A 115343-nucleotide genomic window follows, 5' to 3' on the forward strand; every position below is an offset into this window, starting at 1 on the left:
CTGCTTCTGCTGGCGGGTACGCGGGGGCCGGGGGAGCTGCGGGCGGGGTTTGACGCTTTGTTACGCGGCTGCGTCGGGGCGGGGCGGTGCACCGAAAACCTGCCCCACGCCGCGCTTGCTGCTAGAGCGACAGGTAAAAAAAGCGCAACCGGTAATTCGCATCAGGCCGCTTCCTCGGTCCATGCGCCGAAGGGGTCTGGTAGCTGTTGCCACGCCTCGGGACCGGCCGCCATCTCGGCATCGTTGAGCCGGCAGGCATCCAGTTCGATGCGCAAACGGTCGAAGTCGATGTTCTGGCCGATGAAAACCAACTCCTGGCGGCAATCGCCAACCTCGACGTCCCACTTGGCCATCAGCGCGCGTCGTTCTTCTCTATCCTGAGGCCATTGGGCCCTCGGTACGAATCTCCACCATTGCCCGGCATGGCCATGGCGCATCAGGCCGCCGGCCTGCGACCAGCTGCCGGCATCTTGGTACCGACTGGCCAGCCAGAAATAGCCCTTGGAGCGCAGCAGGCGGCCATTGGTCCATTCTCGACCGAGAAAGCTGAAGAAGCGTTCGGGATGGAAAGGCCGCCGTGCCCGATAGACTGTCGAGGCGATGCCGTATTCCTCAGTCTCCGGCAGATGCTCGCCGCGTAGCTCCTTGAGCCAGCCGGGCGCCCGGGCGGCGCGTTCGAAGTCGAAGCGGCCGGTGTTCAAGATCCTCGGCAGCGGTGCCTGACCCATCACCATCGGCAGAATCTCGGCCTCGGTGTTTAGCCCGCGCAGAATGGCGGTCAGCTCCTCCCGCTCGGCCCTGGTGATCAGATCGATCTTGCTGATCAGGATGACATCGGCGAACTCCACCTGCTCGATCAGCAGGTCCGTTATTGCCCGCTCGTCTTCCTCCCCCAGTGTTTCGCCACGGCTGGCGAGGCTCTCGGCATCGTGAAAGTCGCGTAGGAAGTTCACCCCGTCGACCACGGTCACCAGGGTGTCCAGGCGCGCCAGGTCGGACAGGCTCTGTCCTTGTTCGTCGCGGAAGGTAAAGGTTTCGGCCACCGGCAGCGGTTCGCTGATACCGGTGGATTCGATCAGCAGATAATCGAAGCGGCCGTCGCGCGCCAGCCGGGCCACTTCCTCCAGCAGGTCTTCGCGCAGCGTGCAGCAGATGCAGCCATTGCTCATCTCGACCAGCTTCTCGTCGGCGCGGTTGAGGCTGACGTCACGCTGCACCTCGCTGCCATCGATGTTGATTTCACTCATGTCATTGACGATCAGCGCCACGCGCAGGCCGTCACGGTTCTTCAGCACATGGTTGAGCAGCGTGCTCTTGCCGGCACCTAGAAAGCCGGACAGCACGGTCACCGGGAGTCGGTTATCCATTGAGGATTCCTCGCGCATCAAGGGTATGGCGTTCGCGTTGTTCCTGACGTTCCTTGGCCTCGATGCACAGGCTGGCAGTAGGGCGTAGCAGCAGCCGACGCAGCCCGATCGGCTCACCGGTTTCGCGACACCAGCCGTACTCGCCAAGGGCTAACCGTTCCAGCGCCTCGTCGATCTTGTCGAGCAGCTTCTTCGCCCGCTCCAGCAGTCGCAGCTGCCACCGGCGCTGCTCCTCGGCACTCCCGAGATCGACCGGGTCGCTGTAAGACTCCTGCTCACGCAGTCGGCCGAATTCTTCCTCGATACGGTCCTGCAACTCGGTCCGCTGGTCGAGCAGGCGCTGGCGGAAAAATGCCTGCTGCACCTCGTTCATGTAGGCGTCGGCAGGCATGGCAAGCAGCTCGGTTTCGCTAATCACGTTGGGTCTCGTCAGATGTTCTTACTGAAGTTGTTATAACATATCATTTCTTGCAATCCTATACCTCGTCCATGATCAATACGGGGGGCGGCACGCAACGGCATTTCGGTCGGTAAGAATGGCCTGTCACGCCGAGAGAGAATCCGTTCGCTGCGACGTGGCTTCCGCGTCGACGGTTATTCGCCTCGGTAGTGAGCCGCATCATCCGGGCTGATCGGCTAGAATCCGCGTTCTCATCAATCTTCGGCGTGCTGATGCGGTTGCGATTGGCACGGCCACAGCCTACGGCCCCGCTTGCTATATGCCTTCTGCCCAGACCGCTGCCGAACGCATCGCCGAACTGCGTAGCGAAATCGACGCCCACAACTACCGTTATTACGTTCTCGACGAGCCGAGCGTTCCGGATGCCGAGTACGACCGTCTGTTCAATGAACTAAAGGCGCTGGAAGCCGAACATCCTGAGTTGGTGACGCCCGAGTCGCCGACCCAGCGCGTCGGTGGTGCGGCGTTGGCGGCGTTCGGCCAGGTACGCCACGAAGTGCCGATGCTGAGCCTCGGCAACGCCTTTGACGAACAGGATCTGCTCGACTTCGACCGCCGGGTCCGCGACGGGCTGGACCTGCCCGGCGGCGACCTGTTCAGCGCTGGCGCCGAGGTTGAATACAGCTGCGAACCCAAACTCGACGGCTTGGCCGTCAGCCTGCTCTACGAGAACGGTCATCTGGTGCGTGGTGCTACGCGCGGCGACGGCAGCACTGGCGAAGACATCAGCGCCAATGTACGCACCGTGCGCAATATTCCGCTCAAGCTGCACGGCAGCGGTTGGCCGTCAGTGCTCGAAGTGCGCGGCGAAATCTACATGCCCAAGGCAGGCTTCGAAGCGCTCAATGCGCGGCAGGTGGAAAGTGGCGGCAAGCCCTTCGCCAATCCGCGCAACGCCGCGGCCGGCAGCCTGCGCCAGCTGGACCCTAAGATCACCGCCGCGCGTCCGCTTGAACTGTGCGCCTACGGTGTAGGGCGTAGCGATGGCGAGCTGCCGGATACCCATGTCGGTATTCTCAACGCGCTCAGAGAGTGGGGATTGCCCATCAGTCGAGAGCTGAAACTGGCCAAGGGCGTTGTCGAATGTCGCGCCTACTACGAGGCCATTGGCGAGAAGCGTGACGCGCTGGCCTACGAGATCGACGGTGTGGTGTTCAAGGTTAACTCCGTCGCGCAGCAGCGCGAGCTGGGCTTTCGAGCGCGCGAGCCGCGTTGGGCGATCGCCCACAAGTTCCCCGCGCGCGAGGAGATCACCGAGTTGCTCGGCGTCGAATTCCAGGTCGGTCGTACTGGTGCGATCACCCCGGTGGCACGGCTAAAGCCGGTACAGGTCGCTGGCGTCACCGTCTCCAACGCGACCCTGCACAACATGGATGAAGTCGCGCGCCTGGGCGTGATGATCGGCGATACGGTAATCGTGCGGCGCGCCGGCGATGTCATTCCGCAGATCCTCGGTGTGATCGCCGAGCGCCGGCCGGCACACGCGCGGCCCGTACATGTGCCGGAGCGTTGTCCGGTCTGCGGTTCTGCCGTGGAGCGCACCCAGCTGATCAAGCGCAGCAAAGGGCGCGAATCGGTCAGCGAAGGTTCGATCTACCGTTGCGTCGGCCGGCTGGCGTGCCAGGCGCAGCTGAAGCAGGCGATCATCCACTTCGTCTCGCGCCGCGCAATGGATATCGACGGGCTAGGCGACAAGATCGTCGAGCAGCTGGTCGATCGCGGTCTGGTCGGCTCGCCCGCTGACCTTTATTGCCTGTCGTACGAGCAGATAGTCGAGTTGGAAGGCTTCGCCGATCTCTCCACGCGCAATTTGCTCGACGCCATTGACGCCAGCCGCAAGCCCACGCTGGCGCGTTTCATCTTCGCCCTCGGCATCCCCGATGTCGGCGAGGAAACCGCCAAGTTGCTGGCGCGAGCGCTGGGCTCGCTGGATCGCATCGCATGTGCATTGCCGGACGTGCTGGTGTACCTGCCCGACGTCGGCCTGGAAGTCGCGCACGAGATCCACAGTTTCTTCGAGGACGAGCACAACCGCACAGTCATCGCGCAACTGCGCGAGCGTGGCGTGGAGTTGCAGGGGGAGGGGGAATTGCATCCGGAGTTCGCCGCGTGCGCCACCCTGGCCGGCCTGCTCGACAAGCTGAATATTCCGTTCATCGCCAGCACCGGCGCCCAGCGTCTGGCAGAGCGCTTCGGTAGCCTGGACGCGATCATCGCCGCCGACTGGCTCGATCTGCGCCAGGTCGAACGTCTCACCGAGAAGGCCGCGCGCTCGCTGCGCGATTACTTCGACAAGTCCGCGAACGCCGAGCGCGCCCGGGCCATCGAAGCCCAATTGCGCGAGTTCGGCATGCACTGGGAGAGCGAGAGGAAATCTGTGGAAGGCCTGCCGCTGGCCGGGCAGACCTGGGTGCTGACCGGCACGCTGGACAGCATGAGCCGCGACGACGCCAAGGCGCGACTCGAAGCTTTGGGGGCGAAGGTGTCCGGCTCGGTATCAGCGAAGACCAGCGTGGTTGTAGCGGGACCGGGTGCCGGCTCGAAGTTGACCAAGGCCAACGAGCTGGGGCTCACCGTGCTCGACGAAGAAACCTTCCTGCGGCACCTCGGTCAGCTGCAAGCCTAGCGCGCCCGGCAATCTGACCGAGTGCGCGTCTTCATACTCAACGCTCTCCGCGGTGGTGCCGCCGCGGGGCGTTTCGTTCTCGCCCTTGGCATTAAAGAATTCGCCGCCTCGTCCGAAAAGCTGGGCAGGTGGACTCGCGTTTGGTTCCGAGTTCGCCGGTGTCGTACAGGTTGTCTGCGGGGCTTGCAAATTTTTTCAAACGCCTCCTAAAGCTCACCGAAACGACGCCGATAAGCTAATCGAATGCGAACTCAATGGGTGCCTGGGCACAAGCCGGCCCGGAGTCGCAAGCTCAGGCAACCAAAGTAACTAGCGCCCTTGGAGGCAAACACCATGGCTCTTACCGTCAATACAAATATTGCTTCGCTGAACACCCAGCGTAACCTCAGCAATTCTTCCAGTGCGCTGCAAACGTCCATGCAGCGTCTGTCCACTGGTAGCCGCATCAACAGCGCCAAGGATGATGCCGCTGGCCTGCAGATTTCTAACCGTTTGACCAGCCAAATTAATGGCCTTGGCGTAGCTGTTCGAAACGCTAATGACGGTATTTCCTTGGCTCAGACTGCTGAAGGCGCGTTGCAGCAGTCCACCAATATTCTGCAGCGTATGCGCGACCTAGCGCTTCAATCTGCGAATGGCAGTAACAACAAGAACGATCGTGAATCGATTCAGAAAGAAGTAAGTCAGTTGAAAGAAGAGCTGACCAGAATCAGTGAAACCACCACTTTTGGTGGCCGTAAGCTGCTGGATGGCTCGTTCGGGTCTCAGGACTTCCAAGTCGGTGCAAACGCTAACGAAACAATCTCCGTTTCGGTTGCAAAGATGGATATCGGCAGTCTTTCCGGGAAAGTAGCTGAGAAGATCGAAGCTACGGCAACGCTTGCAGGCATTGATCTAACTGCCGGCGTCGCGGCAGGTAAGGGCGGTGATATAGAAATTCAGATTGGAGACGGCGCTAAAGCAACGATAACTATCGCAGAGGGAGATACCGCTGCGGATATTGTCGACCGTATTAACGGTAAAAGTATCAGCGGATTGGTTGCTGAGGAGGGGACCGGTGCTGATGCAGGGAAGGTTATGCTTTCCAGCTCCGTAAAATCCGGAACGGCTGCTGATGCTGAAATTAAAGTAACTGACGTCGTTGCTGCCACGGGAACGGCTGCGGCTGTTTTCGCTGCAGCGGCATCAGCCGATGAGGCGAGTGCCACGACCCCGGCGCAAACCAAATTCGTCCAGGATGTAGACGTGACGGATGCTGAGGGTGCGCAGGAGGCTATCCAGATTATCGATGGTGCGATCGCTCAGATTGATTCTCAGCGTGCAGACTTGGGTGCGGTGCAAAATCGCTTCGATAACACTATTGCGAATCTGCAGAATATTTCAGAAAACTCCTCCGCAGCTCGTGGCCGCATCCAGGACACTGACTTCGCCGCCGAAACCGCGAATCTGAGCAAGAACCAGATTCTGCAACAGGCTGGTACTGCGATCCTGGCCCAGGCCAAGCAGCTGCCGCAGGCCGTTCTCAGTCTACTGCAGTAAGCGAAGCTCACCGATGGGGTGGTTATTCCACCCCATCGATTCATTGAGAGGTGAATCATGGACGTCGCAAGAGCAGCGAGTGCCACGCTTGCGTCATCCTCGTCGAGCAACGCGATGCCCAGCTTTCGTCAGGAAGCTGGGCTTTATTCGTTGCAGGGCGAAGGTGGCTCTGGCAAGGCTCCACAGAAAGCAGATGTAAACGAAGCAGTAGAGCGCATTCGCACGCAGGTGCAGACCTTGCAGCGCGATTTGAACTTCAGCGTGGATGATTCCACCGGTCAGGTTGTGGTGCAGGTGCTGGATGGCGACTCGGGCAAGGTGGTGCGGCAGATTCCTTCCGAGGATATCCTGCGCCTGGCAGAGCGTTTGGACGAGATGCGTAGCCTGTTGTTCGAGGCTAAGGCCTAACGGCACGTTTCTTGTTTCGCAGCAGATCGAATACGGTCGTGTGGTTTATTTGACGAGGTAAGGCTATGGCAGGCGTATCAGGCATCGGTTCCGGTCTCGACATCGACAGTATCGTGGCGGGGATGGTCGCCGCCGAGCGGGCTCCGAAGGAAACCCAGCTTGCCAACCTCGAAAAGAAGACGACAACGCAGATAACGGCTGTTGGTGCGCTAAAGGGCGCAATCAGTGATTTCCAGACAGCGCTGGCTGCGCTGAACAAACCAGAGCTGTTCCAAGCGCGCTCGGCTACCTCCAGCAAGTCGGATCTCGTCGGCGTTACGGCGACAACCGCCGCGGGAGCTGGCAGCTATCAACTGGAAGTCAAATCACTGGCGAGCAGCAGCAAGGTTGCACTGGCCGCGATTCCCAATACGGCCGAAGCCCCCGCGCGTTTTACCAGTGGAACGTTCGAGGTCTCGCTTGGTGTGCCAGGCATCCCGCCCGCGCCAAACACCAAGGAATCCTTTTCAGTCACGATTGAAGAGAACAACAACACGCTCGCCGGTGTGCGTGATGCAATCAACACGGCCGGGAAAGACATGGGTGTTAGCGCCACCATCGTTACGGACGAGTATGGCTCTCGACTGGTGCTGAGTAGCAGCAAAACTGGCGCAGGGCGCGATATTACCGTCACTGCAACCGGGGCAGACGAACCTGGGCTCATAGGTCTTTCCGCATTGAACTTCACCGGTACGTCAGGCACCGGCAAAGATGCTCGCGTGCTGACCTCGGCACAGAGTGCTGAATTGTATGTCGACGGTTTGAAGGTGATCAGCGAGACCAACAAAGTCGATGGGGCCATTGAGGGCATCACGCTCGACCTTAAGGCCAAAACCGTTGCAAACGAACCGCTGACCATCGCGGTAGCGGAAGACAAGGCGGGTGTTAAAAAGCAGATCCAGTCCTTTGTCGACAGCTATAACAAGCTGATCGGTGTGATTAACGCGCAGACCAAGGTCACATCAGTAGGCGAGGGCAAGGCGCCCGTAACAGGCGCATTGGTGGGCGATGCCACGGCGCGCACCTTGCTCAACACGATTCGCAACGAGCTGGTTAACGTGCAGGGTGATGGTGCACTGCGAGCGCTGACCGATATTGGTATTACCACACAGAAGGATGGCACCCTCGCCATTGACAGCGCCAAGCTGGACAAGGCGATGGCCAGTAACTTCGGCGAATTGGCGGGTCTGTTCACGGGTGACAAGGGATTGGCTTCCAGACTCGACGCCAAGCTGAAGCCATACACCGAGACCGGCGGAATACTCGAGCAACGCAATAAGGCAATGACTGAGACGATCACCAAAATTGATGATCAGAAGGAAGCTCTCACCCGTCGCCTCACCTCACTGCAGGAGCGTCTGTACAAGCAGTTCAATGCGATGGATCTGCTGGTGGGTCAGTTGTCCAATACGTCGTCGAGTTTGTTGGCTTCGCTGGAAAACCTGCCGTGGGCAGCGAATAACTCGAAGAAGTAAGGGGCTCCGCTTCAAGAAAAAAGCCGCCGCCAGGCGGTTTTTTGTTTTCAGAACAAACTCAAGTCCTGCGCTAGGCGACCGATAAGTAGGTATGTGAAATTGATGTGGTAAGAGGCTCATCCAGATGAATGCTATGGCAGCAATGCGGCAGTACCAGCAGGTCGGCGTAAAGGCGCAGGTTACCGAGGCCGATCCGCATCGTCTGATCCAAATGCTGATGCAGGGCGGGCTGGATCGTATAGCGCAGGCCAGGGGGGCTATGGAACGCGAGGCCTATGCTGAGAAAGGCGTGCTGATCGGCAAGGCGATCAACATCATCGGCGGGCTGCGCGACGTGCTGGACAAGGAGGCGGGTGGCGAGCTGGCCATCAATCTTGAGCGTCTGTACGAATACATGACGATGCGCCTGTTCGAAGCTAGCCGTCACAACGACGTGAGCAAGCTGGATGAGGTGGCGAAGTTGCTTGGTGAAATCAAATCCGGCTGGGATAGCATTGCCTGAGTATTCAGCCCAAGGAGTCCCTGATGTCCATTTCGGCGCTGCGTTTTGAGGAGCTTGGTCGTGCGTTGCGCGAGGCTCTGGCGTGCCAAGATTGGGACGCCATTACCGAGCTTGATACACAAGTTAGCGCACTGCTTGGCGAAGTCGCGGCGGATGAGGCGGAGGCCGATCAGGTGTTGCGTCAGCAACTGGACGATCTGGTGCGTCTGTATGCGCAACTGCGGCAGGATAGTCGCGCTGAGCGGGAACGGCTGGCACTGGAACTGACGCGTCTGAGTCAGTCGAAGCAGGTCGCAAACGCGTATAAGCCGCTCGACTGATTCAGAAGCCAGCGCGGAGTGCGCTCGCCTAGTGCGGATGTGAAAAAGGTTGCACGAGATTTACATCGAGGCCGGCTTGTCTCGCAGCGCCGACCTCTTGTCGCTTAACGATACTCGCAGAGATAGGCAGTATCGGTAGCGACCTTCAGTTGGAACTTGCTGTTCGCCGGCACGGTGAACTGGGTGCCCGCGCCGAAGGTTTCGTATTTCTCGCTGCCGGGTAACTTCACGTCCAAACTGCCGGCAATCACATGCATGATTTCCAACTGACCAGTACCGAACTCATAGTCGCCCGCGGCCATGACGCCGATGGTGGCTGGGCCTGCGGCCATGTCGAACGCGATGGATTTTACGGTGCCGTCGAAGTATTCGTTGACCTTGAACATGGCGATTACCTGAAGGGTGAAAAAAAGGGTGGTCAGTATGCCCAAGTGCTACGTGGGCGTCATCTGCCGGTCGCGGGTGCGGTTGCGCAGTGAGTTGAGTGGTTGTCTGAGCGATCAGCTGCGAAAGATGAAGTACACCGCCCCGACCAGGCACAGGCCGGCCCATAGGTAATCGAGCTTTAGCGGCTGTTGCATGTAAAGGACGCTGAAGGGTACGAAAACTGCCAGGGTGACGACTTCCTGCATGATCTTTAGCTGGCCGATCGATAGTTCGGTGTAACCGATGCGATTCGCCGGCACCATCAGCATGTACTCGAAGAAAGCGATGCCCCAACTGATCAGGGCGGCGATCAGCCACGGCTTGCCGTTCAAGGTTTTGAGGTGGCCATACCAAGCGAACGTCATGAACAGGTTGGAGCAGCAGAGCAGGGTGGCGGTTTGCAGCCAGATGGGCATAGCGGAAGGCTCGTGAGGAGATGGGCGTCAAAGCCTATTCTGGGCGTGGTTACGTCGCAATACGCGCTTCTGGTGTGCGCAACTTCGTCTGAATTATTATCGTCTCCCTGTTTTTTGCTGGTCGTTCATTCATGGATTGCCGTCCTGGTTGCGGTGCTTGTTGCATCGCCCCTTCTATCAGTTCGCCGATACCTGGCATGCCGCATGGCAAGGCCGCAGGTGAGCGCTGTGTGCATTTGTCGTCGCAATACCTCTGCCAGCTTTTCGATGATCCGCGACGGCCGGCGGTATGCGTGGCATTTGGTGCCGACCCGTTATGTTGTGGAGCCGATCGCGATGAGGCGATTCGCTTGCTGGGATGGTTGGAGCAGGCGACAGCCTGAGTGAATCGTGGGCAGCAATAATCCTGCTAGGTGCGTCGGATTCAGCAAAAAGAAAGGCTGCCCGTGGGCAGCCTTCTCGTTTGGCTCTAGTGCTTAGCGCGGCAGATCGCGCTGTGCATGGCCAGTGTAAAGCTGGCGCGGACGCCCGATTTTCTGACCGGAGGCGATCATTTCCTTCCAGTGCGAAATCCAGCCCACAGTGCGCGACATCGCGAAGATCACGGTGAACATGCTCGTCGGAATGCCGATAGCCTTGAGGATGATGCCCGAATAGAAGTCCACGTTCGGGTACAGGTTGCGTTCGGCGAAGTAGGGATCCTTCAGGGCGATTTCTTCGAGCTTCATCGCCAGTTCCAGCTGCGGGTCATTGATGCCCAGCTCGCCCAGCACCTCGTCGCAGGTCTTCTTCATGACCTTGGCGCGCGGATCGAAGTTCTTGTAGACGCGATGGCCGAAGCCCATCAGTTTGAACGGATCGTTCTTGTCCTTGGCCTTGGCCAGGAACTTCTCGATGTTCGATACGTCGCCGATTTCATCCAGCATGGTCAGCACGGCTTCGTTGGCGCCGCCGTGAGCAGGTCCCCAGAGGGCGGCGATGCCAGCTGCGATACAGGCGAACGGGTTGGCGCCGGTGGAGCCGGCCAGTCGCACGGTAGAAGTCGATGCGTTCTGCTCGTGATCAGCGTGCAGGATGAAGATGCGATCCATGGCATTCGCCAGCACCGGACTGATCGGTTTGATCTCGGCCGGGGTGTTGAACATCATGTGCAGGAAGTTTTCCGAATAGCTCAGATCATTGCGCGGATACATGATCGGCTGGCCCATGGAGTACTTGTACACCATGGCGGCGATGGTCGGCATCTTGGCGATCAGACGATGCGCAGAGATTTCGCGATGCTGCGGGTTATTGATGTCCAGTGAGTCGTGATAGAACGCGGACAGGGCGCCTACGATGCCGCACATCACGGCCATCGGGTGGGCGTCGCGACGGAAGCCGTTGAGGAAGGTCTTCAGTTGCTCATGAACAATGGTGTGGTTCTTGATGGTGCTGACGAACTGGGCCTTCTGCTCGGTGGTCGGTAGTTCGCCGTTGAGCAGGAGATAGCAGGTTTCCAGATAGTCGGATTTTTCCGCCAGCTGCTCGATGGGGTAGCCGCGATGAAGCAGGATGCCCTTGTCGCCGTCGATATAGGTGATCTTGGACTCGCAAGAGGCGGTCGACATGAAGCCGGGATCGAAGGTGAAGTGACCCGTGGAGGTCAGGCTTCGGACGTCAATTACATCAGGCCCTACGGTACCGGTTAAAACGGGCAGTTCGACGGGGGCGGTGCCCTCGATGATCAACTGCGCTTTCTTGTCAGCCATGTATGGCCTCCTGTTTTGTGCTTGGAATCATCATGGCCCCCCACGCAGGGCCCGCATCACTATAGTGTGATAAATCGCAAAGTCAATTTGCTCGAACCCATGCTGCAGAGGGGTTTGCGGGGTATCGGTGCAGCATGGGGCGACTGTTTACGGCATTTATATAGGGGCTGCCATCCGCCTTTAGTGGCACTTCACCACATTGTCATTAGTGACCTAACTGTTTATACTCGGAAACCGACCGGCAGGGGCCTTACAGGCGACATTCTGTAGGTTGTCACTCGTGGGTAGCGGGTACTGCTGCGTACTCTTCCCAACAACTTTGCCCTGCGTTCAGGGGCTCTCAAGTGTGAAAAGAAGCCGTGAAAAGCCAACGACCTGTAAACCTAGATCTTAGGACAATAAAACTCCCAATCACTGCTTACACGTCGATTCTCCACCGTGTATCCGGTGTCATTCTGTTCGTCGGTATCGCCCTGTTGTTGCTTGCGCTCGATACCTCGCTGTCTTCTCCAGAAGGCTTCGAGGAGGTTCGGGAGTATTTGGGTGGCCCGCTGGCGAAGCTGATTAGCTGGGGGCTGCTGTCCGCACTGCTGTACCACCTCGTGGCAGGTGTTCGTCACCTGATCATGGATGCCGGCCACGGTGAGACGCTGGAAGGCGGCAAGCTGGGCTCGAAAATCGTAATCGCCGTTTCGGTGGTGCTGATCGTTCTGGCGGGAGTGTGGATATGGTAACCAATGTCACCAACTTTTCGCGCTCGGGTCTGTATGACTGGATGGCGCAGCGCGTTTCTGCAGTGGTTCTTGCGGCTTATTTTCTGTTCCTGCTTGGGTACCTGATTGCGAACCCAGGGTTGGAGTACACCCAGTGGCACGCGCTGTTCTCGGCCAACTGGATGCGCATCTTCAGCTTGCTGGCTCTAGTCGCCCTGAGTGTGCACGCGTGGGTAGGCATGTGGACGATCTCCACCGACTACCTGACCAATATGGCGATCGGTAAGTGGGCTACCGGCGTTCGTTTCCTGTTCCAGGCGGTGTGTGGCATTGCCATGTTCACCTTCTTCGTCTGGGGCGTGCAGATTCTTTGGGGTATCTGATTCATGGCTAACATTCGTACGCTTTCTTTTGACGCCATCATCGTCGGTGGCGGTGGCGCCGGTATGCGCGCGGCGCTCCAGCTGTCCCAGTCCGGTCACAAGACCGCTGTGGTCACCAAGGTTTTCCCGACTCGTTCGCACACCGTTTCCGCTCAGGGCGGCATCACCTGCGCCATCGCTTCGGCCGATCCGAACGATGACTGGCGCTGGCACATGTACGATACGGTCAAGGGCTCCGACTACATCGGTGACCAGGATGCGATCGAGTACATGTGTTCCGTCGGTCCTGAGGCTGTGTTCGAGCTCGAGCACATGGGTCTGCCTTTCTCCCGTACCGAGCAGGGCCGCATCTATCAGCGTCCGTTCGGCGGTCAGTCGAAGGACTTCGGTAAGGGTGGTCAGGCCGCTCGTACGTGCGCCGCTGCCGACCGTACCGGTCATGCGCTGCTGCACACGCTTTATCAGGGCAACCTGAAGAACGACACCGTTTTCCTCAACGAGTGGTACGCAGTCGATCTGGTGAAGAACCAGGATGGCGCAGTCGTGGGTGTCATTGCCATCTGCATCGAAACCGGCGAAACCGTTTACATCCGTTCCAAGGCTACCGTGCTTGCTACCGGTGGCGCTGGTCGGATCTACGCATCGACCACCAACGCCCTGATCAACACTGGCGACGGTGTCGGCATGGCACTGCGTGCCGGTGTGCCGGTTCAGGATATCGAGATGTGGCAGTTCCACCCGACCGGTATTGCCGGTGCCGGCGTGCTGGTGACCGAAGGTTGCCGCGGTGAAGGTGGCTACCTGATCAACAAGCACGGCGAGCGCTTCATGGAGCGCTACGCGCCGAACGCGAAGGACCTGGCCGGTCGCGACGTCGTTGCGCGTTCGATGGTCAAAGAAATCCTGGCGGGCAACGGCTGTGGTCCGGATGGCGACCACGTGATGCTGAAGCTGGACCACTTGGGCGAGGAAGTGCTGCACAGCCGCCTGCCGGGTATCTGCGAACTGTCGAAGACCTTCGCCCACGTCGACCCGGTTACGGCACCAGTGCCGGTCGTTCCGACCTGCCACTACATGATGGGTGGTATCGCCACCAACATTCATGGTCAGGCAATCACGCAGGACGCCAGCGGCAACGACAAAATCATCGATGGCCTTTTTGCTGTCGGCGAAGTGGCTTGTGTATCCGTGCACGGTGCCAATCGCCTGGGTGGCAACTCGTTGCTCGATCTGGTGGTCTTCGGTCGCGCGGCTGGTCTGCACCTGGAGAAGGCGCTCAAGGAGGGCATCGAGCATCGCGGCGCTAGCGAAACCGATCTTGATGTTGCCCTTGCTCGTCTGGCAGGCATCAACGAACGCACCACGGGTGAAGACGTGGCTCCGCTACGAAAGGAGCTGCAGAACTGCATGCAGAATTACTTCGGCGTGTTCCGTACCGGCGAATACATGCAGAAAGGTATCGCCCAGCTGGTCGATCTGCGTCAGCGCATCGCCAACGTCAAGATCTCCGACAAGAGCCAGGCGTTCAACACTGCGCGCATTGAAGCGCTCGAGTTGCAGAACCTGCTGGAAGTTGCCGAAGCTACGGCGATTGCGGCGGAAACCCGCAAAGAATCCCGTGGTGCACATGCTCGCGAGGACTTCGAAGAGCGTGACGATGAGAACTGGCTGTGCCACACCCTGTATTTCCCGGGTGAGAAGCGCGTTGCCAAGCGTGCCGTGAACTTCGCTCCGAAGACCGTTCCGGCCTTCGAGCCCAAGGTTCGGACTTATTGAGGTCGCCGAATATGTTGCAAGTGAGTGTTTATCGCTACAACCCCGATCAGGACGAAAAGCCGTTCATGCAGGATTTTCAGGTCAATACCGATGGGAAAGACCTGATGGTTCTCGACGTCTTGGCTCTGATCAAGGAACAGGACCAAGGTTTCTCTTATCGTCGCTCCTGCCGTGAAGGTGTGTGTGGCTCCGACGGCATGAACATCAACGGCAAGAACGGCCTGGCCTGCATCACCCCGCTGTCTGCTGTGGTGAAGGGCAACAAGTTGGTCATTCGTCCGTTGCCGGGGCTGCCGGTCATTCGTGACCTGGTGGTCGATATGAGCATCTTCTATAAGCAGTACGAGAAGGTGCGCCCTTATCTGATGAACGATACGCCGCCTCCGGCTATCGAACGTCTGCAGAGTCCGGAAGATCGCGAGAAGCTGGACGGCCTGTACGAGTGCATTTTGTGCGCTTGCTGCTCGACCAGTTGCCCGTCTTTCTGGTGGAACCCGGACAAGTTCCTCGGCCCGGCTGCATCGCTGCAAGCCTATCGTTTCCTGGCGGATAGCCGGGATACGGAAACCGAAGAGCGTCTGGCGGCACTGGACGATCCGTTCAGCGTGTTCCGTTGCCGTGGCATCATGAACTGCGTTGACGTCTGCCCGAAAGGGCTGAACCCGACCAGGGCGATTGGTCACATTCGCAACATGCTGCTGCAGAGCGGTACGTGATGGAAGGGCGGTCGTAAGCGCTTCGCTGGCTGCGAGCGGCCGATACCCGATTGCTGTGGTACCTGCGGCGCCGGAGTAATATCCAGGCGCCGTAGCTTTAGTAGGAATTTCAGCCCAAAAAGCCGGAATTCCACTCTGAAAATTTGTTGACCAGCAGGAGCATCCGGGGCAGTTCCCGGAAACTATCTGCGCGGTCCGTAGTGGCTTTACCTGAGTCGCTGCTTCAGAACTTGGGAAGTCATGCTGCGGTCTCCACGCTGGTGGTGTCTCCTTATCAAAGGTGACCAGACATGCAAGAAAGCGTAATGCAGCGCATGTGGGACAGCGCCCACCTATCCGGTGGTAACGCTGCCTATGTGGAAGAGCTTTATGAGCTCTACCTGCACGACCCCAACGCAGTGCCCGAAGAGTGGCGCACTTATTTCCAGAAGTTGCCTTCTGGTGGCAGCGCGGCAGCAGACGTGTCGCACTCGACGATTCGCGATCATTTCGTGTTGCTGGCGAAGAACCAGCGTCGCGCACAACCTGTCTCCGCAGGCAGCGTCAGCAGCGAGCATGAGAAGAAGCAGGTCGAAGTTCTGCGGCTGATCCAGGCGTATCGGCTGCGTGGTCATCAAGCGGCGCAGCTTGATCCCCTGGCACTGCAGCAGCGTCCGGTTCCCGCTGATCTTGCGATCACCAACTATGGTCTGACCGATGCGGATTTGGATACCGTTTTCCGCACGGGCGATCTGGCGATAGGCAAAGACGAAGCCAGCTTGCGTGAAATCCTGAAAGCGTTGCAAGAGACGTATTGCCGCACCATCGGCGCGGAGTTTGCCCATATCGTCGATTCCGAGCAGCGCAACTGGTTCATCCAGCGCGTCGAAAGCGTACGTGGCCGTCCGGATTTCTCGCCGGAAATCAAGAGTCATCTACTGGAGCGTCTGACAGCCGCCGAAGGACTGGAAAAGTATCTCGGCACCAAATATCCGGGGACCAAGCGTTTTGGTCTGGAAGGTGGTGAGAGCCTGATTCCGATGCTGGACGAAATCATCCAGCGCTCCGGCTCCTACGGCACCAAGGAAATCGTCATCGGTATGGCCCACCGTGGCCGTCTCAACGTGCTGGTCAACACCTTCGGCAAGAATCCGCGCGATCTGTTCGACGAATTCGAAGGCAAGAAGGTCGAAGGGCTCAGCTCCGGTGATGTCAAGTATCACCAGGGCTTCTCTTCCAACGTCATGACTCCCGGTGGCGAGATCCATCTGGCGATGGCTTTCAACCCCTCGCACCTGGAAATCGTTTCGCCGGTGGTTGAGGGTTCGGTGCGTGCTCGCCAGGACCGTCGCTGTGATCCGGCCGGAGACAAGGTTCTTCCGGTAACCATCCACGGTGATGCCGCTGTCGCCGGTCAGGGCGTGGTGATGGAAACCTTCCAGATGTCGCAGACGCGTGCTTACCGCACCGGCGGCACGATTCGCATCGTGGTCAACAACCAGGTCGGCTTCACCACTAACAAGCAGGAAGATGCTCGTTCAACCGAGTACGCTACTGACGTGGCGAAGATGATTCAAGCACCGATCTTCCACGTTAACGCAGACGACCCCGAGGCGGTGCTGTTCGTTACCCAGCTCGCTGTGGATTATCGGATGCAGTTCAAGCGCGATATCGTGCTGGATCTGATCTGCTATCGCCGTCGCGGTCATAACGAGGCTGACGAGCCAAGCGGCACCCAGCCGCTGATGTATCAGAAGATCGCTAAGCAGCGCACCACTCGTGAGCTGTACGCTGATGCGCTCATCCAGTCGAATGTACTGGACGCCGAGCGCGTTCAGGCTAAGGTCGATGAGTATCGCACCGCGCTGGATAACGGCCTGCACGTGGTCAAGAGCCTGGTCAAGGAACCGAACAAGGAGCTCTTCGTTGACTGGCGTCCATATCTGGGCCATGCGTGGACCGCACGTCACGACACCAGCTTCGATCTGAAGACCTTGCAGGATCTGTCCAGCAAACTGTTGAATGTCCCGGAAGGCTTCGTTGTCCAGCGTCAGGTTGCGAAGATCCTTGAGGATCGGCAGAAGATGGGAGCGGGCGCGCTGGCCATCAACTGGGGCTTCGCGGAGACCATGGCCTACGCTACGCTGCTGTTCGAAGGCCATCCGGTGCGTATTTCCGGTCAGGACGTCGGTCGCGGTACCTTCTCGCATCGCCATGCTGCGTTGCACAATCAGAAAGACGGCAGTACCTACATTCCGCTTCAGCACCTCTACGAAGGGCAGCCGCGCTTCGATCTGTATGACTCGTTCCTTTCCGAGGAAGCGGTTCTGGCGTTCGAGTACGGATATGCCACTACTACTCCCAACGCCCTCGTGGTTTGGGAGGCGCAGTTCGGCGACTTCGCCAACGGCGCGCAGGTCGTTATCGACCAGTTCATCACTAGCGGCGAACACAAGTGGGGCCGTCTCTGCGGTCTGACCATGCTGCTGCCGCACGGTTATGAGGGGCAGGGCCCGGAGCACTCCTCCGCGCGTCTGGAGCGCTACCTGCAACTGTGTGCCGAGCAGAACATCCAGGTCTGCGTGCCGACCACACCAGCTCAGGTCTATCACATGCTGCGTCGGCAGGCGATTCGTCCGCTGCGCAAGCCGCTGGTTGCCCTGACGCCGAAGTCGCTGTTGCGTCACAAGCTCGCTATCTCGACGCTGGAGGAGCTTACCGAGGGTTCGTTCCAGACCGTTATCCCGGAGATCGATCCGATCGAAGCGGCGAAGGTCGAGCGCGTGATCATGTGCAGCGGCAAGGTCTACTACGATCTTCTGGAAAAGCGCCGCAACGAAGGTCGCGACGATATTGCCATCGTGCGTATCGAGCAGCTCTATCCCTTCCCTGAGGAGGACCTCGCCGAGGTGCTGGCACCTTATCAGAACGTCAAGCACATCATCTGGTGTCAGGAAGAGCCGATGAACCAGGGCGCGTGGTACTGCAGCCAGCACCATATGCGTCGCGTCGCGACTGCTCACAAGAAGGAACTGTTCCTGCAATACGCTGGTCGTGATGCATCCGCGGCTCCGGCGGTCGGTTATGCGTCAATGCATGCCGAGCAGCAGGAAAAGCTCCTGCAGGACGCCTTCACCGTTTAATCATGCTATTGCGAGAGGCCGCGCACGAACGCGGCCTCGACGCAGAAATCGAATCAAATAGGACTCCTGATAATGGCTATCGAGATCAAAGCCCCTACCTTCCCGGAATCGGTTGCCGACGGCACCGTGGCAACCTGGCACAAGCAGCCGGGTGAGGCGGTCAAGCGCGACGAGCTGATCGTCGACATCGAAACCGACAAGGTGGTCATGGAAGTACTGGCCGAGGCTGACGGCGTTCTCGTCGAAATCGTCAAGAACGAGGGCGACACCGTTCTCAGCGGCGAGCTGCTCGGCAAGCTGGAAGCAGGTGCCACTGCTGCGGCGCCGACAGCTGCGGCTGCCCCGGCTCAGACGCCTGCGGCAGCCGCTGCTCCGGCCGTTGCCAGCGAAGAGCCGATCCTGGCTCCGGCCGCGCGCAAGCTGGCCGAAGAGAATGGCATCGATCCGAACAGCATCCGCGGCACCGGCAAGGATGGTCGCGTGACCAAGGAAGATGTGGTTGCTGCCGTCGAGGCCAAGAAATCCGCTCCGGCCGCTGCCGCCAAACCCGCTGCTCCGGCTGCCGCCGCACCGATTTTTGCTGCCGGGGATCGCGTCGAGAAGCGCGTGCCGATGACCCGCCTGCGTGCCAAGGTTGCCGAGCGTCTGGTCGAAGCTCAATCGTCGATGGCCATGCTGACCACGTTCAACGAAGTCAACATGAAGCCGATCATGGAGCTGCGCGCCAAGTACAAGGACCTGTTCGAGAAGACCCACAACGGTGTTCGCCTGGGTTTCATGTCCTTCTTCGTCAAGGCTGCGGTGGAGGCGCTCAAGCGTCAGCCCGGCGTCAACGCTTCGATCGATGGCAACGACATCGTCTACCACGGCTACCAGGACATCGGCGTTGCCGTGTCTAGCGATCGTGGCCTAGTGGTGCCGGTCCTGCGCAACGCTGAGCACATGACGCTGGCCGAGATCGAAGGCGGCATCAACAACTTCGGCAAGAAGGCCAAGGCGGGCAAGCTGACCATCGAAGAAATGACTGGCGGTACCTTCACCATTTCCAACGGTGGTGTCTTCGGTTCGCTGCTTTCCACGCCGATCGTCAACCCGCCGCAAACCGCTATTCTCGGTATGCACAAGATCCAGGAACGTCCGATGGCCGTTAATGGTCAGGTGGTCATCCTGCCGATGATGTACCTGGCGCTATCCTACGACCACCGCCTGATCGATGGTAAGGAAGCAGTTACCTTCCTGGTCACCATGAAGGACCTGCTGGAAGATCCGGCTCGCCTGCTGCTGGATATCTGACAAAAACGGCTACAAGCGACAAGCGGCACGCTGTTTGAAAGAGCAGCCCCGCTTGTGGCTTGTGGCTCGTTGCCTGCTGCTTAGAAAGAGGATTCGTAATGAGCCAGAAGTTCGACGTAGTCGTCATCGGGGCTGGCCCCGGTGGCTATGTGGCCGCTATCAAGGCCGCACAGCTGGGGTTGAAAACCGCCTGTATCGAGAAGTATCAGGGCAAGGATGGCAAGACCGCGCTGGGCGGAACCTGCCTGAACGTTGGTTGCATCCCTTCCAAGGCGCTGCTGGACAGCTCGTACAAGTACCATGAGGCCCACGAGAGCTTCAAAGTCCACGGCATCAGCACCGGTGAAGTGGCGATGGATGTGCCGACAATGGTCGCGCGCAAGGATCAGATCGTCAAAAACCTCACCGGCGGCGTTTCTGCGCTGATGAAAGCCAATGGCGTAACTGTCTTCGAAGGCCACGGCAAGCTGCTGGCCGGTAAGCAGGTCGAGGTGACCGGGCTGGACGGCAATGTCCAGACCCTGGCGGCCGAGAACGTCATTCTGGCGTCCGGTTCCACTCCGGTGAACATTCCACCGGCTCCGGTCGACCAGAAGGTCATCGTCGATTCCACCGGCGCCCTGGATTTCCAGAGCGTGCCGAAGAAGCTGGGCGTGATCGGCGCTGGCGTTATCGGTCTGGAACTGGGTTCGGTATGGGCGCGTCTGGGTGCCGAAGTGACTGTAATCGAGGCGATGGACAAGTTCCTGCCGGCCGCCGACGAGCAGATCGCCAAGGAAGCCTTCAAGGTCCTGACCAAGCAGGGGCTGAAGATTCTGCTGGGTGCGCGTTTGACCGGTTCGCAGGTGTCCGGTGATCAGGTCACCGTCAGCTTCACCAGCGCCGAAGGCGAGCAGCAGATGACGTTCGACAAGCTCATCGTTGCTGTTGGTCGCCGCCCGGTTACTACCGATCTGTTGGCTGCCGATGCGGGTGTCGACATGGACGAGCGTGGCTTCATCTTCGTTAACGACCAGTGCGCTACCAGCGTTCCGGGCGTCTATGCGATCGGTGACGTGGTACGCGGCGCGATGTTGGCGCACAAAGCGTCCGAAGAGGGCGTGATGGTTGCCGAGCGCATCGCCGGTCACAAGACCCAGATGAACTACGATCTGATTCCGTCGGTCATCTACACCCACCCGGAGATCGCTTGGGTCGGCAAGAGCGAGCAGGCTCTGAAGGCCGAGGGCGTCGAAGTGAACGTGGGTGTGTTCCCGTTCGCGGCCAGCGGTCGTGCGATGGCGGCCAACGACACCGCAGGTCTGGTCAAGGTCATCGCCGATGCCAAGACCGATCGCGTACTGGGCGTCCATGTAATGGGGCCGAGCGCTGCCGAACTGGTCCAGCAGGGCGCCATCGGCATGGAGTTCGGTACCAGTGCCGAAGACCTGGGCATGATGGTGTTCTCGCACCCGACGATGTCCGAAGCGCTGCATGAAGCAGCTCTGGCGGTCAATGGCCATGCCATTCACATCGCCAATCGCAAAAAGCGCTAAACGCTTTTTGTGAAAAAAAAGCCCGGCCTGTTCCTAGGAACACGCCGGGCTTTTCTTTGACTAAAGTAGAATGCTTTTCGGTCAATACAGGTTCCTGAAAGGTATCTCGAATAGTTTTCAGGAACTTGCGTTGGAGGGGGCAGGGTGCGTCAGGGGCCCTGCTTGAATGCAGTACCTAAAACAACGGTAAGAAGCATGAATCTTCACGAGTACCAAGGTAAGCAGCTGTTCGCTGAATATGGTCTACCGGTTTCCAAGGGCTATGCGGTTGATAGCCCGAAAGAGGCTGCCGAGGCCTGCGACAAGATCGGTGGCACCGAGTGGGTAGTCAAGGCACAGGTCCATGCCGGCGGTCGCGGCAAGGCTGGCGGCGTCAAGCTGGTTCGCAGCAAGGACGAGGCCCGAGCTTTTGCCCAGCAATGGCTAGACAAGCGACTGGTAACCTATCAGACCGATGCCAACGGGCAGCCGGTCAGCAAGATCCTCGTCGAAGCCTGCACGGATATCGACAAGGAACTCTACCTGGGCGCGGTCGTCGATCGTGCCAGCCGGCGCATCGTGTTCATGGCGTCCACCGAAGGCGGTGTGGATATCGAGAAGGTCGCGCATGACACCCCGGAAAAGATTCTCAAGGCGACCATCGATCCGCTGGTAGGCGCGCAGCCGTTCCAAGCGCGTGAACTGGCGTTCCAGCTAGGGTTGAAAGGCGATCAGGTCAAACAGTTCGTGCACATCTTCGTCGGCCTGGCGCAGCTGTTCAAGGATTACGACCTTGCGCTGCTGGAAGTGAATCCGCTGGTGATCAAGAAGGACGGCAACCTGCATTGCCTGGACGCCAAGATCAACATCGACAGCAACGCTATCTATCGCCAGCCGAAGCTGCGCGACATGGCCGACCCGTCGCAGGATGACCCGCGCGAGGCGCACGCCGCCAAGTGGGAGCTCAACTACGTCGCTCTGGACGGCAACATCGGTTGCATGGTCAACGGTGCGGGGCTGGCGATGGGCACGATGGATATCGTCAACCTGCACGGCGGCAAGCCGGCCAATTTCCTCGACGTCGGCGGCGGCGCCACCGAGGAGCGCGTTACCGAGGCGTTCAAGATTATCCTCTCCGACAGCAATGTCGCCGCGGTGCTGGTGAATATCTTCGGTGGCATCGTGCGTTGCGACATGATCGCCGAAGGCATCATCGGTGCGGTGCGCGAAGTTGGCGTGCAGGTACCGGTAGTGGTGCGGCTGGAGGGCAATAATGCCGACCTGGGCGCCAAGATGCTGAGCGAAAGCGGGCTGAACATCATCGGTGCGCAAAGCCTGACCGATGCGGCCATTCAGGTTGTCAAAGCCGCGGAGGGCAAGTAATGAGCGTGCTGATCAACAAGAACACCAAAGTGATCTGCCAGGGTTTTACCGGCTCGCAGGGTACCTTCCATTCCGAGCAGGCGATTGCCTATGGCACACAGATGGTCGGTGGCGTAACGCCCGGCAAGGGCGGCACGCTGCATCTCGGCCTGCCGGTGTTCAATACGGTCAAGGAAGCGGTCGAAGCGACGGGTGCCGATGCTTCGGTGATCTACGTGCCGGCGCCGTTCTGCAAGGATTCGATCCTTGAGGCCGCTTTTGGTGGTATCAAGCTGATCGTCTGCATCACCGAGGGCATTCCGACGCTGGACATGCTCGAAGTGAAGATCAAGTGCGATGAACTGGGCGTGCGCCTGATCGGGCCGAACTGCCCGGGCGTGATCACTCCCGGCGAGTGCAAGATCGGTATCCAGCCCGGTCATATCCACCAGCCGGGCAAGGTTGGCATCGTTTCCCGTTCCGGCACGCTGACTTATGAAGCGGTCAAGCAGACGACGGACGCCGGTTTCGGCCAGTCCACCTGCGTCGGTATCGGTGGCGACCCGATTCCGGGTTCGACGTTCATTGATATTCTGACCCTGTTCCAGAACGATCCGCAGACCGAAGCCATCGTCATGATCGGCGAAATCGGCGGTTCGGCCGAAGAAGAGGCCGCCGCGTTCATCAAGGCCAACGTCACCAAACCGGTGGTGTCCTACATCGCGGGCGTCACCGCCCCGGCGGGCAAGCGTATGGGCCACGCAGGTGCGATCATTTCCGGCGGCAAGGGGACGGCTGATGAGAAGTTCGCCGCCCTGCAGGACGCCGGTGTGAAGACCGTGCGCTCGCTGGCGGACATTGGCAAAGCGCTTGCCGAGGTCACCGGTTGGAGCATGAAGGGCGCCTGATCGCTCTGATGCTTGTCGAAGGCCACCCCCGCGGTGGCCTTTGCGTTTTCTACGCCTGAACCGACGGTTTGCCTCGGCATACATGGCAGGACAATGGCATCATTGCCGCCCTCAGCGTCGTCTGCTGTCTTCACGAGAGATGCCGGCGCGCAACAATGGACCGACCCAATCAGGCCGAGATCCGATTTCCAAACTCACGGAGACTTCCCAATCCATTTCCGCCGTTGCGATCAGAATGCCGGTGCCTCTTCAGGTTCTGGCGGCATTGCTGTTCTCGATGGCCACATCCTTTCCGGTAGTTGTTTCGCATGAATCGTTTGAAAGGCTTCGATCTGCTGGCCCTTGGCTTCATGACATTCGCGCTGTTCCTTGGCGCCGGCAATATCATCTTCCCGCCCAGCGCTGGTATGGCCGCTGGTGAATTCATCTGGCAGGCGGCGCTAGGCTTCTTGTTCACCGGCGTAGGGCTGCCGCTGTTGACGGTCGTGGCACTCGCTCGCGTGGGCGGCGGCATGGACCGGCTCACCGCGCCGCTCGGCCGGGGCGCCGGTACGTTGCTGGCGATCGCGGTGTACCTGGCAATCGGTCCGCTGTTCGCCACCCCGCGCACGGCCGTGGTGTCGTTCGAGATGGGCATCGCGCCGTTCACCGGCAATACGGCGGCGCCGCTGCTGGTCTACACCGCGCTGTTCTTCACCGCTGTGCTGTTCCTGGTACTGAACCCCGGGCGTCTGGTCGACAGTGTCGGCAAGATCATCACGCCCGTGCTGCTGGCGGCGCTGCTGGTACTCGGTGGAGCTGCGCTGTTTCTGCCGGCAGGTGAAATCGGCAGCGCCGCCGAGAGCTATCGTGCCAGTCCGATGATCAAGGGCTTTCTCGAAGGCTACCTGACGATGGATACGCTCGGCGCGCTGGTCTTCGGTATCGTCATTGCCACTGCGATCCGCGACAAGGGCGTGAGCGACGCGACACTGGTGACTCGGTACTCGATGACGGCCGGCGTGATTGCAGCGATCGGCCTGTCGCTGGTCTACCTGTCGCTGTTCTACCTCGGGGCCACCAGCCAGGGTATCGCCGGGGACGCGCAAAATGGCGTGCAGATCCTGACCAGCTACGTCCAGCACACCTTCGGTACGATGGGCAGCATGTTGCTGGCCGTGGTTATCACGTTGGCCTGCCTGACCACGGCAGTTGGCCTGACGGCCGCTTGCGGTGAGTTCTTCAGCGCGCTGCTGCCGGTTTCGTACCGCAACGTGGTGATTGTGTTCAGCCTGTTCAGCCTGCTGGTGGCCAACCAGGGTCTTACCCAGCTGATCAGCGTTTCGGTACCGGTGCTGGTAGGTCTGTATCCGCTGGCCATCGTGTTGATCGCGCTGAGTCTGCTCGATCGGCTCTGGGTCTCGCAGGCGCGGGTGTTCCGGCCGGTGATGGCGGTGACGCTGATTTTTGGTGTGACCGACGGGCTGGCTGCGGCTGGTTTCACCCAGCTGGTTCCCGCCTGGTTCGGCGCGCTGCCGCTGGCCGCGCAGAGCATGGGCTGGCTGGTGCCGGCCTTGGTGACCCTCATCGTTGCCGCGCTGGTCGATCGTCTGCTCGGCAAGCATCGGCAGGTATGAGCGCACGGGTGGCTCCTCGCTACCGCGCACGGGTGCTGGCGATCATGCGACCTCGCTATAATCCGGCGCAGTTCACGAGGGGCTGCCCATGATGTTTGCCGATCATCTTCTGCCGCATGTAGTCGCGGTTGTCTGGTTCATCATTTGCTGGGTTGGCTATACCCGCTATGCCACCTGGCGCGGCCGCGACACCGCCTGCCTGGCTAGTGTGCTGCATTTGTACCGCCAGGACTGGATGCAGCGCCTGCTGTTGCGCGACAACCGCATTGCCGATGCCAACGTGATCGGCAATCTCGAGCGCAATGCCTCGTTCTTCGCCTCCAGTACGCTGATCATCCTCGCCGGTGTGCTCACCGCGCTGGGTGCTTCCGATCGCGCGGTCTCGCTGCTGGCGGATCTGCCCTTCGCCCAGCCGGTCAGTCGCGGCCTCTCGGAAATCAAGCTGCTGGGGCTGGCGGTGGTGTTCGTCTACGCTTTCTTCACCTTCAGCTGGTGCATGCGCCAGTACAACTTCGCGGCGGTGCTGGTGGCTTCCGCGCCGATGGCCGGTGAGCGCAACGTCAGCGATCACGAGCGCAAGGCGTTCGGCCAGCGCGCGGCGCGTGTACTCTCGATGGCGGCCAACCAGTTCAACTTCGGTCTGCGCGCCTACTACTTCGGCATGGCGACGCTGGCCTGGTTCATCCACCCGTGGTTCTTCATGGCGGTCACCACGGGTGTGGTCCTGGTGCTCTATCGTCGGGAGTTCCACTCCGACGTGCTCAGGGTCATGGTGTTCACGCCAACTTCCATCAGCGATTCGCTCAAGGAGTAGGGCAGGTACTGGCGAGCCGCTATGATGCCCGGCTCGATTGATCATCCGAGCGTGCAGATGAGCGATAGCCAGATTCTCGAACGTACCCAGCGTTTTCTTTCCCTGCTGCGGCACTGCCAGGTGCTGGGCCTGAGCGTTGAACATGCCGACCGCAGCGGACTGACCCTGCGCCTGCCGTACAGTGAAAAGCTGATCGGCAATCCCGAAACCGGCGGCATTCACGGCGGCGCGATCACCACGTTGATGGATACCACCTGCGGCATCTCCACGGCCTGCGCCTTGCCCGAGCTGGAGGTCTGTCCGACGCTCGACCTGCGTATCGACTACATGCATCCGGCCGAACCGGGGCACGATGTGTTCGGCTTCGCCGAGTGCTATCGAGTGACCCCCACGGTGATCTTCACCCGCGGCGTCGCCTACCAGCGCGATATCAACGAACCGATCGCCCATGTGGTCGGTGCTTTCATGCGTATGGGTAAGGGCACGCAGCCGGCAGGCGGGAAGGGCACGCAGGCATGAGCAAGATGAACTTCAACGAGCTGGTCCGTCAGGCGCATGCCAGCAACGATTACGACCCGCTGATCAATCTGGTGCCCTACGCACGCCTGATCGGCATCGAGTGTCTGCGCCTGGGCGACGACATGGTGTTCCGCCTGCCGCAGAACGAAGACAACATCGGCAATCCGATGCTGCCGGCGATTCACGGCGGCGTCATCGCGGGCTTCATGGAACACGCCGCGATGCTGCATCTGCTGATGTTCATGGGCGCTCCGCATTTGCCGAAAATCATCGACTTCTCGATAGATTATCTGCGGGCCGGTCACTATCGTGACACCTTCGCTGCCTGCCAGGTCTGGCGCCAGGGCCGCAGGGTCGCCAACGTCGCGATCACTGCCTGGCAGACCACTCAGGCTGAACCCATCGCCACCGCACGCTGCCATTTCAAGATCGACGAACCCTGACGTTCGCACATGGGGCGGCCGGCTGGCGACCACCCACGTGTGATTCAAGGATTGTGAATGGATGCGTTGTTGATTCTCGGCGGTGTGCTGTTGACCCTCGTCGGGCTCGTCTGGCTGGTAAGCCTCGCTTTCGCGACCAGCCTGTTCTGGGGCATCGGCAGTCTGCTGCCGCCTATCACCCTGGCATATGTGGTGCGCCACTGGAACGTGGCGCGCAAGGCCATGCTGGTCATCGGGCTGGGTTTCATCCCGACGATCGTCGGCCTTTCCTTGCTGGCCGCGCGCGATCCGGAGCGGCTGACGGCGATCTTCAGCCTGCAGTGGCTGCCGCGGGAGGTGAAGCCCGAACTGGACACCGAGCTGCGCGGCCAGCTGAACGGCCGCACCTTCAAGCCGCAATATGGTGAGCTGATCGACGGCGTGCTGACGTTGCGTGCCGGCACGGAGTTCTTTGCCCAGCAGGAAGTCAGCATCCATCTGCCCGCAGCGGTCAGCGGGGCACTGGCGTTGGATGTGCTGCCGGACGATGAAGGCGCGCTGCCGGTGGTCCATCTTTCATGGCTGGAGCCGGGGCGTGAACTGCCCGAGTCTCGGCGCATCACGCGCGGCTATACCCTGCATCTCAATCTGGTGCCGGAGGCGCCCAACCGGCTGCGCGGGGATTTTCATCTGGTCATGCCGCCGCACTTTGCGACCAGCCTGAGCGGCAAGGTCGAGCTTTACAGCAGCCACCTGCGCTTTCGCGACGGTGCTGTCGACCGCCGGCACGACTCCGCCGATACGCTGGCCTATGTCGTACGCGACTACCTGCAACGTCGCCACCGTACCCGCGATGTCGAGCTGGCGCCGCTGGACGACGTCAAGCTCCCGGCCACCCGGCTGGAGGTGACGGTGCGTGGGCAGATCGCCGGTGAAGCGGCCGAGCAACCGCTGGTGCTGCTCACGACCGCGCAGGGCTGGGCAGTGGATGGCGACGATTACCCGCCGCTGGCCGTCGAGTCGCAGCCCGAGGCGAAACCGCGCGCGGCCGAGGCGCAGCCGGTTGCCGTAGCGCCGACCAGCAACCTCGACCGTCGGCCACGCTTCTCGCTGGAGCGGCTGCTGCAAAACCCAGGCCGTTACGAGCATCTGCTGGTGCGCGCGCACACCGAGCGAGGAGGCCTTGCGGAAGGGCGTTTCGCCGGGCTCGACAAGGACGGCAACCTGCGTATCCGCCGGGTCATCAGCGGTCCCGGCGAGGCTTACTACAACCTGGCACCGGGCGAGATCGTCCTGCTGGAACTCCTCGAACCGTAAACGCTGCCCGGTGAACCACTCGGCCGTTGCACGCCTGCGCGGCGGCCGCCACCCTTGAAATCCGTCACTCGAACCCCATCTGCCTGACACTGCCGCAGCCGCGGCCCGTGCCAATCGACGATGTGGAGTGTGTGACCGATGAGTGTGGAGACTCAAAAAGAAACTCTGGGCTTCCAGACCGAAGTGAAGCAGCTGCTTCACCTGATGATCCATTCGCTGTACTCGAACAAGGAAATCTTCCTCCGCGAACTGATCTCCAACGCCTCCGACGCGGCCGACAAGCTGCGCTTCGAGGCGCTGGCCAAGCCCGAGCTGCTCGAAGGCGGCGCCGAGCTGAAGATCCGCCTGTCGTTCGACAAGGATGCCAAGACCGTGACCCTCGAGGACAACGGCATCGGCATGAACCGCGAGGACGTCATCGCCCATCTGGGCACCATCGCCAAATCCGGTACCGCTGACTTCCTGAAGAACCTCTCCGGCGACCAGAAGAAAGATTCGCATCTGATCGGCCAGTTCGGTGTCGGCTTCTACTCGGCTTTCATCGTCGCCGACAAGGTCGATGTCTACAGCCGCCGCGCCGGAACACCGGCGAGCGAGGGCGTGCACTGGTCCTCGCAGGGTGAGGGCGAATTCGAAGTTGCCACCATCGACAAAGCCGAGCGCGGCACCCGCATCGTCCTGCACCTGAAGAAGGGCGAGGAAGAGTTCGCCGATGGCTGGCGCCTGCGCAACATCGTCAAGAAATACTCCGACCACATCGCGCTGCCCATCGAACTGCCGAAAGAATTCCATGGCGAGGAGAAGGACAAGCCGACCGAACCCGAGTGGGAAACCGTCAACCGCGCCAGCGCCCTGTGGACCCGTCCGCGCAGCGACGTGAAGGACGAGGAATATCAGGAGTTCTACAAGCACGTCGCCCATGACTTCGAGAACCCGCTGGCCTGGAGCCACAACAAAGTCGAAGGCAAGCTGGAATACACCTCGCTGCTCTACGTGCCAGGTCGCGCGCCGTTCGATCTGTACCATCGCGAAGCGCCCAAGGGCCTCAAGCTGTATGTGCAGCGCGTGTTCATCATGGACCAGGCCGACGAGTTCCTGCCGCTGTACCTGCGCTTCATCAAGGGTGTGGTCGACTCCAACGACCTGTCGCTGAACGTCTCGCGCGAAATCCTGCAGAAGGACCCGGTGATCGACAGCATGAAATCCGCGCTGACCAAGCGTGTGCTGGACATGCTGGAGAAGCTCGCCAAGGACAAGCCCGAGGACTACCAGAGCTTCTGGAAGCAGTTCGGCCAGGTGCTCAAGGAAGGTCCGGCGGAGGATTTCGCCAACAAGGAGAAGATTGCCGGCCTGCTGCGCTTCGCCTCCACCAGCGACGCCTCCGGCGAGCAGTCGGTGTCGCTCGCCGACTACCTCGGTCGCGTCAAGGAAGGCCAGGACAAGATCTACTTCCTCACCGGCGAAAGCTATGCGCAGGTCAAGAACAGCCCGCACCTGGAAGTCTTCCGCAAGAAGGGCATCGAAGTGCTGCTGCTCACCGACCGCATCGACGAGTGGCTGATGAGCTACCTCACCGAGTTCGACGGCAAGCAGTTCGTCGATGTGGCCCGCGGTGATCTGGACCTCGGCAAACTGGACTCCGAAGAAGACAAGAAGGCCCAGGAAGAAATCGCCAAGGCCAAGGAAGGGCTGATCGAACGCCTGAAAGGTGCGCTCGGTGACGAAGTGGCCGAGGTGCGTGTGTCCCATCGTCTGACCGATTCGCCGGCGATCCTCGCCATCGGCGAACAGGATCTGGGCCTGCAGATGCGCCAGATTCTCGAAGCCAGTGGGCAGCAGGTGCCGGAAGCCAAGCCGATCTTCGAGTTCAACCCGCAGCACCCGCTGATCGAGAAGCTGGATGCCGAGGCCGACGAAGACCGCTTCGCCGACCTCTCGCACATCCTCTTCGACCAGGCCGCGCTGGCCGCCGGCGACAGCCTGAAGGATCCGGCTGCCTACGTGCAGCGCCTGAACAAGCTATTGGTGGAACTGTCCGCCTGACCGGAAGCAACGGCTGAAAAAGGCCCGCCTTTCGCCCCTTCATTCACGTTCCAGTGAATGAAGGGGCGAGGGCGGGCCTTCGCGTTTCCGTGCGGATTACAGGGGGTAGTGGGCCAGCTCGCGGGCGATCAGCAAGCGCTGGATCTCGCTGGAACCTTCGTAAATCTGCGTGATGCGCGCATCGCGGTAATAGCGTTCGACCGGGTAGTCCTCCAGGTAGCCGTAGCCGCCGTGAATCTGCACCGCCTGCGAGCAGACCTTCTCGGCCATCTCCGAGGCGAACAGCTTGGCCTGTGACGCCTCGGACAGGCACGGCAGGCCGGCGCTTTTCAGTCGCGCGGCATGCAGGATCAGCAGGCGCGCGGCGTTCAGCTGGGTCTGCATGTCGGCGAGCATGTTGGCGATGCTCTGGTGCTCGGCGATCGGCTTGCCGAACTGCACGCGCTCGCGGGCATAGCGCAACGCGGCCTCGAACGCGGCGCGGGCGATGCCCAGCGCCTGCGCGGCGATGCCGATGCGGCCGCCTTCCAGGTTCGACAGCGCGATGGCCAGGCCCTTGCCGCGTTCGCCCAGCAGGTTTGCCTCCGGGATTCGGCAGTCGCTGAGCGAGACCGCGCAGGTGTCCGAGGCGCGAATGCCCATCTTGTGTTCGCTGCGCTCCACCGCAAAGCCGGGTGTATCGGTGGGCACCAGAAACGCGGAAAGACCCTTCTTGCCGAGGTCCGGATCGGTCACCGCGAAGACGATGGCCAACTTCGCCCGCTTGGCGTTGCTGCAGAACTGCTTGCTGCCGTTGAGCACCCAATGGTCGTCGACCAGCTCGGCGCGGGTACGCAGGTTGTGCGCTTCCGAACCGGCCTGCGGTTCGGTGAGGGCGAAGCAGCCAATGGCGCGGCCGCTGGCGAGCTCCGCCAGCCACTCGTCCTTCTGCGCCTGCGAGCCGTAGTTGAGCAGGGGGCCGCAGCCGACCGAGTTGTGGATGCTCATCAGCGCGCCGGTGGCGCCGTCGCCGGCGGAGATTTCCTCCACGGCCAGGGCGTACGCCACGTAGTCGATATAGCTGCCGCCCCATTGCTCCGGGACGACCATGCCCAGCAGGCCCAGCTCGCCCATCTGCGCCACCAGCGTGTCGTCGATCCAGCCGGCCTTCTCCCAGGCCTGCGCGTGAGGCGCGATCTCGCGGCGGGCGAAGTTGCGTGCCATGTCGCGGATCATGCGTTGGTCTTCGCTGAGTTCGAGGTCATGCATAGCGCGGTCCTTCTTGTCGTTGGCGTGCCGGTGCTCAGGCCGTGGCGCTGCGTCGGGTTTTGCCGGAGACGATCTTGAAGCCGGCGAAAAATGCCTGTACCCGCTCGGGGGTGACTTCGGCCAGCGTCGGCGGATTCCAGCGTGGCGACTTGTCCTTATCGATGATCAGCGCGCGCACGCCTTCCATGATGTCGCCCTGGGCGAACCACTGGCGATCCAGATGCAGTTCCAGGGCGAAGCACTCGGCCAGCGGCAGGTTGCGACCACGACGCAGCATCTCCCGCGTGACGCACATCGCCAGCGGCGAGCGGCTGTCGAGCACCTTGAGGGTTTCCTCGGCCCAATCGCTGAACTCGCTGCGGGTTTCGGCGGCCAGCGAAGCGCGAATGGCCGCTACGTCGTGCTGGCCGAAATGCTCGTCGATGGCCTGGTGCAGGGCCTTCAGCTCGGAGCCGGGCAGGCGGTTGGTGCCAAGGGTCGCCACCAGCGTGCGCAGCGCCTCCTGTGCATGGATGCTCCAGCTCATGTGATCGAGGCAGCGATCCAGCTCGGCGATCTGCTCGTGACTGATGCACCAGTCGGCCAGGCCGGCATGCAGCGCGTCGGCCGCGCGGATCGGCAGGCCGGTCACGCCCATATAGGTGCCCAGCTCACCGGGCAGACGCGAGAGGAAATAGCTGCCGCCGACATCCGGGAAATAGCCGATGCCGACTTCTGGCATGCCCATGCGCACCCGTTCGGTGATCACCCGCAGCGCAGCGCCTTGCACCAGGCCCATGCCGCCGCCGAGGACGAAGCCGTCCATCAGCGCCAGCAGCGGCTTGGGGTAGGCGTGGATGTACTGGTCGAGGGCATATTCCTCCTCGAAGAAGGTCTCGTGCTCGGTATCGCCGCGCTTGAAGCTGTCGTACAGCGAGCGGATGTCGCCGCCGGCGCAGAAGGCCTTCTCGCCGTTGGCGCGCAGCACCACGGCGTGAATTGCCGGATCGACCGCCCACGCACGCAACTGCTGGTCGAGCAGGCGCACCATCTCCAGGTTCACTGCGTTGAGCCCGGCCGGGCGGTTGAGGGTGAGGTGGCCGATGTGGTTGCGCACGGCCGCCAGCACGGGGCGTTCGGTTTCACTCATGGATGGAATCCTTGCGGTACTGATGGATGATCGCGGAGAAGTCCAGGCCGCCGTGGCCCTGTGCACTGAAGGCCTGGTAGAGCTGCTGGGCCAGCGCGCCGAGAATCACTGGTTGGCGCGCCTGCTTGGCGGCTTCGGTGGCCAGACCCAGGTCCTTGAGCATCAGGTCGGTGCCGAAGCCGCCACTGTAGCCGCGCGAAGCCGGCACGTTGTCCAGCACGCCAGGGAACGGGTTGTAGGTGTCCGAACTCCAGCAGCGACCGCTGGAGGTATTGATCACCCCCGCCAGAGTCTTGGCATCCATGCCCAGTGCTACGCCCAGCGCCATCGCTTCGGCCACGCCGATCATGGAGATGCCCAGCAGCATGTTGTTGGCGACCTTGGCCACCTGGCCGTTTCCGCTATCGCCGCAGTGGATGATGTTCTTGCCCATGGCCTCGAGTATCGGCCGGGCGCGCGCGAAGTCCGCCGTGCTGCCGCCGACCATGAAGGTCAGGGTGCCGGCGGCCGCGCCGCCGGTGCCGCCGGAGACCGGCGCATCGAGCATCGGGTTGCCGTGCTGGGCGGCCACCGCGGCGACGTCGCGGGCGCTGTGCGGGTCGATGGTCGAGCTGTCGATCAGCAGGACGTCGGGGCGCACGTTCTGGATCAGTCCGTCGTCGCCCAGGTAGACGCTGCGCACGTGAGGCGCGGCGGGCAGCATGGTGATGATGACGTCAGCGTTGCCGCGGGCGATGGCGCCCGGCGATTCGGCTGGCAGCCCACCCGCTTGAACCAGCTCGCGCACTGCGGCGTCGTTGAGGTCGAACACGCTGAGCGCGTAGCCGGCCTTGAGCAGGTTGCGCGCCATCGGTGCGCCCATGTTGCCTAACCCGATGAATCCGATATGCATGGCTCGTTCCTTTTGTTCTTGTGCGCCATTGCCGAGCGGCGTGGCTCAGCGGTTCTTGAACTCCGGCTTGCGCTTCTCGGCGAACGCCGCCATGCCTTCTTTCTGGTCGGCGGTGGCGAACACCGCGTGAAAGACCCGGCGCTCGAAGCGGATGCCTTCGGCCAGCGTGGTTTCGAAGGCGCGGTTGACGCTTTCCTTGACCATCATGGTGGCCGGCAGCGACTTCTCGGCGATCACCCGGGCGGCTTTCAGGGTTTCCTCCAGCAGACTTTCCTGCGGGAAGATGCGCGCCACCAGGCCGGCGCGCTCGGCTTCCTCGGCGTCCATCTGGCGGCCAGTCAGGCACAGGTCCATGGCCTTGGCCTTGCCCACCGCGCGGGTCAGACGCTGGGTGCCACCGATGCCCGGCAGCACGCCGAGGTTGATTTCCGGCTGGCCGAAGCGGGCGTTGTCAGCGGCGTAGATCATGTCGCACAACAGCGCCAGCTCGCAGCCGCCGCCCAGTGCGTAGCCGGCCACCGCGGCGATCAACGGCTTGCGCCGGCTGGCGATGCGGTCCGCCTCGGCGAAGAAGTCGTCGAGGTAGATCTGCGGGTAGTTGAGGTCGGCCATTTCCTTGATGTCGGCACCAGCGGCGAAGGCCTTGGCCGAGCCGGTGAGCACGATGCAGCCGACCTCAGGATCGGCCTCGAGCTGGCCGAGGGCGCTGTTCAGCTCGCTGATCAGCTGGCTGTTCAGGGCGTTGAGTGCGTGCGGGCGGTTCAGGGTGATCAGCGCGACGCGATCCTGGATGTCGACGAGCAGGGTTTCGAATGTCATGAGCGTTCCTTGAGGGCCGGCGTGTTCGCCGGCCCATTGCGGGTCACTTGAGGTTGATGGTGGTGTTGACTGTGGAGCCGACCGCATCCTCGTCGAACCAGCGTTCGGTGACGGTCTTGGTCTGGGTGTAGAACTGCACCACCTGCTTGCCGTAGGGGCCGAGGTCGCCGAGCTTGGAGGCGCGCGAGCCGGTGAAGGAGAACATCGGCACCGGCACCGGAATCGGCACATTGATGCCCACCTGGCCGACGTCGATCTCTTCCTGGAAGTGCCGCGCCGCGGCGCCCGAGCGGGTGAAGATGGCGGTGCCGTTGCCGTTCGGGTTGGCGTTGATCAGCGCGATGGCTTCGTCCATCGTCGCCGCGCTCATCACGCACAGCACCGGGCCGAAGATTTCTTCCTGGTAGATGCTCATTTCGGCTTTCACGCCGGAGAAGATCGTCGGTGCGACGAAGTTGCCCTTGTCGAAGCCGGCCACCTGCGGGTTACGGCCGTCCAGCTCCAGGGTCGCGCCTTCGGCGACGCCGCGTTCGATCAGCCCGCTGACGCGATCCAGCGCGGCGCAGGAGACCAGCGGGCCGAGGTCGGCGCCCGGCTCGGTGCCGGCGCTGATCTTGAGCGATTTCGCCTTGGCCACCAGATCGGGAATCCACTGCTGCGCCTCGCCGACCAGCACCACGACCGACAAGGCCATGCAGCGCTGGCCGGCGGCACCGAAGGCGGCGCCGGCGATGGCGTTGAGGCTCTGCTCCTTGTGCGCATCAGGCAGCACGATGGCGTGGTTCTTCGCGCCCATCATGCACTGCACGCGCTTGCCGGCGGCGCTGGCGCGGTTGTAGACGTGAGTACCGACGCGGGTCGAGCCGACGAAGGACACCGCCTTGATGACCGGGTGATCGCACAGCGCATTCACCACGTCCGGGCCGCCGTGCACCACGTTGAGTACGCCTGGCGGCACGCCGGCTTCCAGCGCCAGTTCGCACAGGCGCATGGTGACCATCGGGTCTTGTTCGGAGGGCTTGAGGACGAAGGTGTTGCCGGTGGCGATGGCCATCGGGAACATCCACAGCGGGATCATCGCCGGGAAGTTGAACGGGGTGATGCCGGCGCAGACGCCCAGCGGCTGCAGCAGGGTGTAGGTATCCACACCGCTGGCAACGTTGTTGGCCAGTTCGCCGAGCTGCAGGTTGCCGATACCGGCGGCATGCTCGACCACTTCCAGGCCGCGGAACACGTCGCCCTCGGCATCGGGCAGGGTCTTGCCCTGTTCGGCGGTGAGGATGGCCGCCAGCTCCTTCATATGCTCGCGGATCAGCTGCTGATAGCGGAGGAAGATGCGCGCACGGGCACCGATCGGCGTCTTGCGCCAGGTCTTGAATGCCTCGGCGGCGCTGGCGACGGCGCGGTTGACTTCCGCCGCGGTGGCGAACGGCACGCGGGCCAGCACTTCCTGAGTGGCGGGATTGACGACGTCGCGCCAGTCTTGGGTGGTGGATTCGACGAACTCGCCGCCGATCAGCAATTTCACGCTGGGGATGGAACCGGTCATATCGCTCTCCGCCTGATTAGGCTCAGTTGTTGTTATCGGCTCGCGGACAGCTGCGAGAAGCTGCCTTGATCCTAGCAATGCAAAAAAACGCAAGACAATGCGGCCGGCTGCAGAGTCGTTGTGCAAATATGCACGGGAACCATCGACCAGAGCGGCAAACATGGACTGGGACAACCTGCGTTACTTTCTCGAAGTGGCCCGCGCGGGGCGACTGACCACGGCGGCAAGGCGGCTGGCGGTCGATCACACCACGGTTTCGCGGCGTCTGCAGGCATTGGAAAGAAGCATGGGCGCGCAGCTGTTCCTGCGCGAACCCGGCGGCTACCGCCTCACCGAAGCCGGGCGCAACCTGCTGCCGCGGGTCGAGGCGATGGAGAGCGCCAGTGCCGCCATCGAGCATTCGCTGCCGAGCATGGGCGACGGTCTTTCCGGGCAGGTGCGCATCGGCGCCACCGAGGGTTACGGCACGGTGATGCTGGCTGGGCAGCTCACCGGTCTGAGTCGGCGCTATCCGCATCTGAACATCGATCTGCTGGCACTGCCGCGCGCGGTGCGCCTGTCGCGTCACGAGGCAGACATCGTCATTACCCTGGAGCGCCCGGAGCGCGGCCCGTTCATCATCACCAAACTGACCGACTACGTGCTGCGGCTGTATGCATCGCCCACCTACCTGGCCGAGCATGCGCCGATCCGCAGTCGCGACGATTTGGCCGCGCATCGCTTCGTCAGCTATGTCGACGATCTGCTGTTCAGCAAGGAGCTGCTGTTTCTCGACGGCATTGCCGACGCCCGCTCCATCGGCCTGCGCAGCACCAGCCTGCTGGCCCAGCAGGAAGCGGTGGCGATGGGCGCGGGAATCGCCATCCTGCCGGCGTTTTCCGCCGATGCCGATCCGCGCCTGCAGCTGCTGTTGCCCGACGCGGTGAGCTTCACCCGCACGTTCTGGATGCTGATGCCCATCGAGTTCAAGGATCTGGCGCGCATGCGCACCACCTGGGACTACCTCAAGGAGCTGGCACAGCAGAATCAGGCACGGCTGTTGGGCTTGCCTCCAAATTAAGGCGCGCCAGACTCGCCCCGGCGCGCCTCTGACTTTGCCTATTGCGTGCCCGGCGTACCGGCGGTGAGCCGCGTCGGTTGGGTCGACGGTACCTGGCGGCTTGGTCGGGGCTGCTGGCAAAGGCTGTCGGCGCCTGCCTGCAGGTAGGGCTGCAGGATCGGCGCCATGCCCTTGAGCGTCTGGACCGGCAGCGCCGAGGTGAAGCGGAAGCTGTCGGCCGCCTGCCCGGGTACGTAGGCCGTCAGCGTGCCGAAATGATTCGGTCCCAGGTAGAAGACGAAGGTGGCCGTACGGTTCATCGCCAGCGAGCTGATCAGCCGGCCGCCGGCCGCGACGGTGTCGATACGGTTGTCGCCGGTGCCGGTCTTGCCACCGACGCGCAGCGGACTGCCGTCGCTCTGCACGAAGCTGCCCTGCAGGCGCCGCGCGGTGCCGCCTTCCACAACCTGGGCAAGGGCCTCGCGCAGGGTCGCGGCCACCTCGCGCGGCAGTACCTGCTCGCCGATGTTCGGGCGTATGCCGAGGCGGGTCTCGTAAGGCGTGCCTTCGGCGAAGTGCAGGCTGTCGATGCGCACGCTCGGCAGGCGCACCCCGTCGTTGAGGATGATGCCCATCAGTTCGGCCAGCGCAGCCGGGCGGTCGCCCGAGCTGCCCAGCGCGGTGGCCAGTGACGGCACCAGATTGTCGAACGGATAGCCCAGGCGCTGCCAGCGCCGATGGATGTCGGTGAAGGCCTCGACTTCCAGCATGATGCGGATACGGCTGTCGCGCGCGCTCTTGTGCCGGCTGCGGAACAGCCAGCCGTAAACTTCCTGGCGTTCGTCGCGGCTGGCGGCGACCACCTCCGACAGATTGGCGTCGGGGTGCTGGATCAGGTAACCCAGCAGCCACAGGTCCAACGGATGGGTGCGCGCGATGTAGGCCTGATCCGGCAGGCTGAACGCGCCCGGGCCGTAGCGGGTGTGCAGCGCGTCCAGATCCTTGGCGTCGAGAGCGGCGGCAGGCAGGCGCGACGTCAGGAAGTGATCGAACGCCGCGCGCGGCGCGTCAGGCAGCAGATAGCGATGCACCGCCGCCAGCCGTACCGGCGTCGGGCGCATGCCCTGCAGGAAGGTCTCGATGCGCTGCTCGGCGGACTGGCCGCGGTACTTGCGCCAGAAACGCTGCAGGAAGATCGAGCCCTCGCGGTCGGCGAACTGGGTGAGGTATTCCAGGCGTCGCGGGTCCTTGTCGTTCTTCAGCAACTCGGCGCTGTTGATCGCCTCGTGTGTGCTGTAGCTCACCAGATCGCGCATCAGCCGCACGAATGGCAGGTTCAGCGATTCGCGCAACGCGTCACGCACGCTGGCGATGCGGTGGTCGTCCTCGCGGCGGAAGTTGTTGAAGTGGTGCAGTCCGGCGCCGGTGAAGAAGCGTTCGGCCGGGCTTGCCGAGTAACGCCGCTCCATCGCCGCATCGAGCATCGCCGGCAGGCTGCGATCGCTGCTTTGCGCCAGGTAGGCCACGGCCCAGCGGCTGAGCGGGTCGCGTACTTCCAGTTCGCGCAGCTGGCGCGTGTCGAGGATCGAGTAGCGCTGGTGCAGCTCGGCGATCATCTCCAGATAGGTGGTCAGCACACGCAGCTTGGCGGTGGAGCCGAGTTCCAGCTTGCTGCCTTCGTTGATGTCGAACGGCTGGTTGGTGTTGTCGGTCTGTACCCGCACGCGGAAACCCTGCTCGCCGCGCTCGAACAGCGTGAAGCTGTAGCGCACGTCGGCGGTTTTCTCTGGTGAGAGCATGCGTTCGCCGAACAGGCCGACCTCGGCGGCCACCTGTGGGTCGGCAAGGCTCGCCAGATAGGCGCTGATCCTGGTCTGCAATTCGCCCTGCAGCGGCGTGCTGGCGGTGAGGTCGAGGCGGTCGAGATCGTACAGCGGCATGCCCAGCAGGCCGGCCAGGCGCATGCGCGCGACGCTGATGCCCTTGGTGGCCTCCACCGTGCGGATCGCCGGCTCGCGCTGCAGGTCGCGGAACTGGACCTGCTGGGCGAGGGCGGCTTCGCGCAGACGCGTATCGACGATGCCGCCGGCGGCCAACAGGCGAATGTGGCTGTCGGTCAGCGAAGCCAGCTCCTTGCGACCGGCGCCGAGGTAGTAGGACGGCCGGCGCTGTGCGATCAGCAGAGAAAGCACCTGGCGCAGCGCCAGCCCGCGGGCCTGAAGGTCGCTGTCGGCGTTGCGGCGCGGGTCGAGCAGACGGTTGACCTCGGCGAAATCGGCGCCGTACCACAGCCGCAGGCCATCGGCGATGCCGTGGACCTCACCATGCCCCGGCGCCGCCGAGAGCGGCACGCTGTTGAGGTAGTCGCGCACGATGCGCTGACGCGCCGCAAGGGTCTGCGGCCCTTCGCGATAGGTACGCACGCTGGCGGAAACCATCTGCCGTAGCTTCTCCTGCGGATCGCCGGTGCGTCCTTCGGGCGAATGGCGGTATTTCTCCACCTGTGTCGCCAGGGTGCTGCCGCCGGATGCCTGGCCGCCGAGGCCGAGGCGTTTCTCCAGCTGGCTGATCGCCGCCTTGGCGAAGCGCGGCCAGTCCACCGCCGGGTTGACGGTCGGCCGGCTGGCGTCCAACAGGCCGCGATCCTCGATGAACAGCAGGCTCAGCGCCACCAGCGGCGGAATGTCCTCGAAACTCTCGTAGAACTGCTGCGGGTAGCTGTTGGCATACAGCGGAAGGCCACGGCAGTCGAAGATGGTCAGGCCCACCTGCGACTGGTGCCGATAGGGCACGAAGAAGCCGCGACTGGCGTAGTCGAGCAGCGCTGGCGAAAAACGCGCCTGCGCCTGTACCTCGAAGCCGCGCGCGCTCAGCCGTTCGATGAAGGTTGGTAGCTGCACGTAGCCCAGCCGACGGTCGAACGGGCCGTCCTCGGGGAAGCGGATCTCGCTGCTCGGACCGGGGGCGACGTGATAGTCCAGGCTCGCGGCATAGCGGCTGACCCAGCGGGCCTGCCACTGTGAGGTCTGCAGCTCATGCCAGGCGGCATAGCCCCCCGCGCCCAGCAGTGTGGTGAACAACAGCAGGCCGAGCGGGCGCATCCGGCGGCGATCCTTCTTTGGTGAGGGTTTTCGGGAACGGTTGTGCGGAGCGCATTGCGAGCGCCCTGCGGGAGAAGTGTCGGACCGCCATACTGCGCCCATATCGTGTGCCTGGCTTCCTGCAAGTTGCTGATAGCAGTCTAGTTCTGGCCGCCACTATAAGCGAAGCGAGATGGATGAACGGAAGGCTCAGCGGCGCGGCCTGGCGGGACGCAGTCAATCGTTGAAGGCGGCCTGGAGCAACTGCGGCAGCAGCTGCGCCGCCGTACCACACAGCAGGAACTCGCGTTCGGCATGGCTGCCGAGCGGTTGCGGGTTGACGTGCGCCAGTACGGCGCCGGCCCGCCAGGCACGTTCGGGGATCTGTGCGGCGGGATGCACTACGCCGGATGTGCCCACGGAGATCAGCACATCGCAGCTGTCGGCCGCGGCGAATGCCGCCGTCAGTGCCGCTTCCGGCAAGCGCTCGCCGAACCAGACCACGCCAGGGCGCAGCCTGCCGCCGCAGTGTTCGCAGCGCGGCGGCTCCAGGTGGCGGCCGCCTTCGGGCTCATCGGGCAGGCCGAGCGGTTGGCTCGGTGAGCGTGCGCAGGCGAAGCAACGCGGCCGATGCAGGCTGCCGTGCAGGTGGATCACCTCGGTACTGCCGGCGCGCTCATGCAGATCGTCGACGTTCTGCGTGACCAGCGTGAGTTTCGGCACCCGCTGCGCCAGTGCTGCGATGGCGAGGTGGGCTGGATTTGGCTGCGCCTGCAGCACCTGCATGCGGCGCCACTCGTACCAGCCCCAGACCAGCGCAGGGTCTTGGCGAAATGCATGCGCGGTAGCCAGCGTCGCCGGATCGTAGCGCTCCCACAGACCGCTGGGCGTATCACGGAAGGTGGCGATGCCGCTCTCGGCCGAGACGCCAGCACCGGTGAACACCAGCACGTGACGCGCGCCGCGCAAGGCGGTGATGAGCGCTGCGGGAATCAAAGCGAACTCCTGTTACCGAAGCTGGCCGTGGCGCAGGCCGGAGCCGTCAGCTTTACCATCGGCGCCAGGTTCTTTCCAGTTGTGACCGTCAGGTACGAGCGGAAAGCTCGTGGCCCATCGGCGTCGCGTCGGGCAGGCTGACGCCGGCGTTCTCGAAATCCGGGCTGTGGACTTCCGAATCCAGCGGCATGTGGCTGTAGCGGGCAGGCGCCGGTTGGCGCTGCTGGGGCGCCGCGCTGAGCAGTCGCTTGGCCTCGCAGCGACCATTGATGCCGCGTAACAGCAGCAAGGCGCCGGCCGCTGCCTGCAACAGTCCGCCCGCACCGCCGCGGCGCGCCCCCAGACCGAGCAACAGCAGGCCGCCGGCCAGCGAGGCAGCGCGTTCCCAGCCATGCACGTTCTGGTCGTGGGATTCGTAGGGTGAGTTCATCGGGCAATCCTCGTCAGGGCTGATGCAGCAACTGACTGCGGCGTGCCACAGGCGTTCCGCGGCTGCGGCGCTATCAGCCCTGGCGGGCGATCAACGCCGGATCGGCGGGTTGCTGCGGGATATCGGCGGGCTCGATGTCCCAGTCGCCGTACAGGTACCAGTCCTCGCCGAGCATTTCCGAGGGGTGCATCGTGCGGTCGGCGCCGTTGCCGCAGCCCAGCGAGGTCGCCGGGCAGTAGCGGTCGCAGCCCCAGCAGATGCGTTCGGGATGCGGCGGGTTGAGCGGAAACTTCTTGGCCATGGGGCTACCTCGCGCTCAGCGAAGCGGTATCGGCAGGCGAGAGCGCATCCGTCAGCCGATCTGCCAGTCCGGGCTGCGCCAGCACCGCGCAGAGCGCGGGGATGAGCAGGCAGCCGTCGGGCTGAATTTCGATGCCATGCGCACGCAGGTGCAGCAGGCCTTCACGTTGCAGCTGTTCCAGCAGCGGTTGCAGCGTTGCGTAGCGTTCCTGGAACACGACGCCGGCGCGTGCCTGCAGGCTGACGAAGTCCAGATAGCCATCGCACAGCAGTTGTTCGGTGATCGCCCGCAGCCCACGATCGACACTGGCAGGCAGCAAGCCGCGGTCGGTAGGAAGCTGGGCCTGGGCGAGTGCCTGCCGGTAATCCGCGATCGACGTGTGATTGCGCACATAGAGATCGCCGACCCGGCTGACCGCACCGGCGCCCAGACCGAGATGGTCGAACTGCGCGAGCGTGGTGTAGCCGCCGACATCATGGCGAAGACAGCCAAGCTCTTGCGCCATCGTCAGTTCGTCGTGGGGAAGGGCAAAGTGGCCCAGACCGATGAAGCGGTAGCCGGCCGCGGCGAGACGCTCGATACCGCAACGGTGCAAGACCTGGCTGACATCGGCGGGCGCAAGGCTGAGGCGCCGCGAGGCGGGGGCCGGCAGTTGCCGGTAATCGAACATCGAGACGCGGTCGGGTTGCAGCTCGATGATCGAATCGAGCTTGCGGGCGAAGCTGGTCGGTGTCTGCCAGGAACGGCCGTAGCCGAGGTCAACGTTCACCGAGAGGTAGTGCAGCGTGCGTGCCGCCTCGATCAGCGCGCGAATGCGGCTGGTGCTCTGGAAGTACTCGACGGAATTGCCCAGATCGGCATGCAAATCGGGGACGCTGACGCTCAACTGGTTGAAGCCCAGTTCACGCAGGACGCCGACCAGCGGCCAGTCGGCATGGGCGAGTTCGACCTCGACGCTGAATTCGTTCGGCTCATGAGGGTTGAGCTCGAAGCGCGATTGCACATGGCCGATCAGCCGACGCAACTGGTCGAGACTGGCGCGGCCGGCGTTGAGCTGCAGACGTTCGACGCGAGGATGCTCGCCGAGGTGGCAGGCGTGCAGGTCGATTTCGCGCTCCAGATCGGCGATGTAGAGCGTCAGCTCGTCGTGCGGCAGCAGCGGCAGCTGTACGGCGAGGGAAAGGGGGCGCTGTGCCTTGCGGCTGTCGCGCAACGCGCGCAGCAGGTCGAGCGGTGCGATTGCGGTGGTGAAATCGGCGGTTCGCGGGTAGCCGCACTGATGCAGGTCAAGTTGCCCGTAGCGTTGCATCAAGTGGTCGTTCCAGCGTACAGAGCCAAACATTTGAGCCTCCGAACGGCGCGTATGTATTGGCAATGTGGTCATAGAAGCCTCTTGGAGCGTTGATAAGGGTCAAGACCTAGTTGATTAGTGGGTTAAGGGGTGACGCAATGCACCAAAGGCAGTCGTCGCGGCCAAGCAAGCTGCCTTTGGCGTTGGGTGTTACTTCTGGCTCAGCACCCACTCGGCGAGAATCTTCGCCTCTTCGTCGGTTACCGCGTTTGGCGGCATCGGGATCGGGCCCCAGGTGCCCTGAGAGCCGTTCTTGATCTTGCCGGCGAGCATGGTGGCGGCGTCCGCCTGGCCTGCGTACTTGGCGGCGACTTCCTTGTAGGCCGGGCCGACCAGCTTGGCGTCGATCGAATGACAGGCCGCGCAGGCCTTGCTCTTGAACAGCGATTCGCCGTCCTGCGCCAGCGCCGGCTGCAGAGCCAGAGCGCCGCCGAGGGCGAGCATGGAGATCACGATTTTTTTCATGGGTATTTCCTTTGGGTTATGACGGTCGCGATTTCGCTGACTCAGCGAAATCGCGACGACTCCCAGGTCAGGCACCTGGGAGCCTCGCTGCAATTGTCCGTCGCGCTTTAAGTGATATCTAATGAATACAAATGCAGCTTGATAACAATATCGTTGAATCATTGTGGCTATTTGTCGCACCACAACGGTGCAGGCCCGCGAAGCGTACGACCGTTCCTCTCGCCAGCCGCCCGCGGTCGTGAAAAAAACTTACTATATCAATGACATACATCTCATCGGATCTCGCATGTTGGCTGCCGTGAAGCGCTACACCCTGCTCGTTGCTGGAACGCTGGCGCGCTGCTTCCCACGTACAGCGGCACATCTGCGCAACGAGGACGAGCTGGTATTTCGCCGCTGGGGCAAATCGGTCGCAGCACCGGCCGGTGGCAAGGCAGGGAAAGCACGCAAGGGGAAGGGCAAGCAGGACGCAGGCAAACCTGCGAAGAGTCCGCCGGCACGCCAACGAAGCGCGCGGCCGGTGGCTGCCGACGGTATCTACGCGTCCGGTGAGCTGCCGGTCAGCGCGGCGCAGATCGAGGCTATGCGCGAACAGGTTGGCCGCGCGGTGGCGGCCGGCGTCATCAACATGCCGTCGGATGAGCAGTGGGCGATGATTCTCTGCCGCAGCCCGCTGACGCGGATATTCGCCGGGGCGGGTTCGGGCAAGTCCACCACGCTGGTACTGCGGGTCGTGTTCATGCTCTGTCATCTGGGCATCGAACCGGCGCGGTTGACGGTGATTTCCTTCACCAATGCCTCCTGCGCAGAGCTACGCGAACAATTGCTCAAGCTGCTCGGGTTCTGGGGATTTCCTTTCGATGCCGCGCAGGCGCGCGAATGCGTCCGTACCTTCCATGCCGCGATGGGCATGCTGGCGCGCGAGGTGCTGGGCCGCCAGCAGTGGTTCGAGCAGCTTGACGACAAGGCCGCGTCGGCCGACCAGCCGGACAATCCGCTGACGGCCGCGCGCCTGCGTCCTGCGCAGCAGCGGCTGCTGAAGCAGGCCTACCAGCGCTGTTACAGCGCCGAGGAGGCGTTTCGCCGGCAGGTGCATGAGCTGCTCGGGCTGCCGCCGCCCGCGGCCGAGTCGTCCAGGGGCAAGCGTGCGACAGCGAAGGCGCCGCTGGATGATTTCAAGCTGGCCGGCGAGTTTCGCGCGCTGCCGCTGTACGAGGCGTTCCATGTGCAGATCGGTTTCATCGAAAGCATCGGCCTGCGCATCGACCGGCTGCAACCTGGCGCGCTGCAGTGCGCGCCGCGTGAACGGCTGTTCATCGAGGCACTGGTGGCCTTCCATCGGCATTTCGAGGCCTGCCTGGCCGAGCAGGGTTTGCAGACGTTCAACGGCGCCTTCGTGCAACTCAGCGAGCGCCTGACCAGCGGCGAAGGCATCGCAGCGGAGCAGCTGGCGCCATTCACGCACCTGCTGATCGACGAGTTCCAGGACATCTCCCCGCAGATCGTCCAGTGGCTGCAGGCGCTGCATCGCCGCGTGGTGCGCGACGGCAAGGCACCGAGCCTGATGGCCATCGGTGACGACTGGCAGTCGATCTATGGCTGGCGCGGCAGCTCGCCGGAGCTGTTCATGGACTTCGACAAGTATTTCCCGCGCCGCGGCAGGGCGAAGGGCAGCAAGACGCTGCTGCTGGACACCAACTATCGCTCCATCGAGCCGGTGATTCGCGATGCCGAGGCCGTGCTGGCGGGCGTCGCGTTCAAACAGGCCAAGGCCAGTAAGGCGGCCAGACCGATGCAGCCGGGCGATCACGGAGTGAAATTGGTGCCGCGCTTCGACCTCAACAAGGGCTTGGCGCAGCTGATCGAGCAGATCAACGCGCAGTGTGCCCATGCGGCTGAACGCCAGAGCCGCGAGCGCACCGCGGTGCTGCTGCTCAGCCGGCGCAACGAGCCGCTGCGGCAGATCCAGGCGCAGCTGGACCGCAAGCTGCCGGTTAAGGCCTACACTATTCACCGCGCCAAGGGTTTGCAGGCCGAAGTCGCGATCATCGTCGACGATTGCCTGCCCGCGGAAAAACACCCGCTGCGCAACGCGCTGTATGCCGCGTCCGGCTTCTTTCGCAACAGTTACGACCAGGCGCAGGCCGATGAGAGCCTGCGCCTGGCCTACGTGGCGATCACCCGCGGTGTCAGCCGGGTGCTGTGGTACACGCAGAAGGTGCAGGGCGCCGCGGCGCTGTTGCGCCAGCGCGGCTAGCGCAGCAGCAACAGCGCGACGGTGATGCTCAGCAGCAACGACAGGCCTTTCCAGAACAGCAATGGATTGCGCTCCAGCAGCGGCGGGCGGGCCCGGTTGAGAAACGCCGGGTTAGGCTGGCGCAGCTCGAAGACGAACTCCGACAGCTCGGCATAGCGCCGCGCCGGATCGGGATGCAGCGCCTTGCCCAGCACTTCGTCGATCCACGCCGGGATATCGCGCTGCGCATGGCGCAGCGGCTGATAGCGCAGGCGCCGCTGTACTGCGCGGCTGCGTGCCCTGGCGACGTCGGCGCCGTAGGGCAAGCGGCCGCTGAGCAGCTGATAGGCAATCACCGCCAGCGAATACTGATCCGAACGCGGCGTGCCGGCCTCGCCGAGTAAGTATTCCGGGGCGGTATAGGCGGCGGTGCCGAGCAGGTTGTCCTGCGTACCCGGCGCATTGCGCTCGGCCAGCCCGGCGACGCGGGTCGAGCCGAAATCGATGATCTTCAGCGTGCCGGTGGCGTCGATCATCAGGTTCTGCGGGCGCAGGTCCTGGTGCAGCATTTCCAGGCGGTGGAAGGCGCGCAGGCCGCGGGCGATCTGCTCGACGATGCCGCGCACGGTTTCCAGGTCCGGCTGTGGATGGTCGAGCATCCACTGCGCCAGCGTCTGGCCATCGATGAATTCGCTCACCGTGTACAGGTAGCGGCGCTGCCGCGGTGGCGGACAGGCTTTGACCACGTGGGGATTGTCCAGGCGGCGGGCGATCCACTCCTCCAGCAGGAAGCGCTCCAGATAGGCCGCGTCGCCCCGCAGATCCATCGACGGCGTCTTCAGCACCACTTTGGCGCCGCTGGCTTCGTCGACGGCCAGATGCACGTGGCTGCGGCTGCTGATGTGCAGCTCGCGAACGATGCGGTAGCCGTCGAACTGCATGCGCGGCTCCAGCAGTGGCGGCAGCGCCAGTTCGCCGAGTTGCCGCTGCACGTCGTCGACGGCCTGCTCCGGCAGGCTGTCGATGCGTACCAGCTGTGCGGTGAGGTTGTCGTCGCTGCCGTTGGCCAGTGCCCGCTCGACGATCCGGCGCGCCACCAGGTCGAGCTCGTCCCCATGCTCGGCAACGAGCTGCGCTACCTCCCGTGCGCCGATGTGCTCGTAGACACCATCGGTGGCGAGCAGGAACAGATCGCCGACCGCCAGCGGCAGAGTGCGGTAGTCGATCTCCAGGTGCCGGTCGATGCCCAGCGCGCGGCCGAGGTAGCTGGTATCCGCCGACACGCGCACGCGGTGATCCTCGGTCAGCTGTTCCAGGTCGCCGTCGCGCAGTCGATAGATGCGCGCATCGCCGACGTGGAACAGGTGCGCGCTGGCGGACTTGAGCACCAGCGCGCTGAAGGTGCAGACATAGCCGCGGTCGCGGTCATAGCGGTGCGGGCTGTGGCGGGTCTGCGCATGCAGCCAGGAATTGATCGCCACCAGTACCCGCTGCGCCGACTGCTTCACCGACCAGGCGTCGGAGGTGCAGAAGTAGTCGGAAAGAAAGCTCGCCACCGCGGTTTCGCTGGCGATATGGCTGACCTCGCTGCTGCTGATGCCATCGGCCAGCGCGATGACGATGCCCTTGCTGGCGAGCTGGGCATCGCTGGGCACGCAGGCGCCGTGAAAGTCCTGGTTGGCCGGTTTGCGTCCGCGGTCCGAATGCTGGCCGAGGGAAATGGCGAGTTGGCTGGGCATCTTCATCTGCGCAAAAGCCCCGGCGCGCATGCGAGCCGGGGCCTTCGTTCACTCCAGGGTCAGTAGATGGTGCGCTTGGGTGCGGTGCGCACATGGGTGGTGTAGAGCGTCAGGCCGGTGAAGGCCAGGCCGCCGACCAGGTTGCCCAAAGCGGTGGGGATCTCGTTCCACAGCATGTAATCCATCACCGAGAAGTCGCCGCCCATGATCATCGCCGAGGGGAACAGAAACATGTTCACCACCGAATGCTCGAAGCCCATGAAGAAGAACAGCATGATCGGCATCCACATGGCGATCACCTTGCCGCTGACCGAGGTGGAGATCATCGCGCCGACCACGCCCATCGACACCATCCAGTTGCACAGCATGCCGCGCAGGAAAATGGTCGCCCAGCCGGCCGCGCCGAACTCGGCGTAGCCCAGGGTGCGCGCCTCGCCGATGTGCGAGATCTTCTCGCCGATCGGCCCCGGCTCCGTGGAAAAGCCCATGGTGAAGACGAAGGCCATCATGAAGGCCACGGTCAGCGCACCGCCGAAGTTGCCGAGGAACACCCAGCCCCAGTTGCGCAGCACACCGCCGACGGTTACCCCGGGGCGACGGTCGAGCAGGGCCAGCGGGGTGAGCATGAACACCCCGGTCAGCAGGTCGAAGCCCATCAGGTAAAGCATGACGAAGCCTACGGGAAAGAGCATGGCGCCGATCAGCGGCGAGCCGGTTTGCACGGTGATGGTGACCGCGAACACCGCGGCGAGGGCGAGGATCGCCCCGGCCATGAAGGCGCGGATCAGGGTGTCGCGGGTGGACATGAATATCTTCGATTCGCCGGCGTCCACCATCTTGGTGGCGAACTCCGAAGGGATTATGTAGGACATGGCGGATGCTCTCGAATAGTGGGCAGAAACTTGCAAGTTGTGGGTTGTGCCGCGTCGCCGGCGGCGGATTCAGGCGACGGCGATTTCCACGGCATCGCCATTGAGGCGCACCGGCCAGACCCGCAGGCTTTGTTCGGGGTATTCCAGGCAGCTGCCATCGGCCAGGCGGAAGTGCTGCTTGTACAGCGGCGAGGCGATCACCAGCTCGCCCTTAAGGCTGCCGACGATGCCGCGACCGATGACGTTGGCGCCGGACTTGGGGTCGCGGTTGTCGATGGCGAACAACTGCTCGCCTTCAGCATTCTCGGGCAGGTGGAACAGCGCCACCTGGGCGCCTTCGTGCCAGGCCACTACACCGGAATTGGCGACCAGATCGGCACGGCTGCACAGTGCCTGCCAGGCCGCCGGGGCTGCGGAACGGGAGTCGAGACGAACGACGTTGGACTGGCTCATCAGAGCACCTCCTGGGTAAGTGGGATCAGGTGAAGTTCGCTGGCGCGTACCGGCCGACGCTGGCCGCGCTCCTTGACGAAGTGGATGTCGGGGTCGGCGCGGCCGTCGTTGACGAAGGTGCGGAAGCGCTTGAGCTTTTCCGGATCGGAGATGGCGTTGGCCCATTCGCACTGGTAGCTGTCGACCACGTGCTGCATCTGGCTTTCCAGTTCGGCGGCCAGCCCCAGGCTGTCGTCGAGGATCACGGCCTTTAGGTAATCGAGGCCGCCTTCCAGGCTCTCGCGCCAGACAGAGGTGCGCTGCAGCTTGTCCGCGGTACGCACGTAGAACATCAGCACCCGGTCGATGGTGCGGATCAGCGCCTCGTCGTCGAGGTCGGTGGCGAACAGCTCGGCGTGCCGCGGGCGCATGCCGCCGTTGCCGCAGATGTAGAGGTTCCAGCCTTTGTCGGTGGCGATCACGCCGATGTCCTTGCTCTGCGCCTCGGCGCATTCGCGGGTGCAGCCGGAGACGGCGAACTTGATCTTGTGCGGCGCGCGCAACCCCTTGTAGCGGTCCTCCAGGCGCAGCGCCATGCCGACGCTGTCCTGCACGCCGTAACGGCACCAGGTGCTGCCGACGCAGGATTTCACCGTGCGTAGGCTCTTGCCGTAGGCGTGACCGGTTTCGAAGCCGGCGGCGATCAGCTCGCCCCAGATGTCCGGCAGTTCGTGCAGCTGGGCGCCGAACAGGTCGATGCGCTGGCCGCCGGTGATCTTGGTGTAGAGGTCGTATTTCTTCGCCACCTGGCCGATGGCGATCAGCCCCTCGGGGGTGATCTCACCACCCGGGATGCGCGGCACCACCGAGTAGGTGCCGTTCTTCTGCATGTTGGCCATGAAGGTGTCGTTGGTGTCCTGCAGCGGAATCAGCGCCGGATCGGTGATCGGCTGGTTCCAGCATGAGGCGAGGATCGAACCCACCGTCGGCTTGCAGATGTCGCAGCCGACATGGCCGCGGCCGTGTTTGGCCAGCAGTTCGGCGAAGCTCTGGATGCCCTCGACGCGGACGATGCCGTAGAGCTCCTGGCGGGTGTAGGCGAAGTGCTCGCACAGGCTCTTGTCCACCGCCACGCCGCGCGCGGCCAGCTCGGCATCGAACACCAGCTTGAGCAGGGCGCTGCAGCCGCCGCAGCCGGTGGCCGCCTTGGTCGCGGCCTTGAGTTCGCCGAGATCGGTGACGCCGGCGTCGACCTGGCAGCACACCGCGCCCTTGCTGACGTTGTGACAGGAGCAGATGGTCGCGCTGGCCGGCAGGGCGTCCGGGCCAAGCGTCGGAGCGCCCTCGGTCTGCGGCAGGATCAGCGCGGACGGATCGGCCGGCAGCTTGATGCCGTTCTGCGCGTACTGCAGCAGGGTGTCGTAGTAGCTGTTGTCGCCTACCAGCACCGCGCCGAGCACGGTCTTGCCATCGGCGGATACCACCAGGCGGCGGTAGCTGGCGCTGGCCTCATCGATGAAACGATAGCTTCGGCTGCCCGGCGTGGCGCCGTGGGCATCGCCGATGGAGCCGACATCCACGCCGAGCAGCTTGAGCTTGGTCGACATGTCGGCGCCGTAGAAGGGCTCGTGCGGTTCCTCGGCCAGCTGCGCGGCGACACTGCGCGCCATGCTGTAGCCGGGGGCGACCAGGCCGAACACGCTGCCGTTCCAGCTGGCGCATTCGCCGATGGCGAAGATCGCCGGGTCCGAGGTGCGGCATTCGCTGTCGATCACGATGCCGCCGCGCGGGGCAATCTCCAGCTCCGCGACTCGGCCGAGGGCGTCCTGCGGGCGGATGCCGGCGGAAAACACGATCAGGTCGGTTTCGAGAAATTCGCCGTCGGTGAAGTTCATCCGCCAGGCGTAGTTCTCGCCGGCGACGATCTCCTGGGTGGCGCGCGACAGGTGCACGCCGACGCCCAGCGCCTCGATGCGCGCCTTCAATGCCGCGCCGCCTTCGCCGTCCAGTTGCACTGGCATCAGGCGCGGAGCGAATTCGACGACATGGGCTTCCAGACCGAGCGACTTCAGCGCATTGGCCGCTTCCAGGCCGAGCAGGCCGCCACCGACCACCACACCGCGCCTGGCGCTGCTGGCTGCCGCACGAATCGCATCGAGGTCGTCGAGGGTGCGGTAGACCAGTCGCGCACTGCCTTCGGCGCCAGTGATCGGCGGCACGAAGGGGTAGGAGCCGGTGGCGAGGATCAGTTGGTCGTAGGGCTGGCGGCCGGCGTTGGTGACGACCTCCTTGCGCTCACGGTCGATGCCCAGCACCTGAACGCCCAGATGGGTGTAGACGCCGTGGCGGCTGTAGTAGTCGGCATCGCACATGGCCAGCGACTCGGCGTCGCGACCGCCGAAGTACTCGGACAGGTGCACGCGGTCGTAGGCACGCTGGCGCTCCTCGCCGAACACATGCAATTCGTAGCGGGAGAGGGCGCCGCGCTCGATCAGCTGTTCGATGCAGTGGTGGCCGACCATGCCGTTGCCGACGATGACCAGTTTTTTGTGCGTGAGCGGAGTGACGGTAGAACTCATGGCCTTTCCTCAGTCGAGCTGCTGCGGCACTGGGCCGGCAAAACGCAAAAAGGCGCCTGGAGCTGGTATCAGCTCCAGGCGCCTTTGCCTGGTTTCCGTGAAGTTTTGGGGGTAGTGGATCAGGCGTCGTTGCCTGCCGTTACCCGGTCCCGCGCCTGCTGGCGGGCGGTCGCCGCTGACCGCCTGGGACGACCTGCCTGATTCGGGCAGGTGTTGCCTGGGTATTTGCAGCTAGCGTGCCAAGTCATCTGAAACCGCGCTCCGGCGCTGGCGCAGCGCCGGAAAGTGCGGTTCAGCGGGGTGCGCGGCCACTTCGCTGCGCGGGCGGAGGAGTGGCCGGCGAGATTGCACGCCGGCAGCGCGTTGAACCAGAAGGGTGCGGCGCGGTGCACGCATTCCCCGCTTTGGGGCGATGGTGACGGCCCGGCTGCGCAGGTGCGGGGCGACGGTCGGGAAGCGTGGCTCAGCGCGGTGTTGCGCTTTCCGGCTGTCGGCTTGCCGGGCGTGCCTGCGGCTTGGCCAGCAGCAATTGCGCTGTGCCGATGCTGCGTTCGAGGAAGCCGCCCTCGCAGTAGCAGAGGTAGAACTCCCAGAGCCGGTAGAACTGATCGTCGTAGCCCAGCGTTTCCAGCTCGCTGCGCGCGCGGCGGAAGTTCTCGTGCCACAGGCGCAGGGTGCGCGCGTAGTGCCAGCCGATGTCTTCCAGGTGCAGCAGGTTCATGTCAGTTTCGCTGCCGACCAGCTCGGTCATCCGCTGTACCGAGGGCAGCGCGCCACCGGGAAAGATGTAGCGCTGGATGAAGTCGACGCTGCGCCGCGCCTGCTCGTAGCGCTGGTCGCGGATGGTGATGGCCTGCAGCAGCATCAGCCCGTCGGGCTTGAGCAGGCGCGCGCACTGACGGAAGTAGGTCGGCAGGAAGCCGTGGCCGACGGCCTCGATCATCTCGATGGACACCAGCTTGTCGTACTGGCCGTCGAGGTCGCGGTAGTCCCTGAGCAGCAGGGTGACGCGCTCTTGCAGGCCTTCCTTCTCGATGCGCGCCTGGGTGTAGGCGAACTGCTCGCGCGACAGCGTGGTGGTGGTCACCCGGCAGCCGTAGTTGATGGCGGCGTACAGCGCCATGCTGCCCCAGCCGGTGCCGATCTCCAGCAGATGATCGGTTGGCTTGAGTTCGAGCTTGTCGCAGATGCGCTCCAGCTTGTTCAGCTGGGCCTGCTCCAGGCTGTCGTCGGCGTGCTCGAACAGCGCGGCGGAATACATCATGGTCGGGTCGAGAAAACGCTCGAACAGCGCGTTGCCCAGGTCGTAGTGCGCCGCAATGTTGCGCTGCGAACCGGCGCGGTTGTTGCGATTGAGCCAGTGCAGGCCCTTGAGCAGCGGGCGACCGAGCAGTGCCAGGCCGCCTTCCAGGCCATCGAGCACCTCGAGGTTGGCGACGAACAGACGGACCACGGCGGTCAGGTCCGGGCTGCTCCAGTAACCATGGATATAGGCTTCGCCGGCGCCGATGGAGCCATTGCTGGCGATCAGGCCCCAGGCGGCGCCGTCATGCACGTGGATTTCGGCATGGATGCCGCTTCCGGCGCCGAAAATCAGGCAATCGTCACCCTCGAACACGTTCAACTGGCCGTGACGCAACTGCGCCAGCTGGCGCAGCACGCTGCGACGCAGCAGACCGCCGGCCAGTCCCAGGGCGGTCGCCGGTGTGGCTTTGACGCTCAGGCTAGAGCTTTTCATGGCGAGACTCCTTGGCCGCGACGGTGGCCACGGCATAACGGCCGGTGGTGGGTTGGTGGGCAAAGAACGGGGTGCGCTTGATCGCCAGCCGCAGCGCCTGCCAGTAGATGGCGAGCAGCGTCTTGCCGGTCATCCACGGGAAGCGCAGCAGGTAGCGATGCACGGCGGCGCGCGACAGCGCCTCGCGCTTGAGGCCGAGGGTGGCGTCGAACAGCTTGTGCTCGTCCTGCCAGTCCTCCATGTGTACGCCGATGGCCTCTCCCGGTGGGTTGAAGCGCATGCGGTATTCGAGGTTGCCGGGCAGGAACGGCGACACGTGAAAGGTCTTCGCCACGTTGCAGCGCAGGTTGGCATTGCCGCTGGCCGGCAGCACGTAGTGATAGCGCTCGCGCCAGGGCGTGTTGCTGACTTCGCAGAGGATCGCCGCCAGCTGCTGCTGCTCGTCGAAGCAGTAGAAGAAGCTCACCGGATTGAAACTCAGGCCCCAGCTGCGCGGCTGGGTCAGCAGGCGTACCGGCCCGTTGATCGCGCGCCCCAGCGCCTCGCTGACACGCTGGCGCACCGCATCGGCCAGCGGCATGCCGCGCCGGGTGAACTCCGGCAGGTAGTCGGTTTCGCGGAAGGCGAACGCAGCGAAACGACCGCGGCCGCACAGCGCGGACAGCCCGAGCACCGCGTCCTGCTCGGCAAGGTCCAGATAGAGCAGGCCCATGCGGTAGTGAAAGGCATGCGCGCGCGGGGCGAAGCGGCGGTGCTGCACCCAGCCGTGGTACAGCGCGCTGTGGACGATGGCGCCGCTCATAACGATTCACCGAAGGCCGCCGCCACGCGCAACGCGCTGACCACGCCGTCTTCGTGGAAACCGTTGCCCCAGTAGGCGCCGCAGTAATAGCTGTGCTGCGCACCGAGCAGCTCGTCGGCACGCGCCTGTGCGGCGATGCCGTCGAGGCTGAATTGCGGGTGGGCATAGGTGAAACGCGCGAGCACCTGCTCCGGGTCGATGGCGGCGGTCTGGTTAAGGCTGACGCAGAAGGTTTCCGGCGCCTCGATGCCCTGCAGGATGTTCATGTTGTAGGTCACCGCGGCCGGCTGCTCGCTCGGGCCGCCGAGCCGGTAGTTCCAGCTCGCCCAGGCGCGCTTGCGGCGTGGCAGCAGGCGGGTGTCGGTGTGCAGCACCACGTCGTTGTCGGCGTAGCGCAGCGCACCGAGCACGGCATGCTCGGTCGCCGTCGGCGCGCTGAGCAGACGCAGGGCCTGGTCGCTGTGGCAGGCAAATACCACCTTGTCGAAGCGCTCGGCGCCGGTCCAGGTGTGGATCGTCACGCCCTGCGCATCGCGCTGCACCGAATCCACCGGGCAGTTGAGGCGAATGCGCTCACTGAATGCGCGCGTCAGCGGTTCGATGTAGGCGCTCGAGCCGCCCTCGACCACGTACCACTGCGGGCGCCGGCTGACCGACAGCAGGCCGTGGTTCTTGAAGAAACGCACGAAGAACTGCAGCGGGAAATCGAGCATGTCGCTCAGCGACATCGACCAGATCGCCGCACCCATCGGCACGATGTAATGGTCGATGAAGCGCTGGCTGTAGCGCCCCAGGCGCAGGTAGTCGCCGAGGGTGACGTGCGCGCCGATGCGACCGCTCTGGTAGTCGTCCAGCGCTTCGCGGTTGAAGCGCAGGATGTCACGGAGCATGCCCCAGAAGGGCGGCGAAAGCATGTTGCTACGCTGGGCGAACAGCGTATCGAGATCGTGGCCGTTGTACTCCAGGTCACGCCGGGGATCGCATACCGAAAAGCTCATTTCGGTCGGCTTGTAGGCCACGCCGAGCTGGTCCAGCAGGCGGATGAAGTTGGGGTAGGTCCAGTCGTTGAAGACGATGAAGCCGGTGTCCACCGCGTAGTCCTGGCCTTCCAGGCGCACGTCCACGGTATGCGTGTGGCCGCCGATCCAGCTGGCGGCCTCGAACACGCTGATGTCGTGCTGGCGATTGAGCAGGTGGGCACAGGTCAGGCCAGCGATGCCGCTGCCGATGATGGCGATCTTCATGATGGTCTTATCCGTGATGGTCCGTGCGCGCCATGCGCTGGCCCAGGGCGTACTGCAGGCGTGCGGGCAGGAGGGACAGCAGGCGCAGTCCGGCAATGAACGGCGCGGGAAACTGGATGTGCAGCGGCCGATGCTCCAGCCGGTCGGCGATGTAGCGCGCGGCCTTCTCCGCAGGCCAGCGCAGCGGCATGGGGAAATCGTTGCGACGGGTCAGCGGCGTGTCGACGAATCCCGGGCTGACCAGCGTGACGTCGATGCGCTCGGCGGCCAGGTCCAGGCGCAACGATTCGAGCAGGTAGCGCAGGCCGGCCTTGGATGCGCCATAGGCACCGGCGCGCGGCAGCGGCAACCAGGTCACCGAACTGCCGACGCCCACCAGCAGGGGGCGCTCACCGCGGCGCAGCAACGGCAACGCTGCCTCGATGCAGTAGCCGGGTGCGATCAGGTTGGCGCGCAGCACTCGCTCGAGCAGATCGGCCTCGAAATGCCGCACGTCGATGTACTCGCAGGTGCCGGCATTGAGGATCACGCTGTCCAGCGCGCCCCAGTGCGCGCCGATTTCGGCGGCGATGGTGCGCACCTGCGTCGCGTCGGTCAGGTCGCCCGGCAGCACCAGCACCTGCTCGGGGTACTGCCGGGCAAGGGCATGCAGCGGCTCGCTGCTGCGCGCCGACAGCGCCAGCCGATGCCCCTGCGCCAGCAGCAGACGCGCCAGTTCGTGACCGATGCCGCTGCTGGCGCCAGTCAGCCAGACACGCTGCATGGCGGTCATGCCAGCCTCCGCTGCAGCCAGCGGATCGCCGGGCCGAGCAGCGGCACGTGCTCGTAGAGCAGGGCGCCGGCATCGAAGAAGTCGCGGTGCCGCTCCACCTTGCCCTCGGCATTCCAACGCAGCAGCGAGCAGCCTTCGAGGCTGATCAGGCGGCCGCGCTTGAGGCTGGGATGGCGGTAGCTCATCACCCAGCGCAGATAGCCTTCGCCGTCGCGCACGGGGTCGAAACCGATGAACTCGAAGTCCAACTGCTCGACATTGGCGTACAGCGCGGCGAAGTAGTCCTGCAGCGCGTCGAGACCGATGACTTCGTGCAGCGGATCGGTGAAGTGCACGTCGCTGGTGTACAGCTCGCCCAGACGATGCAGGTTCCCGGCATCGAGACTGGCGAAACGGCGGGCGAAGTCGTGCAGGAAGTCGCTCATGGCTGCACCTGCGGCAGATCGCGGAACGCCGCCAGTACCCGCGCGCGACTCTCACCGAGATCGACGATCGGCGTCGGGTAGTTCGCCGGTGCGAACAGCCCGCCGAGCGCGGACGGGTTGTGGATGTCGCGGCGGCTGAGCCCTTGCAGCTCGGGCAGCCAGTGCCGCAGGAAGCGACCCTCGGGGTCGAAGCGCTGCGACTGGCTGATCGGGTTGAACAGGCGGAAGTAGGGCACCGCGTCGGTGCCGGTGGAGGCGCTCCACTGCCAGCCGCCGTTGTTGGCGGCCAGATCGCCGTCGATCAGCTGGCGCATGAACCAGCGCTCGCCTTCGCGCCAGTCGATCAGCAGGTTCTTGCTGAGAAACATTGCCGTGATCATGCGCAGGCGGTTGTGCATCCAGCCGGTTTCGCGCAGCTGGCGCATGGCCGCGTCGACGATGGGAAAGCCGGTACGGCCTTCCTGCCAGGCGGCGAGGTCATCGGGCGCGTGGCGCCACGGCAACGCCTCGGTTTCGGCGCGGAAGGCGCGGTGCATCGAGACGCGCGGATAGCCGACCAGGATGTGCGTGTAGAACTCGCGCCAGAGCAGTTCATTGATCCAGGTGACGGCGCCGCTGCTGCCGCTGTCCAGTTCGCCGCGGTTGCCGGCGAGTGCGGCGTGCAGGCACTGGCGGATCGAGATCACGCCGGCCGCGAGGTACGGCGACAGCTGGCTGGTGCCGGCTTCGGCGGGCAAGTCGCGGCGCTGCTGGTAGTCATCCAGCGCCTCGTCGATGAAGCTCGTCAGACGCTGGTGAGCGTGGGCTTCGCCAGCCGGCCAGCGTGCCTGGAGCGTGCTGGACGGCGCGGCGAAGCCCGGTACGGCGGATGGCAGCGGATCGCCCGTCATTGCCAGCGGCGCCTGCGGCGCGAGCGGCGGCAGGCACGGCGGCAGCGACAGGTGCAGGCGTGCCAGGCAGGTCTTGCGGAACTGGCCGAACACCTTGAAGTAGCCGCCGCTTTGCGTCAGCAGCGTGCCCGGGGCGAACAGCAGGCGGTCGAGATAGCGCTGGGTGACGATGCCATCCCGATGCAAGGCTTCGCTCACCGCGTGGTCGCGGCGCTGCTCGTCGACGCCGTAATCGTCGTTGAAATGCACGGCGCGCACCGCGTGCTCGTGGCATACCTGCCGCAACGCGTCGGGGACGGTTTGCCAGTCATCGGCGTGGCGAATCAGCAGCGGCACGTTGAGGCGGCGCAGCTCGGTGGCCAGCTCGGCAAGGTTGCGCAGCCAGAAGTCCACCTTGCACGGCGCATCGTCGTGGATACGCCATTGTCCCGGCGTGAGCAGGAACAGCGCGATGGTCGGCCCCGCGGCCATGGCGGCGCTCAGGGCGGTGTTGTCGCTCACGCGCAGGTCGCGGCGCAGCCAGATCAATTGGGTCATGCGTCGTTCTCCGTGGCGTCAGGCAGGAGCCCGTCTGCTTGCAGCTGGTGCAGCGCCGCCAGTGGATCGCCGGCCAGACGCAGGGCGCCATGCTGGCTCAGCGACTCGGCGTGGATGTGCACGGCCGGGCCGACCAACAGCGCGTCGGCATGCTGCGCCAGCAGCCGCGGCAGATGGCGCTGCAGGCAATCGGCATCCAGGCTGTGCGCGGCGTGCAGCAGCAGGACGCGTGGGGCGATGCGTTCCACGGCGAGGCTGAGTTCGGCCAGCGGTACCTTCCATTCGACCAGCTCCACCGGGCAGCCGCTGCTGGACACCAGCCAGGCGGTCAGCCACAGGCCGGCATCGAACGGCTCGTCACCGAGCGTCGCCAGCAGCAGCGGGGCGCCGGCGTGCTGGCGATTGTTGAAATAGATGCGGGTGGCCAGTTTGCTGCGCAGCCAGCTATCGAACAGCGCGCGCTCCAGCGCGGCGCCAAACTGGCCGTGCCAACGTTGGCTCAGTCGCGCCTGCAGCGGCAACACCAGGTGCTGGCAGAGCGTGAGCGGCGGGTAGATGCTCAAGGCGCGGTTGAAGGCATCGTCGAGTTGCCGTTCGTTGAGCCGCTCGACCGCCGTGAGTAGCTCGTCCTGCAGATCGATCCAGAGGTTCTGTTCGACCGGAGCGGCCGCGCGGCCGGCAGTCAGCAGCTGTTTGATCTGGCTGACGGCCACGCCACGGTCGAGCCAGGTGAGGATGTCGCGGATGCGCTGGACATGGCCGTCGTCATAGAGCCGGTGGCCCTTGGCGGTGCGGCGCGGCACGATCAGCCCGTAGCGACGCTCCCAGGCGCGCAGCGTCACGGGGTTCACGCCGGTCAGCCGGGCAACGTCGCGGATCGGCCGCCAGCCCGGCTCGAGGTCGGCCGGAGTGTTGTCGAACGCATCGCTCATGATCAGATTCCGTTACGCAGGCTGAGGTCTTCCGGGTGCGGCTGCAGGTAGGCCTGGCGCTCGATGTAGTGATGCGGGTGGCGGCGGAAGTGGTGCTTGAGCAGCGTCAGCGGCACCACCAGCGGGACGATGCCGGCGCGGTACTGGTCGATCAGCCGGCGCATCTCGCGGCGATCCTCCGGCGCAAGCGCGTTCTTCAGATAACCGCTCAGGTGCTGCAATACATTGCTGTGGGTGCCGCGGGTGGCCGGACGCTTGAGCGCCTGCATGAACTGGCTGAAATAGCCGGGCGCGAACTCGTGCACCGAGCAGTCACGCAGGTTCGCCACCATCCGCCCCAGCGCGCGGTACTGCTGCGGGTGCGCAGCCATCAGCTGGTATTTGTAACGTGAGTGGAAATCGACGATGGCCTTGCGCGTCAGGCCGGTCTGCACCAGACGCTGCCATTGCGCATAGGCGTAGACGCGGGTGAGGAAGTTCTCGCGCAGCACCGGGTCGTTCAGGCGGCCGTCTTCCTCGACCGGCAGGTCGGGGCGCGCCTCCATCAGCGCGCGGGCGAAGATGCCGGTGCCGCCGCCGGGGACGGTGTGACCGTTGTCGCGATAGACCTTGACCCGCTCCATGCCGCAGGACGGCGACTTCTGCATGAGAATGAAGCCGCTGATGTCGTCCAGCTGCGTCGCCATTTGCCGGCCGTAGGCGGCCAATGCGTCGGTGACGTCCAGCTCGCTGCGCACGGTGCCGCGGGCGCGGGGATTTTCCGGCTCGCCGACCAGACGAATCGGCTCGCGCGGCGTGCCCAGGCCGATGGCGACCTCCGGGCAGAGCGGGACGAACTCGACATGCCGCGCCAGCACATCGCTGCACAGCGACGATTGCTTGTGGCCGCCGTTGAAGCGCACCGGATTACCGAGCAAGCAGGCACTGATGCCGATCTTGGGCGTGGCGACGGAGCTGAGCATGGGATGACCTCGTCTTGTACAAGCGGTGGTTCTGTACAACCTGAGGTCATCATAGATATTGAGTTGTACAAGTCAAGCGATCTTGTATAGGTAATTACAAACTGTGTATAGGTTTGGCGCAGGCCGGCGGCGCTCAATGCCAGCCCATGCGCCAGCTCAGGTCGTCGCGCAGCTGGCGCCAGTCGATCCATTCGCTGCGCAGGCTGTACACCGCCTGCAGCTCGACCTGCTGCAGCACGCCGGCGTCGTCGTACTGCAGATCGATGACGAGGAAGTGCTTTTCGCGGTTGCGCGGCTCGCAGGCCGTCCACTTGGACAGCCTGAGCTTGGCTGGATTGAAGCGGTTCACAGGCTGGCCAGCAGCAACTGTGCGGCGCGTGCTCCGCTGCGCCAGGCGCCTTCGACCGTGCCGTCCAGGCACCAGTCGCCACAGGCGAACAGGCCTCGTTGCGAGTCGGCCAATGCGCCCCAGTCATTACGCCGGGCCGGGTAGGCGTACAGCCAGCGGTGGGCGATGGCAAACTCGGCTGGCGGCAAGCACTGGCCCAAGCGCTCGGCGAAGGCGTGGGCGAGGCGGTCGATAACGGCTTCTTTCGGCAGATCCAGATGCCGGCGCGTCCAGCCGGCAGTCGCGTGCAGCACCCAGCTGTCGAGCCGGTTGTCGCGGCCTGGTTTGGCACTGTCGTGCGTTGCTTGGCGCAGGATTTCGTCGTCGAACCGGAGGCTGTGGCGCACACATGGCAGCGCCTCGGCAAAACCGAGCGCCACCGCCCACACCGGCTCCATGACGACGCTGGCGGCGCGCGCGGCGAGCACTGGCGCGGCGCTCAGCAGGGCTGCGGCCTGCGGAGCCGGTACCGCGACGATGATGTGGCTGAACGGCCCATGGCTAACGCCCTCGGTATCGAGCAGCTGCCAGTGGTGCTCGCCGCGAAACACTTCGCTGATCCGGCAGGAAAAGGCGGCCGGCAGGTCGCCGAGCAAGCCACGGCTGATCGCGCTCATGCGCGGCGTGCCCACCCAGTATGGTTGCGGGTCGTCGACGGCAGCCCAGCTCGCACAGGAACCTGCGGAGGTCCATTCAACGAGCATCGTACGCAACGCAGGGTCGTGCGCGAGGAATCCGGGCGTGCCGAGGTCCAGCGCGCCGATCTCGCTGCGCTTGCTGGAGAGGCGGCCGCCGCTGCCACGGCTCTTGTCGAACAGCTGTAAAGGCAGGCCGGCCTGACGCAGCGCATTGGCTGCCGAAAGGCCAGCCATGCCGGCACCGATGATGGCGATCTTCTGGGACATCGTTCACCTCCCGTTGGGTCGGGCAGGCTACGCGAGCGTAAAAACTTATACAATAAAATCATCGCGTACAGGTGTATGCTGAGATCAGCGAACAATCCGCACGTGCTACGAGGAGACCCGCATGAACATCCTGCTCACTGGCGGTACCGGCTTGATCGGTCGGGCACTGTGTCGGCACTGGACCGCGCAGGGACACAATCTCTGGGTCTGGAGCCGTACACCGCAGCGTGTCGCGCAGCTGTGCGGGCCGCAGGTTCGCGGTGTCGGCGAGCTGCGCGAACTCGATTCACAGGCACTGGATGCGGTGGTCAACCTGGCCGGCGCGCCCATTGCCGACCGACCCTGGACCAAGGCGCGCCGCGCACTGTTGTGGCAAAGCCGGGTGCGCCTGACCGAACAACTGGTGACCTGGCTGGGGCAGCGCGAGCCCAAGCCGCAGGTGCTGATCTCCGGTTCCGCAGTCGGTTGGTATGGCGATGGCGGTGAGCACACGCTGACCGAGGATAGCCAGGTGGTCACGGGCGACTTCGCCAGCCAGCTCTGCGGCGCCTGGGAAGAAACCGCGCGCGAGGCCGAGTCGCTCGGTATTCGCGTGGTACTGGTGCGCACCGGTCTGGTGCTGGCCGCCGATGGCGGATTCCTGCAGCGGCTGCTGCCGCCGTTCCGTCTGGGGCTGGGTGGGCGCATCGGCAGTGGCCGGCAGTGGATGCCCTGGATTCACATCGACGACCAAATCGGCCTGATAGATTTTCTTCTGCATCAGCCACAGGCGCGCGGCCCCTACAATGCCTGCGCGCCACAGCCGGTGCGCAACGCCGACTTTGCCCGTGCCTTGGGCCGGGCGCTGCATCGTCCGGCGCTGCTGCCAGTGCCGGCGCCTGTGCTCAAGCTGAGCCTTGGCGAGTTGTCCGGTCTGCTGCTCGGCGGCCAGCGGGCGTTGCCTGCTCGGGCGCAGGCGGAGGGCTTCGTCTTTCACTTCGACAGCCTCGATGCCGCGCTGGCTGATCTGTTGACGCAGCCCGGCTCCCAGCGCCTGCGCCATGTGTGAAAATACCGCGCCGCGTGCAGCATGGCGGCGCGCCCCCCAAACCGTAGTCAGGAATGTTGCATGACAGAGCAGGCGTTGTTGTTGGTCAACCTGGGTTCGCCAGCCTCCACCGAAGTCGCCGATGTGCGCCGCTATCTCAACCAGTTCCTCATGGACCCGTATGTCATCGACCTGCCCTGGCCGCTGCGGCGCCTGCTGGTATCGCTGATCCTGATCAAGCGGCCGGAGCAGTCGGCACATGCCTATGCCTCGATCTGGTGGCCGGAGGGCTCGCCATTGGTGGTGCTGAGCCGGCAGTTGCAGGAAGCGGTGCGGCCGCACTGGACGCAGGGGCCGGTCGAGCTGGCGATGCGTTACGGCGAGCCGTCCATCGAAACCCGGTTGGTCGAGCTGGCCGGGCAGGGCATCCAGCGGGTCACCCTGGCACCGCTTTATCCGCAGTTCGCCGACAGCACGACGACCACGGTCATCGAGGAGGCCCGGCGGGTGATCCGCGCGCATGGGCTGCAATTGCAGCTGTCGATCCTGCAGCCGTTCTACGATCAGCCCGAATACCTCGATGCGCTGACCGCCAGTGCCGCGCCCTTTCTGCAACAGGACTTCGATCATCTGCTGCTGAGCTTCCACGGCCTGCCCGAGCGCCATCTGCACAAGAGCGATCCGACCGGAGCGCACTGCCTCAAGGGTGACGATTGCTGCCAGCGCGCCGAGGGCGAGGTGCTCGCCAGCTGCTACCGCGCACAGTGCATGCGCACCGCTGCGGGTTTCGCCACGCGTGCCGGATTGCGTGACGATCAGTGGTCAGTGTCGTTCCAGTCACGGCTGGGCCGGGCCAAGTGGATCGAACCCTATACCGAAACGCGTCTGGATGAACTGGCCCAGCGCGGCGTGAAGAAACTGCTGGTGATGTGTCCGGCGTTCGTTGCCGACTGCATCGAAACGCTGGAGGAAATCGGCGATCGCGGCCGCGAGCAATTCATCGAGGCCGGCGGCGAGGATCTGCTGCTGGTGCCGTGCCTGAACACCCACGAGGATTGGGTGCAGGCGCTGGTCGCACTGTGCCGCCGGGCGCCGCAGGAACTGTGAATCGCCGCGCTCAGCCGCTGGCGCTGGCGCGCTGCGGCTGAGCGACGACCAGTCGTTCAAATTCTTCCACCGGCATGGGCTTGCCGAACAGATAGCCCTGATAGCGGTGACAGCCGTTGGCGAGCAACGCCGTGCGCTGTTCTTCGCTTTCCACCCCTTCGGCGATGACCTCAAGACCCAGACCGGCCGCCAGTGCGCAGGTGGCGCGCACGATGGTCTGGCTGCTGGCATCGTCCGGCAGGCCGCGGACGAAGGCCTGGTCGATCTTCAGCTGATCCAGCGGTAACTGCTGCAGGTAACTCATGGACGAATAGCCGGTGCCGAAGTCGTCGATGGAGAAGCGGATGCCGTGCGCCTTCAGCTGGTTCATCCGCGCGATGGCCTCGGGCATGTTGTCCAGCAGCAGCGTTTCGGTGAGCTCCAGCTTGAGTCGCTGGGGGTTGGCGCCGCTGGCTTGCAGCAGCTGCAGCAGCAGGGTGATGAAGTCGTCCTGATACACCAGGTGCGCGCTGATGTTGACCGCCAGCGTCAGTTCGTCGAATCCGGCGCGGCCGGACCATTGCGCGAGCTGCAGGCACGCCTGTCGCAGCATCAGCACATCCAGCTCCTGGACGAGACCTGCGCGCTCGGCCTGGACGATGAACTCCGCCGGCGACAGCAGGCCTCGCTGCGGATGCCGCCAGCGCACCAGCGCCTCGGCGCCGGTCAGGCCCCTGGTCTGTTCTACCTGTGCCTGCAGATAGAGAAAGAATTCGCCCGTCAGCACGCCGCGGCGGATTTCTTCCTCCAGGCGCAGACGCTCCTGCACGGCCTGCTGCATGCGCGGGTCGAAGAAGCGCAGGGCGTTCTTGCCTGACAGCTTGGCTTCGTACATCGACATGTCGGCGCGCTTCATCAGCTCGTCGCTGGTGCTGTCGTCCTCGCCGAACAGCACCACGCCGATGCTGGCGCTGCTGTGCAGGTTCAACTCGTTCAGGCGATAGGCGCCATCCAGCGAGCTGAGCAGCTTCATGCCGACATGCTCGGCCTGGCTGCCGGCCAGTACGGCATCGCTGGCCAGGCCTTCGAGCATCACCACGAACTCGTCGCCGCCGAGCCGCGCCACGGTATCGCTGGCGCGGATGTTGGCCGACAGCCGCCCAGCCGCCAGACGCAGCACCTCGTCGCCGGTCTGGTGCCCGTGCAGGTCGTTGATGTTCTTGAAGTTGTCCAGGTCGATGAACATCAGTGCGCCCAATTGGCCGGTGCGCCGGCTGGATGCCATCGCCTGCTGCAGGCGATCAAGCAGCAGCCGGCGGTTGGGCAGACCGGTCAGCGGGTCATAGAAGGCCAGATGGTGAATGCGCTGTTCGGCGAGCTTGCGGTCGGTGATGTCGGAGAAGGCCGCCACGTAGTGGCTGATCTTGCCCTGCGCATCCTTTACCGCACTGATGGTCAGCCACTCGGGATACACCTCGCCGTTCTTGCGTCGGTTCCAGATCTCGCCGATCCAGGTGCCGGTCGTGGCGATGCTTTCCCACATCGCCCGGTAGAAGTCCGCGTCGTGCTTGCCGGACGCCAGCAGGCGGGTGGTCTGGCCGATGGCTTCCTCGCTGGTGAAACCGCTGATCTGGCTGAAGGCCTTGTTCACCCGCAGGATGCGGTTGTCCGCGTCGGTGATGAGCATGCCCTGTTGCGATTCGAAGGCGATCGCAGCGATGCGCTGTTCCAGCTCGGCATTGGTGCGTTCGGTGATGTCGCGGCTGAGCCAGACCACCGCGCGCTTTTCCATGTCGGGAATGTCCAGCGCCAGGGCGCGTCCCTCGAAAACCCGCCGGCCGCCGAGCGTCTGCATCGTATATTCGAGCAGCTGCGGGGTGTCGCTGCGCAGCGTTTCATGAATGAAATCGAGGAAGCGCTGCTCCTCCGCCGGTGGCATGACGTCGTGCAGGCGGCGACCGATCAGGCGCGAGGGATCGTCGTAGAGCAGGCTGCGTTCGGAGCAGATGATGTCCAGGTAGCGCCCGTCCTCGTCGATCACCAGCAGCAGATCGGGCAGTGCCTGGGTGATGGCACGCAGCCGCGCCTCGCTGATCTTGAGCGCCTGCTCGGTGTTGTTGCGTTTGATCAGGTCCTTGATCAGCAAGCCGAGGGCCGTCGTGCCCAGCGGCAGTGCCACCAGCAGCGTCGCGGCGACTTCGCGAAAGGCCGTCAGCACCACGGCGGTCGGCAGCAGCAGCGCGACCAGCCCCAGCACCCCAAAATGCAGGAGCAGGCCGAATGCCAGCAGCTGCCAGCAACCGATGCGCACCAGGCCGCGCTGATGGCAGTAGCGATAGGCGAGCCCGAGCACGATGGGCAACAGCACGTTGCCCAGGCCCGTCAGCATCCCGATGCCGCCGAGCCAGATGCGATAGGCCGCGGCCAGCGCGCCGGCGATGCCGGCCACCAGCGGCCCGCCGAATAGCGCGGCCATGCTCAGCACCACGGTGCGCGCATCGAAGACCAGGCCGGCCTGAATGGCGTTGGGGATCATCATGCCGATGATGCAGGCAATGCCGAACCAGATACCGGCCGCACATTGCGCCACGGGTCGGTCTTTTCGCGTCCAATTGCTCGAGTAGAAGGAGAGCGGCCAGCACAACGCGAACAGAATGATCGTGTTTTCTACGAGGACGTTGGTAATCAACGAGCGTCATCCAAGGGCGCCATGCGCCCGACTGCAGGAAATGGCGGAGTGCCATTATGCCATGAAACGTCAATGACATCCTCTGCAGTCGGCGTCAGCCGGGCGTTTGCGCCTATTTTGGCGCGCTCGCGAGGCGTTCGTTCAGGCGTTGCGCTCGGCCAGTTGCGCTTCGAGCTGACGCACCCGCGCTTCCAGTTCCTCGACCCGCTGCAAGGCATCGACTTCGGCGGTGACATCCTTCTGGATGCCGATGAAGTAGGTCAGCTGGTCGCCTTCGTTGAATACCGGCGTGATCGACAGCTCGTTCCAGAACGGCGAGCCGTCCTTGCGGTAGTTGCGGATCACCTGACGGCACGGCTGGTTGCTCTTCACCGCCTCACGGATCGCCTGCAGGCCCGGCTGGTCGCGATCTTCGCCCTGCAGGAAGCGACAGTCGCGGTAGAGAATGTCATCCACGGCATAGCCCGTGAGCCGTTCGAAGGCCGGGTTGGCGTAGATCAGGATGTTGTCGTCGCCTTCCTGCTCGGCAACCACGATTCCGTCGTTGGAGGCTTCGATTACCAGTTGCAACAGCTTGGCATTGATCATGGCGCGGGATCCTGAAGGGGCGTGCGGCGCATTCTAGAACAACTGCGCCCGGCCGAGCGCTTACAGCACACGCAGGAGCGCTGCAAGCGATGTGCTAGTCGACCTGCTTGCGAAAGAACAGCGTGACCTGGCCCAGTTCGACGCCGAATTTGCTCATGAAGGAACGGTTGGCCAGGGTGTTCTCGTCGATCAGGTACATCCAGTCGTCGAAGTCCACCTGATAGACGCTGCCATCCACCGGCAGGCTGAGCACATAGCGCCAGCGCAGCGCATTGCCGGCCACTTCGCCGCGGGCTTCGCCGATCACGTCGGCGGCCGTGCCGCGCCACTGGCCGGGTCTGTCTTCGGTGAGCGTCCAGACGCGTTGCTGGGTGGTACCGTCGCTGTAGCGAAAGCGTTCGTCGAGGATCAGTTTGTCGCCGTCGCGGCTGCCGGTGATTTCGACATGGAAGCGCTTGACCACCTCGCCGGAGCGCTTCTGGAACATGCCCCAAGCATCGACGCGCCCGACGAAGAACGCACGCAGGTCCAGCCGCGGTTCTTCGTTGCGGTAATGCTCGACCTCCACGGCCGTACAGCTGACAAGCAGCAGGCACAGCATCAGCATCAGGATTCTTTTCATGGCGTTGGATCTCCGCAGGGCAGGGACGTGAGCAGGCGGGCCGCTAGCAGCTTCAACAGGCAGGGCAGCCCGGCATAGACCAGGGCCAGGTTCCAGCCGGCCGGGGAGCCGGGCTGGTAGCCGACCCAGGCCAGCAAGGGCAGCGCAAGGCCGGCCAGCGCCAGGGCGAGCTTGGCGAGAAAGCTCCACAGGCCGAAGTAGGCGGCGGTCGAATCGCGCTGCCCGGCGGGGATGATGTCGGCCAGCAGCGCCGGTGGCAGGGCCAGATCGGCGCCGAGGGCGAGGCCGGACAACACGCATACGCCGGCATAGGCCCAGGCGGACCCCGGCTCCAACAACACCGCCCAGATGAAGGCTGCGCAACCGGTGAGCATGCCGAGCCGCCAGCTGCGCCGCTTGCCCAGTCGATCGGCCAGTCGCGTCCAGATCGGTAGCCCGAGCGCACCGCTGACGAAGTACAGCGCCAGGAACAGCCCGGTCAGCGTTGCCAGCTGCAGGCGATCGGCGATGAAGAACAGCGCCAGCGTGGCCGGAATGGCCACCGCTACCGCATTGATGAAGTACACACCGGCGAGCCGTCGGAACGCCCCGTTGCTTAGCGGCAGGCGCCAGCTTTGTGCATCGCTGCGCGCGACCCGCTGCGGGCGCGGCGCAGCGCGCAGGAGCATCGCGCCACCGAGGCACAGCAGCACGGCGAACGTCAGCGCGAACACGCCGAGCGCGGTCGACATGCCGTACCGCGTCGCCAGCGCAGTGGGCAGCACACTGGCCAGTACCACACCGATCAGCCCGGCGCCTTCGCGCCAGGCCGCCACACGCGTGCGGATTTCAGGCTGGTCGGAAAGCCGCGCACCCCAGGCCAGATAAGTAATGTTGATCAGGCTGTGCAAGGTGTAGGTGAGCGCCAGCAGTGCGCCCAGCCAGCCCGCCAGGGCGAACCTGCCGAGGCCGTCGGGCGGGATCAGCAACGCGGCCATCGCCGCGCTCAGCAGCACGGCCGAACCAGCGAGCAGCATATTCCAGCCGCGTGCGGAGCGGCGGTCGATCAGCCGACCGAGCCAGGGGTCCTGGACGGTATCGAGCAGCCGGGCGAGAAACAGCACCGTACCGGTCAGCGTCAGGCCCAGACCGAGGTCGGCCGCATAGAAGTTCGGCACCAGCACGTAGATCGGCAGCATCGCCATGGCCAGCGGCAGACCGAGCAGCGCATAGGCGGCGAGCGCCGGGGCCTTCATCGTTCGCCCAGCAGGTCGCGCCGCAGGGCCTGGTCGCGGCTGCGCGGATCGAGCCAGATGGCGAAGAAGGCCTCGGCGAATGCCGGGTCGGCGACCTCATGCTGCAGTCGATCGTTGACGTAAAAGCGACAACCGCGGCCGGGCAGATAGACGCCGGTGATGCGCTCGCCAGGCTGTACATCGACGAAGGCCTTGTGCATCTGCGCGCGCCAATCGCGCAGGCGTGAGGAGTCTTCCGGTATGCCGGACAGCCGTGCGATTTCCTCCAAGCTGGTACGCACGAAGTCATCGCGGCTGATGGCGCGATGGTAGGTCAGCTCCAGCGCGAACGGCGTCTGCGCTTGCAGTGGCGCTGTCGTGCTCCAGAGGCGCGCGTCGTAGATACGAAATCCGAAGAAGCGCAGTTCTCCCTGGCCAACCAGTCGTGCCTCGGGCACCGCCTCGCGCCAGCTGGCCGAGGCGCCGAGCGGGACAAGCCCGAGCAGGCAGACGAGGAGGAGGCGGCTGACCATGGCCGGCAGCTCAGCGACAGCCAGCCAGCGTGATCGATACCGAGTCGGCGAAGCGCAGCGCGTGGGGCTTGTCGACTTCGACCTCGGCATAGCTGACCGCCGGATGCGCCATCACCAGATCGAGGATTTCCTGGGTCAGGCGTTCGAGCAGGGCGAAACGGTTCTGCTCGACATGCTGGATGATCGCCTTGGTGATGGTGCGGTAGTTCAGCGCGCGGTCGATATCGTTGTCACGCACCGCAGCGACGGCCGGGTAGAGCACGGTCAGGTTGATCAGTACATCCTGGCGGTTAAGGACTTCATCCTCGTTGATGCCGATGTAGGTACGCAGGCGCAGGTCCTTCACCCGGATACGCGCCATGCCGGGTTCCAGCCGCGGCATCACTGCGACCTGCCGATCAGCTGGAGAAATTCCATCCGCGTGTTGCAGGAGTTGCGGAAGGCTCCAAGCATCACCGAGGTGTTCATCACCGAATTCTGCTTCTCGACGCCGCGCATCATCATGCACATGTGCTTGGCCTCGATGACCACCGCGACGCCCGCGGCACCGGTGACTTCCTGGATGGCTTCGGCGATCTGCCGCGTCAGGTTTTCCTGAATCTGCAGCCGGCGGGCGTACATGTCGACGATTCGCGCGACCTTGGACAGGCCAAGCACGCGCCCGGTCGGGATGTAGGCCACGTGGGCCTTGCCGATGAAGGGCAGCAGGTGGTGCTCGCACAGCGAGTACAGCTCGATGTCCTTGACGATGACCATCTCGTCATTGTCGGAAGCGAACAGCGCACCGTTGACGATCTCTTCCAGGCTGCGCTGGTAGCCGCCACACAGGTATTGCATGGCCTTGGCCGCGCGTAGCGGCGTGTCGCGCAGGCCTTCGCGTTCGGGGTCTTCACCCACTCCAAGCAGTATTTGGCGGTAGTGGCCGGGCAGGTCGTTCATGGTGGTTCCTTCAGTCGCCGCTGGCTAAGGGCAGTGCGCTGACGTACGCGCCAGCGGTATGTGATTAAACCTATACGAATATTTTTATTTGTACAATAATTTGTCCGGTAGATGATTTTTGTACAGGTGCTGGGATGTCGAGAAAGCGAATGTCCAGCGCGGACTTGCGCTTCGCCATGCGTCGCGGTCAGGTCGAGCAGGTCGAACTGCATGGTTTGCGCTGCTGTGGTTACAGTGCGTGGATCGTCGACCGAACCGGTCGGCGTGCGGCGTTTGCCGATGGCGGGCGGACGATCTGGAGCGACCAGGGCAGTCTCAAGCGATTGCTGCGCGGCTGCGGGGTACGCGAGGTGTACTGGTGCCAGCCGGTCAGCCACGACGAAATGATCGGTCGGCCGAGCTGCCTGGAAGCGGAACTTGGGCTGCGCCTGCCGCTTTACGCTGACGACTGAACTTCAGGAGGCCGGCGGTTTTTGCCTGATCGCGCATTGCGCACCGCAACGGCTGGCGCCCTCGGGATGCGGTAGCCACTCCAGGTGCGGTCGGAGTGTGGCAAACAGCGTGTAGGCCAGCCGCAACAGCGGCCGCAGCGGTTTCCAGCCCAAGGGCGCGGCCCATGTGCCGTGTCCGGCGAGGCGCCAGCTCCAGTAGGTGGCATCCACGCCAGTCAGCCAGACGCCACTGGCGCTGCGCGCATGCAGGCGGCGGCGCAGCTGCGACAGATCCTTGCCCAACCCTGCGCAGGAGAAGTCCGTCGCACTGACATTCACCAGCAGCAGCCGCGCAGGATCGGCCGTACGCTCCAGCCAGCGGATCTCGCGCGCGCAGAGCGGGCAGGCGCGATCGACAAACAGCGTCAACGGCAGATCGGGCGGCATTTCATCGACTCCTGCGTTTGTACAACCTTTGTAGAGGGTATCTGGCGAAATGCTGGGTTACAATCGCGACACTCTTTCCGACCGAGCCGCCCCATGACCGATTCCCACGGCGCTTCGACACTGGCCCCGAGCACGTTCGAGCAACAGGAGCTGTTCCCCATCCGCGAGGTGTGCCGACTGACCGGGATAAATCCGGTCACGCTGCGCGCCTGGGAACGCCGTTACGGGCTGATCCAGCCGACGCGCACCGACAGCGGCCATCGGCTCTATTCGCTGGCCGACATCGAGGCGGTGCGCAACATCCTCGCCTGGACCGAGCGCGGTGTGGCGGTGAGCAAGGTCGGCAGCATCCTCGAACGCAGCGCCGCGACTCGCGCGGCCGGCGAGGGGCAGCGCCCGGCGGCGGTCCAGGAATCGCTCGACGCCGATCGTGGCGAGTGGCAGGGGCAGCTGCGCCAGGCGATCAGCGATTTCGACAGCGTTCGGCTCGAACAGCTGTACGGCCAGATCTTTTCCACCTATCCGTTGACGACCGTATTCCACGACGTGCTCCTGCCGGTGTGGCAGGAGTGGCTGTTGCGCCATGAGGAGTTCGGTCGTACCAGCGAATGGCTGTTCCTCGATGCCTTTCTGCGCAGTCGCGTGTTGCAGCGCCTGCAGTTCGGGCAGACGGCGGGCGCGCCGGTCGTGCTGCTTGCCGCATTGTCCGCTCAGTGTCGCGAACTGGAGCTGCTGGTGGCCGGCCTGCTGCTTGGCAGCGACAGCCTGACAGTGCGGGTGCTGCCCAGCGGCCAACCGTTGGAGGAGCTGACCCTGGTGTGCGAAAAGGTCCGTCCGCAGGCACTGGTGCTGTACGCCAATGTGCCGCCGAGCGGCGCGCAGGTGCGCCAGCTGAATCGCCTGACATTGCGCCTGGATTGTCCGCTCGCGGTCGCTGGCGAGGGCGCGGCGCTCGCGGAGGACAGCCTGCGCGGCTCGCCGATTGCCAGTCTGGGCAGTGGCGGCCGGCAGATGCAGCAGCGCTTGCAGCAGTTTCTGGCGGGCCGTCTGGATACCTGACGCGGCGAAGCCGGCTGTACGCAAAAGGCGCCCCGGCTGCTAGTGCGCAAGCAGCATTGTGCTGAGCCGCGAATTCCGCCGATGCTGTGCGTCCTGCGAACTGTTTGCCGACGACATGCCCATGGCCCACCTGCGCTTCGAACCGACCGCTGCACCGCAATGCTTCTCCACTGCCGAAGGGCTGCGGGTGCGTCTGTTGCAGTTGCCTGCCGGGAGTCAGGCGGCAGCGCTGGTGCGAGTGCATGCCGGCGCGCACGATGCGCCGGCAGCCTATCCGGGGCTGGCGCATTTCCTCGAGCACTTGCTGTTTCTAGGTAGCGCTGGCTATCCAGTAGAGGACAGCCTGATGGCCTTCGTGCAGGGTTGCGGCGGCCAGCTCAACGCATCGACCCGCGAGCGGCATACCGATTTCTTCTTTCAGCTGTCGGCCGAGACCTTTTCGGACGGATTGCAGCGTCTGTTCGACATGCTCGCGCGACCGTTGCTCGACCCGGCCGCGCAGCTGCGCGAGCGCGAGGTGCTGCAGGCTGAATTCCTCGCTCGCGCGCAGGACAGCGAGACGCTGTGCGATGCCGCGCACGGTATGACGCTGGATACCGCGCATCCATTCGCCGCCTTTCACGCCGGCAATCGCGCCAGCCTGCCGGTGGAGAGTGCGGCCTTCCAGCAGGCGCTGCGGGCGTATCACCAGCAGTTCTATCACGCTGGTGCGCTCGAACTGCTGGTCGCCGCGCCGCTCGAACCCGCTGCGCTGCTCCGCCTGCTGAAGGCGCCGCACTGCCGGATCGAGGCGCGCGCGCAGCCTTCACGCAGCCTGCCGCCGCTGCATGCGGTGGCACGCAGCGCGCGCTTGCAGCTCGCCAATGGCCGGCCGCGGCTGGAGGCGGCGTTCTGTCTCGACGGCATGCCGCTTGGCAGCGCGGCGGCGCTGGATGCGCTCGCCAGCAGCCTACAGGCCGAGGCGCCGGGTAGCCTGTTCGCGTTGCTGCGCGACCGCGGCTGGATCGATCGTCTGCGCTTGCGCGTGCCGTACTGGCACGCCGACCAGGGCGTGGTGGTGATCGAGTTCGGCCTGACTGCAGAGGGTCTGGCGGCGCGGGCAGGCATCATCGATGCACTGCACAGCTGGCTGTGTTTCCTTGGTCAGGACGCGGTGCTCACGCACCACTGGGGCGAGTACCGGCGCGTGCGCGAGCGCAGTCTGCAGGTAATGCCGCCGCTGGCGCGGCTGCGCCATTGGGTCGAGCCGGAGGCGCTGCTGGCGCATGAGCAGCCGGATACCGTCTATCAGGCGCTACGCGAGGTTGTGGTCCGGTTGCAGAGCGCACCGGCGGTCCTGACGGCAGACCCGCGCCCGGCACCGGCTATCGAAGCCGCCGGCTTTGCGCTGCGTATGGCTGCCGAGGAGCTGCCGCCCATTGCGCCGCCGAGCCGGCACTGGGCTCTGCCGGCGGGCAATCCATGGTTATGTGCCCGACCGCTGCCATCGCCGGCGCAAAACGAACCGGCGCTGCGCTGCGTCGGCCCGCTGGATGCCAACGGGCAGGGCGCGCTGTACCTGCACTGGCGCTTCGACGGGGAAAGTCCAGGCGGGTTGTGGCATGTGCTGGACAGCGCGTTGCGCCCGGCGATCCAGACGGCGCGGCAGGCGGGCGTCGAGCTGCGTTTCGAGGATTTCGGCAACGGCTGGTGCCTGAGTCTGTTCGGCTACGCCGCCGCGTTGCCGATTATCGCGGGTGATCTGCTCAAGTTGCTGAGCGCGCCGCCAGCTGGCGCCTATCTCGACGGCCGCCGGCGGTTCGGCGAAGCCGCGCGGTTGCATGGCGAGGAATTGCTCATTCGCCAGCTGATCGGTCGCCTGCCACGCTTGCTGGGCAGCGCCGATGCCGCCGCGTCGGGGGCGCTCGATAAGGCTGCACTGGCCTCCGCCTGGACCCGGGCGCACTGGCAGGCGCTGGCGGTCGGTCTCGCCCCCGAGCTGAACGACGCGCTCCATGCGGTGCTGGGCGACACGCCCGGCCGGCCTCTGCGCGAGCCGGCTGACGCCACGCAGCCGTGGTACGCAGGGCGCCGCCTCTGGTGGTGTCTGGGCGAGCCTGCCGCAGAGACGGCCGTGCTGCTGTTCTGCCCGCTGCCGACGCGCGACGCCCGCCAGGAAGCCGCTTGGCGGGCGCTGGCGCGGGCGATGGAGAGTGGCTTCTTCCGGCGTCTGCGCAGCGAGCTACAGCTGGGTTATGCGGTGTTCTGCGGCTTTCGCCAGTTCGGCGAGCACGCGGGCATCCTTTTCGCGGTGCAGTCACCCAGTGCCTCGGCGGGGCAGATCGTTGCGCATATCGAGGAGTTCCTCGCACGGCTGAGCGAAAGCCTGGATTCGGACGCCACGCAAGTGCCGGGCGACAGCGCTCTGGACGATCCGCGTCAGCGCGCCGAGCGCATCTGGCAGGCCTGCCTGGCCGGCCAGGCCACTGACCATCCCGCTCAAGTGGCCGCGGCCATGCGCGAGTTGCGGCCTGAAGCACTGCGTGCCGCACTCGCCACGCTGCGCAATGCACAGGGTGGCTGGTGCTGCCTGGCCAACGCAGCGGTAGCCGATGCCGGCTGGCAGGCGCGCTGACCCTCGGCAATCGCTCTCACTTCAGTAAATGCCTTGCGCCTGAGCCACCGCTCGGGCGCGGCGGCGTGCGCCCGCAACCGGCATGCCAGCACTGACCAGTACCTCCAGCTGCTTTGGGTTTACGACCTAAGCGCTGTTTTCGGGGAGCAGGGGAGCAGTGCTTTGAGACCGAGCCTCGATCCGCGGCCAAAGTACTAGCGTTTCGCCGCTATGGCAGCGTATGTGGCCCCTGATGGCCTTTCGATAATCGCTCCGTCACGACTGCTTGTCGTCAATACAGCGGAGAGCGCCATGCACAACAACAAGAAAGCCGTTTCAACCCTGCTGCCCCTGGCCCTGGCCAGCGCCGTAGCCATGACCATGAGCCAATCGGCCGTCGCCGAAATCGTGCTCTACGATCAAGATGACACCAAGTTTTCCACCGATGGCTACTTCAACACCTTCTACGTCAACAGCGACGTGGATCGTGACGGCGAGCAGTTCGATCGCCGCCAGTCGCGGGTCAAGATGGGCTTCCTGCCCAACTGGATCGGGTTCAACTTCACCAAGCAGGTCGGCGATCTGAAGCTGGGCGGCCGCTCCTCGTTCTGGGTGACGATCAACGACAGCGACACCAACGGCACCGAAACCGGCATCGACGTTCGTCAGTTCTACGCCACCGCCGCCAACGAGCAGTGGGGTGAGGTGCTGTTCGGTAAAGACTTCGGTCTGTTCTCCCGTTCCAACATCCTGCTCGACGAGATGCTCAGCGGTTACGGGCAGGTCAGCGATGTGCTGGGTCTGGTCGACGGCGGCGGCGTGTCCTTCGGCAACATCGGTACCGGCTACCCGTATCCGTTCCCGACCTCGCAGATCACCTATCGCTCGCCTGAGATGAACGGCCTGCGTATCGCCGCCGGCATCATGGATCCGGTGGACACCACCGAGGACACCAGCAAGGCGCTCAGCAAGGCCTATCAGGAAGCGCCGCGCTTCGAGACCGAGGTCACCTACCAGTTCGATCTGGGCGGCACCAAGTTCTACACCTGGATCAACGGCATGCAGCAGAGCTCGGACAACACCGATAGCACCGTTGAAGAAGTTGATTCCAAGGGGCTGGGTTACGGTATCCAAGCCAAGATGGGCAACCTCTCGCTGACCGCATCCGGCTTCCAGGCCGAGGGTATCAACCCGTTCTTCACCAACAACGCTGGCGAAGCGCTGCTGCGCGAAGTCGACAGCGACGGTTACCTGCTGCAGGGTTCCTACCGCTTCGGCAAGAACCGCTTGGCCCTGTCCTATGGCAAGACCAAGGACGACGGCAACGGTCTGGGTAGCGAAGCCGAGTACGAAACCCGTGGCGTCGCGCTGTTCCATAGCGTCAACGACAACCTGACGCTGGTTGCCGAGTTGAACCAGTTCGAGATCGCCGGCAAGGATGATCCGACTCTGGACGAAGACACCCGCACCTTCGCGGTCGGTGCTGCACTGAGCTTCTAAATGCAGGATCAGGGTGCGAATGACAGTCGAACCGTAGGTCGCTCCATTCGTTGCATGGCAGTGGGCTCGTCGTCGAGCGTACGACCCACGCCCTGACGGTACGGCGTCACGTCGCTACCGACAATAAGGCTGGTACCCACGCAGGGGCCGGCCTTTTTGCTGATCGGCGCGGCAACTTCGCGCCTCAGCCGCACCGTGCCAGTCTGCGGCACTGGCCACTCGATGCATCCGTCGTAACGCGCTGCGTTGTTTCGCCGCGCTGCTACCTAGGCAGGCCTTTTCCGGTACTCAAGTAGCATTTTCGTACCCAAAGCCCTACCCAAGAATGGGGTCAATCCGATTCGGTGGTGCGGGAGTGTGGTGCGTGAGTGAACAGCAGACGGAGGTGATTCGCACGGCGATGTCCGAAGCCTGCCAGGCCGAGACGGTCGCGCAGGACCTGGCACGCCAGCTGATGCATCCGCATCTGGGCTTCGTGCTGTTCTTCTGCTCGGCCGAATACGACCTGCCGGCGCTGGGCGATGCGCTGCGCCAGTACTTCGGCGGGGTGCGCCTGGTCGGCTGCACCACGGCCGGGGAAATCACCGCTCAGGGCTACAACCGCAGCTGTGTCAGCGCCATCGGCTTCGATCACCGCAATTTCTCCATCGCCTGCGAATTGATCGACGAGATGGAGCGCTTCGGCTTGGTCGAGGCGCAGCAGCTGGTGGAGCGCCTCGGCAGCGATTGTCGCAGCAATTCGCTGGCTCCGATCAAGGACCACAGCTTCGCCCTGACGCTGCTGGACGGCCTGTCGAGTCGCGAAGAAGTGGTGCTTGCCGCACTCAGTGCCGCATTCGGCAGCATTCCGCATTTCGGTGGCTCGGCCGGCGACGACAACCATCTGACCGACACCCACGTCTACTACGACGGCAAGTTCCACAGCGGCGCGGCGATCGTGGTCCTGATCAACACCTGGCTGGATTTCGAGGTGTTCACCACCCATCACATCCTGCCGCGCAGCGAGAAGCTGGTGGTGACGCGCGCCGACAGCCACGGCCGGCGCGTGTACGAGCTGAATGCCGAGCCGGCCGCCGAGGAGTACGCGCGGCTGATCGGCGTGAACGTCGCCGATCTCGACCATCGCCTGTTCGCCGCGCATCCGCTGGCGGTGCGCATCAACGACCAGTATTACGTGCGCGCCATCCAGAAGGTCAACGACGACCTCAGTCTGACCTTCTACTGCGCCGTGGAGAACGGCATCGTGCTCACTGCCATGCAGCCCGGGCCGCTAATGCCGAACTTGGAGGCGCTGTTCCAGCGGCTGGAGCAGCGGCTCGGGCCACCGTTGCTGACCATCGGTTGCGATTGCTTCCTGCGGCGTCTGGAGATCGAGGCCGCCGGCACCAGTGAAGAGACTTCGGCTTTTCTCCGACGCCAGCAGGTGATCGGCTTCAACACCTACGGAGAGCAGTTCAATGGCATGCACATCAACCAGACCTTCACCGGTGTCGCCATTGGCCGCCCCGGCGGACGGGGCGGTCGCTGAGCTGCTGAGCCGGCAGGCCGAGCTCGAACGGGAAAACCTCAAGCTCAAGCGCATCAACGCCGCGCTGATCGAGCGCGTCGAATCCGGCGGCGCGGGACGCGATGCCTCCTATGCGGCATTCCAGCATTCGGTGGAGCTGGCCGAGCAGGTGCGCGAACGCACCGATGCGTTGAATCAGGCGATGGCCGAGCTCAAGGGCAGCAACCAGTTGCTCAGCGATGCGCGATTGCGCGCCGAAACTGCCCACCAGAACCTGGTCGACGCCATCGAAAGCATCTCCGACGCCTTCGTGCTGTTCGACAAGGACCAGCGCATCGTCCTGTTCAATCGCCGTTTCAAGTCGCTGTGGAGCCGCACCCGTGCGCGCATCAACGCTGGCACCCGCCTGGCCGAGGTGCGGCGAATGGCTGAAAGCACCGGGCTGATCGTCGAGGAGCATCGCGGCAAGGGTGACGAGCCCACCGTCTATCGGCTGCACAACGGACGCTGGGTGCAGGTCAGCGAGCGACCGACCCGCGAGGGCGGCCTGGTGATGCTCTACACCGATATCACCGAGGTGAAGGTCAGCGAGACCATGCGCCGCGAGCAGGCGCTGGCGCAGAAGTCGCGGCTGCTGCAGCGCGCGGTGGACAATCTGTCCCAGGGCGTGGCGATGGTCAGCGCAGAGGGGGCGCTGGAGCTGTGGAACCGGCGTTTCCTGGAAGTCTGCGGGCTGGCGCCGATCGAGGCGCATCGACCGTTCGAGGAGGTGATGGCCGACAGCGAGCTGCGCCTGCTGACGCCCAACACGCGCGATGCCAACGGCCGGCCGATGCGCGAGCTGGAGCAGCGCATGTTCGACGGTCGCATGCTGGAAATCCGTACCCATGCGCTGCCCACCGGCGGCTTCGTCAACACCTTCACCGACATCACCGAGCGCTATCGCCACGCCGAGGCGCTGCGCCAGAGCGAGCGCTGGATTCGCCTGATCACCGACCACGTGCCGGCGCTGATCGCCTACGTCTCCTCCGACCTGACCTACGAGTTCACCAACAAGGTCTACGAGGAATGGTACCGCTGGCCCAGCGACGGCATGCTCGGTCAGTGCCTGCGTGAGGTGCACAGCGGCGAGCACTGGCGCCAACTGGAGCCGTACATCGACCGCGCGCTGTCCGGCGAGAGCGTCAGCTTCGAGATGGCCGAGCGCAACCACGCCGGCCAGCAGCGCTACATGCTGCGCTCCTACGTGCCGAACCGGCTGGCCAGCGGCGAGGTGGCCGGTATCTTCGTGCTGATCCAGGACATCACCGACCGCCGGCGTACTGCCGAGGCGCTGCACCAGGCCTACCAGAACCTCGAACAGCGGGTGCGCGAGCGTACCGCCGAACTGACCAGCCTCAACGACCAGCTGTTGCGCGAGATCGAGGAGCGCAGCCAGGTCGAGGCGCGCCTGCGCGAGGCCAAACGCGAGGCGGAGCTGGCCAACCTGTCGAAGACCAAGTTCCTCGCTGCGGTCAGCCACGACCTGCTGCAACCGCTGAATGCCGCGCGGCTGTTCACCAGCGCGCTGCTGGAGCAGCCGACGACGTCCAGCGGCGGGCTGATCCGCAACATCAGCAACTCCCTGGAGGACGTGGAGAACCTGCTGGGCACGCTGGTGGATATTTCCAAGCTGGATGCCGGCGTGATCAAACCGGATATCGCGCCGTTCGCCGTCAGCGAGCTGTTGGAAAACCTCGCCCTGGAGTTTCGCCAGCTGGCCGGTTGCGAACAGCTGCAGCTGGATTTCATTCCCTGCTCGGCGCTGGTACGCAGCGACATCCAGCTGCTGGCGCGCATCCTGCGCAACCTGCTGACCAATGCCATCCGCTACACGCCGCAAGGGCGGGTGCTGCTCGGCTGCCGGCGGCGGCGCCAGAGCCTGTCGATCGAGGTCTGGGACACCGGCGTCGGCATCGCCGAAGACAAGCTCGAGGAGATATTCCAGGAGTTCAAGCGTGGCGACGGCGTGCGACCGAATCAGGATCGCGGCCTTGGTTTAGGTCTGGCCATCGTCGAGAAGATTGCGCGCATGCTTGGCCATCGTATTCAGGTGGGCTCGCGGCTCGGACATGGCTCGCGCTTTGCCATCGAGGTTCCTTTGGCGCGTCGCGCGCCCAAGGCGCGGCCCGAGCCGAGCACCGCGGAGCTGGCCCTGGAGCGCTTGCAGGGCGCGCGCGTGTGGGTGCTCGACAACGACACGGCGATCTGCGCCGGCATGCGCACGCTGCTCGAAGGCTGGGGTTGCGTGGTCACCACGGCGCTGTCCGAGGAGGACCTGGCGCGCCAGGTGGACAACTTCCACGCCGAGGCCGACCTGCTGATCGCCGATTACCACCTGGACAACGGCCACACCGGCATCGACGTGGTCACCACGGTCAACGACCGTCGCGCCAGCCCGCTGCCGGCGCTGATGATCACCGCCAACTACAGCAACGACCTCAAACAGCAGGTGCGCGAACTGGGCTACATGCTGATGCACAAGCCGGTGCGGCCGATGAAGCTAAAGACCGCCATGTGCCACATGCTGGAGCACGGCCAGGCCGGGTGATTACAACGGCTGGGCAGCGCCGCCGCACCGCCGATCCTCCATGTCTGCAGCGCACCCTCGCGGTGTTCTGCTGTCAGTTGCACGGGGCGCCGAAAAACCGGGCGTCCATGTGCAGCAGCCGAGGACCGTTTCATGTTCGGATTGGAAGCACTCGACCTTGCGCGAATCCAGTTCGCCTTCACCATCTCGTTCCACATCATTTTTCCTGCGATCACCATCGGCCTGGCCAGCTACCTGGCGGTGCTGGAAGGGCTGTGGCTGAAGACCCGGCGCGAGGTCTATCGCGACCTGTACCACTTCTGGCTGAAGATCTTCGCCGTCAACTTCGGCATGGGCGTGGTTTCCGGCATCGTCATGGCCTACCAGTTCGGCACCAACTGGAGCGCCTTTTCGGAGTTCGCCGGCAGCGTCACCGGGCCCTTGCTGACTTACGAGGTGCTGACGGCCTTCTTTCTCGAGGCGGGCTTCCTCGGCGTGATGCTGTTCGGCTGGAACCGCGTCGGTCCGGGGCTGCACTTCTTCTCGACGGTGATGGTGGCGCTCGGCACGCTGATCTCGACGTTCTGGATTCTCGCGTCCAACAGCTGGATGCACACGCCGCAGGGGCACGAGATCATCGACGGCATAGTGGTGCCGGTGGACTGGCTGGCGATCATCTTCAATCCCTCATTTCCGTACCGCCTGGCGCACATGGCCACGGCCGCATTCCTCGCCACGGCATTCTTCGTCGGCGCCTCCGCCGCCTGGCACCTGCTGCGCGGGCGCGACAATCCGGCGATCCGCACGATGCTCTCGATGGCGATGTGGATGGCTCTGCTGGTGGCGCCCCTGCAGGCGGTGATCGGCGATCTGCACGGCCTTAATACGCTGGAACATCAGCCGGCGAAGATCGCCGCGATGGAAGGCCATTGGGATAACTCCTCCGGCGAACCGACGCCGCTGCTGCTGTTCGGCTGGCCGGACATGGAAGCCGAAGAAACCCGCTACAAGGTCGAGATTCCCTACCTCGGCAGTCTGATCCTGAAACACAGCCTGACCGAGCCGATCCCGGCGCTGAAGGACTTTGCGCCCGAGGATCGCCCGAACTCGACGGTGGTGTTCTGGTCGTTCCGCATCATGGTAGCGCTGGGTCTGCTGATGATTCTCACGGGTATCTGGAGCCTGCTGCTGCGCCGCGGTGATCGCCTCTATCACTCGCGGGCGTTCCTGCGGCTGGTGTTGTGGATGGGCGCGTCCGGTCTGCTGGCGTTGCTCGCCGGCTGGTTCACGACCGAGATCGGCCGTCAGCCGTGGGTGATCTACGGGCTGATGCGAACTGCCGATGCGGTGTCCGCGCACAGCGCCGGGCAGCTGGGGCTGACCCTGGCGTTGTTCGTCGTGGTGTATTTCGCGGTGTTTGGCGTGGGCATCGTCTACGTGCTGCGCTTGGTCGCCAAGGGCCCAGAGGTCAACGAGGGGCGCGAGCAGGGCATCGGCGGCGCGGGCCAGCCGCGCACGCCGATGCGGCCGATCTCGGCGGCCGACGAGGCGCTGGACGAACAGGGCGGCGATCAACTGGGGCAGGGGAATTGAGATGGGTATCGATCTTTCACTGATCTGGGCGGTGATCATCATCTTCGGGATCATGATGTACGTGGTGATGGATGGCTTCGACCTGGGCGTCGGTATTCTCTTTCCGTTCGTGCCCGGGCGCAGCGATCGCGACGTAATGATGAATACCGTGGCGCCCGTATGGGACGGCAACGAAACCTGGCTGGTACTCGGTGGCGCCGGGCTGTTCGCGGCGTTTCCGATGGCCTACGCGGTGGTGCTGTCGGCGCTGTACCTGCCGATCATCCTGATGCTGATGGGGCTGATCTTCCGTGGCGTCGCCTTCGAGTTTCGCTTCAAGGCCAGCGAACGCCGCCAGCACATTTGGGATAAGGCCTTCATCGGCGGCTCGCTGACGGCGACCTTCTTCCAGGGTGTGGTGCTGGGCGCATTCATCAGCGGGCTGCCGGTGGAGGGGCGTGCATTCGCCGGCGGCGCGTGGGACTGGTTGACGCCGTTCTCGCTGTTCTGCGGGCTGGCGCTGATCGTCGCCTACGCCTTGCTCGGCTGCACCTGGCTGATGATGCGCACCGGAGGTGAGCTGCAAAAACGCATGCACGACCTGGGCGTGCCGCTGGTGTGGGCGGTACTCGCGGTTACCGGCATCGTCAGCCTGTGGACGCCGCTGACCCACCCGGACATTGCCGAGCGCTGGTTCAGCCTGCCCAATCTGTTCTGGTTCATGCCTGTGCCGATCCTCGTGCTGCTCTGTGCCTTCGGCCTGCTGCGCGCGATCCGCCGCTACGCCAGTTTCACGCCGTTCCTGCTCACGCTGGCGCTGATCTTCCTGGGCTATAGCGGCCTGGGCATCAGCCTGTGGCCGAACATCATTCCGCCGTCGGTGAGTATCTGGGACGCCGCCGCGCCGCCACAGAGCCAGGGCTTCACGCTGGTCGGCGCGCTGCTGATCATCCCGCTGATCCTGATGTACACGGCCTGGAGCTACTACGTGTTCCGCGGCAAGGTCAGTGCCGAGGACGGTTATCACTAGGAGGTGGTCATGTCTGGTATGGAGCAGAAGACGTTGTGGCGGCGTCTGGCCTGGCTGGTGCTGCTCTGGAGCGGCAGCGTGTTGGCGCTGGCGGTGGTCGCCTGGCTGTTGCGCCAGGCGATGCAGGCGGCCGGTTTGAGTGCGTGAGCGAAGGCCTGTGCACTTCGTCGGTGCGGGCAGCACCCCGCGCGGACGTCATCGTTCCTTCATCTGCGGCTTATAGCTTGGTTGGCACGGGGCTTGATGCGAATCCGCATGAGCCATGTCTGCAGACTGGAGCCAGAACGATGGACGACTACCAGGACGAACTACTCGAATTGCGTGCCGCCGAACAGGATTGCCCAGACGCCAGTGAAGACGCCGTCGAGCTCTGATCAGGGCAGCTGACGCTGGGCGCGGCGGTACGCGCCGGGCGTCTGCCCGGTCCAGCGGCGAAACGCGCGCTGAAAGGCTTCGGCCGAGGAAAAGCCGAGCAGCCAGGCTATTTCGCCGAACGCCGAATCGGTGTCGCGGATATAGGCCATCGCCAGATCGCGCCGTGTGTCGTTGAGAATGTCGCGGTAGCGGGTGCCTTCCTCGTGCAGCTTGCGCCGCAGCGTCCAACTGGGCAGCTGCAGACGGTTGGCGATCTGCTGCAGGTCCGGCTCCTGACCCTTGAGCAGTGGGCCGAGCACCTGGGTGACGCGCTCGCGCAGGCTGCGCGTGCGCGTAAGGCGCGTCAGTTCGGCCTCGCAGAAGGCCAGCAATTGCCGCCAGGTCGCCGGGCAATGCTCCGGGTTGCGCAGGGCGAGCGCCGCCTGATCCAGATGCAGTTCGTTAGCACTGGCGCCGAACGCCACGGCGCGGCCGAAGAGCGCCTCGTAGCAGGCGGCGTAATCGGGGGCGGGAAATTCGATATGCACGGCGGTGGGCAACAGGCGCTCGCCGGCCAGCCTTTGCAGCTGGGTCAACCAGCTGGCCAGGACGGTGTCGACCACGAAGCGGTTGAACGCGTTGTACGGACTGATCGAATAGAAGCGCAGCCAGGCGCCGCTGGCGTCTTCGTGAAAACTGGAGCTGCCGCGGTAGTTGGATGCGTACAACGGTTCGAAGCGGATCAGCGTGCGCGCCGCTTCACGCACGTTCGGCGCCTGGGCCGCGGTGATGCCGGCCAGACCGAGGTGGCTCGGCAGGCGCAAGCGACCCATGTCCAGACCGAGCGCGGCATCGCCGGCCAGCTGGATGGCCGCGTGACCGAGGCGCATGTAGCGCGGAATCGACAGACGTCCCTGCGGCTCGGCCAGGCGCTCGGCGTCCAGTCCATAACCAGCGAGCAGCGGTTGCGGGTCCAGCCCGCGTTCGCGCAGGGCTTCGCCCAGACTCAGCGTGAAGCTGACCGACAGATCGCCCAGGCGCACCGGCTGTGCCTTGAGCGTCACGGTTGCAACCACAGATTGGTCAGCTGCACCGGCGTACCGTGTAGGTTACGCGCCGGCTTGCGCGGTGAGCCGAGCAGGTTCCACGGCACGCCGAGGGTGCGCACTGCCATGTAGGGGCGCTCGCCTGCGGCGATGCCGGAGGCTTCTGGGCAGGCTTCGGCCCAGTCGTCGCGTGCGCCGGGCACAGCGAGCAGCACGGCATCTGCCGGCGGAGGCTCGCGATAGGCATCGCAGCCGATCAGCACCGCCAGCGGGCCGGCCGGCGTCGCCAGCGTCTGGCGCTGGATATGCTCCGGCGCTGCGCTGTAGCGCCGTTCGTAGCGACCCAGTGCACGCTTGTACTGCAACGGTTCGATCGGCTGGCCGGAACGGTCGAACGTCAGGCTGATCTGGCGCAACGGACCCTCGCCGATCCGCAGCCGACCATCCTCAAGCCGCGGCTCCGGCAACACGATGGAGCCGGCCACCAGGGTGACGCCATAGTGCGCCGCCAGCTCGCCGAAGATCGCCTGATAGGCCTCGGCCATCCGTTTTGCCTTGAGCAGCAACACCGCCTCGGTGCGCCGGTCGTCCTTCTGCTGGTTGCCCGTCAGCGCGCGCAGGTAGCGGCCGGGATTGCTCAGCGCCGTCCACTGCATGGCATCGCGCAGCGTGCGTGCCTGCTGCACTTCGGGTTTTTCACCGAGCGCGAACAGGCCGGTGCCGACATGCTCGGGCAGCACGACGATGGTCTTGGCGTTCAGCAATCCGGCGGCACGGGCCTGATCGAGATAGGTGGCGAACTTCAGCCGCAGCCGCTGCGGGCTCTGATAGTCGGCCGGCTGCAGCCGCGTCTCGATGCCGAGCAGGTTGCCGTCGTCACCCGGTACGCCGACGCTGTGGATCGGCAGGGTGCGCAGGTCGGAGAGCAGCGGGCCGCTGCGCCGGTCGCCGGTCCAGTTCAGGTAGAGGGCCAGGCCGGTCAGGGCGAGCAGCAGAAGTACCAGCAATTTCAGATAGACGCGCATGAGTCGGATCGGCTTGGGGCAGGCGATCAGACTAGGCAAGGCTGCCGGGCTTGCCAACCCTTTTGCGCGAAGTGATCAGGAACTTGTCACTTTTGATCATTGAGCGGGTGAATGGGTGTGGTTATCGTCGCTGCACATCGACTGCGTCCCACGAGGCGCGGCAATTGCCATGAGGAACGACCATGACCGCCTACCCGCATCTGCTGGCTCCGCTCGACCTGGGCTTCACCACGCTGCGCAATCGCACCCTGATGGGTTCCATGCACACCGGCCTGGAGGAAATGCCCAATGGCTTCCAGCGCATGGCCGCCTTTTTTGCCGAGCGCGCCCGTGGCGGTGTCGGGCTGATCGTCACCGGCGGCGTCGGACCGAACGAGGAAGGCTCGGTACGTGCTGGCGCGGCCAAGCTGTCGACGGTCGAGGAGGCCGAAGAGCACAAGATCGTCACCCAGGCGGTACACGAGGCAGGCGGCAAGATCTGCATGCAGATCCTGCACGCCGGGCGCTACGCCTACAGTCCCAAGCTGGTAGCGCCGAGCGCGATTCAGGCACCGATCAACCCGTTCACGCCGCGCGAGCTGGACGAGGAGGGGATCGAGAAGCAGATTCAGGACTTCGTCAACTGCGCCCGGCTGGCCCAGCAGGCCGGCTACGACGGCGTCGAGATCATGGGTTCGGAAGGCTACTTCATCAACCAGTTCCTGGTTGCGCACACCAACCACCGCACCGATCGCTGGGGCGGCAGCTACGAGAATCGCATGCGCCTGCCGGTGGAGATCGTCACGCGCGTGCGTGATGCGGTCGGGCCGAACTTCATCATCATCTACCGGCTGTCGATGCTCGACCTGATCGAGGGCGGCAGCGAATGGAGCGAGGTGGTGACGCTGGCCAAAGCCATTGAGCAGGCCGGCGCCACGCTGATCAACACCGGCATCGGCTGGCACGAGGCACGGATTCCGACCGTCGCCACCAAGGTGCCGCGTGCCGCTTTCACCAAGGTCACCGCCAAGCTGCGCGGCGAGGTGAAGATTCCGCTGATCACCACCAACCGGATCAACACGCCAGAGGTTGCCGAACAGGTGCTGGCCGAGGGCGATGCCGACATGGTGTCGATGGCTCGACCGTTCCTGGCCGATCCGGAATTCGTCAATAAGGCGGCCGCCGGTCATGGCGAGACGATCAACACCTGCATCGGCTGCAACCAGGCCTGCCTGGACCACACTTTCAGCGGCAAGCTGACCAGCTGTCTGGTCAACCCGCGCGCCTGCCACGAGACCGAGCTGAACTACATTCCCACTAGCACGGTGAAGAAGATCGCGGTGGTCGGTGCCGGTCCCGCCGGCCTCGCCGCAGCAACGGTCGCCGCCGAGCGCGGCCACGATGTGACGCTGTTCGACTCGGCCGGCGAGATCGGGGGGCAGTTCAATGTCGCCAAGCGCGTGCCGGGCAAGGAAGAGTTCTATGAGACGCTGCGCTACTTTGGCAATCGACTGCAGGAAACCGGCGTCACGCTGCGTCTGAACACCCGCGTCGGGGTGAACGAGTTGCTCGCCGGCGGTTTCGATGAGGTTGTCCTGGCCACCGGGATCGTTCCGCGCACGCCGGACATTCCGGGTGTCGATCATCCGAAGGTGATCGGCTACCTGGATGCAATTCTCGAGCGCAAGCCGGTCGGGCAGAAGGTCGCGGTGATCGGCGCGGGCGGCATCGGCTTCGATGTCTCCGAATACATTACCCATGATGGCGAGTCCACCAGCCTCGATCGCGAGGCGTTCTGGAAGGAGTGGGGCATCGATCTCGGTCTGCAGGCGCGCGGCGGCGTGGCTGGGGTGAAGCCGGCACCGCATGCGGCGAAGCGGCAGGTCTATCTGCTGCAGCGCAAGAAATCCAAGGTCGGCAACGGCCTGGGCAAGACCACCGGCTGGATTCATCGCACCGGGCTGAAGAACAAGCACGTGCAGATGATCAGCGCGGTCGAATACCTGCAGATCGACGACGCCGGCCTGCACATCCGCGTCGCCGAAGGCGAGCCGATGGTGCTGCCGGTGGACACGGTGATTCTCTGCGCCGGGCAGGAGCCGCTGCGCGAGCTGCAGAATGGCCTGCAAGCGGCCGGTGTGTCGGTACACCTGATCGGTGGTGCGGATGTGGCCGCCGAGCTGGATGCCAAGCGTGCCATCGATCAAGGTTGCCGGTTGGCGGCGAGCCTCTGATGTTGCGTGCTGCGGCCCGGTGCAATGCCGGGTCGCAGCGTTTGCTTTAGCCAAACCCATCGCAAATAAAACCGGCTGGCGTGCCTGCGCCATCTGAGCGGCCGGGTCGCTGCCAACCCAGTCACATTGCCCCCGCAATCGTTTCCCCTAAACTTGCGCAACCCGCGAGATAGCCGCGCGCGCTGATGGCGATGCGCTATCTGCCGACTACCATTGCCTTGCTTGCGAGCGAAAAGGGACATCGACAATGCAGATCAAACCGCAGATGGTCGAGGCCGTGCTGTTCTTTAACGAAGGCGGCATCTGCAAGGAAATGCTGTTTCCCGAATTCGAGGCCGTGCTCGATGGCGTGGTGAACCTGCGCGAGTTCGCCGACCAGCAAATGCGCGCGGCCTATGTGCTGATCGATCCGCGGCTGCTGATTCGCGCGGCCGTGTTGTTCTACATCGATTTCAACGATGACGGCTCAGCCGACAAGGGCTGGAACATCCCGCTGCGCAACCTGGCCGAGCGTACCGGGCGCGGGCCCGATCTGGGCGCGGGGCCGATCCGTCTCGCTTGCCGCAGCCAGTGCCCGGTGACGTGGCACCAGATGCATCTGTGGGACCCTAATCAGGACGGCGAAACCAGTAAGGTCTTTTCGCTGCTGGTCGAACGGGTGAAGCGCAATCAGCTCGGCCTGCTGGTGGAAGAGGAAGCACCGACCGCAGTGCCGGCCGAACGTCTGCAGATGGTGGCCGAGGATGCCTGGTATCCACGCGAGGCGGCCAAGGGCGAAGTCAGCAAGCGTTCGGAAGCCACCGCGCTGGAGCAGCGGCAAAAGGCCGCGCTGCTGATCAAACAGCAGCGCCAGCGTATCGCCAATCTGGAGCGCCAGCGGGATGAGGATCTCGCCAGACTGCGTGAAGCGGCACAGGCTCAGCTTCGCCAGTTGCAAGGCGAGCTGGCCGACCTGCAGTTGCGTCTGCAGCAGCAGGTCGATCTGAACGCCAGCTTGCACGCGCAGGTCGTCGAGCAGGCTCAGGCCTTTCAGAGCGCGCGCGAGGAAATGAGCCGGCAGCTGCGCACACTGGAAAAGAACGGTCGAATCGAAGTCACTGCCGCGCGCGATCAGTTCGAGCAGGAAGCGCAGGCGCGTATCGCTGCGGCCGTCGCCGAGTACAAGGAGCAGGTCGCCATCCGCGACGTGGAGCTGGCCTACCGCAACGAGCTGGACGCGCAGTTCGAGGAGGAGGTACGCCGTCTGACCGCCGAGCGCGACGAGTTGGCCGCCCGCAAGGATGATCGGATTCTCGAGCAGCTGGCACGCCAGGGCGTGCAGTTCATGGCTTACCATCCTGGGGCTGGGCATCTCACCATCGCTCTGCAGGACATGGTCCGCTACCAGGCCAACCCGCAGGCCTATGCCGCTGCCAAGTGCTCCGTTTCCGAGGAGCAGTACCGCCAGTGGCTGGAGCATTATCAACAGCCCGCCTGCGTGGGGCGTCTGCCGAGCGGCGAGCGCTGCGCCATTCCCCTCGACAAGATCGACACCCCGAGCCGTTTCGTCATCGGTCAATCCAATTGCTGTTCGCGCCATCGCGCCGAGAGCCGCGAACGTACCGGCAGCTGATGGTTGTCGTGGATTCGTTCGCAGCCGGCGTGGTGTTGCACGAGCTGCGATTCGACTGGTTGCGTGGCGTGCGTCTGGCGGTGCTGCGTCTGGATCTGGTCGATCCGGAGCTGTCGGGCAACAAGTGGTTCAAGCTCTCGCATCATCTTGCCGCTGCCCACGCGGCACAGGCTCCCGGCCTGATCAGCCTCGGCGGCGCGCACTCCAACCATCTGCACGCACTGGCGGCGGCCGGACAGCGCTTTGGATTGGCGACCGTAGGCCTGCTGCGTGGCACCGAGCAGGACACGCCCACCGTGCGCGACCTGCAGCGTTTCGGCATGCGGCTGCACTGGCTGGGCTACGGTGGCTACCGTGCACGCCATCAGCCGCAGTTCTGGGACGCCTGGCGGGCGCTCTATCCGAATTATCACTGTGTACCCGAGGGCGGCGGCGGGCTGGCCGGCGCCTTGGGCTGCGTGACGCTGGTGGCGCAGATTCGGGCGCGGCTGGGCGAGATCGGCTGGGATGACTATGAGGCGCTTTGGCTGGCGGTCGGCACCGGGACGACGCTTGCTGGCTTGGTGATTGGCGAGGCTGGGAACCATCCGGTGATCGGTGCGCTGGCCGGTCCACCGGCACATGCAGTGCCGGACAACGTGCGGCGGCTGCTGGACGAGGCCGGTCGGGCGGATGCCGGGTACCGACTGGTAGATGCCAGTCGCGGCGGGTTCGGCCGTTTCGATGGCGAGCTCGCCAGGTTCATCCTGCAGGCCGAGCGCGACAGCGGACTGCCGTTGGATCCGGTGTATACCGCCAAGGCGCTGCTGGCGTTGCGCACGCGCATCGAAGCGGGCGAGTGGGGCGCCGGCAGCCGGCTGGTGTTCGTCCATACCGGCGGGCTGCAAGGGCGTCGCGCCGCTGAGGAACAGTTATTGCGCTTGCGTTGCTGAGCAGCCTGGTCGCGCGTTGCGCCGGTTGCGTAGATGTGGTCAGCCGGTGAGACCGAGCAGCCAGCCGCCGATACCACCTGCCGCCACGACCAGCCAGGGCGGCAGCTTCCAGGCCATCAGCGCCGCGAGCGCCAGCAGAGCGGCAGCGAAGTCGGTGGGGCCACCGATGGCGCTGGTCCACACCGGATCGTAGAGCGCGGCAAGCAGCAGACCGACGACCGCCGCATTGATCCCGCCCAGCGCCGCCTGGGTGCGCGAACTCTGGCGCAGCTGCTGCCAGAACGGCAGGGCACCGATAACCAGCAGAAACGACGGCACGAACAGCGCCAGCAGGCAGACGGTTGCGCCCAGCCAGCCGCTGGGTGCGATGTTCATCGAGGCACCGAGGAATGCGGCAAAGGTGAACAACGGGCCGGGCACGGCCTGCGCTGCGCCGTAGCCGGCGAGGAAAGCGTCCTGATCGACCCAGCCGGTCGGCACCACTTCGGCCTGCAGCAGTGGCAGCACCACGTGACCGCCGCCGAACACCAGCGAGCCGGTGCGATAGAACGCATCGACCATCGCCAGCAGGGAGTTCGAGGACGCTTGCGTAAGCAGCGGCAGGCCGAGCAGTAAGGTGAGGAACAGCGCCAGCAAGACCAATCCGCTGCGCCGCCCGACCGTGACCCTCAGCTCAGTGGTAGCCGGTGCGCTGTTGGTGCGGAACCAGCAGAGACCGAGCAGGCCAGCCACGACAATCACCGCCACCTGTGTCCAGGCCGAGGGCAACGCCAGCAGCGTGATTGCCGCAAGAACGCTGATGCCGATGCGCAGGCGGTCGGTACACAGGCTGCGGCTCATGCCCCACACGGCCTGGGCCACCACCGCGACGGCGACGATCTTCAGGCCCTGTAGCGCACCGCTGGGTAACGCATCGCCCCAGGAGCGGATGCCGATGGCAAACAGGGCGAGGGCGATGGCCGAAGGCAGGGTGAAACCCGCCCAGGCCGCCAGGGCGCCGCGATAGCCGCCGCGCAGCAGACCGACGGCCAGACCGACCTGACTGCTCGCCGGACCTGGCAGGAACTGGCACAGCGCGACCAGATCGGCGTAGCTGCGTTCGTCCAGCCAGCGGCGGCGTTCGACGAATTCGTTGCGGAAGAAGCCAAGATGCGCAACCGGTCCACCGAACGAGGTCAGGCCCAGGCGCAGGAACACTAGAAAGATCGCCCAGATACTGGATTGCGAGGTCGCGGCAGGGCGATGCGGAGCAGTCATGATCGGTCCGTTGGTAGGTACGCGAAGAGTGTTGCGCGCTGGCGGTCGGCCAGCTTAGTCGGACTTCATGACAAGCTGAAGTACCTCAGCGCGCCAGGTTTGACCAGTCATCGCTTACCAGGAACAGGCGCTCCTGTTCGACCCAAGCATTCGCATCGGCTTCCAGGCGTACCAGCAATCGGGGCTGCGTTGCGACTGGAGCGCTGGCGAGCCAGGCGGCAAAGTCTGCAGCCGTCCATAGCTGCTCCGCGTCGATGCGCGCCGGTGCCAGCCAGCGCTGGCGTGCCAGCGGTTGCCACTGGGTGGCTGGTTGCGAATGCAGGAGTTCGGGCCATTGCGCCTGACGGAGCCAGCGCCCGTGCAGGTGTTGCGGATTGCAGTCGGCAGGTTGCGCGCAGCCGGAGGGCCATGGTCGGAACAGATAGCCGCCTAGCCAGAAACTGCTGTGGACCGGCTGGCAGGTCAGTTCGCGCAGCAGGGCGGTGGCGGGTTCCGCACCTGCCAGCGGCAACTGGTGCTCGCGCAGATGCGCCAGTTTAAGGTCCAGTCGATCGAGGCTGCCCGGCCCCAGCCAGTGATCGTGCCGATGTCCTTCAGCCCGATCGAGGCCGAGGTAGAACTTCACGGCCAGTTCGAGGTGGTGCACGCCTTCGACGTCGCGCAGCAGCAGGTCCAGCTCGCCCAGCGTGTGCCCGGCCTGGCGGATCGGCAGGTTCGCTGCCAGCAGTTCGACATCCGGCACCTGGCAGAGCACGAATTGCCAGAGCCGCTCGTAATACAGCCCGAGCCGGCGAATGCTGCGGCTGGCAAGCCAGCCATGCAGCGCCGAAGGATCGCGGTCCTGGCGCAACAGCCAGTCGGCCAGCAGCTCCGGCTGGGCCAGCCAACGGCTCGCCGCCAGCGGATGGCGCTGCGCCTTGGTGTCGCCGTCGAGGAGCGGCGGTGAGACGATGGCCCAGGCGAGGTCGCGCACCTGCGGGTCCAGGAGGCGTGCCGGCAAGTCGTACAGACTGGGAATAGACATGCCAAGCAGCATAGCCGAGGTTGGTTTGCCGCTGGTTCGCGGTTTCGCCCATAATCGCCGCGCCGGTGGATCACATGCGCCTGCGCGTGTTCATAAGCGATGTGAGTCCGTGCCCGCCGCTTGCTTCGCCGGCACTGTTCGCCTGCCCCGTCCCGCCATGCACACCTGGGAGCCTCAATGGAGCAATTTCGCAATATCGGCATCATCGGCCGCCTGGGCAGTTCCCAGGTGCTGGATACCATCCGCCGGCTGAAGAAGTTTCTCGTCGAGCGCCACCTGCACGTGATCCTCGAGGAAAACATCGCCGAGGTACTGCCCGGTCACGGTATGCAGACCTCCTCGCGCCAGCGGCTGGGCGAGGCCTGCGATCTGGTGATCGTGGTCGGCGGCGACGGCAGCCTGCTCGGTGCCGCACGGGCGATGGCCAAGCATCGCGTGCCGGTGCTGGGGATCAACCGCGGCAGTCTGGGCTTTCTCACCGACATCAAGCCGGACGAGCTGGAAGAGAAGGTCGCCGAGGTGCTCAGCGGGCAGTACACGCTGGAGAACCGCTTCCTGCTCGAAGCCCAGGCGCGGCGCTTCGAGGAAACCATCGGGGCGGGCGATGCGCTCAACGATGTGGTGCTGCACCCGGGCAAGTCGACACGGATGATCGAGTTCGAGCTGTTCATCGACGGCCAGTTCGTCTGCAGCCAGAAGGCCGACGGCCTGATCGTCGCTACCCCGACCGGCTCTACCGCCTACGCGCTCTCGGCCGGCGGGCCGATCATGCATCCGCGCCTGGACGCCATCGTCATCGTGCCGATGTACCCGCACACGCTGTCCAGCCGGCCCATCGTGGTGGACGGCAACAGCGAGCTGAAGATCGTCGTCTCGTCGAACATGCAGATCTATCCGCAGGTGTCCTGCGACGGGCAGAACCATTTCACCTGCGCGCCGGGCGATACCGTCACCGTGCGCAAGAAATCGCAGAAGCTGCACCTGATCCACCCACTGGATCACAACTACTACGAAGTCTGCCGGACCAAGCTCGGCTGGGGCAGTCGCCTCGGCGGAGGCGATTGATGGAGCTCGATCCCGAACGCGGTTACGACCTGATCGGCGACGTTCACGGCTGCGCTCATGCGCTGGGACGCCTGCTGGATGGGCTCGGGTATCGCCTGCAGGGCGGTGTCTGGCGACATCCGCGCCGACAGGCGATCTTCCTCGGCGACATCATCGACCGCGGGCCGCATATCCGCGAGGCGCTGCATCTGGTGCACGACATGGTCGATCACCAGCAGGCGCACTGCATCATGGGCAACCACGAGTTCAATGCGCTGGGCTGGTACATGAGGGCGCCGCCGGGCAGCGGCCGGGAGTTCGTGCGTGATCGCTCGCCGCGCTTCGCTCGCCTGCTGCAGGAAACCTTCCAGCAGTTCGAACACCACGCCGCCGAATGGCAGGCCTTTCGTGACTGGTTCTACGAGCTGCCGCTGTACCTGGAGACCGAGCGTTTCCGCGCGGTGCACGCGTGCTGGGATGCCGATGTGATCGCCCGCCTGCAACCGTTCCTCAACCAAGGGCGGATCAACCCGGCGCTTCTGCGCGAAGCGGGGCTGCCCGGCAGTTTCATCTGTCAGGCGCTGGACCGGCTACTGCGCGGCACCGACATGCCGCTGCCGCAGGGCATGACGCTGACCAGTGAGGAAGGTTTCGTGCGTACCTTCTTCCGCACCAAGTTCTGGGAGGAAAACCCGCAGACCTACGGCGATGTGGTGTTTCAGCCCGGGGGGCTGCCGGAACATGCGGCGCGTCTGCCGCTGTCACCGCAGCAAAAGAGCCGGCTGTTCCTCTACGGACCGGACGAACCGTTGCTGTTCGTCGGCCACTATTGGCGGCGCGGGCAGCCGGGGCCGCTGCGTGACAACCTGGCCTGCCTGGATTACAGCGCGGTGAAGAAGGGCAAGCTGGTGGCGTATCGGCTGGATCAGGAAACTCGACTGGACCCGGCGAAGTTCGCCTGGGTCGACGTTTGCGCGGTGTTCCGTACATGAGTGTCGTGGTCGAGGCCCTGCGCCTGCCGTTGTCGCAGGATCTGAGTGGATTCATCGGGCTGCTGCACCATCTAAGGGTGCCGTGCCGGGTCTCGGTGGAGGGCGACCAGCAGGTGTTGCGGGTGCCGGACGCAGCGGTCGAGCAGGTGCGTGAACTCTATGCGCGCTATCCCGACGGCGGCGCCGTGCCGGTGGCCGATCAGCCGCGGCGGCGCGGTGGTTTCATGGCAGCCTTGCGTGCCAGCCCGCTCACGGCGTCGGTACTGGTTGTCACGCTGCTGGCCGCGTTGATTACCCAGCTCGGCGACAACTTCGCGGCCATCCGCTGGTTGAACTTCGTCGATTTTCGCATCGACGGCGAGTACGTCTATTTCGCCACGCTGGAGCAGACGCTGGCGGCGGGACAGTGGTGGCGGCTGCTCACACCGATGTTCGTGCACTTTGGCATCCTCCACCTGGCGATGAACGGCATGTGGCTCTGGGAGCTGGGGCGGCGGATCGAAGCCCGTCAGCGCGCCTGGATGCTGCTGGTCCTGACCGTGCTGTTCGGCTTGGTGTCCAACTTCGCGCAGTACCTGTTCGGTGGACCGGGCATCTTCGGCGGCCTGTCCGGTGTGCTCTACGGCCTGCTCGGCCATTGCTGGCTGTTCCAGCGCCTCGCGCCGAACGCGGCCTACCGGTTGCCACCGGGCGTGGTAGGGCTGATGCTGGTCTGGTTGGTGATCTGCCTGAGCGGCGTCATCGATGTATTGAGCTTCGGCACCCTGGCTATCGCCAATGCTGCGCATGTCGGCGGCCTGGTAGCTGGGTGCGCCACCGGTGTTGTCGGTGGGCTGCTGGCGCGCAGCAGGCGGTAACTGCGGCTGCTGTCGGGTCGCAAGCGGCCAATTCCGGTAGAATGCCCGCTCGTTTCCCTGGGAGCTGGCCATGTCGTCCTTTATCCAAACCGCCGAAAACATCACCCCCGAAATCTACACAAGCCTCAAACAGGCCATTGAGCTCGGCAAATGGGCTGACGGCCGCAAGCTGACTCCCGAGCAGAAGGAAACCTGCATGCAGGCGATCATCGCCTGGGAGATGAAGAACCTTCCCGAGGAAGAGCGCACCGGTTACATGGGCGGGCAGGAGTGCGGCTCCAAGAGCAAGAAGGCCGAGGCCCCCATCGATACCAGCCTGTTTGCCCCGGCTTCGGGAACCCGCCACTGATGCGGGAACTCGGACGCGGCGCGCTGGAGAAGATGGCGGTCCAGCTCGAATCCGGCGTGCCGGTGCAGTATGCATTTCGCCTCGGTGAAGGGCTGGTGCCGGTCAACCCGCTGATCGGCCGGCAGATTCGCCTGGAATACCTGGGCGCCATCCACTGCACTCATTGCGGGCGCAAGACCAACAAGAGCTTCAGCCAGGGCTACTGCTATCCCTGCTTCAAGAAACTGCCGCAGTGCGACACTTGCATCGTCAGCCCCGAGAGGTGCCACCACGAACTGGGCACCTGTCGCGACCCGGACTGGGGTACGCAGTTCTGCATGACCGATCATGTGGTCTATCTGGCGAACTCCTCGGGCATCAAGGTCGGTATCACCCGCGCCACGCAGCTACCGACGCGCTGGCTCGACCAGGGTGCGAGCCAGGCGCTGCCGATCATGCGCGTCGCCACTCGCCAGCAATCGGGCCTGGTCGAAGACCTGCTGCGCAGCCAGGTTGCCGACCGCACCAACTGGCGAGCACTGCTCAAAGGCGATGCCGAGCCGCTCGACCTGATCCAGACGCGCGAGCACATCTTCGATGCCTGCGCCGAAGGGCTGCGGTATCTGCAGCAGCGTTTCGGTCTGCAGGCGATTCAGCCGCTGGCCGACGCGGAAGTGGTGGAAATCCGCTATCCGATAGACGCCTACCCGACCAAGGTGGTCAGCCTCGATCTGGACAAGACGCCGGTGGTCGAGGGCACGCTCAAGGGCATCAAGGGCCAGTACCTGATTCTCGACACCGGCGTGATCAACATCCGCAAGTTCACGGCCTATCAGGTGGCCGCCAGCGCCGCTGCGTAGGTGGAGAATGCGCCAAGCGCTTTTCCACCGCTTGGCGCCGGTTGCCCATGCCCCGCTCAAGGATGAGTAGGACGGAGCAGTCGCATGGAAAAGGCCGGGCCGTTTTCCACCCTACAAGTCCGCTGCGACAGACGCTAAGCTCGGACTCATCCACAGCCCGGTCTCCCGGGCTGGCATACATCGCACATTCCCGCTTGAAGCGTGCCGCTTGAAGCTCAGCCGACGAGGTTTCCATGCGTACCGAACAACCGAAAGTCATTCATCTGAAGGATTACCAGGCGCCTGAGTACCTGATCGATGAAACTCACCTGACCTTCGAGCTGTACGAGGACCGTACCCTGGTACACGCTCAGTTGGTGATGCGCCGCAATCCCGAGCGTCCGGCCGGCAAGTTGCCACCGCTGGAGCTGCACGGTCAGCAACTCGAGCTGCTGTCCATTGCGCTGAATGACCGCGAGCTGGGCGCGGGCGACTACCAGATCGGCGCAGAGTGCCTGACCCTGCAGCCGGACAGCGAAAGCTTCGTCATCGACAGTTCGGTGGTCATACATCCGGAAACCAACACCGCGCTGGAAGGGCTGTACAAGTCAGGCGGCATGTTCTGCACGCAGTGCGAGGCCGAGGGCTTTCGCAAGATCACCTACTACCTCGACCGCCCGGACGTGATGAGCAAGTTCACCACCACCGTGAGCGCCGAGCAGAAGGCCTATCCGGTGCTGCTGTCCAACGGCAACCCGATTGCCAGTGGCAGCGAGGACAACGGTCGTCATTGGGCAACCTGGGAAGACCCGTTCAAGAAGCCGGCCTACCTGTTCGCCTTAGTGGCCGGCGACCTCTGGTGCGTCGAGGATAGCTTCACCACCATGAGCGGGCGCAACGTGGCGCTGCGCATCTACGTCGAGCCGGAAAACATCGACAAGTGCCAGCACGCCATGGACAGCTTGAAGAAGTCGATGAAGTGGGACGAAGAGACCTACGGCCGCGAGTACGACCTGGACATCTTCATGATCGTCGCGGTCAACGACTTCAACATGGGGGCGATGGAGAACAAGGGCCTCAATATTTTCAATTCCAGCGCCGTGCTGGCCCGCGCCGAAACTGCCACCGATGCCGCGCACCAGCGCGTCGAGGCGATCGTCGCTCACGAGTATTTCCACAACTGGTCGGGCAACCGGGTGACCTGCCGCGACTGGTTCCAGCTCTCGCTCAAGGAAGGTTTCACCGTCTTCCGCGATGCGCAGTTTTCCTCCGATATGAACTCGGCGACGGTCAAGCGTATTGAGGATGTGGCCTACCTGCGCACCCACCAGTTCGCCGAAGACGCCGGCCCCATGGCCCACTCGGTGCGCCCGGAATCGTTCATCGAGATTTCCAACTTCTACACTCTGACGGTCTACGAGAAGGGTGCCGAAGTGGTACGCATGATTCAGACGCTGCTCGGCAAAGACGATTTCCGCAAGGGCAGCGACCTGTACTTCGAGCGCCACGACGGCCAGGCGGTGACCGTCGATGATTTCGTCAAGGCGATGGAGGACGCCAACGGCGCCGACCTGTCGCAGTTCAAGCGCTGGTACAGCCAGGCCGGCACTCCGCGACTGTCGGTCAGTGAACACTACGATGCGGCGGCGCAGACCTATCGCCTGACCTTCCGCCAGAGCTGCCCGCCGACTCCGGGCCAGCCGACCAAGCAACCTTTCCTGATCCCGGTGGAGCTGGGGCTGCTGGCTGCCGATGGCGCGGACATGCCGCTGCGTCTCGAAGGCGAGGCACAGGCCGTGGGCACCAGCCGGGTGCTGGCGGTTACCGAGGCCGAGCAGAGCTTCACCTTCGTCGACGTGGCCGAACGTCCGCTGCCGTCGCTGCTGCGCGGCTTCTCCGCGCCGGTGAAGCTGGAGTTTCCCTACAGCCGCGACCAGCTGATGTTCCTCATGCAGCACGATTCCGACGGCTTCAACCGCTGGGAAGCGGGCCAGCAGCTGTCGGTGCAGGTGCTGCAGGAGTTGATCGGTCAGCACCAGCGCGGCGAGGCACTGGCGATGGACGAGCGTCTGGTCGAGGCGCTACGTAGCGTGTTGCAGAACGACGCTCTCGATCCGGCGATGGTTGCCGAGATGCTTTCGCTGCCGGGCGAGGCCTACCTTACCGAGATCAGCGAAGTGGCGGATGTCGATGCCATCCATGCGGCACGCGAGTTTGCCCGCCGGGAAATCGGCAGCCGCTTGTTCGAGCCGTTCTACCAGCGCTACATGAACCACCGCGAAGTTTCGCGGCAGACACCCTATGTGGCTTCGGCGGAGCATTTCGCGCGCCGCGCGCTGCAGAACATCGCGCTCGCCTATCTGATGTTCAGCGAGCGTGCGGATATCCTCTCGCTGTGCCTGGACCAGTTCGATAATGCCGACAACATGACCGAGCGCCTGTCGGCGCTGGCCTCGCTGACCCACTCGCCGTTCGAGGAGAAGCGCGCCAAGGCTCTGGAGGTATTTGCCGAGCACTTCCACGATAACCCGCTGGCGATGGACCAGTGGTTCAGCGTGCAGGCGGCCAGCCCGTTGCCCGGCGGCCTGGAGCGGGTGCAGACGCTGATGCAGCACCCGGCCTTCACCTTGAAGAACCCGAACAAGGTGCGCGCATTGATCGGTGCCTTCGCCAACCAGAACCTGGTGAACTTCCACCGCGCCGATGGCGCCGGCTACCGCTTCCTCGCCGACCAGGTGATCACCCTCAACGCGATGAACCCGCAGATCGCCTCGCGTCTGCTGGCGCCGCTGACCCGCTGGCGCAAGTACGACGACGCGCGCCAGGCGCTGATGAAGGGCGAGCTGGAGCGCATCCTGGCGTCCGGCGAGCTGTCCAGCGATGTATACGAAGTGGTGAGCAAGAGCCTCGCCTGAGGCCAAGCATGGTGGAAGCGCGCTGGCGACCGCGTGACTTCCACCCATCGTCGTCTGCAACGGGCGGCCAGAAATGCCTCTTGGAAGGCGCTGCACCCCAGCGGGTGAGCGTTTTGGCGGGTTAACAAATCATAACGTCCGGCCAATTGTAAGCGCGCGCGGAAGCTGGCTAGCATGGCTTCGTCTGCCATAGCAGGCCCTTACCTAATAAGAATAAAGGGGGTATGTATGCGTGAGCCCGTTCTGCGGCGCACACACTTCGGCTGCGCCACGAGTCCCATTCGGACGGCCGTGACGCGTTTTCGCCCGCTTGCCAGCATGTTTTCCTGCTGCGCGCTCATGTTGCTGGCCTGTGCGCCGTTGCCGCTGCTGGCCGCCAGCGATATCCAGGCTCGCGATTCGATCCAGTCGCCCAAGGCGGCGACAACTCTCCTCCTCGACATCACCGAGGCCGGCTCTCGTCTCGTTGCCGCAGGGGATCGTGGCCACATTCTCTATTCCGACGATGCCGGTAGCAGCTGGACTCAGGCCCGCGTGCCGACCCGGCAGATGCTGACCGCCATTCACTTCGTCGATGCTCAGCATGGCTGGGCTGTCGGTCACGATGCGCTGGTGCTGGTTACCCGTGACGGTGGCCTGACCTGGACGGCGCAGCATGAAGACCGCGAGCGCGAAGCCCCGCTGCTGGACGTCTGGTTCGCCGATCTGCGGCACGGTATCGCGGTGGGGGCGTACGGCGCACTGATCGAAACGACCGATGGCGGCGAAACCTGGAACGACATCAGCGACCGCCTCGACAACGAGGACGGTTATCACCTCAACGCCATCTCCCATATCGAAGGCTCCGGCCTGTTCATTGTCGGTGAGATGGGCAGCATGTTCCGCTCGACAGACCTAGGGCAGAGCTGGGAGCGTGTCGAAGCACCATACGAAGGGTCGCTGTTCGGCGTGCTGGGCGAGCGGCCTGGCGTGGTGCTGGCCTTCGGGCTGCGTGGACACCTGTTCCGCTCGGATGATTTCGGTACCAGCTGGAAACAGATCGAGGTGAGCGACGAAGGTCGTCCGCTGCGCTCCGGCCTCGCCGGCGGCGTGTTTACCGAGAGCGGCGTCGTGATCGTCGGGCATGGGGGTGCGGTGCTGACCAGCGGCGATGGCGGCCGGACGTTCAGCGTTATTCACCGTGGGGATCGGCGTTCGCTGGCGAGCGCACTGGTCAACGAGCGCGGTGAACTGGTTCTGGTCGGGCAGGGCGGGGTGTACCTCGCGGATGCGAACGGCGAAGAACTCGCTAAAAAACAATAAGAATCGGGGCATACACCATGAGTTCGCATCACCAGGACAAGGCAACATTTCTTGAGCGCCTGATCTTCAACAACCGGCCGGTCGTGATTCTGCTGTGTCTGCTGGCGAGCATCTTCCTGTTCTTCCAGGCGACGCAGGTTCGCCCGTCCACCAGTTTCGAAAAGATGATTCCGCTGAGTCATCCATACATCAAGAAGATGATCGAGTTTCGCAACGATCTGGCCAACCTGGGCAACACCGTGCGCATCTCGGTGGAGGCGAAGGAAGGCACTATCTTCACTCAGGAGTACATGGAAACGCTGCGGCAGATCCATGACGAGGCGTTCTACATCCCAGGCGTCGACCGCTCCGGCATGAAGTCGCTTTGGAGCCCAAGCGTGCGCTGGACCGAGGTGACGGAGGAGGGTTTCGACGGTGGCGAGGTGATCCCGCAGACTTACGATGGTTCCGCCGAAAGCCTGAACGAGCTGCGCAACAACGTGCTCAAGTCCGGCCAGATCGGCCGGCTGGTGGCGAACAACTTCCGCTCCTCCATCATCGACGTGCCGCTGCAGGAGTCGTACTCCGATCCGAACGATCAGAGCCGGCAGATCAAGCTGGATTACCAGAAGTTCTCCCATGAGCTCGAGGAGAAGATTCGCGACAAATACGAGGCGCAGAACCCCAACGTCGAGATCCATATCGTCGGCTTCGCCAAGAAGGTCGGGGATCTGATCGACGGTCTGGTCATGGTCGTCGCGTTCTTCGCCATCGCCTTCCTGATCACCCTGGTCCTGCTCTACTGGTTCACCTGGTGCATCCGCAGCACCATCGCGGTGCTGATCACCACGCTGATCGCGGTGGGCTGGCAGCTGGGGCTGATGCATCTGGTCGGTTTCGGCCTCGATCCCTATTCGATGCTGGTGCCGTTCCTGATCTTCGCCATCGGCATTTCCCACGGTGTGCAGAAGATCAACGGCATCGCGCAGCAGTCCAGCGATGCCGACGATGCGCTGACCGCCGCCCGGCGCACATTCCGCCAGCTGTTCCTGCCGGGCATGATCGCCATCCTGGCCGATGCGGTGGGCTTCATCACGCTGCTGATCATCGATATCGGGGTGATTCGCGAGTTGGCGATCGGTGCTTCCATCGGTGTGGCGGTGATCGTCTTCACCAACCTGATCCTGCTGCCGGTGGCCATTTCCTACATCGGTATCAGCAAGAAGGCGGTCGCGCGCAGCAAGAAGGATGCCGTCAGCGACCACCCGTTCTGGCGTCTGCTGTCCAACTTCGCGCACCCGGCGGTCGCACCGGTTTCAGTGGTGCTGGCGCTGCTGGTGGCGGTCGGTGGATTCTGGTACCAGAAACAGCATCTGCAGGTGGGCGACCTGGATCAGGGTGCGCCCGAGCTGCGTCCGGATTCGCGCTACAACCAGGACAACGATTTCGTCATCCGCAACTACTCCACCAGTTCCGATGTGCTGGTGGTGATGGTCAAAACCGCTCCTGAGGGCTGCTCGCACTACGACACGCTTTCGGCAATGGACGAGCTGATGTGGAAGATGGAAAACACCGAGGGTGTGCAGTCGGCGGTCTCCATGGTTTCGGTTGCCCGGCAGGGCATCAAAGGGATGAATGAGGGCAGCCTGAAATGGGAAACGCTGTCGCGCAACCAGGACGTGCTCAATAACTCGATTTCCCGCGCCGAGGGGCTGTACAACTCCGATTGCTCCGTGGCGCCGGTAATGGTGTTCCTCAATGACCACAAGGCCCAGACGCTCAAGCGAGTGGTTGCGGCCGTTGAGGCGTTCGCTGAGGAGAACAATCGCGAAGGGCTGGAGTTCCTGCTAGCCGCGGGTAATGCCGGTATCGAGGCCGCCACCAACGAGGTGATTGCCAAGTCGGAGCTGATCATCCTGATCCTGGTCTACCTGTGCGTGGCCGGCATGTGCCTGATCACCTTCCGCTCGCTGGCTGCCACGATCTGCATCGTGCTGCCGCTGATCCTGACCTCGATTCTCGGCAATGCGCTGATGGCCTTCCTCGGTATCGGCGTGAAGGTCGCGACGCTGCCGGTGATTGCGCTGGGTGTGGGTATCGGCGTGGACTACGGCATCTATATCTACAGCCGCCTGGAAAGCTTCCTGCGTGCCGGGCTGCCGCTGCAGGAGGCCTACTACGAAACGCTCAAGTCCACCGGCAAGGCGGTGCTGTTCACCGGTCTGTGCCTGGCGATCGGCGTGGCGACCTGGATGTTCTCGGCGATCAAGTTCCAGGCTGACATGGGCCTGATGCTGACTTTCATGTTCATCGTCAACATGTTCGGCGCCCTTTGGCTGCTGCCGGCACTGGCGCGCTTCCTGATCAAACCGGAGAAGCTGGCTGGCAAGGTGGGAGGTTCCTTGTTGGCGCACTGAAACACGCTTCGTCAGGTCGAGGCCCGCATCGTGAGATGCGGGCCTTTTTTTGCGCATGCGAATGCTGGCGATGTGTTTGCTTTCGAGCCAAGCGAAAGGGCATCGGCGTATAATCGCCCGCTTTTGTCCAGTGCAGAGGGAAGGTCATGCGCGAGCGCTTGCTGGCGACGGAGAAGGTGAAGTCGATCGACTGGTGCGAGGGGCGACTGCGCTTGCTGGACCAGCGCCGCCTACCGATGCAGGAGATCTGGCACACCTGCGATACCGCCGCCGACGTGGCTAGCGCGATCCGCGAGATGGTGGTGCGCGGTGCGCCGGCTATCGGAATCTGCGCCGCCTATGGACTGGCAATGGGGCTGCGCGCGCGCCTTGCCAACGAGGGTGACTGGCGCCTGGCGCTGGAAGAGGATTTCCGCCTGCTGGCCGAGTCGCGTCCGACCGCGGCGAATCTGTTCTGGGCCTTGAGGCAGATGCGCGAGCGGCTGGAACGACTCAAGCCGGGAGAAGACCCGCTGGTAGCGCTCGAAGCTCAGGCCGCTTCGATTCACGCCAGCGATCGCGAAGCCAACCTGACGATGGCGCAGTTCGGCCTGGAGCTGATCCGCAAGCACCGGGGCAGTCCGCAGAATCTGCTCACCCACTGCAATACCGGTGCACTGGCGAGCGGCGGATTCGGCACGGCGCTGGGGGTGATTCGCGCCGCGCATCTCGGCGGCCTGGTGGAGTGTGTCTATGTCGGTGAAACCCGTCCCTGGCTGCAGGGCTCGCGGCTGACCGCCTGGGAGCTGCAGGGCGAAGGTGTCCCGGTGTGCGTGCATGCGGATTCGGCGGCTGCGCACCTGCTCAAAACTCGCGCTATCAGCTGGATCATCGTCGGCGCCGATCGCATTGCCGCCAATGGCGATGTTGCCAACAAGATCGGCACCTACTCGCTGGCGGTCCTGGCCATGCACCACGGTGTGCGCTTCATGGTGGTGGCGTCGACTTCGGCAATCGACCTGACGCTGGAAAGCGGTGATGACATACCGCTGGAGGAGCGTGCCGGTACGGAACTGCTGGAGGTCAACGGCCAGCGCTGTGCTGCGGATGTCGAAACCTTCAACCCGGTCTTCGATATCACGCCGGCCGACCTGATCGACGTGATCGTCACCGAGAAAGGCGTGGTCGAGCGCCCAAGCACCGCAGGTATCGAGGCACTGCTGAGTCATAGGCGGCTGCATTGAATGTCGCTCGCGGCACGACAGTCTTTGATCCGCGTCGCAGGCCATCCGGCATGCTTCTTCGTTACGCCGTCGGCCTCCAGCGACTCCCCGCCTTGTGTTACCATTCCGCGCTTATCGCAGGACCCTGCTGACTAAAAGGAACCAGGCTTCCATGGGCGAACTGGCCAAAGAAATCCTCCCGGTCAATATCGAAGACGAACTCAAGCAGTCCTACCTCGATTACGCCATGAGCGTCATCGTCGGGCGGGCGCTGCCGGATGCGCGCGATGGCTTGAAGCCGGTGCATCGCCGCGTGCTTTTTGCCATGAGTGAGCTGGGCAACGACTGGAACAAGCCGTACAAGAAGTCTGCCCGTGTGGTCGGCGACGTGATCGGTAAATACCACCCACACGGCGATTCGGCGGTCTACGACACCATCGTGCGTATGGCTCAGCCGTTCTCGCTGCGCTACATGCTGGTCGACGGCCAGGGCAACTTCGGTTCGGTCGACGGCGACTCGGCGGCCGCCATGCGTTACACCGAGGTGCGCATGGCGCGCCTGGCGCACGAGCTGCTCGCGGACCTGGACAAGGAAACCGTCGACTGGGTGCCGAACTACGACGGCACCGAGCAGATTCCGGCGGTCATGCCGACCAAAGTCCCGAACCTGTTGGTCAACGGTTCCAGCGGTATCGCCGTGGGCATGGCGACCAACATTCCGCCGCACAACCTCGGCGAGGTCATCGACGGCTGTCTGGCGCTGATCGATAACGCCGACATCAGCATCGATGAGCTGATGCGCTACATTCCCGGTCCGGATTTCCCCACGGCAGGCATCATCAACGGCCGTGCCGGCATCATCGAGGCCTATCGTACCGGCCGTGGGCGCATCTATATCCGCGCGCGCGCCGATATCGAGGACATCGACAAGGTCGGCGGTCGTCAGCAGATCGTCATCACCGAGCTGCCGTATCAGCTGAACAAGGCGCGGCTGATCGAGAAGATCGCCGAGCTGGTGAAAGAGAAGAAGATAGAAGGTATCACCGAGCTGCGTGACGAGTCCGACAAGGACGGCATGCGCGTGGTCATCGAACTGCGTCGCGGCGAAGTGCCGGAGGTAATCCTCAACAACCTCTATGCCCAGACCCAGCTGCAGAGCGTATTCGGCATCAACGTGGTGGCGCTGGTCGATGGTCAGCCGCGCACGCTGAACCTCAAGGAGCTGCTGGAAGCGTTCGTTCGTCACCGCCGCGAAGTCGTCACCCGGCGTACCGTCTACGAACTGCGCAAGGCGCGTGAGCGTGGCCATATTCTCGAAGGCCAGGCGGTCGCGCTGTCCAACATCGATCCGGTCATCGCGCTGATCAAAGCGTCGCCGACGCCGGCCGACGCCAAGGATGCGCTGATTTCCACCGCGTGGGAGTCCAGCGCCGTTGAGGCGATGGTCGAGCGTGCCGGTGCCGATGCGTGCCGCCCGGAGAATCTCGATCCGCAGTACGGACTGCGCGAAGGCAAGTACTTCCTGTCGCCGGAGCAGGCCCAGGCGATTCTCGATCTGCGTCTGCACCGCCTGACCGGGCTCGAGCACGAAAAGCTGCTCAGCGAATACCAGGAAATCCTTGCTCAGATTGGCGAGCTGATCCGCATCCTGACCAACCCCGTGCGGCTGATGGAAGTCATTCGCGAGGAGCTGGAGAACGTCAAGCGCGATTTCGGCGATGCGCGTCGCACCGAGATTCTCGAATCCCGCCTGGACCTGACGCTGGCCGACCTGATCACGGAAGAAGAGCGCGTAGTCACCATTTCCCACGGCGGCTACGCCAAATCACAGCCGCTGGCCGCCTACCAGGCGCAGCGCCGCGGCGGCCGCGGCAAGGCCGCGACCGGGGTGAAGGAAGAGGATTACGTCGAGCACCTGTTGGTCGCCAACAGCCACACCACGCTGTTGCTGTTCTCCAGCAAGGGCAAGGTTTACTGGCTCAAGACCTACGAAATTCCCGAGGCATCGCGCACCTCGCGCGGCCGACCGTTGGTCAACCTGCTGCCGCTCGACGAGGGCGAGCGTATCACCGCCATGCTTCAGGTCGATCTGGAAGCGCTGCGCAAGCAGGCGCCAGAAGGCGACGAGGAGCTGGATGACGAAGCGCTGGTCATCGAGCACGACGAGGCGGATGAAAGCGAGTCGGAAGACGCCGACGATGACGGTCGGGATGAGCCGACCGGCGCCTACATCTTCATGGCGACCGCCAAGGGTACGGTCAAGAAGACGCCGCTGGTGCAGTTCAGCCGGCCTCGTACATCGGGCCTCATCGCACTGAAACTGGAGGACGGCGACACCCTGATTGCCGCCGCCGTGACGGATGGCGCGCGAGAAGTGATGATGTTCTCCGATGGCGGCAAGGTCATCCGTTTCAAGGAAAGCAAGGTTCGCATCATGGGCCGCAACGCCCGCGGTGTGCGCGGTATGCGTCTGCCCGAAGGGCAGCGCATCATCTCGATGCTGATTCCGGAATCGGGTGCGCAGATCCTTACCGCATCCTTGCGTGGCTACGGCAAGCGCACCGCGATGGAAGAGTTTCCACGCCGCGGCCGCGGTGGTCAGGGCGTCATCGCCATGGTCACCAACGAGCGTAACGGTCCGCTGATCGGTGCCGTGCAGGTGCTCGAGGGCGAGGAAATCATGCTGATTTCCGACCAGGGCACGTTGGTGCGCACGCGCGTCGACGAAGTGTCGTCGCTGGGTCGTAACACGCAGGGTGTCACGCTGATCAAGCTCGGCAAGGGTGAGCACCTGGTCGGCCTGGAGCGGGTGCAGGAACCGTCCGAAGAGGAAGTGCTGGAGGACATCGAGGCGCTGCTCGACGAGGAAGCGCTGGAGAAAGAGATGCCCGTGATCAGCACCGAACCGAGTGAAGACGAGTTGCTGGGCGGCGCTGGCGACGTGTCGCCTGATGTCGTGCCTACCGACGACGAGCAGTGATCTGGCGGCAAGCGACCGCTTGAGTGGGTGCCCCTTCGCCACACCTGGCGAAGGGGAGTTGTTCCGAATGGCTGGTTATCAAATTCGATTGAGAGCAAACGACGTGAGCAAACGCGCCTTTAACTTCTGCGCCGGTCCGGCCGCACTTCCGGAAGCTGTCCTGCAACGCGCCCAGGCGGAACTCCTCGACTGGCAGGGCCGCGGCCTGTCGGTGATGGAAATGAGCCATCGCAGTGACGAATACACCGCTATCGCCAGCAAGGCCGAGCAGGATCTGCGCGATCTGCTGGCGATTCCGTCGAATTACAAGGTGCTGTTCCTGCAGGGCGGCGCTAGCCAGCAGTTCGCTGAGATTCCGCTGAATTTGCTGCCCGAAGAGGGCGTCGCCGACTATGTCGACACCGGTATCTGGTCGCGCAAGAGCATGGAAGAGGCGCGTCGTTTCGGTACCGTCAACCTGGCCGCCAGCGCCAAACCCTACGACTATTTCGCGATTCCCGGGCAGAACGAGTGGCAGCTGAGCGACAACGCGGCCTATTTGCATTACGCCAGCAACGAGACCATTGGCGGCCTTCAGTTCGACTGGGTGCCGGACCTGGGTGACACGCCGCTGGTGGTCGACATGTCGTCCGACATTCTGTCGCGACCGATCGATGTGTCGCAGTTCGGCCTGATCTACGCCGGCGCACAGAAGAACATCGGTCCCAGCGGTCTGGTGGTGGTGATCGTGCGCGAAGACCTGCTCGGCCGCGCCCGCTCCAGCTGCCCGACGATGCTTGATTACAAGATCGCGGCGGACAACGGTTCGATGTACAACACCCCGGCGACGTTCTCGTGGTACCTCTCCGGGCTGGTCTTCGAATGGCTGAAGGAGCAGGGCGGCCTGGAGACGATGGAGCAACGCAACCGCGCCAAGCAGGAGCTGCTCTACGGCTTCATCGATTCGAGCGAGTTCTACACCAATCCCATCAGCATCAACGCGCGCTCCTGGATGAACGTGCCGTTCCGCCTGGCTGACGAGCGTCTGGACAAGACCTTCCTCGCCGGTGCGGATGCACGCGGGCTGCTCAACCTCAAGGGCCATCGCTCGGTCGGCGGCATGCGCGCGTCGATTTATAACGCGGTCGGACTGGATGCCGTCGAGGCGCTGGTCGCCTACATGAGCGAGTTCGAGAAGGAGCACGGCTGATGAGCCAGGCCGATCAGCTCAAGGCGTTGCGTGTGCGCATCGACAGCCTCGACGAGAAGATTCTCGAACTGATCAGCGAACGCGCCCGCTGTGCCCAGGAGGTGGCGCGGGTGAAGACCGCCACGCTCGCCGAAGGCGAGCAGGCGGTGTTCTATCGCCCTGAGCGTGAGGCCTGGGTGCTCAAGCACATCATGGAGCTGAACAAGGGTCCTCTGGATAACGAGGAAATTGCCCGCCTGTTCCGCGAAATCATGTCCTCCTGCCTGGCACTGGAGCAGCCGTTACGGGTGGCCTACCTCGGGCCGGAAGGCACATTCTCCCAGGCGGCGGCGCTCAAGCACTTCGGCCACTCGGTGATCAGTACGCCGATGGCGGCCATCGACGAGGTATTCCGCGAGGTGGTTGCCGGTGCGGTGAATTTCGGCGTGGTGCCGGTAGAAAACTCCACTGAAGGCGCCGTCAACCATACGCTGGATAGCTTCCTCGAGCACGACATCGTCATCTGCGGTGAGGTTGAGCTGCGTATCCACCACCATCTGTTGGTGGGCGAGACGACCAAGACCGATCGCATTACCCGTATCTATTCCCACGCCCAGTCACTGGCGCAGTGCCGCAAGTGGCTTGATTCGCATTATCCGAACGTCGAGCGCGTGGCGGTTTCCAGTAACGCCGATGCGGCCAAGCGCGTGAAAAGCGAGTGGAATTCCGCAGCAATCGCCGGCGACATGGCGGCGCAGCTGTATGGCCTGCAGAAGTTGGCCGAGAAGATCGAAGATCGCCCGGACAACTCCACGCGCTTCCTCATCATCGGTAACCAGGAAGTACCGCCGACCGGCGACGACAAGACCTCGATCATCGTATCGATGCGAAACAAGCCGGGGACTTTGCACGAGCTGCTGATGCCATTCCATGCCAATGGCATCGATCTCACCCGTATCGAGACGCGTCCGTCGCGTAGCGGTAAGTGGACGTACGTGTTCTTCATCGACTTCCTCGGCCATCATCAGGATCCGCTGATCAAGGATGTGCTGGAGAAGATCGGGAAGGAGGCGGTGGCACTGAAGGTGCTAGGTTCCTATCCGAAGGCGGTACTTTAAAGGCAGCCGCAGGCTGGCGCTCAAGCCGCATATGGTTCGGCGACGGCTGCTGCCTGCGACTCGAAGCTCGAGGCTTTTTAGCTATGTCCTGTGATTTCCTCGCTCTGGCGCAGCCAGGCGTGCAAAAGCTGTCTCCCTATGTGCCGGGTAAGCCGGTCGATGAACTGGCGCGCGAGTTGAACCTCGATCCGGCGGGTATCGTCAAGCTGGCGAGCAATGAGAACCCGCTCGGTCCGAGCCCTCGTGTGCTGGAAGCCATTCGCAATGAGCTGGCGGAGCTGACCCGCTATCCCGACGGCAATGGTTTCGTGCTCAAGCAGCAACTGGCCCAACACTATGCGCTGCAGATCGATCAGATCACGCTGGGCAACGGTTCCAACGACATACTCGAGCTGGTGGCGCGTGCCTATCTGGCGCCGGGTCTGAACGCGGTGTTCAGCGCGCATGCCTTCGCGGTCTATCCGATCGCGACCCAGGCGGTGGGTGCGCAGGGCAAGGTAGTGCCGGCGCGTGATCACGGCCATGACCTGGATGCCATGCTGGCGGCGATCGACGAAAATACCCGCGTGGTGTTTATCGCCAACCCCAACAACCCAACCGGCACCTGGTTCGATGCCGAGGCGCTCGAGCGTTTCCTTGCGCGCGTACCGGAGGCGGTATTGGTGGTGCTGGACGAGGCCTATATTGAGTATGCCGAGGGCGGCGAGCTGCCGGATGGCCTGGAGTTTCTCGCTGCGCATCCCAATCTGCTGGTATCGAGGACCTTTTCCAAGGCCTATGGGTTGGCGGCGTTGCGCGTGGGCTACGCCGTTTCCTCAGCGCAAATCGCCGATGTGCTCAACCGCGTTCGCCAGCCGTTCAATGTCAACAGTCTGGCCATGGCCGCCGCTTGCGCAGCGCTGGGCGATACGGAGTATCTGGCTGCCAGCCGCGCGGCTAACGCCGCCGGCATGCGCCAGCTGGAAGCGGCGTTCGCCGAGCTCGGCCTGCGCTGGATTCCCTCGAAAGGCAATTTCATTGCCGTCGACTTCGGACGCGACGCGGCGCCGATCAACCATGCTCTCCTGCAGGAGGGTGTGATTGTGCGGCCGTTGGCCGGCTACGGCATGCCGACCTTTCTGCGCGTGTCGATCGGCACCGAGGCGGAGAATGCGCGCTTCATCGAGGCATTGCACAAGGTGCTTGCCCAGTGAGCAAAGCCTCGGCAGCCGTTGCGCGCGAACCCCTCGTTGGTCGGTTGGTGGTCATCGGCCTCGGTCTGATCGGTGGTTCTTTCGCCAAGGGACTGCGGGAGCTGAAACTGTGTCGCGAGGTCGTCGGTTTCGATCTGGACGCCCGTTCCCGCGAGCTGGCGGTCGAACTGGGTGTGGTCGATTACTGTGCCGAAACTCTGGAGCAAGCCTGCGCCGATGCTGATGTGATCCAGCTGGCCGTGCCGATCCTGGCGATGGAAAAGCTGCTGGCGCAACTGGCTAGGCTCGACCTGGGCGATGCGGTGCTCACCGATGTCGGCAGCGCGAAGGGCAACGTCGTGCGCTGTGCACGCGACGTCTTCGGTAGCATGCCCGCTCGTTTCGTCCCTGGGCACCCGATCGCCGGTTCCGAGCAGAGCGGAGTCACCGCCGCGCAGGGTTCGTTGTTCCGCCGACATAAGGTGATACTGACGCCGTTGGCCGACACCGACCCGACCGCCCTGGCACTGGTGCATCGGCTGTGGTCGGCGCTGGGTGCGGATGTCGAGCACATGGAGGTTCGCCACCACGATGAAGTGCTTGCCGCAACCAGCCATCTGCCGCATCTGCTGGCGTTTGGCTTGGTCGACTCGCTGGCCAAGCGCCACGAAAACCTGGAGATATTTCGTTATGCGGCCGGCGGTTTCCGGGATTTCACCCGCATCGCCGGCAGCGACCCGGTGATGTGGCACGACATCTTCCTCGCCAACCGCGAAGCGGTGCTGCACACCCTGGACGATTTTCGTAGCGACCTCGATGCGTTGCGCGCCGCGGTCGATGAAGGAGACGGGCACAAGCTGCTCGGCGTGTTCACTCGCGCCCGCGCCGCCCGGGAACATTTCAGCAAAATACTGGCTCGCAGAGCCTATGTGGACGTTATGCATTCCAATGATCTGATCTTCCTGGCCAATCCGGGCGGCAGCCTGGCGGGACGGCTGCGCGTACCGGGCGACAAGTCGATTTCCCATCGCTCCATCATGCTTGGCTCGCTGGCCGAGGGCACTACCGAGGTGGAAGGCTTCCTAGAGGGCGAGGACGCGTTGGCCACCATCCAGGCCTTTCGGGACATGGGCGTGGTCATCGAAGGGCCGCAGCAAGGTCGCGTGACCGTGCACGGTGTCGGCCTGCATGGCCTGAAGGCCCCGCCGGGGCCGATCTACCTGGGGAATTCCGGCACATCCATGCGCTTGCTGGCCGGCCTGCTCGCCGCACAGCCTTTCGATACCACACTGACCGGCGATGCCTCGCTCTCCAAGCGCCCGATGAATCGCGTTGCCAAGCCGCTACGAGAAATGGGAGCGGTCATCGAGACCGAGGCGGACGGGCGCCCGCCGCTAACGATCCGCGGCGGTCAGCGTCTATCGGGCATGCACTACGAGATGCCGATGGCCAGCGCACAGGTCAAGTCCTGTCTGTTGCTGGCCGGTCTGTATGCGGCCGATCAGACCTCCGTCACCGAACCGGCGCCGACGCGCGATCACACCGAGCGCATGTTGCGCGGCTTCGGCTATCCGGTGGATGTGCAGGGCAGCACCGCACGGGTTGCATCCGGGCACAAACTGCGCGCGACTCACATTGAGGTGCCAGCAGATATTTCCTCGGCAGCTTTCTTCATGGTGGCCGCGAGCATCGCGCCAGGTTCGGACGTGTTGCTTGAGCATGTCGGCATCAACCCGACGCGGACTGGCGTGATCGATATCCTCAAGCTGATGGGTGCCGATATCACGCTGGAGAACCGGCGTGAGGTCGGCGGTGAGCCGGTCGCCGATATCCGCGTGCGGGCCGTCGGGCTCAAGGGCATCGATATTCCCGAGGAGCTGGTGCCGCTGGCGATCGACGAATTCCCAGTGCTGTTCGTGGCTGCGGCCTGCGCACAAGGCCGTACCACGCTACGTGGGGCCGAGGAGCTGCGGGTCAAGGAATCTGACCGCATCCAGGTGATGGCTGACGGTTTGCAGACCCTGGGCGTACAGGCGCAGCCGACGCCCGACGGGATCGTCATCGAAGGCGGCCCGATGGGCGGCGGTGAAGTCTGGGCACATGGCGACCACCGTATCGCCATGTCCTTCAGCGTGGCCGCGCTGCGGGCCAGCGCGCCGATTCGCATTCACGACTGTGCCAACGTCGCCACCTCGTTCCCCAATTTCCTCGCCCTGGCCGAACGCGCCGGAATGCGCGTGCACGCGGAGGGTGGATCATGATTGCTACGGCTCCCGTTATCACGATCGATGGGCCGAGCGGCTCCGGCAAGGGGACGGTCGCGGCGTTGCTGGCCGGCCAGCTCGGTTGGAAATTTCTCGACTCCGGTGCGCTGTATCGGCTGCTGGCGTTTGCCGCGCGCAACCACGGCGTCGATCTGACCAATGAGGAAGCGTTGAAGGTCCTGGCGGCGCACCTCGATGTGCAGTTCGATAGCGCACACGACGGACACGGCATGGTCATCATCCTCGAAGGCGAGGATGTCACTGAATCCATCCGCAACGAACAAGTCGGCGCCGGCGCCTCACAGGTCGCCGCGCTGCCGGCGGTCCGCGAGGCCCTGTTGCAGCGGCAGAAGGCATTCCGCGAAATGCCCGGCCTGGTCGCCGACGGCCGGGACATGGGCACGGTGGTGTTTCCCGACGCGCCGCTCAAGGTTTTCCTTACCGCGAGCGCTGAAGAGCGTGCACGCCGCCGATACCTGCAGTTGAAGGCGCGTGGCGATGATGTTAACCTCGCGAGTCTTCTCGAGGAGATTCGGGCGCGCGATGAGCGCGATACCCAGCGTGCGGTGGCGCCGCTGAAACCGGCAGTCGATGCCATTCAGCTGGATTCCACTACACTTTCCATCGAGCAGGTGCTGCAACAGATTATGGGCGAGGTCGCCAAGCGCGATCTGGCCTGATGAACGGAACGTCGAAAGGCGGTCAGACAGACCGGCGAGACGAGTGATCGCCCCACCGGCTGTTAACAAGGAGGCATGTGGGAGACCAGACCCAGTCCCGCAGGCCTTTTTTTATATGAATGAACCCATATCGTCTGGGATGTGGAGATTGGGCGGATCCTCGCCCGAAAACAGCAGGAATCAACATGAGCGAAAGCTTCGCAGAACTTTTTGAAGAAAGCCTGAAGTCCCTCGACATGCAGCCGGGTGCCATCATCACCGGTCTGGTGGTCGACATCGACGGTGACTGGGTCACTGTCCATGCCGGTCTGAAATCCGAGGGCGTCATCCCGGTCGAGCAGTTCTACAACGAGCAGGGCGAGCTGACCATCAAGGTGGGTGACGAGGTCCACGTTGCTCTTGACGCGGTGGAAGATGGCTTTGGCGAAACCAAGCTGTCCCGTGAAAAGGCCAAGCGCGCGGAATCCTGGATTGTTCTGGAAGCGGCTTTCGCTGCAGAGGAAGTGGTCAAGGGCGTCATCAACGGCAAGGTCAAAGGTGGCTTCACCGTCGACGTCAACGGCATCCGTGCGTTCCTGCCGGGTTCGCTGGTCGATGTCCGCCCGGTGCGCGATACCGCTCACCTGGAAGGCAAAGAGCTGGAATTCAAGGTCATCAAGCTCGACCAGAAGCGCAACAACGTTGTCGTTTCCCGTCGCAGCGTCCTGGAAGCCGAGAACAGCGCCGAGCGCGAAGCTCTGCTGGAATCCCTCCAGGAAGGCCAGCAGGTCAAGGGTATCGTCAAGAACCTCACCGACTACGGTGCGTTCGTTGACCTGGGCGGCGTCGATGGTCTGCTGCACATCACCGACATGGCCTGGAAGCGCATCAAGCATCCGTCCGAGATCGTCAATGTTGGTGACGAGATCGATGTCAAGGTGCTGAAGTTCGACCGCGAGCGCAACCGCGTATCGCTGGGTCTGAAGCAGTTGGGCGAAGATCCGTGGGTTGCCATCAAGGCCCGCTACCCGGAAAACACCCGCGTCATGGCACGCGTCACCAACCTGACCGACTACGGCTGCTTCGCCGAGCTGGAAGAAGGTGTCGAGGGTCTGGTGCACGTGTCCGAAATGGACTGGACCAACAAGAATATCCACCCGTCGAAGGTCGTACAGGTCGGCGACGAAGTGGAAGTCATGGTTCTGGACATCGACGAAGAGCGTCGTCGCATCTCCCTGGGTATCAAGCAGTGCAAGTCCAACCCATGGGAAGACTTCTCCAGCCAGTTCAACAAGGGCGACCGCATCTCCGGCACCATCAAGTCGATCACCGATTTCGGTATCTTCATCGGTCTGGACGGCGGCATCGACGGTCTGGTTCACCTGTCCGACATTTCCTGGAACGAAGCCGGTGAAGAAGCCGTGCGTCGCTTCAAGAAGGGCGACGAGCTGGACACCGTTATCCTGTCGGTCGATCCGGAGCGTGAGCGTATCTCCTTGGGCATCAAGCAGCTGGAAGACGATCCGTTCTCCAACTACGCTGCCGTCAATGACAAGGGCAGCATCGTTCGCGGTACCGTGAAAGAAGTTGACGCCAAAGGCGCCATCATCGATCTGGGCAACGATATCGAAGCGACCCTGAAGGCGTCCGAAATCAGCCGTGACCGCGTTGAAGATGCGCGCAATGTGCTGAAGGAAGGCGACGAAGTCGAAGCCAAGATCATCAGCATCGACCGCAAGTCCCGCGTGATCAGCCTGTCCATCAAGTCCAAAGACGTCGAAGACGAGAAGGATGCGATGAAAGAGCTGCGCACCAAGCAGGAAGTTGAAAGCACCGGCCCGACCACCATTGGTGATCTGATCCGTGCTCAGATGGAAAACCAGAACTAAGTTCAGGCTTTTCGTTGAAAAAAGGGCGACCTCGGTCGCCCTTTTTTATGGCTGTGATTTCGCGATCTACCGACTGGATCAGTGCGCCTTGTGTGAGCGCGCTGCCAGCGCATGATTGACCTGCAGCCAATTCTCCACGGCTTCCGCGCCGATTTCGCTGAACACTTTCTCCAGCAGGCGAACCTGCTCGCGCCGCAGCTGCTGTTCGAGCTTTGCACCCTCGTCGGTGAAGCGCAGCATGCGCTTGCGCTTGTCGTCCTCGGCAGTAAGGCTTTCCACCAGATGCATCTCGACCAACTGGCGCAAGGGCGTGTTAAGCGCCTGCTTGCTCACGCCCAGATAGCCGAGCAGTTCCTTCACGCTGAGTCCTGGGTAACTACCGATGAAAAAGAGAATGCGATGGTGCACGCGTGAGAGACCGCGGCGAGCGAGGATCGCGTCAGGCTTGGCGGTGAAGGCTTGGTAACCCAGAAAGAAGGTTTCCATTATCCGCCGTTGGGTGTTGCTTTTTTTTAGGTCAGTCATATTGACGTATTTATTCTGACGAGAGTAGTTTTGGTCAAGAAGTTTGACTCATTTTGCTTGCCTCCGCATCCGGTGCCCAATGGCCTTCTCCGAACGTATCGACCGCCTGAAAAGCTCTCTCATCCGCGAAATTCTTGCTGCTGCGCAGCGACCTGAAGTCATGTCGTTCGCCGGCGGCCTGCCCGCCGAACCGATGTTGCCGAAAGTCGACTGGGCACAGATGCCGGC

At 63.9% G+C, this 115343-nt stretch carries 99 protein-coding genes (1 of these 99 running past the window's edge); 56 read left to right on the forward strand and 43 right to left on the reverse strand.

Features of this window, described 5'->3' with window-relative positions:
* Positions 1-161: 161 nt before the first annotated feature.
* Entirely contained in the window at positions 162-1367 is a 1206-nt protein-coding gene (zigA, locus tag U8L64_RS05250; protein ID WP_333394609.1) for a zinc metallochaperone GTPase ZigA, read from the reverse strand.
* Positions 1360-1782 (reverse strand): RNA polymerase-binding protein DksA, encoded by a 423-nt coding sequence (gene dksA, locus U8L64_RS05255; RefSeq protein WP_138301095.1) that lies wholly within the window; start codon positions 1780-1782, stop codon positions 1360-1362. The genes zigA and dksA overlap by 8 nt, the downstream gene beginning before the upstream one ends.
* 304 nt (positions 1783-2086) lie before the next feature.
* On the opposite strand from dksA, the gene ligA reads away from it, so the two are divergent.
* From ligA to U8L64_RS05285, 6 genes are all read left to right on the forward strand, one after another.
* Complete coding sequence (gene ligA, locus U8L64_RS05260; RefSeq protein ID WP_333394610.1) at positions 2087-4453, forward strand: NAD-dependent DNA ligase LigA; 2367 nt, start codon at positions 2087-2089, stop codon at positions 4451-4453.
* 333 nt (positions 4454-4786) lie between these two features.
* Positions 4787-5992 (forward strand): flagellin, encoded by a 1206-nt coding sequence (locus U8L64_RS05265; protein ID WP_333394612.1) that lies wholly within the window; start codon positions 4787-4789, stop codon positions 5990-5992.
* Between the two features lie 114 nt (positions 5993-6106).
* Positions 6107-6400 (forward strand): flagellar protein FlaG, encoded by a 294-nt coding sequence (locus tag U8L64_RS05270; protein ID WP_234303407.1) that lies wholly within the window; start codon positions 6107-6109, stop codon positions 6398-6400.
* A 65-nt stretch (positions 6401-6465) separates the two neighbouring features.
* On the forward strand, positions 6466-7914 hold the full coding sequence (fliD, locus tag U8L64_RS05275; RefSeq protein ID WP_333394614.1) for a flagellar filament capping protein FliD: 1449 nt from the start codon (positions 6466-6468) through the stop codon (positions 7912-7914).
* A gap of 124 nt (positions 7915-8038) precedes the next feature.
* A complete protein-coding gene (fliS, locus tag U8L64_RS05280; RefSeq protein WP_333394616.1) occupies positions 8039-8416 on the forward strand; it encodes a flagellar export chaperone FliS in 378 nt (125 codons plus the stop codon).
* 23 nt (positions 8417-8439) lie between these two features.
* Positions 8440-8736 carry a flagellar protein FliT gene (locus tag U8L64_RS05285; RefSeq protein ID WP_333394618.1) on the forward strand — a complete coding sequence of 99 codons (297 nt, stop codon included), beginning with the start codon at positions 8440-8442 and terminating at the stop codon, positions 8734-8736.
* 104 nt (positions 8737-8840) lie between these two features.
* Here the strand turns inward: U8L64_RS05285 and ppnP are convergent, their stop codons facing one another.
* Positions 8841-9122, reverse strand: coding sequence for a pyrimidine/purine nucleoside phosphorylase (gene ppnP, locus U8L64_RS05290; RefSeq protein ID WP_008568847.1), 282 nt, complete (start codon positions 9120-9122; stop codon positions 8841-8843).
* Positions 9123-9236: 114 nt separating this feature from the next.
* Positions 9237-9578, reverse strand: coding sequence for a DMT family protein (locus tag U8L64_RS05295; RefSeq protein WP_008568845.1), 342 nt, complete (start codon positions 9576-9578; stop codon positions 9237-9239).
* Between the two features lie 131 nt (positions 9579-9709).
* Here U8L64_RS05295 and U8L64_RS05300 point away from each other — a divergent pair, with 131 nt between their 5' ends.
* Entirely contained in the window at positions 9710-9961 is a 252-nt protein-coding gene (locus tag U8L64_RS05300) for a YkgJ family cysteine cluster protein (protein ID WP_077683353.1), read from the forward strand.
* A 93-nt stretch (positions 9962-10054) separates the two neighbouring features.
* Here U8L64_RS05300 and gltA read toward each other — a convergent pair whose 3' ends face one another.
* Positions 10055-11326: a citrate synthase gene (gltA, locus tag U8L64_RS05305; protein WP_008568843.1), complete on the reverse strand. Its 1272-nt coding sequence runs from the start codon at positions 11324-11326 to the stop codon at positions 10055-10057.
* 359 nt (positions 11327-11685) lie between these two features.
* On the opposite strand from gltA, the gene sdhC reads away from it, so the two are divergent.
* From sdhC to htpG, 15 genes are all read left to right on the forward strand, one after another.
* The gene (gene sdhC / locus U8L64_RS05310; RefSeq protein ID WP_003287773.1) at positions 11686-12060 is read left to right on the forward strand and encodes a succinate dehydrogenase, cytochrome b556 subunit; all 375 of its coding nucleotides are present in this window, start codon (positions 11686-11688) and stop codon (positions 12058-12060) included.
* Positions 12054-12422, forward strand: a complete 369-nt coding sequence (sdhD, locus tag U8L64_RS05315; protein ID WP_011913018.1) for a succinate dehydrogenase, hydrophobic membrane anchor protein — start codon at positions 12054-12056, stop codon at positions 12420-12422. Before sdhC ends, sdhD begins: the two co-directional genes overlap by 7 nt.
* A 3-nt stretch (positions 12423-12425) precedes the next feature.
* Positions 12426-14198: a succinate dehydrogenase flavoprotein subunit gene (gene sdhA, locus U8L64_RS05320; RefSeq protein WP_043298408.1), complete on the forward strand. Its 1773-nt coding sequence runs from the start codon at positions 12426-12428 to the stop codon at positions 14196-14198.
* A gap of 11 nt (positions 14199-14209) precedes the next feature.
* Positions 14210-14914, forward strand: coding sequence for a succinate dehydrogenase iron-sulfur subunit (locus U8L64_RS05325; RefSeq protein ID WP_054094933.1), 705 nt, complete (start codon positions 14210-14212; stop codon positions 14912-14914).
* Positions 14915-15204: 290 nt separating this feature from the next.
* On the forward strand, positions 15205-18036 hold the full coding sequence (locus tag U8L64_RS05330) for a 2-oxoglutarate dehydrogenase E1 component (protein WP_043298410.1): 2832 nt from the start codon (positions 15205-15207) through the stop codon (positions 18034-18036).
* 72 nt (positions 18037-18108) lie between these two features.
* Positions 18109-19329: a 2-oxoglutarate dehydrogenase complex dihydrolipoyllysine-residue succinyltransferase gene (odhB, locus tag U8L64_RS05335; protein ID WP_054094935.1), complete on the forward strand. Its 1221-nt coding sequence runs from the start codon at positions 18109-18111 to the stop codon at positions 19327-19329.
* 98 nt (positions 19330-19427) lie between these two features.
* Positions 19428-20864 carry a dihydrolipoyl dehydrogenase gene (gene lpdA, locus U8L64_RS05340; RefSeq protein WP_054094936.1) on the forward strand — a complete coding sequence of 479 codons (1437 nt, stop codon included), beginning with the start codon at positions 19428-19430 and terminating at the stop codon, positions 20862-20864.
* A 195-nt stretch (positions 20865-21059) separates the two neighbouring features.
* Positions 21060-22226 (forward strand): ADP-forming succinate--CoA ligase subunit beta, encoded by a 1167-nt coding sequence (sucC, locus tag U8L64_RS05345; protein WP_008568838.1) that lies wholly within the window; start codon positions 21060-21062, stop codon positions 22224-22226.
* Positions 22226-23113, forward strand: a complete 888-nt coding sequence (gene sucD / locus U8L64_RS05350; RefSeq protein ID WP_008568836.1) for a succinate--CoA ligase subunit alpha — start codon at positions 22226-22228, stop codon at positions 23111-23113. The genes sucC and sucD overlap by 1 nt, the downstream gene beginning before the upstream one ends.
* Positions 23114-23421: 308 nt before the next feature.
* Positions 23422-24729 (forward strand): branched-chain amino acid transport system II carrier protein, encoded by a 1308-nt coding sequence (gene brnQ / locus U8L64_RS05355; protein WP_077683351.1) that lies wholly within the window; start codon positions 23422-23424, stop codon positions 24727-24729.
* Positions 24730-24817: 88 nt separating this feature from the next.
* Positions 24818-25543: a DUF599 domain-containing protein gene (locus tag U8L64_RS05360; protein WP_043298418.1), complete on the forward strand. Its 726-nt coding sequence runs from the start codon at positions 24818-24820 to the stop codon at positions 25541-25543.
* A gap of 57 nt (positions 25544-25600) precedes the next feature.
* Positions 25601-26062 carry a PaaI family thioesterase gene (locus U8L64_RS05365; protein WP_008568832.1) on the forward strand — a complete coding sequence of 154 codons (462 nt, stop codon included), beginning with the start codon at positions 25601-25603 and terminating at the stop codon, positions 26060-26062.
* On the forward strand, positions 26059-26505 hold the full coding sequence (locus U8L64_RS05370) for a PaaI family thioesterase (protein WP_008568831.1): 447 nt from the start codon (positions 26059-26061) through the stop codon (positions 26503-26505). Before U8L64_RS05365 ends, U8L64_RS05370 begins: the two co-directional genes overlap by 4 nt.
* 57 nt (positions 26506-26562) lie before the next feature.
* Positions 26563-27801, forward strand: coding sequence for an MFS transporter (locus tag U8L64_RS05375; RefSeq protein WP_333394649.1), 1239 nt, complete (start codon positions 26563-26565; stop codon positions 27799-27801).
* A gap of 138 nt (positions 27802-27939) precedes the next feature.
* Complete coding sequence (gene htpG / locus U8L64_RS05380) at positions 27940-29844, forward strand: molecular chaperone HtpG (protein ID WP_138299813.1); 1905 nt, start codon at positions 27940-27942, stop codon at positions 29842-29844.
* A 96-nt stretch (positions 29845-29940) separates the two neighbouring features.
* Here htpG and U8L64_RS05385 read toward each other — a convergent pair whose 3' ends face one another.
* The 5 genes from U8L64_RS05385 to U8L64_RS05405 are packed head-to-tail and all read right to left on the reverse strand — an operon-like array spanning position 29941 to position 35481.
* Entirely contained in the window at positions 29941-31092 is a 1152-nt protein-coding gene (locus tag U8L64_RS05385; RefSeq protein ID WP_333394651.1) for an acyl-CoA dehydrogenase family protein, read from the reverse strand.
* 34 nt (positions 31093-31126) lie between these two features.
* Complete coding sequence (locus U8L64_RS05390) at positions 31127-32221, reverse strand: enoyl-CoA hydratase/isomerase family protein (RefSeq protein WP_333394653.1); 1095 nt, start codon at positions 32219-32221, stop codon at positions 31127-31129.
* The gene (gene mmsB, locus U8L64_RS05395) at positions 32214-33113 is read right to left on the reverse strand and encodes a 3-hydroxyisobutyrate dehydrogenase (RefSeq protein WP_333394655.1); all 900 of its coding nucleotides are present in this window, start codon (positions 33111-33113) and stop codon (positions 32214-32216) included. Before mmsB ends, U8L64_RS05390 begins: the two co-directional genes overlap by 8 nt.
* A 45-nt stretch (positions 33114-33158) precedes the next feature.
* Complete coding sequence (locus U8L64_RS05400; RefSeq protein WP_333394657.1) at positions 33159-33932, reverse strand: enoyl-CoA hydratase; 774 nt, start codon at positions 33930-33932, stop codon at positions 33159-33161.
* Between the two features lie 43 nt (positions 33933-33975).
* Positions 33976-35481: a CoA-acylating methylmalonate-semialdehyde dehydrogenase gene (locus U8L64_RS05405; protein WP_333394659.1), complete on the reverse strand. Its 1506-nt coding sequence runs from the start codon at positions 35479-35481 to the stop codon at positions 33976-33978.
* 160 nt (positions 35482-35641) lie between these two features.
* Here U8L64_RS05405 and U8L64_RS05410 point away from each other — a divergent pair, with 160 nt between their 5' ends.
* Positions 35642-36541, forward strand: coding sequence for a LysR family transcriptional regulator (locus U8L64_RS05410; RefSeq protein WP_333394661.1), 900 nt, complete (start codon positions 35642-35644; stop codon positions 36539-36541).
* 38 nt (positions 36542-36579) lie between these two features.
* Here U8L64_RS05410 and U8L64_RS05415 read toward each other — a convergent pair whose 3' ends face one another.
* The 6 genes from U8L64_RS05415 to U8L64_RS05440 form a co-directional block, all read right to left on the reverse strand.
* Positions 36580-39723 (reverse strand): transglycosylase domain-containing protein, encoded by a 3144-nt coding sequence (locus U8L64_RS05415; protein WP_442965266.1) that lies wholly within the window; start codon positions 39721-39723, stop codon positions 36580-36582.
* 114 nt (positions 39724-39837) lie between these two features.
* A complete protein-coding gene (locus tag U8L64_RS05420) occupies positions 39838-40596 on the reverse strand; it encodes an SIR2 family NAD-dependent protein deacylase (RefSeq protein WP_043298435.1) in 759 nt (252 codons plus the stop codon).
* Between the two features lie 88 nt (positions 40597-40684).
* Complete coding sequence (locus tag U8L64_RS05425) at positions 40685-41026, reverse strand: YgaP-like transmembrane domain (RefSeq protein ID WP_043298437.1); 342 nt, start codon at positions 41024-41026, stop codon at positions 40685-40687.
* A 73-nt stretch (positions 41027-41099) separates the two neighbouring features.
* Positions 41100-41327, reverse strand: a complete 228-nt coding sequence (locus U8L64_RS05430) for a DUF3079 domain-containing protein (RefSeq protein ID WP_043298439.1) — start codon at positions 41325-41327, stop codon at positions 41100-41102.
* 4 nt (positions 41328-41331) lie between these two features.
* Entirely contained in the window at positions 41332-42669 is a 1338-nt protein-coding gene (locus tag U8L64_RS05435) for a coproporphyrinogen III oxidase (RefSeq protein ID WP_333394669.1), read from the reverse strand.
* 159 nt (positions 42670-42828) lie between these two features.
* A complete protein-coding gene (locus U8L64_RS05440; protein WP_043298443.1) occupies positions 42829-43143 on the reverse strand; it encodes a c-type cytochrome in 315 nt (104 codons plus the stop codon).
* A gap of 286 nt (positions 43144-43429) precedes the next feature.
* On the opposite strand from U8L64_RS05440, the gene U8L64_RS05445 reads away from it, so the two are divergent.
* Positions 43430-45400, forward strand: a complete 1971-nt coding sequence (locus tag U8L64_RS05445; protein ID WP_333394672.1) for a DEAD/DEAH box helicase — start codon at positions 43430-43432, stop codon at positions 45398-45400.
* Here the strand turns inward: U8L64_RS05445 and U8L64_RS05450 are convergent.
* The 14 genes from U8L64_RS05450 to U8L64_RS05515 all read right to left on the reverse strand — a co-directional run bounded on the left by U8L64_RS05450 (position 45397) and on the right by U8L64_RS05515 (position 60596).
* Positions 45397-47118 (reverse strand): bifunctional protein-serine/threonine kinase/phosphatase, encoded by a 1722-nt coding sequence (locus tag U8L64_RS05450; RefSeq protein ID WP_333394674.1) that lies wholly within the window; start codon positions 47116-47118, stop codon positions 45397-45399. The two genes, U8L64_RS05445 and U8L64_RS05450, sit on opposite strands and share 4 nt — an antisense overlap.
* Before the next feature lie 59 nt (positions 47119-47177).
* The gene (locus U8L64_RS05455; protein ID WP_333394676.1) at positions 47178-47990 is read right to left on the reverse strand and encodes a formate/nitrite transporter family protein; all 813 of its coding nucleotides are present in this window, start codon (positions 47988-47990) and stop codon (positions 47178-47180) included.
* A gap of 69 nt (positions 47991-48059) precedes the next feature.
* Positions 48060-48443 carry a nitrite reductase small subunit NirD gene (gene nirD / locus U8L64_RS05460; protein WP_043298449.1) on the reverse strand — a complete coding sequence of 128 codons (384 nt, stop codon included), beginning with the start codon at positions 48441-48443 and terminating at the stop codon, positions 48060-48062.
* On the reverse strand, positions 48443-51001 hold the full coding sequence (gene nirB / locus U8L64_RS05465; protein WP_333394679.1) for a nitrite reductase large subunit NirB: 2559 nt from the start codon (positions 50999-51001) through the stop codon (positions 48443-48445). The genes nirD and nirB overlap by 1 nt, the downstream gene beginning before the upstream one ends.
* Before the next feature lie 463 nt (positions 51002-51464).
* Positions 51465-52739 carry an SAM-dependent methyltransferase gene (locus U8L64_RS05470; protein ID WP_054094953.1) on the reverse strand — a complete coding sequence of 425 codons (1275 nt, stop codon included), beginning with the start codon at positions 52737-52739 and terminating at the stop codon, positions 51465-51467.
* Positions 52726-53541, reverse strand: coding sequence for a DUF1365 domain-containing protein (locus tag U8L64_RS05475; RefSeq protein ID WP_043298453.1), 816 nt, complete (start codon positions 53539-53541; stop codon positions 52726-52728). Before U8L64_RS05475 ends, U8L64_RS05470 begins: the two co-directional genes overlap by 14 nt.
* Positions 53538-54785 (reverse strand): NAD(P)/FAD-dependent oxidoreductase, encoded by a 1248-nt coding sequence (locus U8L64_RS05480; RefSeq protein ID WP_333394683.1) that lies wholly within the window; start codon positions 54783-54785, stop codon positions 53538-53540. The genes U8L64_RS05475 and U8L64_RS05480 overlap by 4 nt, the downstream gene beginning before the upstream one ends.
* A 7-nt stretch (positions 54786-54792) precedes the next feature.
* Positions 54793-55548 (reverse strand): SDR family NAD(P)-dependent oxidoreductase, encoded by a 756-nt coding sequence (locus U8L64_RS05485; RefSeq protein ID WP_442965268.1) that lies wholly within the window; start codon positions 55546-55548, stop codon positions 54793-54795.
* Positions 55549-55553: 5 nt separating this feature from the next.
* Entirely contained in the window at positions 55554-55982 is a 429-nt protein-coding gene (locus tag U8L64_RS05490; protein WP_043298460.1) for a nuclear transport factor 2 family protein, read from the reverse strand.
* Positions 55979-57409: a deoxyribodipyrimidine photo-lyase gene (phrB, locus tag U8L64_RS05495; protein WP_054094957.1), complete on the reverse strand. Its 1431-nt coding sequence runs from the start codon at positions 57407-57409 to the stop codon at positions 55979-55981. The genes U8L64_RS05490 and phrB overlap by 4 nt, the downstream gene beginning before the upstream one ends.
* Positions 57406-58341, reverse strand: coding sequence for a MerR family transcriptional regulator (locus U8L64_RS05500; RefSeq protein ID WP_333394688.1), 936 nt, complete (start codon positions 58339-58341; stop codon positions 57406-57408). Before U8L64_RS05500 ends, phrB begins: the two co-directional genes overlap by 4 nt.
* 2 nt (positions 58342-58343) lie before the next feature.
* Positions 58344-59303: a YbgA family protein gene (locus tag U8L64_RS05505; RefSeq protein WP_333394690.1), complete on the reverse strand. Its 960-nt coding sequence runs from the start codon at positions 59301-59303 to the stop codon at positions 58344-58346.
* A gap of 133 nt (positions 59304-59436) precedes the next feature.
* Positions 59437-59652, reverse strand: a complete 216-nt coding sequence (locus tag U8L64_RS05510; protein WP_043298468.1) for a TIGR02450 family Trp-rich protein — start codon at positions 59650-59652, stop codon at positions 59437-59439.
* Entirely contained in the window at positions 59649-60596 is a 948-nt protein-coding gene (locus U8L64_RS05515) for an NAD(P)/FAD-dependent oxidoreductase (protein ID WP_333394692.1), read from the reverse strand. Before U8L64_RS05515 ends, U8L64_RS05510 begins: the two co-directional genes overlap by 4 nt.
* A 121-nt stretch (positions 60597-60717) precedes the next feature.
* Here U8L64_RS05515 and U8L64_RS05520 point away from each other — a divergent pair, with 121 nt between their 5' ends.
* Both U8L64_RS05520 and hemH read left to right on the forward strand, forming a co-directional pair.
* Positions 60718-61644 (forward strand): TIGR01777 family oxidoreductase, encoded by a 927-nt coding sequence (locus U8L64_RS05520; protein WP_156714349.1) that lies wholly within the window; start codon positions 60718-60720, stop codon positions 61642-61644.
* Between the two features lie 60 nt (positions 61645-61704).
* Positions 61705-62730 (forward strand): ferrochelatase, encoded by a 1026-nt coding sequence (hemH, locus tag U8L64_RS05525; RefSeq protein ID WP_333394696.1) that lies wholly within the window; start codon positions 61705-61707, stop codon positions 62728-62730.
* Positions 62731-62740: 10 nt separating this feature from the next.
* Here the strand turns inward: hemH and U8L64_RS05530 are convergent, their stop codons facing one another.
* The 7 genes from U8L64_RS05530 to folE form a co-directional block, all read right to left on the reverse strand.
* Complete coding sequence (locus tag U8L64_RS05530; protein WP_333394698.1) at positions 62741-65398, reverse strand: EAL domain-containing protein; 2658 nt, start codon at positions 65396-65398, stop codon at positions 62741-62743.
* Positions 65399-65539: 141 nt separating this feature from the next.
* Positions 65540-65986 (reverse strand): PAS domain-containing protein, encoded by a 447-nt coding sequence (locus U8L64_RS05535; protein WP_234302252.1) that lies wholly within the window; start codon positions 65984-65986, stop codon positions 65540-65542.
* 94 nt (positions 65987-66080) lie between these two features.
* Positions 66081-66608: a DUF3833 domain-containing protein gene (locus U8L64_RS05540; protein WP_333394701.1), complete on the reverse strand. Its 528-nt coding sequence runs from the start codon at positions 66606-66608 to the stop codon at positions 66081-66083.
* On the reverse strand, positions 66605-67843 hold the full coding sequence (locus U8L64_RS05545) for an MFS transporter (protein ID WP_333394703.1): 1239 nt from the start codon (positions 67841-67843) through the stop codon (positions 66605-66607). The genes U8L64_RS05540 and U8L64_RS05545 overlap by 4 nt, the downstream gene beginning before the upstream one ends.
* Positions 67840-68355, reverse strand: coding sequence for a chalcone isomerase family protein (locus U8L64_RS05550; RefSeq protein ID WP_333394705.1), 516 nt, complete (start codon positions 68353-68355; stop codon positions 67840-67842). The genes U8L64_RS05545 and U8L64_RS05550 overlap by 4 nt, the downstream gene beginning before the upstream one ends.
* Positions 68356-68365: 10 nt before the next feature.
* Positions 68366-68737: a dihydroneopterin triphosphate 2'-epimerase gene (gene folX, locus U8L64_RS05555; RefSeq protein ID WP_008568791.1), complete on the reverse strand. Its 372-nt coding sequence runs from the start codon at positions 68735-68737 to the stop codon at positions 68366-68368.
* Positions 68737-69294, reverse strand: a complete 558-nt coding sequence (gene folE, locus U8L64_RS05560) for a GTP cyclohydrolase I FolE (RefSeq protein ID WP_008568790.1) — start codon at positions 69292-69294, stop codon at positions 68737-68739. Before folE ends, folX begins: the two co-directional genes overlap by 1 nt.
* A gap of 149 nt (positions 69295-69443) precedes the next feature.
* Between folE and U8L64_RS05565 the strand changes: the two genes are divergently transcribed.
* A complete protein-coding gene (locus U8L64_RS05565; protein WP_333394710.1) occupies positions 69444-69746 on the forward strand; it encodes a DUF6482 family protein in 303 nt (100 codons plus the stop codon).
* A 3-nt stretch (positions 69747-69749) separates the two neighbouring features.
* On the opposite strand, the gene U8L64_RS05570 is transcribed toward U8L64_RS05565, so the two are convergent.
* Positions 69750-70172, reverse strand: a complete 423-nt coding sequence (locus U8L64_RS05570) for a thiol-disulfide oxidoreductase DCC family protein (RefSeq protein ID WP_333394712.1) — start codon at positions 70170-70172, stop codon at positions 69750-69752.
* A gap of 93 nt (positions 70173-70265) precedes the next feature.
* On the opposite strand from U8L64_RS05570, the gene U8L64_RS05575 reads away from it, so the two are divergent.
* The 9 genes from U8L64_RS05575 (at position 70266) to U8L64_RS05615 (ending at position 82376) form a co-directional block, all read left to right on the forward strand.
* The gene (locus U8L64_RS05575) at positions 70266-71231 is read left to right on the forward strand and encodes a MerR family transcriptional regulator (protein WP_333394714.1); all 966 of its coding nucleotides are present in this window, start codon (positions 70266-70268) and stop codon (positions 71229-71231) included.
* 121 nt (positions 71232-71352) lie between these two features.
* The gene (pqqF, locus tag U8L64_RS05580; RefSeq protein WP_333394716.1) at positions 71353-73845 is read left to right on the forward strand and encodes a pyrroloquinoline quinone biosynthesis protein PqqF; all 2493 of its coding nucleotides are present in this window, start codon (positions 71353-71355) and stop codon (positions 73843-73845) included.
* Between the two features lie 291 nt (positions 73846-74136).
* Positions 74137-75324: a porin gene (locus tag U8L64_RS05585; protein WP_333394718.1), complete on the forward strand. Its 1188-nt coding sequence runs from the start codon at positions 74137-74139 to the stop codon at positions 75322-75324.
* 364 nt (positions 75325-75688) lie between these two features.
* Entirely contained in the window at positions 75689-76852 is a 1164-nt protein-coding gene (gene nosP, locus U8L64_RS05590) for a nitric oxide-sensing protein NosP (protein WP_043298488.1), read from the forward strand.
* Positions 76782-79421, forward strand: coding sequence for a hybrid sensor histidine kinase/response regulator NahK/ErcS' (gene nahK / locus U8L64_RS05595; RefSeq protein ID WP_077683321.1), 2640 nt, complete (start codon positions 76782-76784; stop codon positions 79419-79421). The genes nosP and nahK overlap by 71 nt, the downstream gene beginning before the upstream one ends.
* 132 nt (positions 79422-79553) lie before the next feature.
* The gene (locus U8L64_RS05600; RefSeq protein WP_043298492.1) at positions 79554-80993 is read left to right on the forward strand and encodes a cytochrome ubiquinol oxidase subunit I; all 1440 of its coding nucleotides are present in this window, start codon (positions 79554-79556) and stop codon (positions 80991-80993) included.
* 1 nt (position 80994) lies between these two features.
* A complete protein-coding gene (gene cydB, locus U8L64_RS05605; RefSeq protein ID WP_008568777.1) occupies positions 80995-82002 on the forward strand; it encodes a cytochrome d ubiquinol oxidase subunit II in 1008 nt (335 codons plus the stop codon).
* An 18-nt stretch (positions 82003-82020) separates the two neighbouring features.
* Positions 82021-82149, forward strand: a complete 129-nt coding sequence (locus U8L64_RS05610) for a DUF2474 domain-containing protein (protein ID WP_077683320.1) — start codon at positions 82021-82023, stop codon at positions 82147-82149.
* Positions 82146-82376 carry a hypothetical protein gene (locus U8L64_RS05615; RefSeq protein ID WP_156113686.1) on the forward strand — a complete coding sequence of 77 codons (231 nt, stop codon included), beginning with the start codon at positions 82146-82148 and terminating at the stop codon, positions 82374-82376. Before U8L64_RS05610 ends, U8L64_RS05615 begins: the two co-directional genes overlap by 4 nt.
* On the opposite strand, the gene U8L64_RS05620 is transcribed toward U8L64_RS05615, so the two are convergent.
* Together U8L64_RS05620 and U8L64_RS05625 are read right to left on the reverse strand one after the other, a co-directional pair.
* Complete coding sequence (locus tag U8L64_RS05620) at positions 82377-83420, reverse strand: AraC family transcriptional regulator (protein WP_273525779.1); 1044 nt, start codon at positions 83418-83420, stop codon at positions 82377-82379.
* Entirely contained in the window at positions 83417-84427 is a 1011-nt protein-coding gene (locus U8L64_RS05625; protein WP_333394725.1) for a carbon-nitrogen hydrolase, read from the reverse strand. The genes U8L64_RS05620 and U8L64_RS05625 overlap by 4 nt, the downstream gene beginning before the upstream one ends.
* Before the next feature lie 182 nt (positions 84428-84609).
* Here U8L64_RS05625 and U8L64_RS05630 point away from each other — a divergent pair, with 182 nt between their 5' ends.
* The 3 genes from U8L64_RS05630 to U8L64_RS05640 all read left to right on the forward strand — a co-directional run bounded on the left by U8L64_RS05630 (position 84610) and on the right by U8L64_RS05640 (position 89184).
* Positions 84610-86640: an NADPH-dependent 2,4-dienoyl-CoA reductase gene (locus tag U8L64_RS05630; protein ID WP_333394727.1), complete on the forward strand. Its 2031-nt coding sequence runs from the start codon at positions 84610-84612 to the stop codon at positions 86638-86640.
* A gap of 247 nt (positions 86641-86887) precedes the next feature.
* On the forward strand, positions 86888-88252 hold the full coding sequence (locus U8L64_RS05635; protein WP_333394729.1) for a chromosome partitioning protein ParA: 1365 nt from the start codon (positions 86888-86890) through the stop codon (positions 88250-88252).
* Positions 88252-89184, forward strand: a complete 933-nt coding sequence (locus U8L64_RS05640; RefSeq protein WP_043298502.1) for a 1-aminocyclopropane-1-carboxylate deaminase/D-cysteine desulfhydrase — start codon at positions 88252-88254, stop codon at positions 89182-89184. The genes U8L64_RS05635 and U8L64_RS05640 overlap by 1 nt, the downstream gene beginning before the upstream one ends.
* A gap of 39 nt (positions 89185-89223) precedes the next feature.
* On the opposite strand, the gene chrA is transcribed toward U8L64_RS05640, so the two are convergent.
* Both chrA and U8L64_RS05650 read right to left on the reverse strand, forming a co-directional pair.
* Positions 89224-90441, reverse strand: coding sequence for a chromate efflux transporter (gene chrA / locus U8L64_RS05645; protein WP_333394732.1), 1218 nt, complete (start codon positions 90439-90441; stop codon positions 89224-89226).
* Positions 90442-90526: 85 nt separating this feature from the next.
* Positions 90527-91465 (reverse strand): DUF1853 family protein, encoded by a 939-nt coding sequence (locus tag U8L64_RS05650; protein ID WP_333394734.1) that lies wholly within the window; start codon positions 91463-91465, stop codon positions 90527-90529.
* A gap of 177 nt (positions 91466-91642) precedes the next feature.
* Here U8L64_RS05650 and U8L64_RS05655 point away from each other — a divergent pair, with 177 nt between their 5' ends.
* From U8L64_RS05655 to rpsA, 16 genes are all read left to right on the forward strand, one after another.
* Positions 91643-92530: an NAD(+) kinase gene (locus U8L64_RS05655; protein ID WP_008567101.1), complete on the forward strand. Its 888-nt coding sequence runs from the start codon at positions 91643-91645 to the stop codon at positions 92528-92530.
* Positions 92530-93501 carry a metallophosphoesterase gene (locus U8L64_RS05660; protein ID WP_138299853.1) on the forward strand — a complete coding sequence of 324 codons (972 nt, stop codon included), beginning with the start codon at positions 92530-92532 and terminating at the stop codon, positions 93499-93501. The genes U8L64_RS05655 and U8L64_RS05660 overlap by 1 nt, the downstream gene beginning before the upstream one ends.
* Positions 93498-94358: a rhomboid family intramembrane serine protease gene (locus tag U8L64_RS05665; protein WP_333394738.1), complete on the forward strand. Its 861-nt coding sequence runs from the start codon at positions 93498-93500 to the stop codon at positions 94356-94358. Before U8L64_RS05660 ends, U8L64_RS05665 begins: the two co-directional genes overlap by 4 nt.
* Positions 94359-94428: 70 nt before the next feature.
* Positions 94429-94707, forward strand: a complete 279-nt coding sequence (locus U8L64_RS05670) for a YeaC family protein (protein ID WP_043298511.1) — start codon at positions 94429-94431, stop codon at positions 94705-94707.
* A complete protein-coding gene (locus U8L64_RS05675) occupies positions 94707-95546 on the forward strand; it encodes a DUF2797 domain-containing protein (protein ID WP_043298514.1) in 840 nt (279 codons plus the stop codon). The genes U8L64_RS05670 and U8L64_RS05675 overlap by 1 nt, the downstream gene beginning before the upstream one ends.
* 233 nt (positions 95547-95779) lie before the next feature.
* A complete protein-coding gene (gene pepN, locus U8L64_RS05680; protein WP_333394742.1) occupies positions 95780-98440 on the forward strand; it encodes an aminopeptidase N in 2661 nt (886 codons plus the stop codon).
* Positions 98441-98758: 318 nt separating this feature from the next.
* Positions 98759-99742, forward strand: a complete 984-nt coding sequence (locus U8L64_RS05685; protein WP_138301098.1) for a WD40/YVTN/BNR-like repeat-containing protein — start codon at positions 98759-98761, stop codon at positions 99740-99742.
* A gap of 17 nt (positions 99743-99759) precedes the next feature.
* Positions 99760-102138, forward strand: a complete 2379-nt coding sequence (locus U8L64_RS05690; RefSeq protein ID WP_234302270.1) for an efflux RND transporter permease subunit — start codon at positions 99760-99762, stop codon at positions 102136-102138.
* A gap of 146 nt (positions 102139-102284) precedes the next feature.
* Positions 102285-103361, forward strand: a complete 1077-nt coding sequence (gene mtnA, locus U8L64_RS05695) for an S-methyl-5-thioribose-1-phosphate isomerase (RefSeq protein WP_333394745.1) — start codon at positions 102285-102287, stop codon at positions 103359-103361.
* A 151-nt stretch (positions 103362-103512) separates the two neighbouring features.
* Entirely contained in the window at positions 103513-106320 is a 2808-nt protein-coding gene (gene gyrA / locus U8L64_RS05700; protein WP_333394747.1) for a DNA gyrase subunit A, read from the forward strand.
* Between the two features lie 103 nt (positions 106321-106423).
* A complete protein-coding gene (gene serC, locus U8L64_RS05705; RefSeq protein WP_054094802.1) occupies positions 106424-107509 on the forward strand; it encodes a 3-phosphoserine/phosphohydroxythreonine transaminase in 1086 nt (361 codons plus the stop codon).
* Positions 107509-108606 carry a prephenate dehydratase gene (gene pheA / locus U8L64_RS05710; RefSeq protein ID WP_043298526.1) on the forward strand — a complete coding sequence of 366 codons (1098 nt, stop codon included), beginning with the start codon at positions 107509-107511 and terminating at the stop codon, positions 108604-108606. Before serC ends, pheA begins: the two co-directional genes overlap by 1 nt.
* Positions 108607-108689: 83 nt before the next feature.
* Positions 108690-109799: a histidinol-phosphate transaminase gene (gene hisC, locus U8L64_RS05715; RefSeq protein WP_333394750.1), complete on the forward strand. Its 1110-nt coding sequence runs from the start codon at positions 108690-108692 to the stop codon at positions 109797-109799.
* Complete coding sequence (locus U8L64_RS05720; protein WP_333394751.1) at positions 109796-112039, forward strand: bifunctional prephenate dehydrogenase/3-phosphoshikimate 1-carboxyvinyltransferase; 2244 nt, start codon at positions 109796-109798, stop codon at positions 112037-112039. Before hisC ends, U8L64_RS05720 begins: the two co-directional genes overlap by 4 nt.
* A complete protein-coding gene (cmk, locus tag U8L64_RS05725) occupies positions 112036-112722 on the forward strand; it encodes a (d)CMP kinase (RefSeq protein WP_054094799.1) in 687 nt (228 codons plus the stop codon). The genes U8L64_RS05720 and cmk overlap by 4 nt, the downstream gene beginning before the upstream one ends.
* Before the next feature lie 185 nt (positions 112723-112907).
* The gene (gene rpsA / locus U8L64_RS05730; RefSeq protein WP_003289660.1) at positions 112908-114590 is read left to right on the forward strand and encodes a 30S ribosomal protein S1; all 1683 of its coding nucleotides are present in this window, start codon (positions 112908-112910) and stop codon (positions 114588-114590) included.
* Positions 114591-114668: 78 nt separating this feature from the next.
* Here the strand turns inward: rpsA and U8L64_RS05735 are convergent, their stop codons facing one another.
* Positions 114669-115115 carry a MarR family winged helix-turn-helix transcriptional regulator gene (locus tag U8L64_RS05735; RefSeq protein WP_043298534.1) on the reverse strand — a complete coding sequence of 149 codons (447 nt, stop codon included), beginning with the start codon at positions 115113-115115 and terminating at the stop codon, positions 114669-114671.
* A gap of 79 nt (positions 115116-115194) precedes the next feature.
* Here U8L64_RS05735 and U8L64_RS05740 point away from each other — a divergent pair, with 79 nt between their 5' ends.
* Positions 115195-115343, forward strand: the beginning of a protein-coding gene (locus tag U8L64_RS05740) for an aminotransferase-like domain-containing protein (RefSeq protein WP_054094798.1). Its footprint extends 1018 nt past the window's final position; the window shows 149 of its 1167 coding nt (coding positions 1-149); the start codon lies at positions 115195-115197; its stop codon lies off the right edge, out of view.

The sequence above is a fragment of the Pseudomonas sp. FIP_A4 genome, assembly GCF_036701605.1.
Lineage (GTDB): Bacteria > Pseudomonadota > Gammaproteobacteria > Pseudomonadales > Pseudomonadaceae > Stutzerimonas > Stutzerimonas phenolilytica.

Bases quoted from the DNA above. Each gene is read 5' to 3' on its own strand.
- zigA (WP_333394609.1), bottom strand. From the start codon at position 1,367: ATGGATAACCGACTCCCGGTGACCGTGCTGTCCGGCTTTCTAGGTGCC.
- ligA (WP_333394610.1), top strand. From the start codon at position 2,087: ATGCCTTCTGCCCAGACCGCTGCCGAACGCATCGCCGAACTGCGTAGC.
- U8L64_RS05265 (WP_333394612.1), top strand. From the start codon at position 4,787: ATGGCTCTTACCGTCAATACAAATATTGCTTCGCTGAACACCCAGCGT.
- U8L64_RS05270 (WP_234303407.1), top strand. From the start codon at position 6,107: ATGCCCAGCTTTCGTCAGGAAGCTGGGCTTTATTCGTTGCAGGGCGAA.
- fliD (WP_333394614.1), top strand. From the start codon at position 6,466: ATGGCAGGCGTATCAGGCATCGGTTCCGGTCTCGACATCGACAGTATC.
- fliS (WP_333394616.1), top strand. From the start codon at position 8,039: ATGAATGCTATGGCAGCAATGCGGCAGTACCAGCAGGTCGGCGTAAAG.
- U8L64_RS05285 (WP_333394618.1), top strand. From the start codon at position 8,440: ATGTCCATTTCGGCGCTGCGTTTTGAGGAGCTTGGTCGTGCGTTGCGC.
- ppnP (WP_008568847.1), bottom strand. From the start codon at position 9,122: ATGTTCAAGGTCAACGAATACTTCGACGGCACCGTAAAATCCATCGCG.
- U8L64_RS05295 (WP_008568845.1), bottom strand. From the start codon at position 9,578: ATGCCCATCTGGCTGCAAACCGCCACCCTGCTCTGCTGCTCCAACCTG.
- U8L64_RS05300 (WP_077683353.1), top strand. From the start codon at position 9,710: ATGGATTGCCGTCCTGGTTGCGGTGCTTGTTGCATCGCCCCTTCTATC.
- gltA (WP_008568843.1), bottom strand. From the start codon at position 11,326: ATGGCTGACAAGAAAGCGCAGTTGATCATCGAGGGCACCGCCCCCGTC.
- sdhD (WP_011913018.1), top strand. From the start codon at position 12,054: ATGGTAACCAATGTCACCAACTTTTCGCGCTCGGGTCTGTATGACTGG.
- sdhA (WP_043298408.1), top strand. From the start codon at position 12,426: ATGGCTAACATTCGTACGCTTTCTTTTGACGCCATCATCGTCGGTGGC.
- U8L64_RS05325 (WP_054094933.1), top strand. From the start codon at position 14,210: ATGTTGCAAGTGAGTGTTTATCGCTACAACCCCGATCAGGACGAAAAG.
- U8L64_RS05330 (WP_043298410.1), top strand. From the start codon at position 15,205: ATGCAAGAAAGCGTAATGCAGCGCATGTGGGACAGCGCCCACCTATCC.
- odhB (WP_054094935.1), top strand. From the start codon at position 18,109: ATGGCTATCGAGATCAAAGCCCCTACCTTCCCGGAATCGGTTGCCGAC.
- lpdA (WP_054094936.1), top strand. From the start codon at position 19,428: ATGAGCCAGAAGTTCGACGTAGTCGTCATCGGGGCTGGCCCCGGTGGC.
- sucC (WP_008568838.1), top strand. From the start codon at position 21,060: ATGAATCTTCACGAGTACCAAGGTAAGCAGCTGTTCGCTGAATATGGT.
- sucD (WP_008568836.1), top strand. From the start codon at position 22,226: ATGAGCGTGCTGATCAACAAGAACACCAAAGTGATCTGCCAGGGTTTT.
- brnQ (WP_077683351.1), top strand. From the start codon at position 23,422: ATGAATCGTTTGAAAGGCTTCGATCTGCTGGCCCTTGGCTTCATGACA.
- U8L64_RS05360 (WP_043298418.1), top strand. From the start codon at position 24,818: ATGATGTTTGCCGATCATCTTCTGCCGCATGTAGTCGCGGTTGTCTGG.
- U8L64_RS05365 (WP_008568832.1), top strand. From the start codon at position 25,601: ATGAGCGATAGCCAGATTCTCGAACGTACCCAGCGTTTTCTTTCCCTG.
- U8L64_RS05370 (WP_008568831.1), top strand. From the start codon at position 26,059: ATGAGCAAGATGAACTTCAACGAGCTGGTCCGTCAGGCGCATGCCAGC.
- U8L64_RS05375 (WP_333394649.1), top strand. From the start codon at position 26,563: ATGGATGCGTTGTTGATTCTCGGCGGTGTGCTGTTGACCCTCGTCGGG.
- htpG (WP_138299813.1), top strand. From the start codon at position 27,940: ATGAGTGTGGAGACTCAAAAAGAAACTCTGGGCTTCCAGACCGAAGTG.
- U8L64_RS05385 (WP_333394651.1), bottom strand. From the start codon at position 31,092: ATGCATGACCTCGAACTCAGCGAAGACCAACGCATGATCCGCGACATG.
- U8L64_RS05390 (WP_333394653.1), bottom strand. From the start codon at position 32,221: ATGAGTGAAACCGAACGCCCCGTGCTGGCGGCCGTGCGCAACCACATC.
- mmsB (WP_333394655.1), bottom strand. From the start codon at position 33,113: ATGCATATCGGATTCATCGGGTTAGGCAACATGGGCGCACCGATGGCG.
- U8L64_RS05400 (WP_333394657.1), bottom strand. From the start codon at position 33,932: ATGACATTCGAAACCCTGCTCGTCGACATCCAGGATCGCGTCGCGCTG.
- U8L64_RS05405 (WP_333394659.1), bottom strand. From the start codon at position 35,481: ATGACCGGTTCCATCCCCAGCGTGAAATTGCTGATCGGCGGCGAGTTC.
- U8L64_RS05410 (WP_333394661.1), top strand. From the start codon at position 35,642: ATGGACTGGGACAACCTGCGTTACTTTCTCGAAGTGGCCCGCGCGGGG.
- U8L64_RS05415 (WP_442965266.1), bottom strand. From the start codon at position 39,723: ATGGGCGCAGTATGGCGGTCCGACACTTCTCCCGCAGGGCGCTCGCAA.
- U8L64_RS05425 (WP_043298437.1), bottom strand. From the start codon at position 41,026: ATGAACTCACCCTACGAATCCCACGACCAGAACGTGCATGGCTGGGAA.
- U8L64_RS05430 (WP_043298439.1), bottom strand. From the start codon at position 41,327: ATGGCCAAGAAGTTTCCGCTCAACCCGCCGCATCCCGAACGCATCTGC.
- U8L64_RS05435 (WP_333394669.1), bottom strand. From the start codon at position 42,669: ATGTTTGGCTCTGTACGCTGGAACGACCACTTGATGCAACGCTACGGG.
- U8L64_RS05440 (WP_043298443.1), bottom strand. From the start codon at position 43,143: ATGAAAAAAATCGTGATCTCCATGCTCGCCCTCGGCGGCGCTCTGGCT.
- U8L64_RS05445 (WP_333394672.1), top strand. From the start codon at position 43,430: ATGTTGGCTGCCGTGAAGCGCTACACCCTGCTCGTTGCTGGAACGCTG.
- U8L64_RS05450 (WP_333394674.1), bottom strand. From the start codon at position 47,118: ATGCCCAGCCAACTCGCCATTTCCCTCGGCCAGCATTCGGACCGCGGA.
- U8L64_RS05455 (WP_333394676.1), bottom strand. From the start codon at position 47,990: ATGTCCTACATAATCCCTTCGGAGTTCGCCACCAAGATGGTGGACGCC.
- nirD (WP_043298449.1), bottom strand. From the start codon at position 48,443: ATGAGCCAGTCCAACGTCGTTCGTCTCGACTCCCGTTCCGCAGCCCCG.
- nirB (WP_333394679.1), bottom strand. From the start codon at position 51,001: ATGAGTTCTACCGTCACTCCGCTCACGCACAAAAAACTGGTCATCGTC.
- U8L64_RS05470 (WP_054094953.1), bottom strand. From the start codon at position 52,739: ATGAAAAGCTCTAGCCTGAGCGTCAAAGCCACACCGGCGACCGCCCTG.
- U8L64_RS05475 (WP_043298453.1), bottom strand. From the start codon at position 53,541: ATGAGCGGCGCCATCGTCCACAGCGCGCTGTACCACGGCTGGGTGCAG.
- U8L64_RS05480 (WP_333394683.1), bottom strand. From the start codon at position 54,785: ATGAAGATCGCCATCATCGGCAGCGGCATCGCTGGCCTGACCTGTGCC.
- U8L64_RS05485 (WP_442965268.1), bottom strand. From the start codon at position 55,548: ATGCAGCGTGTCTGGCTGACTGGCGCCAGCAGCGGCATCGGTCACGAA.
- U8L64_RS05490 (WP_043298460.1), bottom strand. From the start codon at position 55,982: ATGAGCGACTTCCTGCACGACTTCGCCCGCCGTTTCGCCAGTCTCGAT.
- phrB (WP_054094957.1), bottom strand. From the start codon at position 57,409: ATGACCCAATTGATCTGGCTGCGCCGCGACCTGCGCGTGAGCGACAAC.
- U8L64_RS05500 (WP_333394688.1), bottom strand. From the start codon at position 58,341: ATGAGCGATGCGTTCGACAACACTCCGGCCGACCTCGAGCCGGGCTGG.
- U8L64_RS05505 (WP_333394690.1), bottom strand. From the start codon at position 59,303: ATGCTCAGCTCCGTCGCCACGCCCAAGATCGGCATCAGTGCCTGCTTG.
- U8L64_RS05515 (WP_333394692.1), bottom strand. From the start codon at position 60,596: ATGTCCCAGAAGATCGCCATCATCGGTGCCGGCATGGCTGGCCTTTCG.
- U8L64_RS05520 (WP_156714349.1), top strand. From the start codon at position 60,718: ATGAACATCCTGCTCACTGGCGGTACCGGCTTGATCGGTCGGGCACTG.
- hemH (WP_333394696.1), top strand. From the start codon at position 61,705: ATGACAGAGCAGGCGTTGTTGTTGGTCAACCTGGGTTCGCCAGCCTCC.
- U8L64_RS05535 (WP_234302252.1), bottom strand. From the start codon at position 65,986: ATGATCAATGCCAAGCTGTTGCAACTGGTAATCGAAGCCTCCAACGAC.
- U8L64_RS05540 (WP_333394701.1), bottom strand. From the start codon at position 66,608: ATGAAAAGAATCCTGATGCTGATGCTGTGCCTGCTGCTTGTCAGCTGT.
- U8L64_RS05545 (WP_333394703.1), bottom strand. From the start codon at position 67,843: ATGAAGGCCCCGGCGCTCGCCGCCTATGCGCTGCTCGGTCTGCCGCTG.
- U8L64_RS05550 (WP_333394705.1), bottom strand. From the start codon at position 68,355: ATGGTCAGCCGCCTCCTCCTCGTCTGCCTGCTCGGGCTTGTCCCGCTC.
- folX (WP_008568791.1), bottom strand. From the start codon at position 68,737: ATGCCGCGGCTGGAACCCGGCATGGCGCGTATCCGGGTGAAGGACCTG.
- folE (WP_008568790.1), bottom strand. From the start codon at position 69,294: ATGAACGACCTGCCCGGCCACTACCGCCAAATACTGCTTGGAGTGGGT.
- U8L64_RS05565 (WP_333394710.1), top strand. From the start codon at position 69,444: ATGTCCAGCGCGGACTTGCGCTTCGCCATGCGTCGCGGTCAGGTCGAG.
- U8L64_RS05570 (WP_333394712.1), bottom strand. From the start codon at position 70,172: ATGCCGCCCGATCTGCCGTTGACGCTGTTTGTCGATCGCGCCTGCCCG.
- U8L64_RS05575 (WP_333394714.1), top strand. From the start codon at position 70,266: ATGACCGATTCCCACGGCGCTTCGACACTGGCCCCGAGCACGTTCGAG.
- pqqF (WP_333394716.1), top strand. From the start codon at position 71,353: ATGGCCCACCTGCGCTTCGAACCGACCGCTGCACCGCAATGCTTCTCC.
- U8L64_RS05585 (WP_333394718.1), top strand. From the start codon at position 74,137: ATGCACAACAACAAGAAAGCCGTTTCAACCCTGCTGCCCCTGGCCCTG.
- nahK (WP_077683321.1), top strand. From the start codon at position 76,782: ATGGCATGCACATCAACCAGACCTTCACCGGTGTCGCCATTGGCCGCC.
- U8L64_RS05600 (WP_043298492.1), top strand. From the start codon at position 79,554: ATGTTCGGATTGGAAGCACTCGACCTTGCGCGAATCCAGTTCGCCTTC.
- cydB (WP_008568777.1), top strand. From the start codon at position 80,995: ATGGGTATCGATCTTTCACTGATCTGGGCGGTGATCATCATCTTCGGG.
- U8L64_RS05610 (WP_077683320.1), top strand. From the start codon at position 82,021: ATGGAGCAGAAGACGTTGTGGCGGCGTCTGGCCTGGCTGGTGCTGCTC.
- U8L64_RS05625 (WP_333394725.1), bottom strand. From the start codon at position 84,427: ATGCGCGTCTATCTGAAATTGCTGGTACTTCTGCTGCTCGCCCTGACC.
- U8L64_RS05630 (WP_333394727.1), top strand. From the start codon at position 84,610: ATGACCGCCTACCCGCATCTGCTGGCTCCGCTCGACCTGGGCTTCACC.
- U8L64_RS05635 (WP_333394729.1), top strand. From the start codon at position 86,888: ATGCAGATCAAACCGCAGATGGTCGAGGCCGTGCTGTTCTTTAACGAA.
- U8L64_RS05640 (WP_043298502.1), top strand. From the start codon at position 88,252: ATGGTTGTCGTGGATTCGTTCGCAGCCGGCGTGGTGTTGCACGAGCTG.
- chrA (WP_333394732.1), bottom strand. From the start codon at position 90,441: ATGACTGCTCCGCATCGCCCTGCCGCGACCTCGCAATCCAGTATCTGG.
- U8L64_RS05650 (WP_333394734.1), bottom strand. From the start codon at position 91,465: ATGTCTATTCCCAGTCTGTACGACTTGCCGGCACGCCTCCTGGACCCG.
- U8L64_RS05655 (WP_008567101.1), top strand. From the start codon at position 91,643: ATGGAGCAATTTCGCAATATCGGCATCATCGGCCGCCTGGGCAGTTCC.
- U8L64_RS05660 (WP_138299853.1), top strand. From the start codon at position 92,530: ATGGAGCTCGATCCCGAACGCGGTTACGACCTGATCGGCGACGTTCAC.
- U8L64_RS05665 (WP_333394738.1), top strand. From the start codon at position 93,498: ATGAGTGTCGTGGTCGAGGCCCTGCGCCTGCCGTTGTCGCAGGATCTG.
- U8L64_RS05670 (WP_043298511.1), top strand. From the start codon at position 94,429: ATGTCGTCCTTTATCCAAACCGCCGAAAACATCACCCCCGAAATCTAC.
- U8L64_RS05675 (WP_043298514.1), top strand. From the start codon at position 94,707: ATGCGGGAACTCGGACGCGGCGCGCTGGAGAAGATGGCGGTCCAGCTC.
- pepN (WP_333394742.1), top strand. From the start codon at position 95,780: ATGCGTACCGAACAACCGAAAGTCATTCATCTGAAGGATTACCAGGCG.
- U8L64_RS05685 (WP_138301098.1), top strand. From the start codon at position 98,759: ATGTTTTCCTGCTGCGCGCTCATGTTGCTGGCCTGTGCGCCGTTGCCG.
- U8L64_RS05690 (WP_234302270.1), top strand. From the start codon at position 99,760: ATGAGTTCGCATCACCAGGACAAGGCAACATTTCTTGAGCGCCTGATC.
- mtnA (WP_333394745.1), top strand. From the start codon at position 102,285: ATGCGCGAGCGCTTGCTGGCGACGGAGAAGGTGAAGTCGATCGACTGG.
- gyrA (WP_333394747.1), top strand. From the start codon at position 103,513: ATGGGCGAACTGGCCAAAGAAATCCTCCCGGTCAATATCGAAGACGAA.
- pheA (WP_043298526.1), top strand. From the start codon at position 107,509: ATGAGCCAGGCCGATCAGCTCAAGGCGTTGCGTGTGCGCATCGACAGC.
- hisC (WP_333394750.1), top strand. From the start codon at position 108,690: ATGTCCTGTGATTTCCTCGCTCTGGCGCAGCCAGGCGTGCAAAAGCTG.
- cmk (WP_054094799.1), top strand. From the start codon at position 112,036: ATGATTGCTACGGCTCCCGTTATCACGATCGATGGGCCGAGCGGCTCC.
- rpsA (WP_003289660.1), top strand. From the start codon at position 112,908: ATGAGCGAAAGCTTCGCAGAACTTTTTGAAGAAAGCCTGAAGTCCCTC.
- U8L64_RS05735 (WP_043298534.1), bottom strand. From the start codon at position 115,115: ATGACTGACCTAAAAAAAAGCAACACCCAACGGCGGATAATGGAAACC.